The organism is Pseudomonas sp. NY15463, assembly GCF_048068415.1.
GTDB classification, from domain to species: Bacteria; Pseudomonadota; Gammaproteobacteria; order Pseudomonadales; family Pseudomonadaceae; genus Aquipseudomonas; species Aquipseudomonas mosselii_C.
In genome coordinates this window covers 679,054-790,221 of record NZ_JBLUQD010000002.1, presented here as the reverse complement: position 1 = coordinate 790,221, position 111,168 = coordinate 679,054, and the positions used below count along the sequence as shown (strand labels likewise).

The window sequence follows — 111,168 nt, the reverse complement described above, 5'->3', positions numbered from 1 at the left end:
CGCCGCTTCGGCGAGGGCAGTGGTATCGGGCAACTGGCGCGCTTGGTCAACCGCCAGCAGGCCCGTGAGGCCCGTGAACTGCTGGGCGACGCGCCGGCCGACGTGCACTGCCTGATCCTCGGCGGCGAGCACGACCGGCGTTTCGAGCGACTGCTGCTCGATGGTCTGGACCGTGGCCCGGAGGGGCCGCAAGGCTACCGCAGTTACTTGCGCGCCATTGGCCGTCTGCGCCCGCCACCTGGCACGCCTGCCGATGACCCAGGTTGGGAGCAGTGGGCCGGCGCTGTGCTGCGCAGCTTCGATGATTTTCAGCTGCTGTGCGCCGTGCGCAAGGGCCCCTGGGGCGTCGAGGGCCTGAATGAGCGCGTCGAGCGGGTGTTGCACAGCGCAGGTTTGATCGACAGCCAGCAAATTTGGTACGAAGGTCGCCCGGTACTGGTGACCCGCAACGATTACGGTCTGGGCCTGATGAACGGCGATATCGGCATCGCCCTGCGCGTGCCCGACGACCAAGGCCAGGCACTGCTGCGTGTCGCCTTTGCGCGCAATGATGGTTCTGGCGGGGTGCGGTTCGTCTTGCCCAGTCGCCTCAGTGAAGTGGAGACCGTGTTCGCCATGACCGTGCACAAGTCCCAGGGCTCGGAGTTCAGCCACACCGCGCTGGTGCTGCCGGACGCGCTCAATCCGGTGTTGACCAAGGAACTGGTGTACACCGGCATTACCCGTGCCAAGCAGTGCTTCAGCTTGATCGAGCCGCGTGCCGGGGTATTCGAAGAGGCTGTCGCGCGCAAGGTACGGCGCGTGTCGGGCTTGATGTTGGACCAGGTCGGATGATGGCACACAGCGGCAGTGTGCTATTGTTGCGGCATTATCTGGAATCCTGCTGAGAGATTTCCCCCCATGGCAGTGGCTGTCTCGGTCTTGAGACGCGTGACGCTGAGTGCGCGCTGGCTGCTGGCAACCACGCTGTTGCTGGGCAGCGGCATGGCCTGCGCCCACGATGCTGTCACCCAGGCCCAGGCGCAGCAACGGGCCAAGGCCGTGACCCAGGTGGTGTTGGGCATATTGGGCTACGCCCGCTGGCCCAGCGAACCCAACCCGTTGCGCCTTTGCCTGGTGGGCCCCACCGAATACGCCGACGACCTGATCAAGGGCAATGTGCAGAACTCCGGGCAGCCGCTGCAAGTCAGGCGCTTGCTGGCAGATGATGCCCGCGTGGCCAGTGCCTGTGATGCGCTGTACATCGGCAAGCTTGACGCCTATCAGCGTGAGCGCCTGTTCCAGAAGGTCAGCGGGCAGCCGGTGGTGAGCATCAGCGAGGCGGACGATCCATGCACCGTTGGTAGCCTGTTCTGCTTGCGGGTCGGTGACCCGCAGGTGACTTTCGAGGTCAACCTCGACTCGGTGGCGCGCAGTGGCGTGCGCATTCACCCCAGCGTGCTGCAATTGTCGCGGCGCCGGGCGGCACAGCCATGAGGCGTCAGTCTGTGCGTACCTCTCGGCCGACCTTACGTGGCGTGCTCGGGCGTGGCCATCTGAGCGTGGCGTTGCTGGCTGCCGGGCTTGCGGGGGTACTGGTGACCCTGCTAGGGGTCGCGGCGCTGCGCGTGCACGCCAACCACAACTTGCACCTGATCGCTCGGTCCATCAGCTACACCGTCGAAGCGGCCGTGGTATTCGCTGACAGCGCTGCGGCCAACGAGGCCTTGACCCTGATCGCCTCTACCGAAGAGCTGGCCGACGCCAAAGTCTACAGCCGCGACGGCACGCTGTTGGCGCATTGGTCGCGCGGCGGCGAGGGATTGATTGCGCGGTTGCAGAGCACGATGGCAGGCGTGTTGCTGGAAGAGCCGGTCAACTTGCCGGTCCAGCACATGGGGCAGGCCGTTGGCCACATCGAGCTGATTGGCCAAGGTGGCAGCCTGATGCGTTTCTTGCTCAGCGGGCTGGCGGGCGTCGTGCTGTGCATCTTGCTCAGCGCAGGCTTGGCCTCCTATCTCTCGCGCCGGGTGTTCGGCGATATCATCCGCCCGCTGCGCCATCTGGCCAGTGTCGCGCATGCCGCACGTCGCGAGCGTAGTTTCGACCGACGTGTACCGCCGACGCAGATCGCCGAGCTGAACGAGTTGGGCAACGACTTCAATGCCCTGCTTGATGAGTTGGAAGCTTGGCAAAGTCACCTGCAAAGCGAGAACGAGACCCTTGCTCACCAGGCCAGCCACGACAGTCTCACCGGGCTGCCCAATCGGCATTACTTCGAAGGCCGGCTGACCCGCAGCCTGCGCAGTGCCGCGCGTCAGCAGGAGGCGCTGGCGCTGTTGTTCCTCGACAGCGATCACTTCAAGCAGATCAATGACACCCTCGGCCATGCCGTGGGCGACGAGGTCTTGGTCAGTGTGGCCGGACGGGTGCGTGGGCAACTGCGTGACCAGGATCTGGTGGCGCGGTTGGGCGGCGACGAGTTCGCCGTGCTGCTCAGTCCGTTGCATGTGCGTGAGGATGCCGAGCGCATCGCCGAGAAAATCGTGCAGAGCATGCAGGTGCCGATTCAGTTGGCCGATGGCAGCAGCATCAGCACGTCGCTGAGCGTCGGCATCGCCTACTACCCGCAGGATGGCCAGGATCCAGCCAGCCTGCTCAATGCCGCAGATGCGGCGATGTACCAGGCCAAGCGCAAGCGCCGTGGCCAATGGCAAGCGGCGCAGCCGGAACCTTGCGCAGCAGAAGTGAAAAACAGGAGCTGAACGTTGATCGAGCGCGTTGTGCGTTTTCGTTTGCTGGCGATACTGTTGGCAATCGTGTGGGTATCTGGCTGCCAGAGCGTCCCCCCCAAGGGCCTGACCGCCGAGCAGGTTGCAGTGCTCAAGCGTGAAGGTTTCGCCCCCACCGAGGAGGGCTGGGCGTTCGACTTGTCGGGCAAGGTGCTGTTTGGCAGCGATGTGGATGGTTTGAACAGCCAGAGCCAAGCCATCGTCGAGCGGATTGGCAAGGCGCTGCTGTCCGTGGACATTCAGCGTGTGCGGGTCGACGGCCATGCCGACGCCTCAGGCAAGGCGGCTTACAACCAGCAACTCTCCGAGCGCCGGGCCTGGAGTGTGGCTAAGGCGCTGGCCGGCATCGGCATGTCGGCGCAGAACATCCAGACCCGCGGTCTAGGTAGCAGCCAGCCGGTGGCGGACAACCGTACCGCTGCGGGGCGGATGGAGAATCGGCGGGTGTCGATCGTGGTGGCTTCGGACTGATACCGTCGGCGCTCAAGCTCTGCCTGTAGGCGCCAAGCCGAGCCCGTGTCAATCGTTAGCCGCGCCAGGCCCAGCAGCGAGGGCGGCTGGTCAGCCTTTGGCAACGTGCATCTTGCGCGTCTGGCCCATCAGCAGCGGGGCATTGGCCTCGGTCACCTCGCGGATGTAGTCCCACAGCAAAGTGATGCGCTTGAGCTTGCGCAAGTCCTCGCGGCAATACATCCAGAATTGCCGTGTCACTTCGATCTCCTCGGGCAGTACCGTCACCAGGCGTTCGTCCTGCGCGGCCAGGAAGCAGGGCAGGATCGCCAGTCCACGGCCTTGCAGGGCAGCGGTGTACTGGGCGATCACGCTGGTGCTGCGCAGGTGGGCCTGGGCGTTGGGGATGAGGTTGGCCAGGTACAGCAGCTCCGAGCTGAACGCTAGGTCATCGACGTAGCTGATGAACGGATGGCCGGCCAGGTCCGCCACCGAACCGATCGGCGCATGGCGGTCCAGATAGTCCTGGGTGGCGTACAGGCGCAGGCGATAGTCGCACAGCTTGCAGCACACATAAGGACCGTGTTCGGGACGCTCCAGGGCGATGACGATGTCGGCCTCGCGCTTGGACAGGCTGATGAAGTGCGGCAGTGGCAGGATATCGACCGATATCGCCGGCCAGGCATCGACGAAATGGCTGAGCTGCGGGGTGATGAAGAAGCTGCCGAAGCCCTCGGTGCAGCCCATGCGCACATGCCCTGACAGCGCCACGCCAGAGCCGGAGACTTGTTCGCAGGCCATATGCAGGGTGCTTTCGATCGACTCGGCATAGCCCAGCAGGCGTTGGCCTTCGGCGGTGAGCACGAAGCCGTTGGTGCGTGATTTTTCGAACAGCAAGGTGCCCAATGCCCCTTCCAGCGAGCTGATGCGCCGCGACACCGTGGTGTAGTCCACGGCCAGGCGCTTGGCGGCGCTGCTGGCCTTGCGGGTGCGCGCCACCTCAAGAAAAAACTTGAGGTCGTCCCAGTTCAGAGCGCCCAGGGAGGTGAGGTCTTTTTGCATGATGATCCGGTTTTTTTGTGGATTCTTGTTGGATGTTTGCACATCTATACTCGAACTCAGCCCCTGCACGCCAGCCCGTGTACGCACCGGGCGCCAGCATCATCGCAGCGACAATAATTCCAAGGAGAGCGCAGATGAACGCACCGCACACACCCCAGACCCAGGTCGAGCAGGTCAAGCTGCTGATCGACGGCCAGTGGGTCGAGTCGAAAACCACCGAATGGCGCGACATCGTCAACCCGGCCACGCAGCAGGTGCTGGCGCGGGTGCCATTCGCCACGGGCGAAGAAGTGCACGCCGCCGTAACGGCTGCCGAGCGCGCCTTCAAGACCTGGCGTGACACCCCGATTGGTGCGCGCATGCGCATCATGCTCAAGCTGCAGGCGTTGATCCGCGAGCATACCAAGCGTATCGCCGCGACCCTGAGTGCCGAGCAGGGCAAGACCCTTGCCGACGCCGAAGGCGATATCTTCCGCGGCCTTGAAGTGGTCGAGCACGCGGCCTCCATCGGCACCCTGCAAATGGGCGAATTCGCCGAGAACGTCGCCGGCGGCGTCGACACCTACACCCTGCGTCAACCCATCGGCGTGTGCGCCGGCATCACTCCGTTCAACTTTCCCGCGATGATCCCGCTGTGGATGTTCCCGATGGCCATCGTCTGCGGCAACACCTTCGTGCTCAAGCCGTCCGAGCAGGACCCGCTGTCGACCATGATGTTGGTGGAGCTGGCGCTGGAGGCCGGGGTGCCGGCCGGCGTGCTCAACGTGGTGCATGGCGGCAAGCAGGTGGTGGATGCCCTCTGCACGCACCAGGCCATCAAGGCGATCTCGTTCGTCGGCTCGACCGAAGTGGGCACCCACGTCTACAACCTGGCCAGCCAGCATGGCAAGCGCGTGCAGTCGATGATGGGGGCCAAGAACCACGCCGTGGTGCTGCCTGATGCCAACCGTACGCAAACCGTCAACGCCCTGGTCGGCGCTGCGTTCGGTGCGGCCGGTCAGCGCTGCATGGCGACCTCGGTGGCGGTGCTGGTGGGCAAGGCCCGCGAGTGGTTGCCGGATATCAAGGCGGCGGCCAGCCAACTGAAGGTCAACGCCGGTTGCGAGCCAGGTACGGATGTCGGGCCGGTGGTGTCCAAGCGTGCCAAGGAGCGTGTGCTGGGCTTGATCGAGAGCGGCATCCGGGAAGGCGCCACGCTCGAGCTCGATGGGCGCGACGTGAACGTGCCGGGTTACGAGCAGGGCAACTTCGTTGGCCCGACCCTGTTCTCGGGCGTGCGTACCGACATGCAGGTGTACACCCAGGAGATCTTCGGCCCGGTGCTGGTGACACTGGAAGTCGACACCCTCGATGAGGCCATCGCCTTGGTCAATGCCAACCCGTTTGGCAATGGCACGGGCCTGTTCACCCAGAGCGGCGCGGCGGCGCGCAAGTTCCAGAGCGAGATCGATGTCGGCCAAGTGGGTATCAACATTCCGATCCCTGTACCGGTGCCGTTCTTCAGCTTCACCGGCTCGCGCGGCTCCAAGCTCGGCGACCTCGGCCCTTACGGCAAGCAGGTGGTGCAGTTCTACACTCAGACCAAGACCGTCACCGCCCGTTGGTTCGACGACGACAGCGCCGACGGCGGTGTGAACACCACCATCAGCCTGCGCTAAGGAGCTTGCCATGCGTATCGCATTCATCGGCCTGGGCAACATGGGCGCGCCCATGGCCCGCAACCTGATCAAGGCCGGGCATCAGCTGAACCTGTTCGACCTCAACCAGACGGTGCTGGCTGAGCTTGCCGAGCTGGGCGGGCAGGTCAGCGCCTCGCCCAGGGACGCTGCCGCCAGCAGCGAACTGGTGATCACCATGCTGCCAGCGGCAGCTCATGTGCGCAGCGTCTACCTGAACGAAGACGACGGTGTGCTGGCCGGCATCCGCCCAGGCACCCCGACCGTCGATTGCAGCACCATCGACCCGCAGACCGCTCGCGAGGTGTCCAAGGCCGCAGCGGCCAAGGGTGTCGACATGGGCGATGCGCCGGTCTCAGGCGGTACCGGTGGCGCGGCGGCGGGCACCTTGACCTTCATGGTCGGCGCCAGTGCCGAGCTGTTCGACACTCTCAAGCCGGTGCTGGAGCAGATGGGGCGTAACATCGTGCATTGCGGCGAGGTGGGCACCGGGCAGATCGCCAAGATCTGCAACAACCTGCTGCTGGGGATCTCGATGATCGGTGTGTCCGAGGCCATGGCCCTGGGCAATGCGCTAGGCATCGACACAAAAGTGCTGGCGGGGATCATCAACAGTTCGACCGGGCGTTGCTGGAGCTCGGACACCTACAACCCGTGGCCGGGCATCATCGAGACCGCCCCGGCTGCACGGGGGTATACCGGTGGCTTTGGTGCCGAGCTGATGCTCAAGGACCTGGGGCTGGCCACCGAGGCCGCGCGCCAGGCGCACCAGCCGGTGATTCTCGGCGCAGTGGCCCAACAGCTATACCAGGCCATGAGCCTGCGCGGTGATGGCGGCAAGGATTTCTCGGCGATCGTCGAGGGGTATCGCAAGAAAGATTGATTCATCAGGCAGGCTTGATCGCATGGCGAGTGCCGTTTCCCCTGTAACTGCGCACCTGGGGGAGCGGTATTCACCATGCGATTTTTTGCAACGCGTGAACGATGCAGGTCAGGCGAAGACGAAATACTTGCGCACGGTTTCGACTACTTCCCAGGTGCCTTTCATGCCCGGCTCGATCACGAACACATCGCCGCCCTTGAGGTGCTTGGGCTCCTCACCTTCCGGGGTGATGATGCAGTAGCCTTCGAGGAAGTGGCAGAACTCCCACTTCTCGTAGTTCACCTCGAACTTGCCAGGGGTGCAGATCCAGGTACCCATGATCTTGCTGCCGTCGGCCGACAGGTAGGCGTTGAGATTGACGGTGTGCGGCTCGCCCTCGATGCGTTTCCACTTGGTCGCGTCGACCACCGGAGTCGGACAGGTTTCGCGCAGCACAGTGATGAAATCGGACATGGCGTGGCTCCAGGCTAAAGGTTCAAAGACGCATCACCATAGGGCCAACGCCCATCGTGCAGTTGCCTGGGCTCGACGCCCAGCTGTCTGCCTGCGCTATGCCCGGATGTTGATTTCAACCGTCACGTGGGCCAGTTCCTCGTGCACGGCCAGGGCCTGGCGCACACGGTCGGCATCGAGTGCGTCGTCGGTGGCCAGGCTCAGGATGCAGGCGTACTGGTCCTTGCCGACGCGCCACACATGCAGGTCGGTGATGCTGGCCGGCACCGGCAGTTGCGCGACCACCTCGCGGATCTCCTCGACTACTGGGGCATCCATCTCGGCGTCGAGCAGCACCCGACCGGTATCGCGCAGCAGGCCTTTGGCCCACAGCGCCACCAGTACCGCGCCCACCAGGCCCATCACCGGGTCCAGCCAACTGGCGCCCCACAGCTTGCCGGCCACCAGGGCGACAATCGCCAACACGGAGGTGGCTGCGTCGGCGATCACGTGCAGGTAGGCCGAGCGCAGGTTGAGGTCGTGATGGTGGTGGTGGTCATGGTGATGGCCGTGGTCGTGGTGATGCACGTGATCGTCGCGCAGCAGCCAGGCGCAGAGCAGGTTCACCGCCAGGCCGATCACGGCGACGAAAATCGCCTCGTCATAGTGGATCGGGCCAGGGGAGAGCAAGCGTTCGACCGACTGGAACGCCATCAGCCCGGCCACGCCGAGCAGCAACAGGGCGCTGGAGTAGCCCCCCAGGATCTCGATCTTCCAGGTGCCGAAGGCAAAGCGCGGGTCTCGTGCATAGCGCCGGGCGGCGGCGTAGGCCAGCAGTGACAAGCCCAGGGCCAGGGCATGGGAACTCATGTGCCAGCCGTCGGCGAGCAGGGCCATGGAGTTGAACAGCCAGCCCCCGGCGATCTCTGCCACCATCATCAGCGCAGTGAGCCATACGGCCAGGCGTGTCTTGCGCTCTGCGCCGAGATTGCTGGTGTGGAACTGGTGGCTGTGCTGCCAGTGGTCGGAGGTTGGCGTGCTCATGGTTTATCATGCTCCTGGAATAGCGTGAAATATACTATACCCCAGTATACCTATGGTGGTGGAAGCACAATGGCACATACCCTCAAGAGCAAGAAGCAACTGCTGACCCGCGTGCGCAAGATCAAGGGCCAGGCTGCGGCCTTGGAAACTGCACTGGAGCAGGACAAGGACTGCCTGGCGATCCTGCAGCAGATCGCCGCCGTGCGCGGCGCGGTGAACGGTTTGATGACCGAGGTGATGGAAGGGCACATCCGCGAGCATTTGGTAGCGGACGGGCTGAGCGCGCAGGCGCGTCAGGAAGAGGCGGACAAGGTGGCGTCGCTGTTGCGCTCCTACCTTAAGTAACACTCCTCTCATCGAACTGCACATCACTTGCTGATTTAGCCGGGGCCTGTGGGAGCGGTTTCAGCCGCGAACACCGGCGAAGCCGGTGCCCTGCACCGAGTCGCCTGCTTCGCGGGCAAGCCCGCTCACACAGGGGGCGCGCTAGTTTTTAGATACTGAATAAGACAGTTGCCCCTACAGGGTATACCTATACCCCCCTCCAGTACTTACGCCCACCAGTACCGCACGAAGTGGAAAAACACCGGCGCTGCGAAACACACCGAATCCATGCGGTCGAGCATACCGCCGTGGCCTTCGATCATATGCCCCCAGTCCTTGACCCCACGGTCGCGCTTGATCGCTGACATCACCAGCCCGCCGAAGAAACCCATGGCGTTGACCGTCAATGCCATCAGCGCCGCCTGCCAGAAGCTGAACGGGGTGATCCAGCACAGCATCGCGCCGATCAAGGTGGCCAGCGCTACGCCGCCGGCCAGGCCTTCGACGGTCTTGGAGGGCGACAGGTTGGGGGCCACCTTGCGCTTGCCGAACAACTTGCCGCACACGTACTGCAACACGTCGCTCAGTTGCACCACCAGGATCAGCCAGGCGATCAGCAATAGGTTGCGGCCCTCGTAGCCCGGTATGTCCAGGGTCATCAGCGCGGGCACCGACGATACGCAATACACCGCGATCATCAACCCCCATTGCACCTTGGAGGCGCGCTCCAGAAAGCGCGTGGTATCGCCGCCGAAGCTGGCGAGGATCGGCAGCAGCAGGAACAGGTAAACCGGGATGAAGATGCTGAACATCCCGTACCAGTCCATGCCGATCAGCAAGTACTGCACCGGAAGTGCCACGTAGAACGCGGCCACCAGCGCCGGGTAGTCGCTGCGCCGGGTTGGGGTGAGGGTCATGAACTCGCGCAGGGCATAGAACGACACGCCGTAGAACAGCACGATCACTCCGTACTTGCCGAACACGAACGCCAGCCCGATCACCAGCACCATCACCCACCAGGCGTTGATGCGTGCATTGAGGTTGTCGATCACTGCATGCGGTGCAGGGCCGGCGCGCCACTTGAGCAGTCGGCCGATCACGCTGGCCAGCAACAGCAGGGCGCCGATGCCGGCGAACAGGGACAAGGTGTTGTGATCCATCTCAGGCTTCCTTCGGGGCCAGGTTGAGCAGGGCCTGGCGGGCCCGTTCGAGAAACGCTTGCTTGTTTTCGTCCGCATGCAGATGCATCGGCTCGCCGAAGCTCAACGTGCACAGCAACGGCAGGGGCAGGGCGCGACCCTTGGGCATCACCCGGTTGAGGTTGGCGATCCACACCGGCACCAGCTCGACCTGCGGGTTGGCCGTGGCCAGGTGAAACAGACCGCTTTTGAACGCCAGCAGCGGCTCGTCGCCCAGGTTGCGTGTGCCTTCGGGGAAGAAGATCAGCGAATCGCCCTGGGCGAATGCATCGAGCACCGGTTGCAGCGGATTGTCCTCGGCAGCCGGGCGTTGGCGGTCGATGAGCACGGCGTTGAAGACCCGGCGGATGATGAAGTCGCGGATGCCAGGTTTGCACCAGTAGTCGGCGCCGGCCACCGGGCGGGTGTGTCGGCGCAGCGCTTCGGGCAAGGCTGCCCACAGCAGCACGAAGTCGCCATGGCTGCTGTGGTTGGCAAAGTACAGGCGCTGTACGGGTTGCGGCGTGCAGCCAAGCCACAGGGCGCGGGCCCCAGTGATCAGGCGGGCGGCAGAGGTGATGATGATGGCAGTCAGACGGGCGAGCATGGCATCGGTCTTATCCGGTGAAGGGGAGGGTAAGTATCAGCAGGACCTGCATGGCCAGGCATGAGGCCTGGCGCCGCAGCAGGGCCAGCGCGCCCTGGCTTCGCGCCGGCCAGTCGCGGGCGTCGCTGGGGCTGGGCTTGAGGTGCAACTGGTGCAGGGCAAGGTCCAGAGCCTGGGTGTCGGCAGGCAGGTTGGCGCTCGTGGCCAGGTGGGCGAACAGCTCGGCGTCCAGTGCGACACGCACGGCCCAGTACTTGTGGGCCAGGCCGAGTGCCAACAGCAGTAGGCACAGTGTCCTGGGCAGCGCGGGCAGTGCTGCGCCGAACAACGGCGCCAGGCTGCACGCCAGGGCCAGCAGGGTGATGCCGTCCGACAGGCGCTCCAACTGGCGGCCACGGGCTAGCAGGCTGGCGATCACGTGCAAGGTCATGGGCGGCGCTCCAGTCGTTGCAGTGCCTGTCGGTGTGCCGGATGCAGCACGATGCCGGGCCGAGCCTTGCGGATCAGCGTCTGGGCCGCGATGGCATCGGCGCAGCGACCGCTGACCAGCAGCCAGGCGGCCACTGCGCAGGCGCTGCGCGAATAGCCCAGGGCGCAGCAGACCAGGACCGTGCCGTGTTGACGCAGGTGTTCAATCGCCTCGGCGGCCTGTTGCAGGGTTGGCTGATCGGGGGCGATCAGGTCCAGCGATGGTAGGCACAGGTAGTGCGTAAGGGGTGGCGCGGGCAGTTCCGCGCTCATATCGACCATTCCCGCGAACGCCGAAGCCTCAGCGCGTCCAGGAATTCGGCCCAGAAACACGCCATCGCACACCTCATCGGGTTGCGGCCGGCGCCACGTCCATAGCCGCGAGTTGATCCAGGCACCCAGCAAATATGGCCCTAGCAGCCCAAGCGCCGCAACTGACAGGCGCCCATCGGCGCCTTTCTGGAATCCGCCTGCCCCAAGCAGTGCGTAGTTCAACGCCACCAGCAGCAGCGAAAGCGCCGGCCACAGCAACCACAGTGCGGCATGCCCGAACGCCAAGCCCAGCAGGGCGAGTAGCAGTGCCCCCAGCGTATAGCACGCGGCCAACCGCCAACGCTTCGGATCGTGCGCGAGCCGGGCCTGTTGCCAAGGCAGTGGCCCCTCATGCGGCCACAGCCACACACAGGCCAGCCCTGCCAGGGCGCCGGTCGGCACATCGATGAAGTGATGCTGCCAGGTGGTCAGCACCGATACGCCGATCAACCCCATCCAGCCATGCACCAGCCAGCGCAACACGGGTTGGCGGGTGTGCCGTGCGAACATCGTCCAGATGATCACCAGCAGCGCGATATGCAGCGATGGCGCTTGGTTGAAGGGCTTGTCGAAGCCCATCAGCACATCGAACAGCCAACCGAACAGCCCGGTCAACTCCGGTCGCTCGAAGGTGAAGCGCAACGGCCACAGCACAAAGCAACTCACGCTGATGACCTGTGCGCTGAGCAGCGCCAGCGCATGCCGGTCCATTTCCCGATGTGTCAGCGGTAGCAGGAACGACAGCCCGTACAGCAGGTCGATGGACCAGTACGGGATGATTGTCCATGGCCACAGTGGCATCTGCCGTTCCCAGGCGAACACCAGGCTACCGACATCGTCGCGGCTTGCCGTATAGCTGTTACTCAAGCCGTAGCTGAGAAAGAACAACGGCCCGAGCAGCAACAGCCAGAGCACGCCCCGGCGTATCAACCCGGCTTCACGGACCATCAGCGTACCCGCTGGGCCAGGCTGACGCTGAAGATGCCCCATTCGTCGATGCGCTGGGCGATCTTGCGAAAGCCTGCCGCCTCGACCAACTGGTCCATCTCCGCCTGGCTGCGTCGACGCATCACCCAGGCCTGGCCGCCGCGATGGCTGGTGAGGGCGCGGGCGATCATCTCCAATTGCGGGTGCCAGGGCTGGCCGGTGTAGACCAGGTAGCCGCCGTCCTCTACGGCATCGGCCAGGCCAGCCAGGGAATTGCCGACCTGTTCGTTGCTCGGGAACAGTTCGTAGAGGCCGGATACCACGGCGAGGGTGGGGCGTGGGTCGAGGCTGGCCAGGCTGTGGCGGTCGAAGGCATCGCCCTGGACGAAGCGGGCCACGTCGGCCAGGCCTTTTTCTTCGATCAGCGCGTTGCCTTGCTGTACGTTCAGCTCGCTGTAGTCGCGCAGCAGGATCGAATCGGGCAGTTGCTCCAGGCCTTGCAGCGCTTCGAGGATGTAGCGCCCATGGCCTGCGGCGATGTCGACGATGCGCACTGGGCGCTGCTGCTCGTGCAGGCGTGCGATGGCCACGCGCAGCAGTTCCTCGACGTTCAGTTTGCGCTGGCGGATGCCGCGCCAGCCGATGGCGTCGAGGTAGTGGCGGTCGATCAATTCGCCCACGCGGCCTTTGCCGGTGGCTGTATTGCGGTAGACGTAGTCGAGGGTCGAGCCTGAATCGAAACCGGTGTCGAAGCCTAGCTTCACCCCTTCCGAAAGCCCTTTACCCAGTTGCAGGCTGGCGCGGTTCGCGCGCCAGTAGAGGTCACGCAGCGAGTTGCGTGGTAGCGCGGCGGCCAGGCTCTCGGCTTCGGCGCAGCTGGCGCCGCTCTTGTCGGCATCCAGCAGCGAGGGTGCCGGGAGTGGCGAGGCGAAGCAGTGCTCGACGAAACGCTCGATACGCCGTAAGGCATGGGCGCGGTCACGCTCGCCCAGGGTGTCGTGGAAGAACCCTGGCAGGGTGTGCAGCTCTTTACGTGCGCTGCCCAGGCGCTCGAAGAAACGCTCCTGCGGGCCGCGTTCGACCACGAAGTCCGAGCCCGAGACCAGCAGTTGCGTCGGCACCTGGATCGCCTGGGCGTCGGCCACCACGCGGTCGGCGGCTTCGTACAGGCCGAGCAGCATGGTCACTGAGATCGGCCGGCTGATCAGCGGATCGGCCAGGTATGACATGACCCGCTCCGGGTCGTGGGTCAGCAAGCGTGGCTTGACGTAGCTGTTGACGAAGAAGTTGCCGCGCAGGGCCTTGAGCAGCTTCAGCCCCGGACGGGCGAAGGGCACGTAAAGCTTGACCTTGAACGCAGGCGAGGCGAGCACCAGGCAGCGCACTTTCGGTGCGTAGTCGTGGGCCCAGGTGGCGATCAGCACTGCCCCAACGCTTTGCGCCAGCACCACCATGTCGGCTTCGGCGATGCCGTGTCGGTCTTGCAGGTGCTCAATGAAGGTCTGCACGTCGCGCACGCTGGTGGCAAAGCTTGGGCTGTCGCCGCGAGCACCAGGCGATTGGCCGTGCCCGCGGGCGTCCCAGGCGAAGAAGTCATAGCCGGGCATGTCCAGTTCGTCGGCCAGGTGCGCCATGCGCCCGCCGTGTTCGTGACCGCGATGGAACATCACCAGCGCCCGGCGCGGCTGGTGTTCGTTGCGCGTGGCAGGCCAGTGACGGTAGTGCAGCTCGACCCCGTCATGGGTGGAGAAATGCAGCGATTGCGCTTGGCGCATGGCGAATATCCTTGTCCGACGGCGGGAGGCTCAGCGGGTTTCGGCCAGACCCTGGCGAACCCGGTTGTACAGGGTATAGAGCGAGAGCAGCAGGATGACCAGCAACAGGCTGTTGAGCCAGGTGGCGCTCAGCAGGCCACAGGCGACCACGGTGCCGAGCACGCCGAACGCGAACGCCCGGTCGCTCTTGCCCATTGGCCCGTCATAGCGTCGCGAGGCCCCGGCCAACGGGCCCATGACTCCGGCGTATTCGGTTATCAGCGCGAGCAGCACCACCAGCACCACCAGCGCTGGCCAAACCCCCGGCAGCAGGGCGAAGGGCAGGTACAGGGCGGCGTCGGCGATCACGTCGCACAGCTCGTTGAGGTAGGCGCCCAGCTTCGATTGCTGGCCGAACTCGCGGGCGAGCATGCCATCGACGGCGTTCAGCGCCATGCGTAGCAGCATCCACACCGGGATCAGGATGAACATCCAGGCCACATGCGGCAGCCAGGCCAGCAACAGGCCAATGGCGATGGAGATCACCGCGGCGACGACGGTGACCTGGTTGGCGGTGACGCCGCGTTCATGCAGGCGCTTGACGCCGGGGCGCAACAGCGCCTGGAAACGCGGTTTGAGCTGGTAGATCGATGGCACGTGGAACTCCATTTCAGGGTGCGGCGAAGTGGATTGTGGGGAATCCGTTGGGTTGGCGGCAAGCCTGAGAGTTCCTACATGTGAAACGGACGATGCTTGCGCCAAAACGCACAATGTCCGGCTTGTCGCTGCGGGTGCGTGTAGTGTGTATTTGGCTTTCTTTTTGATCATGCCCCGACGATCAATGGAGACAGACCATGAAATTCCCTGTTGTGCTGCACAAGGACGCAGATTCGGACTACGGCGTGACCGTGCCCGATGTACCGGGTTGCTTCTCGGCTGGTGCTACCGTGTCGCAGGCGCTGGAGAACGTTCACGAAGCGCTGGCCTTGCATTTTGAAGGGCTGGTGGCTGACGACGAGCCATTGCCGCAGGCCGAGGAGGTCGACGTGCATGTGGCCAATCCCGACTACGCCGGGGGTGTTTGGGCGGTGGTGGATTTCGACGTCACGCCATACCTGGGTAAGGCGGTGCGCTTCAATGCCACGTTGCCGGAGAACCTGTTGCAGCGTATCGACGAGAAGGTCAAGCGCGACCACCGTTACGTTTCGCGCTCCGGGTTCCTCGCGTCAGCCGCGCTGCGTGAATTGGCGCTGGCACACTGAGCGAGCGCGGCGTTGCAGGCTGGCTCTAGCGCCTAGGTTGGCCTTCAGCCCGCATCCAGATGCGCCACCAATGCTGCCGCGTAACCTGGCAACAGCGAAAAGTCCCGCGCACAGACCAGCAGCTTACGGTTGGCCCAGTCGTCGCGCAGTGCTACCCAGCGCAGCGGCAATACCCCCTCCCAACGTCGCACCGAGGCCAGTGGTAGTACCCCGACTCCCGCGCCGCCGGCGACCATGCGGATTATCCCGTCAAACCCTTCGGCCCTCACCCGCACCTGCATTCGTCGCCCCAGGCGCAGTGCCTGTTCTTCAAGGTGCAGCGCCAAGGCGCTGTGCGGTCCGAGGCAAACGTGGCCGTGGGCGAGGCTGGCGCCGAAGTCCGGCTGGTGGATTGCGGCCAGTGGATGCACCAGTGGCATCACCAGCACCAACGGGTCGTCGCGAAAGGGGCGGGTCTGTAGGTGAGCGCTGGGCGCGGCGCTAGAGACGATGCCCAAGTCCGCCATGCCCTGGGTGATGGCCTGGACGATGCGCAGGCTGGGTTGTTCCTGAACATCGACGCTTACTCCAGGATGGTCGGCCAAGTAACCGGCCAGCAACTCCGGCAGGTATTCGGTGAGGGCCGCTGTATTGCACAGCAAGCGTACCTGGCCTTGCTGGCCCTGGGCGTATTGCGCGAGATCGTATTGCAGACGTTCCACCTGCTGGCCGATCAGTCGTGCATGTTGCAGCAAGGCCTGGCCGGCCGGGGTGGGGTGCACGCCACGGCGGTTGCGTTCGAGCAGCGCGATGCCCAGCGAGGCCTCCATGGCGCGAATGCGCGCGCTGGCTGCGGGCAGCGACAGGTGGCTGCGGGCAGCTCCTGCGGTGATGTTGCCGCATTCCAACGTGTGTTGGAACAGCGTGAGGTCGATCAGATCGAAATGCATCAGCCTCTGTCCTGGCAAGAGTCTGGCTGAGTATATGGCAGATTTTCAGGGCGCTGGCGCTGCCTCAACATGCCGCCATGAATACCGTTATCGCGTTCTATCAGCACATTGGCCCAGCACTGACAGTGCTGGTGATCTTCACATTCCTGGTGGCCGGTGCGGTCAAGGGGGTGATCGGCCTGGGTTTGCCCACCATCGCCATGGGGCTGTTGGGCCTGGCTATGCCTCCAGCGCAGGCTGCGGCTTTGCTGATCGTGCCATCGACGCTTACCAACCTTTGGCAATTGGCGAGTGGCGGTCACTTGCTGGCGTTGCTTCGAAGGCTAGGCGGCATGCTGCTGATGATCTTCGTCGGCACCTTGCTGGGCAGTGTCTGGCTGGGGATCGATAGCGGGCCGTGGGCGGCCCATGCGCTGGGCGGCGCGTTGCTGGTGTATGCGCTGTACGGTCTGGCGGGGCCGGGGTTGCGGGTGGCACCCGCGTGGGAGAAGTGGCTTGGGCCCTTGTGCGGGCTGCTGACTGGCGTTGTCACGGCAGCCACCGGCGTCTTTGTGATGCCGGCGGTGCCCTATCTGCAAGGGCTGGGGCTCGACCGCGACCAGATGGTCCAGGCCTTGGGCCTGTCGTTCACCGTCTCGACCCTGGCGCTGGCCGTTGGCCTGGCAGGCCAGGATGCCCTGGGCGGCCCAGCGCTCGGCGCCTCCTTGCTGATGCTGGCACCGGCGCTGCTGGGCCTGTTCGCCGGGCAATGGCTACGCGGGCGGATCAGCGCAGTGCTGTTCAAGCGCTGCTTCTTCATCGGCCTTGCGCTGCTCGGCGCTCATCTGCTGATCAACGGTTAGCCGAGGAGGGGCTGAGCATGTCGATCATCTGGATGTCGAAATCGCGTTCCAGATAGTCCATGCGCCGTTCGAAGAACGCCTGCATGTGCGGCAAGGCCGAGTGCACCTCCAGCGCAGCCTGGTCGGCCCAGACTTCGAAGAACACGAACAGGCTCGGGTCTTGGCGATCACGCAGCATGTGGTATTCGATGCAGCCCGGCTCCTGGCGGCTCGGCTCGACGAAGGGGCGGAACAATTGCTCGAAGGCTTCGGCCATTTCCGGGCGGGTTTTGGCTTTGAGGATGAAGGCGTGTTGCTGGCTCATGGGGTTTTCCTGAGTGGGCAAAGTCAGGCCACAGTCTAAGGCAACAATGCTGAGCTGATTCGTGAAATCCAAGCAAATGTATTTTGCCCCATTGCCGCTGTTTCCTTCGCTCGCGAGTGCCTAACCTGCCGGCAAATCCATTCCAGAGTTGTCCTCTCCATGAAAAAGATCCTGTTGCTCAACGGCGGAAAACGCTTCGCCCACTCCGAGGGCCGCCTCAACCAGACCTTGCACGAAGCCGCCCTGGCGCACCTGGACCGCGCCGGTTTCGATGTGCAGGAAACCTTCATCGATGGTGGGTACGACGTTCAGGCCGAGGTCGAGAAGTTCCTTTGGGCCGATGTGATCGTCTACCAGATGCCCGGCTGGTGGATGGGCGCGCCGTGGACCGTGAAGAAGTACCTCGACGAGGTCTTCACCGCAGGCCATGGCAGCCTGTACGCCAACGATGGCCGTACCCGTTCGGATGCTTCGCAGAAGTACGGCAGCGGTGGACTGGTACAGGGCAAGCAGTACATGCTGTCGCTGACCTGGAATGCTCCGCAGCAGGCCTTCGACGACCCGAGTGATTTCTTCGAGGGCAAGGGCGTGGACGCGGTGTACTTCCCGTTCCACAAGGCCAACCAGTTCCTTGGCATGCGCGGTCTGCCGACGTTCCTTGCGGTGGACGTGATGAAGCGCCCGGATGTGCCGGCGGCACTGGCGGCGTATGAGCAGCACCTGGATACGGTTTTCGGCAAGGCGCAGTGAGTGCCCCGGCGCGGCTGCCGATGCCTTGCATCGCGCTGGCCGAGCGGTTATCAATCAGTTCAACCCGCTGCCAAGGCCATTGCCTGTGAAAACCCGTTCCGAAGAGCTCCAGGTATTCGTCGCCGTCATCGACTGCGGTTCGATTTCGGCCGCTGCCGAGTTGATCGGCCAGACCCCGTCGGCGATCAGTCGCACCCTGGCGCGTCTGGAGGGCAAGCTCGGCACCACGCTGGTCAACCGCACCACCCGGCGTATGGACCTGACCGAAGAAGGGCGGTTCTTCCTCGAACGCGCGCGGTTGATCCTGGAACAGATGGACGAACTCGAAGAGCGCCTGTCGATGCACCGCCAGACCCCGTCCGGTCGTTTGCGCATCAATGCGGCGGGGCCGTTCATGCTGCACGCGATCCTGCCGTGGATCGGCGAGTTCCGCCAGCAGTACCCCGGCATCGAACTGGAACTGAACACCGACGACCTGATCATCGACCTGCTGGAACAGAGCACCGACGTGGCCATCCGTATTGGCGAACTGGCCGACTCCAGCCTGCACGCACGTTCGCTGGGGTGCAGCCCGGTGCAGGTACTCGCAAGCCCTGAGTACCTCGCCCGGCATGGCACGCCACAGACTGTCGAAGACCTGCACGCCCATTGCCTGCTCGGCTTCAGCGCCCCCGAATCGCTCAACCTGTGGCCACTGCGCCATGCCGAGGGCGACCGCTGGCGGATCCGCCCACAACTGCTTGCCTCCAGCGGCGAGACGCTGCGTCAGCTGGCCTTGGCGGGGGAGGGCATCGTCAGCCTGTCGCACTTCATGACCCACGAAGACATCCGCGCCGGGCGCTTGCAGGTGCTGTTGGCTGCGCACAACAACGGCTATCGCCAGCCGATCCACGCGGTCTATTACCGCAACACCCAACTGGCCCTGCGTATCCAGTGCTTCCTCGATTTCATCCAGCAGAAACTTGCCATGTACGCCTGCACAGTTGCCTGAACGCGACAGGTTGTGTCCGGTGGCGGCGTGGATCCTTGGGGGCGTTTGCTTGTTCGGGCCCCTTCGGCCTTAATGAGTGATCGACAAAAACAACACCAAGGATGTGCCCATGCGTCTTGTCATGTTCCAGCCATTGGCCCTCGGGGCCGCGATCCTGAGCTGTTCTTCCGCCTTTGCCGTCACCCTCGAAGGCGGCGCGGTGGCCGCGCCTGATCAATATGGCGCACAGGTGGCCGCCGATATTCTCAAAAAAGGCGGCAATGCGGTGGACGCAGCGGTGGCCACCGCCTTCACCCTGGCAGTCACCTATCCTGAGGCCGGCAACATCGGCGGTGGCGGTTTCATGACGTTGTACGTCGATGGCAAGCCGTATTTCCTCGATTACCGCGAAGTGGCGCCCAAGGCCGCGACGCGCAACATGTACCTGGACGACAAAGGCGAGGTGATCGAGAACCTCAGCCTGGTCGGTGCCCGCGCCGCCGGTGTGCCGGGTACAGTGATGGGGTTGTGGGAAGCCCACCAGAAGTTCGGCAAGCTCAAGTGGAGCGAGCTGCTGACCCCTGCCATCGGCTACGCGAAGAATGGCTTCAAGATCGCCCAGAAGCAGTACCAATACCGTGACGATGCCCAGGGCCTGTTCAAGACCGCCACCAACTTCAACGACTACTTTGGCCACATGAAAGTCGGTGAACTGTTCAAGCAGCCGGAGCTTGCGCAAACCCTGGAGCGCATTGCCGACAAAGGTGTGAGTGAGTTCTACCAGGGCAAGACCGCCGACCTGCTGGTGGCGCAGATGCAGGCTGACAAAGGCCTGATCACCAAGGACGACCTCAAGGGCTACAAAGCCGTGTGGCGTGACCCGATTGCCATCGATTGGCGCGGCAACGTGGTCTACACCGCGCCGCCGCCAAGCTCAGGCGGCGTGGCCTTGGCCCAGTTGCTCGGCATCAAGGAAGACCGTGCGGCCGACTTCAAGGGCCTGGCGCACAATTCGGCGCAGTATATTCACCTGCTGGCCGAGATCGAGAAGCGCGTGTTCGCCGACCGCGCCGACTACCTGGGCGACCCAGGATTCACCAAGGTTCCGGTTGACCAACTGGTGGCCAAGGACTACCTGGCCAAGCGTGCCGCCCAGGTGAACCCGAAAGCGATCTCCGAGACCGACAAGGTCAAGCCGGGCCTCGAACCGCACCAGACCACGCACTTCTCCATCGTCGACAAGCAGGGCAATGCGGTGAGCAACACCTACACCCTCAACCTCGACTACGGCAGCGGTGTCGTGGTCAAGGGCGCGGGCTTCCTGCTCAACGACGAAATGGACGACTTCAGCTCCAAGCCTGGCACGGCCAACGTATTCGGGGTGGTGGGCGGGGATGCCAACGCCATCGAGCCTGGCAAGCGCATGCTTTCGTCCATGAGCCCGAGCTTGGTCACCCGTGACGGACACGTGGTACTGGTGCTGGGCACTCCGGGCGGCTCGCGGATCTTCACTTCGATCTTCCAGGTGATGAACAACCTGTACGATTTCGGCATGCCGCTGCAAAAAGCCGTGGCTGCGCAGCGGGTGCACCACCAGCTGCTGCCCAAGGACACCATTTACTTCGACAGCTATGCGCCGCTCAAAGGGCCCGTGGCGGATGAACTGAAGAAGATGGGCTATGTGCTGGAGGATCAGGGCTGGGAGATGGGCGATATCCAGGCAATCCGTGTGACCGGACAGACGCTTGAGACAGCGTCTGACCCGCGGGGCAGGGGGGTTGGGATGGTCGTCAAGTAAGTCGTTGCCTGCTTGGGAGGGCTTTGCCCTCCCAATCGCGGCACAAGGCCGCCCGGCGTTGACTCAGCGGCCTTGCGCCGCGAACGGGGCGCGCAGCGGCCCCAGGATCTGAACCTCATGCACGATTGCCGGGAGGGCTGCGACCTCCTTTCGCGGCACGAGGCCGCTCCTACAGGAGCGGGCCCTGACGCTTGGGGTCAGACGCGGAACTGGCTGACCAGGTTCTGCAAATGCCCGCCCAGGCGCGCCAGCTCGACGCTGGAGGCGGCGGTTTCGTCGCTGGCGGCGGCGGTTTGCTCGGACACATCACGCACGTTCAGGATGCTGCGGCTGATTTCCTCGGCCACGGCGCTCTGCTGTTCGGCCGCGGCGGCAATCTGCTGGTTCATCGACTGGATGTTGGACACCGTGCGGGTGATGTTCTCGAGCGAGCTTCCAGCCTTGCGCGCCAGCTCCACGCTGCTGTCGGTCAGGCTACGACTACCGCTCATCACGTCGGCGACCTGCTGGGTGCCTTGTTGCAGGCTGGCGATCAGGCCTTCGATCTCTTCGGTGGACTGCTGGGTGCGCTGGGCCAGGCCACGCACTTCGTCGGCGACCACCGCAAAACCGCGCCCGGCCTCACCGGCACGCGCGGCCTCGATCGCAGCGTTCAGGGCCAGCAGGTTGGTCTGCTCGGCCACCGACTTGATCACGTCCATCACGCTGCCGATCTTCTGGCTTTCCTGCTGCAGCAGGTTCATCGCGTCGGTGGAGCGGTTGACCTCGTTGGCCAGGCGCTCGATCTGGCTGATCGCCTCGCCGACTACCTTGTCACCGCTGCGCGCCTCGCCATCGGCGTGGGTCGCGGCCGTCGCGGCCTGTTCGGCGTTACGCGCCACTTCCTGCACGGTGGCGGCCATTTCGTGCATGGCCGTGGCCACCTGGTCGGTCTCGACCTTCTGGCTGTTGGCGCCGGCACTGGTTTGCTCGGTCACCGCCGACAGCTCCTCGGCGGCACTGGCAATCTGGGTGACGCCGTCACGGATACCGGTGATCAGTTCGCGCAGGGTCGTGCCCATGCGGCTGATGCCTTGTTGCAGTACGCCCAGTTCGTCGCGACGGGTAACGCGCAAGGTGTGGGTCAGGTCGCCACCGGCGATGCGCTCCACGGCGTCCAGGGTTTCGCGCAAGGGGCGGGTGATCTGACGGGTGATCAGCACGGCGGCGAGTACACCGACCAACAGCGCCAGCAAAGTGGCGATGATCTGCATGTTGCGCGCCTGTGCGCTTTCGATGTCACGGCGCTCGATCTGGATGGCGTAAAGCGCGTCACTGGTCTTGACGATATTGGCGCCTTGCACGGTCATTTCGGCGCGGGCAGTGGCGATGGCGACCACGGCATCGCGGAACTGACGCACGGCGTCGCGGTAGGCCTGCACCGACTGCTCGAACTGCTGTACGCGGGCAGCGTCGTCGGGCAGCTCGCGCTTGAGCGTCTGCACCTCACCGAGCGCCGCATCCAGCTGGCGCAGCGCCGCCTGTTCGTTGGCCGCAGAGGTTTCGGCGATGTAGCCGCGTACGTCGATGCGCACTTGCAGCAGTTGCTGGCGCGCTTTGCTGATCAATTGGTACTGGGCCAAGCGCACGCTGTCGGTTTCGCTGCGGGCCATCACGTCCTGGCTCAGGGCGTCCATGGCCGCATCAGAGCGTGCCGCCGATGCGTTCATGGCGTCGCGGGCGGCATTGGAGGTCTTGTAGCCGGCACGCATCTTGTTCAGCGATACCTTGTAATCGCTGACAGTCTGCCCCAGGTCACGCAGCAGCTTGACGTTCTCGGGGCTCTTGAAGGTGTTGACCAGGTAGTCCTGTTGCTTGCTGAACGCGTCCAGCTTGGTCTGCGTATTGGCCGCCGCTGCGTCGTCGCCGTCGGCGATCATGTATTGCAGGCGGGCCACGCGCAGTTCGGTCAGGTACTTGTTGAGCTGGCCGATGTCGCCCATCCAGTTGCTGCGGTTGATAAGGCTGCCCAGGCTGTTCCAGCCGGTCAGGGCCAACAGGCCTGTGAGTACCAGCACCAGGCCGAAGCCCAGGCCGAGTTTGAGGTTGACGCTGATATTGGCGAACCAGCTGTTCATGCACGCTCTCCCGAATTTGATTTCGTTGACTTGATCTCAAATCGCGGGCGTTGTTCTTGTGCCTGGCCCTGCTGATTCGTGCAGCTGTTATCGGCACTGGCGCATGAAAGCTGAAACGCTTTTTCAGCAGATTTGTAAGCGCGCGATACGAGCCTGTCTAGGGCGCGCAAAGCGCCCTACAGGGCTACAGGCTGCGGCTTGAGAACGTATCGCATTGCTTCACATTGCCGCTGCCGAATCCGGCCTTGAACCAGTGCACTCGCTGCTGCGAGGTGCCGTGGGTGAACGAATCGGGAACCACCCGCCCCTGGCTCTGCTGTTGTAGGCGATCATCACCGATGGCGTTGGCCGCGTTCAGTGCTTCTTCTACGTCGCCCGGCTCCAGCCAGTTCAGGCGCTTCTGCGCGTGGTAGGCCCACACCCCGGCCAGGCAGTCGGCCTGCAACTCCTGGCGCACCAGCAGGCCATTGTCGCCCTCCATGCGCTGGCCGCTGCGCCGCGCCGCGTCGACCTTGGCCGACACGCCGAGCAAGGTTTGCACGTGATGGCCGATTTCGTGGGCGATCACATACGCCTGGGCGAAGTCGCCAGCGGCGGCGAAGCGGGTTTCCATTTCGCTGAAGAAAGTCATGTCCAGGTACACCCGCTGGTCGGCTGGGCAGTAGAACGGTCCGACCGCTGAAGAGGCCAAGCCGCACGCCGAGTTCACCTGACCGCTAAACAGCACCAGCTTGGGCTCCTGGTACTGCTTGCCGGCTTGCGCGAACAAGGCATTCCAGGTGTCCTCGGTGTCGCCGAGGATCGAGGCGACGAACTCGGCTTGCTCGTCGTTGGCCGGCGGTGCCTTGCTGCCGGCACCGCTTGGCACGCTTTGCTGCTGCTCCATCTGCCCGACCAGTTGGCCAAGAATCTGCAGCGGGTCCTGCCCGGTGAGCCAGCCGATGCCGACGATCAGCACAATGGCGCCCAGCCCCAGGCCCTTGCCACCGCCGAAACGCATGCCGCCGCCCCCTTCGCCACGGGCGTCGACCACGTTGTCGCTGCGTCGGCCTTTTCGCCATTCCATGAGATGCTCTCCGATTTTTTGAAACATCAAGACAAAAGATTAGATCAGCGTGGTGGTAGTACCACCGGTTTTGGCTTAACCAAACGGTTAAGCCTATGACCGTCAATTTCAATATTCATCCCGGGTGACCTATCGGAAACTGCAAGTCCGCCTGCCACGACCAGGCGATTCGATAATTCCAAGAGAGGAAACCGGCATGCCCGCTCAGGACAACAGCCGCTTCGTGATCCGTGATCGCAATTGGCACCCCAAGGCCTTCACGCCTGACTACAAGACATCCATCGCCCGTTCCCCGCGCCAGGCGCTGGTGAGCATCCCGCAGTCGATCAGCGAAACCACCGGTCCGGACTTTTCGCACCTGCGCTTCGGCGAGCACGATCATGACCTGCTGCTGAACTTCAACAACGGCGGCTTGCCCATCGGCGAGCGCATCATCGTTGCCGGGCGCGTCGTGGATCAATATGGAAAGCCCGTCCCCAATACGTTGGTGGAGATGTGGCAGGCCAATGCTGGTGGCCGCTACCGCCACAAGAACGACCGCTACCTTGCACCGCTCGATCCGAACTTCGGCGGGGTCGGTCGCTGCCTGACCGACCGTGACGGCTACTACAGCTTCCGCACCATCAAGCCGGGCCCCTACCCATGGCGCAACGGCCCCAACGACTGGCGCCCGGCGCATATCCACTTCTCGATCAGCGGTCCGTCGATCGCCACCAAGCTGATCACCCAGTTGTACTTCGAGGGTGATCCTCTGATTCCGATGTGCCCGATCGTCAAGTCGATTGCCAACCCCGACGCCGTCGAGCGGCTGATCGCCAAGCTCGACATGAGCCACGCCAACCCCATGGATTGCCTGGCCTATCGCTTCGATATCGTGCTGCGTGGTCAGCGCCAAACCCACTTCGAGAATCGCTGAGGAGCCCCGTCATGCCTATCGAACTGCTGCCGGAAACCCCTTCTCAGACTGCCGGTCCCTACGTCCACATCGGTTTGGCCCTGGAGGCTGCCGGCAATCCAACCCGAGACCAGGAAATCTGGAGCCGCCTGGCCAAGCCGGGCGCCCCGGGCGAGCACATCCTGCTGATCGGCCACGTGTACGACGGCAACGGCCATCTGGTCCGTGACTCGTTCCTGGAAGTCTGGCAGGCCGACGGCAATGGCCAGTATCAGGATGCCTACGCTGCGGAAAACCTGTTCAACAGCTTCGGTCGTACCGCCACCACTTTCGATGCTGGCGAGTGGACGCTGCATACCGTGAAACCGGGGGTGGTGAACAACGCCGCAGGTGTGCCGATGGCGCCGCACATCAACATCAGCTTGTTTGCCCGGGGGATCAACATTCACCTGCACACCCGGCTGTACTTCGATGACGAGGCGCAGGCCAACGCCAAGTGCCCGGTGCTCAACCTGATCGAGCAGCCGCAACGTCGCGAAACCCTGATCGCCAAGCGTTGCGAGGTCGATGGGCAGACGGCCTATCGCTTCGATATCCGTATTCAGGGGGAAGGGGAGACGGTGTTCTTCGACTTCTGATCGCGCTCGCATGCAATCGCGGGGCAAGTCGCAAGGTCGACTTGCCCCGCGGTCGTTTCAGCGCCGAACCAGCAGTACGCCGCTTTCCATGTGGTGGGTATAGGGGAACTGGTCGAACAGCGCGCAGCGCTCGATGCGGTGGGTGTCCTGCAACTGGGCGATGTTCTGCGCCAGGGTCTCGGGATTGCACGAGATGTACAGGATGCGCTCGAAGCGGCGGGTCAGCTCGCAGGTGTCCGGGTCCATGCCAGCGCGCGGTGGATCGACGAACACGGTACCGAAGTCGTAGCTTTTCAGGTCGATGCCTTCCAGGCGACGGAACGGGCGGACCTCGTTCAGGGCCTGGGTCAGCTCTTCGGCAGACAGGCGTACCAGGCGTACGTTGCCAACGCCGTTTTCGTCGAGGTTGTGCAGGGCGGCGTTGACCGAGGTCTTGCTGATCTCGGTGGCCAGTACCTGGCGCGCGCGAGTGGCTAGCGGCAGGGTGAAGTTGCCGTTGCCGCAGTACAGCTCCAGCAGGTCGTCTTCTCGCTGGCCCATGGCTTCGAAAGCCCAGCCGAGCATCTTCTGGTTGACCGCGCCGTTGGGCTGGGTAAAGGCGCCTTCAGGCTGGCGGTAACTGAAAGTGCGTCCAGCGATGTCGAGCTGCTCCACGGCATAGTCGCGGCCGATCACCACGCGCTTGCCTTTGGAACGACCAATCACGCTCACGCCGAGTTCGCTCGCCAACTGCTGCGCGGCGGCTTCCCAGATCTCGTCCAGCGGGCGGTGGTAGCACAGGGTTAGCATGGCATCGCCCGCGAGGGTGGTCAGGAATTCCACCTGGAACAAGCGGTTGCTCAATGCCTCGTCGGCCTGCCAGGCGGCCTTGAGGCGCGGCATCAGTGCGTTGATACGCTCGCTGGCAATCGGGAAGTCGTCAATCAGGATCGCCTTGTGCTTCTCGCCTGGGGCGAACATCGCGTAGTGGCGCTGGCCGTCCTCGCGCCACAGGCGAAACTCCGCGCGCAGGCGGTAGTGCGCGCGCGGTGAGTCGAATACCGCAGGCTCCGGGGCACCAAACGGCGCCAGCAGCTCGCGCAGGCGGGCGACCTTGGCCGCCAGTTGCGCATCGTATTGGGAGGGGTCGAATACGGCACTCATGCGTTGAACCAGCCCAGCTTGATGACGAATAGAATGGACAGGATCACCAGCGCCGGGTTCAGCTCGTGGCGACGGCCGCTCAGCAGCTTGATGGCGGTCCAGGCGATGAAGCCGAAGGCGATGCCATTGGCGATCGAGTAGGTCAGCGGCATGGCCAAGGCGGTCACCACCACCGGTGCGGCTTCGGTGACGTCATCCCAGTTGATTTCGGCCAGGCCCGAGGCCATCAGCACGGCGACGAACAACAGCGCCGGGGCGGTGGCGAAGGCTGGCACGCTGCCGGCCAGCGGAGCGAAGAACAGTGCCAGCAGGAACAGCACGGCCACCACGATGGCGGTCAGGCCTGTGCGGCCCCCGGCGCTCACGCCTGCGGCCGACTCGATGTAGCTGGTGGTGGTAGAGGTGCCCAGCAGCGAGCCGGCCATGGCGGCAGTGCTGTCGGCGATCAGGGCGCGGCCCATCTTCGGCATGTGACCGTCCTTGCCCATCAGGCCAGCGCGTTTGGCAACGCCGATCAGGGTGCCGGAGTTGTCGAACAGGTCGACGAACAGGAAGGCGAAGATCACGCTGATCAGGCCGACATCCAACGCGCCCTTGATGTCCAGCTGCAGGAAGGTCGGGGCCAGCGATGGCGGCATCGACACCACGCCGCCGAACGGTGTGACGCCCAAGGCGATCGAGGCGATGGTCACGGCGAGGATGCCGATCAGTACCGCGCCGCGTACTTTCAGCGACTCCAGCGCGACGATGATGAAGAAGCCCAGGGTGGCGAGGATCGGTGCGGGCTGCTTGAGGTCGCCCAAGCCCACCAGCGTCGCTGGGTTATCGACGACGATGCCCGCGTTGTGCAGGGCGATTAGCGCCAGGAACAGGCCGATACCAGCGGCGATGGCAGAGCGCAGCGGCAGTGGGATGCTGTTCACGATCCACTCGCGGATACGGAAGATCGACAGCAGGAAGAACAACACCGCCGAGAGGAACACTGCCCCCAGTGCTACCTGCCAGGTGTGGCCCATGTGCAGGACCACGGTATAGGTGAAGAAGGCGTTCAAGCCCATGCCCGGCGCCAGGGCGATCGGGTAGTTGGCGATCAGGCCCATGGTCACCGAGCCGATGGCCGCGGCAAGGCACGTGGCGACGAAGATCGCGCCCTTGTCCATGCCGGTCTCGCCGAGAATGCTCGGGTTGACGAACAGGATGTAGGCCATGGCCAGGAAGGTGGTGACGCCCGCCAGAATCTCGGTACGCACGTTGGTGTTGTGTGCTTTTAGTTGAAACAGCCTTTCCAGCATGCCTGCTCCCGGGGCGCCGTCGCGCCGTGAATGTATCGACCCCATCAGCAAAGCACAGGGTCGGAAAAAAGCCGCGCATCATACCAGCATGGGGTGCGGGGGCCTATGGCCGCTGGGAGAGGGTTTTTTGTAGCCTGTACCGGCCTCTTCGCAGGTATTGCTCCGGGCAAGAGGCGGCGTGTTCCCTGTGGTAGCGGGCTTGCCGGCGTGCAGGGCCACCGCGAAGAGGTCGATGCAGGCAACCGCTCAACCGTTGTGCAAGCGGTCGCGGTGGGTCAGCGTCGGGAACAGCTTCATCCAGACGCCGGTCACCACCAGTGTACCCACGCCGCCCAGCACCACTGCCGGAACCGTACCGAACCAGTGCGCGGTCACTCCCGACTCGAATTCGCCCAGTTGGTTCGACGCGCCGATGAACAGCCCGTTGACCGCACTGACCCGTCCACGCATGTCATCGGGCGTCTCCAACTGCACGAAGGCGCCGCGGATCACCATGCTGATCATGTCTGCCGCGCCCAGTACCACGAGTACCGCGAGGGAGAACCAGAACGAGGTGGACAGGCCGAAGGCGATGGTCGCCACGCCGAACACCCCTACCGCCGTGAACATCTTCAGCCCCACCTTGCGCTCCACCGGGAAACGCGCCAGCCACAGCGACATCAGCAAGGCCCCCACGGCAGGCGCCGAGCGCAGCAGGCCCAGGCCCCAGGCGCCGGTGAGCAGGATGTCCTTGGCGAACACCGGCAACAGCGCCGTGGCGCCGCCCAGCAGCACGGCGAACAGGTCCAGCGAGATGGCCCCAAGAATGTCCGGGCGGCTGCGGATGAAGCGAATGCCGGCCAGCAACGAGTCGAGGCTGGCGCGGCCGCGCTGGGCTTGCTGCTGGCGCGAATCGAGGCTGAGCATCAGCAGGCAGGCAGACGCATACAGCAGCACCGTGGGCGCGTAGACCCAGATGCTGCCGAATGCATACAAGAACCCCCCCACCGCAGGGGCGACGATGGTCGCCGACTGGGTGGCCGACGCCGACGCTGCTACGGCGCGCGGGAACAGTGTCGCCGGCACGACGTTGGGCAGCAGCGCCTGGGTGGCTGGCATCTCGAACGAGCGGGTGGCACCGAGCAGGAAGGCCAGTACGAAGATCAACTCGCGGCTGACCTGGTCGGTCAGGCTGCCCAGGGCCAGCGCCAGGGCGATCAATGCCTGTAGCGTCTGGCACAGCGCGGCGACCTTGCGCCGGTCGTAGCGGTCCGCGACATGCCCGGTGTGCAGCATGAACAGTACACGTGGAGCGAACTCCACCAGACCCACCAGGCCCAGGTCGAGCACGTTGCCGGTGAGTTGGTAAAGGTGCCAGCCGATGGCCACGGTGAGCATCTGGAAGCCGCTAGCGGTGAATACACGGGCCAGCCAGAAGGCCATGAAGGGACGATGATGGCGCAGCAGTTGCGGGGCGGTGTCAGACATCGGCGAGCCTACGGCCTCGGAAACAGAGGGGCTTGAAGGGTATCACCTGTTTGTAACAAATGGTTGCTGTTAGCTGCTTCAGGCATGTTTTTCATGTGCCCGTAAAGCGGGTGAGGCAACCGGTCACGCGACATTCAGCCACGCAGCTCAGGGCTGGATTCAGGACTATGCTTCCTAACGTTGGTTGATCTGGATCAATACTTCCAGATGCAACGAATTGGCCATCTGGCCGTAATCCCTGCGATCGAATAGAACAACTCCAACGTGCCGTAATCGACATCCGTGGGGGCAGTGGGCATCGGGCCACAAGCCCGGACGCCGGATTACCTGAAGAGGAAGCACCATGTTCGGATTAGAAGCCCTCGAGCTCGCCCGAATCCAGTTCGCCTTTACCGTGTCCTTTCACATCCTGTTCCCAGCCATCACCATTGGCCTGGCGAGCTACCTGGCGGTTCTCGAAGGCCTTTGGCTGAAGACTGGCAACAATACCTACCGTGACCTGTACCACTTCTGGTCGAAGATCTTTGCCGTCAACTTCGGCATGGGCGTGGTCTCAGGCTTGGTCATGTCCTATCAGTTCGGCACCAACTGGAGCCGTTTCTCCGATTTTGCCGGGGCTGTCACCGGCCCGTTGCTCACCTACGAGGTGCTCACCGCGTTCTTCCTCGAGGCGGGTTTCCTTGGGGTCATGCTGTTTGGTTGGAACCGAGTGGGTCGCGGCCTGCATTTCTTCGCCACGGTGATGGTGGCCCTCGGCACGTTGGTGTCGACGTTCTGGATCCTCTCGTCGAACAGCTGGATGCAGACCCCGCAGGGTTACCAGATCGTCGATGGCCGGGTGATCCCGGTGGACTGGCTGGCCGTGATCTTCAACCCCTCGTTCCCCTACCGGCTGATGCACATGGCCACCGCCGCGTTCGTTGCCACAGCATTCTTCGTCGGTGCCTCGGCGGCCTGGCACCTGCTGCGCGGGCGTGACAATCCAGCGGTGCGCAAGATGCTCTCGATGGCCATGTGGATGGCGCTGATCGTTGCGCCGATCCAGGCGGTCATCGGCGATTTCCATGGCCTTAATACGCTCAAGCACCAGCCGGTGAAGATTGCCGCCATTGAAGGCCACTGGGAGAACGTACCGGGTGAGCCGACCCCACTGATCTTGTTCGGTATCCCCGACATGGCCGCCGAAACCACACGTTTCAAGGTCGAGATCCCGGCCTTGGGGAGCCTGATCCTAACCCACAGCCTGGACAAACAGGTCCCGGCGATGAAGGAGTTTGCGCCCCAGGATCGGCCCAACTCGACGATTGTCTTCTGGTCGTTCCGGGTCATGGTCGGGCTGGGCTTGCTGATGATCTTCGTGGGGCTTTGGAGCCTGTGGCTGCGTAAGCGCGGTACGCTCTACACCTCGCGCCCGTTCCTGTACCTGACGCTGTGGATGGGACCGTCCGGCCTGGTGGCGATTCTCGCCGGCTGGTTCACCACCGAGGTTGGCCGCCAGCCGTGGGTGGTGTACGGGCTGATGCGCACCGCCGATGGCGTTTCCAACCACAGCTACGCCCAACTCGGCTTCACCCTGGTGATGTTCGTGGTGGTGTACTTCGCGCTGTTCGGCACCGGGCTTGGCTACATGATGCGTCTGGTACGCAAGGGCCCGAAAACTGGCGAGGGCGATGAGCCCAACCCCGGTGGCCCTGGGCAGAAACGCACGCCGGCCCGGCCATTGTCCGCCGCCGACGATGGCCAAGAGGCCGATACTGTCAGCCTGAGCAAGGAGAACTGAGATGGGCATCGACTTGCCGCTGATCTGGGCTGTGATCATCATCTTTGGCGTGATGATGTACGTGGTCATGGACGGCTTCGACCTTGGGATCGGCATGCTCTTCCCGTTCGTGAAGGCAGAGACCGACCGTGATGTGATGATGAACACCGTCGCCCCGGTCTGGGACGGCAACGAGACGTGGCTGGTGCTGGGCGGGGCAGGCCTGTTCGGTGCCTTCCCGCTCGCCTACTCTGTGGTGCTCGAGGCGTTGTACCTGCCGCTGATCCTGATGCTGATGGGGCTGATCTTCCGTGGCGTGGCCTTCGAGTTTCGCTTCAAGGCCCGCGCCCACAAGCGGCATATCTGGGACAAGGCGTTCATCGGCGGCTCATTGGTGGCGACGTTCTTCCAAGGCGTGGCGTTGGGAGCCTTCATGGAAGGCTTCAAGGTGATCGACCGCAAGTTCGCCGGGGGTACCCTGGACTGGCTGACCCCCTTCAGCCTGTTCTGCGGTCTTGGCCTGGTGGTGGCTTATACCTTGCTCGGATGCACCTGGCTGATCATGAAGACCGAGGGCGCCTTGCAGCGCAAGATGCACGATATGGCCCGGCCGCTGGCGCTGGTGCTGCTGGCGGTGATCGGTGTCGTCAGCCTGTGGACCCCGATTGCTTACCCGCAGATCGCCGAGCGCTGGTTCAGCATGCCTAACCTGCTGTGGTTCATGCCGGTGCCGTTGCTGGTGTTGGTAACGTTCTATGGCTTGCTGCGTGCGGTGCAACGTGATGCGCACTACACCCCGTTCCTGCTGACCCTGGTGCTTATCTTCCTGGGCTACAGCGGCCTTGGGATCAGCCTGTGGCCGAACATCATTCCACCTGTTATCAGCATCTGGGACGCTGCGGCGCCGCCGCAGAGCCAGGGCTTCATGCTGGTGGGCACGCTGTTCATCCTGCCGTTCATCCTCGGGTACACCTTCTGGAGCTACTACGTGTTTCGCGGCAAGGTCACCCCTGAAGACGGCTATCACTAGGAGGTGCGGTGATGGATGTCGAGCAGAAGAAGCCGTTGTGGCAGCGACTGGGCTGGCTGGTGCTGATCTGGGCGCTGAGCGTCGCGACGCTTGGGGTAGTAGCCTACGGGCTACGCCTGTTCATGCGGGCGGCGGGGTTGAGTAGCCCTTGAAGGTTAGCGTGAGTTCGCTGAGGCAATGAGGTGCGCGGCGGGCTCGCTGCGCCGTACACCGCGCAGGCTTTGCTGAGCAGTCAGCAAAGCCTGCGCTCCTGCATTCATTTACGCGCTTTGAGCACCACGAATTTCGGCGTTGCCGCCACCTGTTCCACGCCTCTGAACAGTCGCGCCAGCTTGCTGTGGTAACCCAGGTGGCGGTTGCCGACGATATACAGCGCACCGCCCACCACCAGCGCTTCGCGCGCTTGCTGGAACATGCGCCAGGCGAGGAAGTCGCCCACCACCTGCTGCTGGTGGAACGGCGGGTTGCACAGCACGACGTCCAGTGACTGCTTGTTCAGCCCGGCCAGTCCGTCCCCGGCAAGGATGTCCGCCTGGCGTGCGCCGAGCGCGGCTTGCCAGTTCTCGCGGGCCGACTGCACAGCCATGTACGACTCATCGATCAAGGTGTAATGGGCATCGGGGTTGGCCAAGGCGCTGGCGATGGCCAGCACGCCGTTGCCGCACCCCAGATCCGCGACCCGGGCGCGCCCCAGGTCGCGGGGCAGATGGGGTAGGAAGGCTCGCGTGCCGATGTCCAGGCCTTCGCGGCAGAACACGTTGGCATGGTTGACCAGTTCCAGTGCCGGAGCTTCCAGGCGGTAACGGCTAGGGTAGGGCGAGCGCGCAGGCGGGCGCTCGGCCACGCTGGCCGTGAGCAGGCGCGCCTTTTTTTGGGCAAGCGAGGCCTGTACCGGGCCGATGTACTTTTCCAGCAAATCGCCTGCCGCCCGAGGCAGGTGTTTGATCATGGCTGCGGCGATCACCTGAGCGTCGGGTGCCAACTGATCCTGTAGGCGGATCAGTTGCTCTTCGAGCAGCGCCAGGGTCTTGGGCACGCGCACCAGCACGCGGTCGAACGGGCCTTGCCAAGGTTCGTTGGCAGGCACGAACGGCACGGCATCGAAGGCCAGGCCGTTGCGCACCAGGTTTTTCTCGAGGGCCAATCGCGCCAGGTGCGAATCGCCGCTGCTGGTGACCTGCAGGCGGCCTGCCAGGCTCGCGGCCAGGGCGCCGAAACTGTCGTTGAGTACCAGCACCCTGCAACTGGGCTGCAGGGCTTGAGCGGCCAGATGCTCAAGCAGGTACTGGTCGGCGGCATCGAAGGCCAGCAGCGGATCGTTGGCTTGTTCCGGCTGGCGGATCAGGTCGAGGTCGGCGAAGGGGCTGTTGAACGAGGGCATGGCATGGGGCTCTGCTGCAGATCTGGTCCGCCGCGTGCTGCGACAGGTTTGAGGCGGGCGATTCTACAGGGGTTTGCGACTGGCGGGGGACGGGCTATCAGAGCAGCCCGCGCAGAGCGGCGATAGCGATGGCGCCGGCCTTGTTGGCTGCGTTGGTTTTGCTGATTACGTTGCGGATGTGGAAGTTCACGGTGCTGGTGGACAACGAGAGGATAGTGGCTACGTCCGAGGCCGTCTTGCCAGCGGCCGACCACTTGAGCACTTCCAGTTCGCGTTCGCTGAGCTGCGGTGTTGGGTTGAAGCGGGCCAGATGATGTTCGCTGAGTGCCGCATGCAGGGTATGGCACAGCCACATGACCTGTGCACTTTTGGTATACAGCTCGGCAGGCCGAATGGCGCCCAGCCGACGCGAGACGCTGAGTTGGCTCTCGTTGTGGCGCAGGTCGTGTACCGACTGCGTCCAGCCATGGGCCATGCCTTGGTTGCGAATCGCCTCACGCAGGTGCGGCACCTCCTGGAACAGTTCGTCGGTCCAGAGAACGGGGAGGGTGGTTTGATGGCATTTTGATACTGTTGGGTCTATGCCGATCAAGTGCTCCTGCTTGTAGTGCTCGTTCCATTCCCGGGGATAATTGTTGTACAGGATGATCTGAGGGGAATGAGCCGCGATGTGCAGGTGCAGGCTAAGGCCGACGAACTCCATGTCCAATAACTGGGCCAGTCCCACGGCACGATCGAACAGGCATTGAGGGTCGGTTTCCTGCAGCAATGCCAAGAGTTGTTCACTGTTCCACTGTGTCATTGATGAAGCTCCGAGTGGGGGTGGGTGGATCCAATTTTCCTGGCTGCTCGGCCCAGTGTAGGCAACCTGCTCACTAGGCGCCCAAGTTTTTCGCTATAGCGTGCAGGATTTTGGGCTGCGATTTGTCAGTGATCGGCGATGCCTTACAAACCAGCGGTTTTTATCCGCGGCGCTTTGCGCGACACTTGGCGCATCAGTTTTCAGGATGCCCCAGATGACCGCCAGCACCGACAAGTTCACCCGCCAGACCCTGCTCGATGTCCAGCCCCTGACGCCGAACCTGTTCAGTCTGCGTGTCACCCGCGACCCGAGCTTTCGGTTCCGCTCGGGCCAGTTCGCGCGGCTGGGCGTAACCAAGTCTGATGGCAGCGTCGCCTGGCGTGCCTACTCGATGGTCAGTGCGCCGCATGACGAGTATCTGGATTTCTTTTCCATCGTGGTGCCAGGCGGTGAGTTCACCAGCGAGCTTAGCCGCCTGGGTGAAGGTGACACGCTGCTGATCGACCGTCAGGCGTTCGGTTTCCTGACCCTGGACCGCTTCGTCGGTGGACGCGATCTGTGGTTACTGGCCACCGGCACGGGCATCGCCCCGTTCATGTCGATCCTGCAGGACTTCGAGGCCTGGGAGCGTTTCGACAATATCAAGCTGGTGTATTCGGTGCGTGAAGCCAAAGAGCTGGCCTACGTTGAGGACATCGCCGGGTTGGAACAACGCGAGTACCTGGCCGAATTCGCAGGCAAGTTGCAGTTCATCCCTGTGGTGACCCGGGAACAGCATCCGGGCGCGTTGAATGAGCGCATCACCACGCTGATCGAGAACGGTGGGCTGGAAAAGGCGGCAGGGCTTGAGTTCTCGCCCGAGCACTCGCGCATCATGCTCTGCGGCAACCCGCAGATGATTGACGAGACGCGCAAGGTGCTCAAGGCGCGCGACCTGCAACTGAGCCTGAGCAAGCGACCAGGGCAGGTGGCGGTCGAGAACTATTGGTAGCTGCAAGTTTTAAGCTGCAAGAAAAAGCCGGATCGCGTTTGGTCAACAGACGCGGTCCGGCTTTACTCTTGCAGCTTGCAGCTTGCAGCTTGCAGCTTGCAGCTTGCAGCTTACTTCTGCTGCTGCACCTTGAGCAGGTCACGGATCTCTGCCAGCAGGGTTTCCTGTGGGGTCGGTGCAGGTGGCGCGCTCGGCGCCACGGCCTCTTCACGCTTGAGGCGGTTGATCACCTTGACCCCCATGAAGATGGCAAAAGCGACGATCAGAAAGTCGATGACGGTCTGGATGAACTTGCCATAGGCCAGCACTACCGCTGGCACGTCCCCTTCGGCCGCCTTGAGCACGATGGCAAGGTCGCTGAAATCTACACCCCCGATCAGTAAGCCTAAAGGCGGCATGACCACATCGCCCACGAACGACGAGACGATTTTGCCGAAGGCCGCGCCGATGATGATGCCGACCGCCATGTCTACCACATTCCCTTTGACCGCGAAGGCCTTGAACTCACTGAGCATGCCCATGTTCGATTTCCTTGTAACAAAAGGTAAGGTTAACGCAGTGTAAGCCACTCAAACGCTTCATGCGCTGCCTACAAGGGCTACTGACTGCTTGTGCCGCGAATAGTTTTGTCGCATCCCGAAGCATCCGGGACACGTCGCTGTTCGGCTAGAATGGCGGTTTTTTCCAGGAGAACCCCGTCCATGGCCAAGGCCAAGCGCTTGTATGGCTGCACCGAGTGCGGCGCGACCTTCCCCAAATGGGCCGGCCAGTGTGGCGAGTGCGGGGCCTGGAATACCCTGGTCGAGACCATGGTTGAGAGCGGCGCTGCCGCGGCGCCCAGCGGGCGCACGGGCTGGGCCGGCCAGCAGGCGCAGATCAAGACCCTGGCTGAGGTCAGTGTCGAGGAAATTCCACGCTTCACCACCAGCAGCACCGAGTTGGATCGGGTGTTGGGCGGTGGCCTGGTGGATGGCTCGGTGGTGCTGATTGGCGGTGACCCCGGTATCGGTAAGTCGACGATCCTCTTGCAGACCCTCTGCAACATCGCCACGCATATGCCGGCGCTATACGTCACCGGGGAAGAGTCGCAGCAACAGGTGGCCATGCGGTCGCGGCGCCTGGGCCTGCCCCAGGAGCAGCTCAAGGTCATGACCGAGACCTGCATCGAGGCGATCATCGCCACTGCCCGGGTGGAAAAACCCCGGGTGATGGTGATCGATTCGATTCAGACCATCTTTACCGAGCAGTTGCAATCGGCCCCCGGCGGCGTGGCCCAGGTGCGCGAGAGTACGGCACTGCTGGTGCGTTATGCCAAGCAAAGCGGCACGGCGATCTTCCTGGTTGGCCACGTCACCAAGGAAGGCTCGTTGGCAGGGCCACGGGTACTCGAGCACATGGTCGATACCGTGCTGTATTTCGAGGGGGAGTCCGATGGCCGCCTGCGCCTGCTGCGGGCGGTGAAGAACCGGTTCGGGGCGGTCAACGAGCTGGGGGTGTTCGGCATGACCGACCGTGGCTTGAAAGAGGTCTCCAACCCTTCGGCGATTTTCCTCAACCGCACTCAGGAAGAGGTGCCCGGCAGTGTCGTCATGGCCACCTGGGAAGGCACGCGTCCGATGTTGGTGGAGGTCCAGGCGCTGGTAGACGACAGTCACCTTGCCAACCCTCGGCGAGTGACCTTGGGCCTGGACCAGAACCGACTGGCCATGCTGTTGGCGGTGCTGCACCGGCATGGCGGCATCCCTACCCATGATCAAGACGTGTTCCTCAACGTGGTCGGCGGTGTCAAGGTACTGGAAACCGCCTCTGACCTGGCGCTGTTGGCGGCCGTGATGTCGAGCCTGCGCAACCGCCCCTTGGCGCATGGTCTGTTGGTGTTCGGCGAAATCGGTCTGTCGGGTGAAGTGCGTCCTGTGCCAAGCGGCCAGGAACGCCTCAAAGAGGCGGCCAAGCACGGTTTCAAGCGGGCCATCGTGCCCAAAGGCAATGCTCCCAAGGAGGCGCCAGCGGGGCTACAGGTGATTGCCGTGACGCGCCTGGAGCAGGCGTTGGATGCCCTGTTCGAGTAACCGGCGCGTCAGGCATAAAAAAGGGGAGCCGACGATGCGCGTCCGGCTCCCCTGCGTGACCCCTTCAATCAGCGGTCAATGCTCGGCTAGCGCCTTGCGCCGTGGCGCTTGGTTGCCATGTTCGTCCAGTTCGAGCACCGGGACTTCGTTGCCGTCTGCGTCGAACAGCTTGCCATCCTTGAAGTAGTCGCCATCGCGCAGGGCGGAGATGTCGGAATACTGGATGGTGCGTTCGTAAGCCGCCGCAAACACCGATTGGTTGTCCGAGTTGCCTGCGGTGAAATGGTTGAAGATCAGGTTCAGCAGAATCGCCATGATCGCGGCCGAGCTGATGCCGGAGTGGAAGATGGTTTCGAACCAGTTCGGGAAGTTGTGGTAGAAGGTCGGCGCGGCGATCGGGATCATGCCAAAGCCCAGCGAGGCGGCGACGATGATCAGGTTGACGTTGTTCTTGTAGCTGACCTTGCTCAGGGTACGGATGCCGCTGGCGGCCACTGTGCCGAACAACACGATGCCCGCACCACCGAGTACCGGCGTAGGCACCGCTGCGATGACCCGGCCCATGATCGGCAGCAAGCCCAGCACGACCAGGATCACACCACCGGTGGCGACCACGTAGCGGCTCTTGACCCCGGTCACGGCCACCAGGCCGACGTTCTGGGCGAACGCACTTTGCGTGAACGAGCCGAAAATCGGCGCCAGGATGCTTGAGGCCATGTCGGCGCGCAGGCCGTTGCCCAGGCGTTTGGAGTCGACCTTGGTGTCGATGATTTCGCCGACGGCGAGGATGTCGGCCGAGGTTTCCACCAGAGTCACCATGATCACGATGCACATCGACAGGATCGCGGCGATGTGGAAGGTCGGCATGCCGAAGTGGAACGGGGTTGGGAAGGCGAACATCGGGCCTTCGTTGACCGTGCTGAAATCGGCCATGCCCAGCGCCCAGGCGATCAGCGTACCGACCACCATCGCCAGCAGGATCGACAGGCGCGAAATGCTCGCGCTACCCAGCTTGCTCAGCAGCAGCACGATGGCGAAGGTCAGGGCGGCCAAGCCGATGTTGGCTACGCTGCCGAATTCCGGCGAGGCGCTGTTGCCGCCCATTACCCAGCGTGCGGCCACCGGCATGAGGGTCAGGCCGATGGTGGTGATGACGATACCGGTTACCAGCGGCGGGAAGAACTTGGTGATACGCGAGAACACCGGAGTGATCAGCAAACCGATCAGCGAAGCCGCCATGACTGCCCCCAGCACGCCCGGCAAGCCACCGCCACCTTCACTGCTGATGATCGCGCCCATGGTCGCCACCCCAGCGAACGACACGCCTTGTACCAGCGGCAACTGGCAGCCGAAGAACGGCAGTCCAAGCGTTTGCAGCAGCGTCGCCAAGCCCCCGGCGAACAGCGAGGCGGCGATCAGTAGGCCGATTTGCGCAGGCGTGAGGCCTGCGGCTTGGCCCAGGATCAGCGGGACGGCGACGATCCCGCCATACATGGTCAGGACGTGCTGGAGCCCGTAGGCCAGGTTGGCCCCAAGCCCGAGGTTCTCGTCCTCGGGGCGTTGGGAGGGAGACGTGCTGGTGGACGTAGTCATGGAGCAGGCTCTCGGGGTTTTATTGTTGTGGGACTACTGTAGGCAAAGCGTGCATCCGATTGCCATATAAATTGTATACAAGTTTTTGATTGTAACGCGCACAGTAGTGCCGCCAGGTGACCCTTTCCCTGGATGCAGAATGCGTTCCAACTCAGTCTGTTCGGTACGAGGTGGGTGTGTACAACACGTCAGGCAGCCCTCAATAAGCTGCCTGAGTAGTCAGGAAACACTTCGGGGAGGATTTCTTAGCAAGCTAAGAGATTTCAATCTTCGATCAATTCCCGCAGTTCGCGCATCATTTCGGTGCTGTCGCCCACGTTCAGTTCCACCAAACGGTGCAAATGAGTCATCGAATCGACATCGATATAAAGACAGATGAAGCCAAGGCGCGTGGGCTCTTCGTGGCGAAGCTCCACCTGCATGTGCACCAGGGTCTTCTTGTCGTTGAGACGGATGGTGGCCTCGAAGTCCTGTGACAGGTCGGCGTCCCAGGGGGAGGGGCGTTCTATGAGCAAGCCTTTGAGTGACAGGTCGAGCAGCTTTACCGGCCAGCTGCGTTCGCCCTGGCGCAGTTCGGTGGGAGCATCGAAGGCGATGCGCTGGAAACGGCGGCGTTCGTCGTGGTCGCTCATGCAAAAGTCCTCGGGGGTTCAACCTGACTAGAGTGGGTGATGTCGCTGTAGCAGGTAACGCAATCTGGCCGCAGAGGCTCTAGACCAAAGCAAGTGTGGCAATGCGCGATGACACGCCCTAGACTCGATGGGCGGTCTTTCCAATCCACCAGCTGGAAGTAAACCATGAACAACAATAATAGCCTGCTACGCCACATTCCGTGGCTGGCGCTGGCAGTCATAGGGGCCTGCGCGCTGGGTGTGGTCGCCCTGCGTCGCGGCGAGGCGATCAACGCCTTGTGGATCGTGGTTGCGGCAGTGGCCATCTACTTGGTCGCCTATCGCTACTACAGCCTGTTCATCGCCACCAAGGTCATGCAGCTCGACCCCCGTCGGGCCACGCCTGCGGTACTCAACAACGATGGCCTGGACTACGTCCCGACCAACAAGCACATCCTCTTCGGTCACCACTTCGCCGCCATCGCCGGCGCCGGCCCGCTCGTAGGCCCGGTACTCGCTGCGCAGATGGGCTACCTGCCCGGTACGTTGTGGCTGATCGCAGGCGTGGTGCTGGCCGGTGCGGTGCAGGACTTCATGGTCCTGTTCCTCTCCACCCGACGCAACGGTCGCTCCCTGGGAGACATGGTGCGCGAGGAGATGGGCCGCATTCCCGGCACCATCGCCCTGTTCGGTTGCTTCCTGATCATGATCATCATCCTCGCGGTGCTGGCGCTGATCGTGGTCAAGGCCCTGGCCGAGAGCCCATGGGGCATGTTCACGGTGATGGCGACCATCCCGATCGCGATGTTCATGGGCATCTACATGCGCTTCATCCGCCCGGGCCGCATCGGCGAGATCTCGGTCATCGGCGTGGTCCTGCTGCTGCTGTCGATCTGGCTGGGTGGCCAAATCGCCGCAGATCCGGTCTGGGGCCCGGCGTTCACCTTCACCGGCGTACAGATCACCTGGATGCTCGTGGGCTATGGCTTCGTCGCCGCCGTGCTGCCGGTATGGCTGGTACTGGCGCCGCGTGACTACCTCTCGACCTTCCTCAAGATCGGCACCATCGTGGGCCTGGCGATCGGCATCCTGATCATCGCGCCTGAGCTTAAGATGCCGGCGCTGACCCAGTTCACCGATGGCTCCGGCCCGGTCTGGAAAGGCACCCTGTTCCCGTTCCTGTTCATCACCATCGCCTGCGGTGCGGTGTCTGGCTTCCACGCGCTGATCTCCTCGGGGACCACGCCGAAGCTGCTGGACAACGAAACCAACGCCCGTTACATCGGTTACGGCGGTATGTTGATGGAGTCGTTCGTCGCGATCATGGCCATGGTCGCCGCGTCGGTGATCGAACCGGGCGTGTACTTCGCCATGAACAGCCCCGCCGCTGTGGTCGGCGCAGATGTCGCTTCGGTGGCGCAAACCGTCAGCAGCTGGGGCTTCATGATTACCCCCGAGCAGCTTGAGGCCACCGCCCGTGATATCGGCGAGCACACCATCCTGGCGCGTGCCGGTGGTGCTCCGACGCTGGCGGTCGGTATCGCGCAGATCCTGCATCAGGTGCTGCCGGGTGAGAACACCATGGCCTTCTGGTACCACTTCGCGATTCTGTTCGAAGCCCTGTTCATCCTCACCGCCGTGGACGCCGGTACCCGTGCCGGACGCTTCATGCTGCAAGACCTGCTGGGCAGCTTCGTACCGGCGCTCAAACGCACCGAGTCGTGGACCGCCAACCTGATCGGCACCGCAGGTTGCGTGGCGCTGTGGGGCTACCTGCTGTACCAGGGCGTGATCGATCCGTTGGGCGGTATCAATACCCTGTGGCCGCTGTTTGGCATCTCCAACCAGATGCTGGCCGGTATCGCGCTGATGCTGGGTACCGTGGTACTGATCAAGATGAAGCGTCAGCGCTATGTCTGGGTCACCCTGCTGCCGGCTGTGTGGCTGTTGATCTGCACCACCACCGCAGGCCTGATCAAGCTGTTCGACCCGAACCCAGCCGTTGGCTTCCTGGCCCTGGCCAAGAAGTACAGCACCGCGCTAGATGCCGGCCAGGTTCTTGCGCCGGCCAAGGACATCGGGCAGATGCAGCATGTGATCTTCAACGCCTACACCAACGCCGGCCTGACCGTGCTGTTCCTGGTGGTGGTGTTCAGCGTGCTGTTCTTCGCCGTCAAGGTCGGCCTCGCCGCCCTCGGCCGCAAGGAACGCAGCGACAAAGAAACCCCGTTCCAGGCTTTGCCTGACGCTTGAGAGGACTGCCACGATGTTCAACGACCTGGGTCGACTGGGTAAATACCTGGGGCAGGCAGCCCGCCTGATGGTCGGGATGCCCGACTACGACAACTATGTCGAGCACATGCAGAACAAACACCCGGACAAGCCGGTGATGAGCTACGAAGCGTTCTTCCGCGAACGACAAGAAGCGCGTTACGGTGGCAAGTCCGGGCCCAAGTGCTGTTGAACTCGCGACAGATGTGATCCAGTGGGAGCCCGGGCAACCGGGCTCCCACTTTCGTTTTCAGGAGACCTACGCGTGCAAACGCCGATTCCCGTAACCGTGCTGACCGGCTTTCTTGGCGCCGGCAAGACCACCCTGCTCAAACACATGCTCAAGGCCGAGCACGGCCTGAAGCTCGCTGTGATCGAGAACGAGTTCAGCGAGGCCGGCATCGACAGCCAAATGCTGGGCGATGCACCGGTGCAGGTCATGACCCTGGCCAACGGCTGCGTCTGCTGCAGTATTCATGGCGACCTGACCCGCGCTTTGTACCTGCTGCTCGAACGCCTGGACGCAGGCGAAATCGCCTTCGACCGCCTTGTGATCGAGTGCACCGGTCTTGCCGACCCTGCGCCAGTGGCGCAGACCTTCTTCATCGACGAAGAACTGCGCGAGCGCTATATCCTGGATGGCATCATCACCCTGGTCGATGCCGTGCACGCCGAGCTGCACCTGACCCAGGCCATTGCCCAGGCCCAGGTGGGCTTTGCTGACCGCCTGCTGCTGAGCAAGACCGACCTTGCCGAGCCCGAGGCGGTCGAGGCCCTGCGCGAGCGCCTGGCGCGGATCAACGGTCGCGCGGCGATCCGCGTGGTCGAGCATGGCCGTATCGATCTGGCCGAGCTGCTTGATGTACGTGGCTTCAACCTCAACCCGGACCTGGGCATCAGCCTCAAGCCGGTGCTGCGCCCGCTGCTCAAGCCAGCTACCCCGGACCGGATTTCGACCTTGGTGCTGCGCACCCAGACCGCGCTGGATATCGACCGCCTCAGCGACTTCATGAACGCGCTGCTGGAGGAGCATGGTCAGCAGCTGCTGCGCTACAAGGGCGTGCTGAACATCGCCGGCGAAGACCGCCGTCTGGTGTTTCAGGGAGTGCTCAAGTTGTACGGCTTCGACTGGGACACCGAATGGAAGGAGGGCGAGGTGCGCGAGAGCGTGATGGTGTTCATTGCCGATGAGCTGCCGGAGGAGAAGATTCGGGCAGGGTTCGAGGCATTGACCCACGCCTGATTGGGACGTAGCTGACTGGTTGATGCCGCCGAAAGGCGTAATACCGTTCACTTAGGGCTGCTTCGCAGCCCATCGCGGCCGGACGGCGCCCCGGCAAGGCCGCTCCGACACCGACTGCGCAAGCTAACATTCATGGGCTCACGCGGACTCTGTAGGAGCGGCCTTGCCGGGGCGCCGGACCGGCCGGAAAGGGCCGCAAAGCGGCCCCGACGATCTTAAGTGAACAGCATTACGCCGAAAGGCTGCATTTTTCATGGCCTTGTTCAAGCTATGAGCCGGCAGTAACGGCCCTCTTGATAGGAGTACCTTTTTTGGTGCACTTGGCCTCGTCAGATCAGCAACTCCGTGTTCTGTTTTTCCGCAGTGAGCTTGGCAACGAGCCTGTGCGAGCTTGGTTGAAAGCCTTGTCTGCCGCCCTCGGCCGAGCTCGTACTGGCCAGGCAACGCAAGGCAAGTCTCAGGAGTTAAGTGACATGAGCCCACACATCGGTTCGGACTTCGATGATTTTCTCGCCGAAGAAGGCTTTCTGGAGGAGGTCACCGCCGCGGCGCTCAAGCGGGTGATCGCCTGGCAGCTCACACAAGTCATGGCGCAGCAGAAGGTCAGCAAGAAGGTGCTGGCCGAGCGCATGCACACCAGCCGCACAGCCGTGGACCGTGCGCTGGACCAGAACGATACCGGCATGACGCTGGCTACCTTGGCCAGTGCCGCGCGTGCCCTGGGGCAACGTGTGGAAATACGCTTGGTGCCGGAGCCCACACCGGTACGCTGAACAACGCTGCCATGTATTGGCCAGTGCAACTGCTCGAACGCACAACAACGCCTAGCTGTCTGCGCAGTTGCCCGGCAGCGGCATGTTTTTGCCGGTAGAGAGGCAATAAATTTATGTTGATTGCTTATCAGGCTCTCTAGAACAGGCATTAAAGAGAGGTGGCGCGAATTTTGCTTTTCGTACTTATAGTCGGACTGGTTCGGCATGAGAAGTTAAATATCACTCATGGATGAGAGGTGCTTGAAAAGGAGAGCGCTGTGAGGATTAATGATGATGTAGGAAGTTTTCGGCTCGTCTCGGCTCAAGTAAAACCTGAGAGCCAGGAGTCTTCATTTTCTTCAATATTGCAAGGTGCTGTGAATGATGTAGAAGCGCGGGGGGGGAATAGGTCGGACGAGATTGGGAAGATTCTTAGAATGTCCAAGCATCGTGATGGTTATGCCGATGATGTGATGAAGTCATACATGAATGATTTGGGCGGTCCCTTGATCGATATCACAGACCCCGATGCGATCCGGTTCACTGTCTCGGGTGAGTTAGTGACTAAGGAATCGATGATTTATTATGCTGAGATGAATGCGTACGCCAAACGAGGCTACCAGGATATCTACGCATCAGGGAAAGCCCAAGGAGAAAGTCCAGATCAGACGTTTGAACGTTTTCTCGAGTTTAATTCCTCGCTGCCACTTCGATACAAGCAGATGAAGAATATCTGGTATTAATTACGGTTGCGTCAGATTTTACTGAATGGCGGGCTGCATCGCAGTCCGCCATTTTTTACCACTGCACCGTAATTTTTCCTTCTTGACCACCCACTGGCACAAGAGTATTCGTACCTGCTCTTAGGATGTAAAAGAACTGTTTGTTTGGATTGTGTGCGAAGAACGAGTTGGTAGAGCTGGAGCGCTGCCTGGATACATCGATGCAATTGCTGGCAGTTCCTGCGCAAAGTCGGACGGAGAATTGATCTGGCCATCCCACCACTGACCAGTTCCACGTCACGTTGGATATGTTGACGTTCGAAGGTGGACTCCCTTTGACAGGTAGATAGGCGGTGTAGTCATAGTTTTTTGCAAATACAGCAGGCAGCATGACAGACGATTGATATTCGCCCGCCGAAGCAGTCGTTGAAAATACGGCCAAGCCGGTAGCCGTCATTGCAAAAGCAAAGGTCTTCAGCATGTTAATTACCATCCTGTAATTAATGTGTGTCGCGAGTAATTCCATCTCGCGGCTGTTATTGCCGAGCGGCAATAACTACATGCTGGTGATTGTCGGATTTTCAGGCCACGTTAAATTTTATCCGCTTTGGCGATGTGTTCTTCCATTCGCCTCATTAATTCTGCTGTTTCGCACTCCAATGCCACTGCAATTTTGATGAGCAGTATTAGTGATGGTAAATGTTCGCCGCGTTCGATCTTACCCATGTGCGAGCGTTCGATACCCGCTGTAATCGCCAGTTCCTCTTGAGAGGTCTTTTTGATAGCGCGTAGTTGCTTTACCACCGTCCCTAATGCGCGGGCATAGGGTGCGTGGTTGGCTAAGGTGCCTTTAGGTCGGCCACGGCAAGGTTTGTTTTCCATGCGTGTGATTGTGGGGGTTGTGAATTTGCAGGCTACGTTATATTTAACGCAAAACTATTTCTTGTATTAGGTTGTAGGAAGTTTCTGTTGTAAGTGTAGGTCGTCTCTTTATGTACATAAATCATGTGTTGGCACAACCATAGGCGGCGGACTTTACGCAGCCACTTGCAGCATTCCCCCTGTAAGCGCCCACAAAAAAGCCCGGCACATGGCCGGGCTCTTTACTTCAGCAGTCTGTCAATCAGTTGCCGTACACCGGCAGCTTCTTGCAGATGGCCTTGACCTTCTCACGTACGGCGTCGATCACCGCTTCGTTGTTCAGGTCGGCCAGGATGTCGCAGATCCAGCCAGCCAGTTCGCGGCACTCGGTTTCCTTGAAGCCGCGGGTGGTGACGGCAGGGGTGCCGAAACGCAGGCCCGAGGTAACGAACGGGGAGCGTGGGTCGTTCGGGACCGAGTTCTTGTTGACGGTGATGAAGGCCTTGCCCAGAGCGGCGTCGGCATCCTTACCGGAGATTTCCTGCTTGATCAGCGACAGCAGGAACAGGTGGTTCTGGGTGCCGCCGGAAACGACGTCGAAACCACGCTCGATGAACACTTCGGCCATGGCCTGGGCGTTCTTCACCACTTGTTGCTGGTAGGCCTTGAACTCAGGCTGCAGGGCTTCCTTGAAGCAGATGGCCTTGGCGGCGATCACGTGCTCCAGCGGGCCACCTTGGGCGCCAGGGAAGACGGCGGAGTTGAGCTTCTTCTCGATCTCTTCGTTCTTGCGCGCCAGGATCAGGCCGCCACGTGGACCGCGCAGGGTTTTGTGGGTGGTGGTGGTGACCACGTCGGCGAACGGTACTGGGTTCGGGTAGACGCCAGCGGCAACCAGGCCGGCCACGTGGGCCATGTCGACGAACAGGTAGGCACCGACCTTGTCGGCGATGGCGCGGAAGCGCGCGAAGTCCAGGACCTGCGAGTAGGCCGAGAAACCGGCGACGATCATCTTCGGCTTGTGCTCGAGCGCCAGGCGCTCGACTTCGTCGTAGTCGATCAGGCCGTTACCGTCGATGCCGTACTGGATAGCGTTGTACAGCTTGCCCGAGGAGGAAACGCTGGCACCGTGGGTCAGGTGACCGCCGTGGGCCAGGCTCATGCCCAGGATGGTGTCACCGGCCGACAGCAGCGCCAGGTAAACGGCGGCGTTGGCTTGCGAGCCCGCGTGCGGCTGGACGTTGGCGTAGTCGGCGCCGAACAGCTCCTTGGCGCGGTCGATGGCCAGTTGCTCGACCACGTCGACGTATTCGCAGCCACCGTAGTAGCGCTTGCCTGGGTAGCCTTCGGCGTACTTGTTGGTCAGTACCGAACCCTGGGCTTCCATGACGGCGGGGCTAGTGTAGTTTTCCGAAGCGATCAGCTCGATATGCTCTTCCTGGCGCAGGGCTTCTTGCTGCATGGCTTCGAAGAGCTCGGCGTCGTACTTGGCAATGGTCAAATCACGGCTGAACATGGCGGTCCTCAAGGATCGGGCTGAATTGGGGGGGCATTCTAACCGATTGATTCACGCCTGGCATATGAAGTGGCATCAAGTCGCGGACCAATGGGCTTCATGTTGCAGGCCGCGTGGTGACTGGGCTGGAGTTGACTTCCTGGTCCGCTTTTCAGAAGGCTGCGCGAACCCCTGTAGGAGCGGTCTTGCCGATCCGGCGCTCCGGTAAGGCCGTTCCTACAGGAGGTCAGGCGTGGGCGGCAGTCACTGGAACATGAACAGCGTTTCGTTGCTGAACTGCGCCTCGAACTGGTTGGCCGGCATTGGTCGGCCGAACAGGTAGCCCTGTACTTCGTCACACCCATGCTCACGCAGGAATTCGAGCTGCTCGTGGGTTTCCACGCCCTCGGCGATTACCGCCAGGTTCAGGCTGTGGGCCATGGCGATGATCGCCCGGGCGATCTGCGCGTCCTGTTCGCCTTCAGGCAGGCCGTCGACGAAGGTGCGGTCGATCTTGAGCACGTCGATAGGGAACTGCTTGAGGTAGTTGAGCGACGAGTAGCCGGTGCCGAAGTCGTCGACTGCGATGCTCAAACCGAGGTTCTTCAGGCTGTCGAGGATCTGCATGGCTTCGTTGACCTCGCGCATCAGGATGCTCTCGGTCAGTTCCAGTTCCAGGCACGCCGGCGGTAGGCCGGTTTCCTCCAGGATGGTGGCGATGCGTGTGCCCAGTTGGCCGTCGGAGAACTGCCGCGCCGAGATGTTAACCGACACCTTCGGTACGCGTACCTTCTGCTGGTGCCAGGCCTTGAGCTGCCGGCTGGCCTCGCGCAGGACCCAGTCGCCGACATCCACCACCAGGCCCAGTTCTTCGATGACCGGGATGAAGTCGCCTGGCGGCACCAGGCCACGGGTTGGGTGACGCCAGCGCAGCAAGGCCTCGGCGCCGGTCAGGCGCTTGCCATCGCCGCTGAACTGCGGTTGGTAGTAGAGAATGAACTCGTTCTGCTCCAGTGCGTGACGCAGGTCGCTTTCCAGCTCCAGGCGCTCCAGGGCGCTGGCGTTCATGTCCGCCTGATAGAACTGGAAGTTGTTCTTGCCACGCTCCTTGGCGTGGTACATGGCGGTGTCGGCGTTCTTCATGAGCTGGCTGAGCTCACTGCCATCCTGTGGGCTTAGTGCGATGCCGATACTGGCGGTGACGAAGAACTCACGGTTTTCCAGCACGAACGGTGTCACCAGGCCGGCGAGGATGTTCTCGGCCACATGGATCGCACGGTTGAGCGCTTGCTCGCGGGTTGCCCGCGGCTGCAACAGCAAGGTGAACTCGTCGCCGCCCATGCGTGCCACGGTGTCGTCGCTGTCGACGCAGGCCAGCAAGCGCTCGGCCATATCCTTGAGCATGCGGTCGCCTGCGGCATGCCCGAGGGAGTCGTTGATCGGCTTGAAGCGGTCCAGGTCGAGGAACATCAGCACCACCCAGGTCTTTTGTCGCTCGGCCTGCTGCAGGGTGTTGTACAGGCGGTCCTGGAATAGCGTGCGGTTGGGCAGGTGGGTGAGGGCGTCGTAGTAGGCCAGGCGATGGATGCGCTGTTCGCTGGCCTTGCGTTCGCTGATGTCGGTGAAGAAACATACGTAGCTGGCCAGGTCGCCCTCATCGTCCAGAACTGCGGTAATGCCTACCCAGGCCGGGTAGTGCTCGCCGTTGCGGCGCTTGAGGTACACCTCGCCCTCCCAACTGCCGCGCTGGTTGAGTTGCTTGAGCACGTAGCCCAGGTGCGCATCCTGTTGCTGTTCGACGGTGAGCATGCTTGGCAGTTGATCGAGCACTTCGGCCACTTCGTAGCCACTGACCCGGCTGAAGGCCTCGTTGGCCTGGACGATATAGCCTGCCGGGTCGGTGATCAGGATCGCCGAAGTGGAATGCTCGAAGACCGTCGCGGCCATGCGTAGGTCTTTTTCGGCGCGGCGCTGCTGGCTGATGTCGCGGCCGACCCCGAGTACACCTTCGAAGCGTTCGTGCTCGTCCCACACCAGGACCAGGCGCAGCTCGATAGGGATCTTGCGCCCATCGGCGCGCAGGCAGTCGAACAGGAACAGCTGAGTAGGCAGTGTGGTGCGCAGCCGGGCCAACTGTGCGTTGTCGCCCAGTGCCTTGCTGACGCGCTCCATCAGGCTGTAGACACCGGTGAGTTGCGCCGGGTTGGCGACGATCGACTGCCAGCCGTTGGCGAAGATCCAGTCGGCCTGGTAACCCAGCACGGCTTGCACCGACGGGCTGACGTAGTTCAGCTGAAGCTGGCCATCGGTCGAGAAGATCACGTCGCTGATGCTTTCGGCGAGCATGCGATAGCGCTGCTCGCTGTCGCGCAGCGACTCGCTGGCCTCGATCTGTACGGTGACGTCCTTGCCCACACCGATGATGCGGGTGACCTGGCCATCGCCATCGCGGGTCAGCACCTGCTCGCGAATGTCATAGCAGCGCCAGCCGCCGTCATGATGACGGAAACGTAACTGGCAGTGCAGCGACTGGCCATAGCTTGCGTCCAGTTGCTGCTGGCGTAGGGCGTTGTAGTGCGCGGCGTCTTCGGGGTGCAGCAGCAGTTCCCAGAACCGTTCGCCCATCTGCGCCAGCTCTGCACGGTCGTAGCCCAAGGTCTGGCCGAGGTGGCGGTTGCTGAAGATCATGCGCTGGGTGAGCACGTCCTGGACGTAAAGCTGATCGGGCACGGTGCGCACCACATCCGACCAGAAGCTTTCGCGTTCGAGCAACGACAATTCGACCTGCTTGCGGCTGGTGATATCGCTGATGCTCAGGATCACCGCCTGGTAGTCGCGTCGTTGCTGGGGCAGACGCGCCATCAGCCACAGGTGCAGCTCGCCACCTCGCGGCGCGGGCAGGCGTACTTCAAGCTCCAACTGCGGGCGCTCTTCGATCAGCGCATCGATCAACTGCATGCCGATGCTCTCGCGGCCGGCGCCACTGCCATCGATCAGGCGATGCCAGGCGCCTTCGTGGCAGTCGACATTGAGCAACTGACGGGCCACCTGGTTGATCTCGGTGATCTTCAGTTCCTGTAGTAGCGAGCGGCGCAGGTTGCTGTCCAGTGCCAGGCTCTGCTTGAGCCCGGCGAGGTTGCGCAGGTGGTAGCGGTCGAGCTGGCCGGGCAGGCTGGAGAGGTCGAGCACGCAGAGCGCGACGCCGGTGCCTTCGAAGATTTCCTGATAGCGCCGGCGGTCTTCCTGCAAGGCACGCTGGCGGCGGCGCATGTTGATCAGGGCCAGTACCGGCAGCAGGGCACAGAACAGCACGAGTATGCACTTGCCCACCAGCGCCGGCAGCAGCTTGCTGCGCGCCAGGCCTTCGTCGAACAGCCCGCGCAACTGCCAGGTGCTGTTGTCGATGAAGGCCAGCATCACGCTCTGCAACGGCACCTCGCTGGTCTGGGTCGGCGCGTGGCGCTCGATGACCTCGCCGTTGCGGCTGTTTTCGAGCAGCCACAGCGGATGGTTCGAGCCGTTAAGGTGCTCGGTGAGTTCCTGGTAGTAGTCAGTGCTCAGGCGTAGCAGCCAGTAGCCACGGTCGTGTTCGGTGGACTGGCGCAGCAGCAGGTAGATCAACTGGTTGTCGGGGGCGTTGCTGAAGAAGTAGGTATGGCCCTGATTCAGGTTTACCAGCTCGTCAATCAACTGACGGTCGGGGCTACCGGCTAGGGTGTCGCCGCGCAGCTTGCCGTCGGCATCCAGCCAGGCCAGATGACGCAGGCTCGGCAGGCGTCGCTGCAAGGTGTCGAGCAGGTTGGGCAGGGCGCTGGGTGCCGGTGTTTTGACGTACGCTTGGACCACATTGAGCGCCTGCTGGGCCTTGAGCGCCATGTTCAGGTTAAGGTGATCGGCCAGTTCTGCGCTGCCGGTCAGGCTCTGGTTACGCAGGTCTGCCTGGGTGTGCCGGAACTGGGTGAGCATTTGCCACAGCAGCAACCCCAGCAATACCAAGGCCAGCAGCGCCAGCGCGCCCTTGAGCGAACCACGCAGGTGTGATCCGGCCGCAGAGGCGGCAGTGCGCGGAGGAGGCTTTTGCGTCAAATTGGTCAAGCGTTGGTCCTGCGATTGAGCTGGCGATGGCAGGGGTTCCATGCACGGTGCATGCCGTGGGCTGGCGTACAGCCCGGCACTATATAGCTGCAACGGTTAAGGCGCCTAGCATGCCTTCAATTATGGCAAAGTGCCAGTCGTGGTGATCATGTGTGGCCGTCCGGTCTACGCATTCTGCAAGTCCCTGCAAGCTGTGCGAGAATGCCGCCCGCTTCATAGTCAACGCATCGGAGAAGTAAGGTTTGGTCACTCACTATTCCACCAATGGCCTCGATTCTGCCTGCGGGCGCAGCAGCCAGACCCTGGTCGGCAGCGCCAAGGCCGAAGAGGTGTCCTGCAAGAGCTGCCAGCGTTCGCTGGCCAAGCCAGAGGCGGCCGCTAACGGCGCGAACAAGAGCCCATCGCTGGCCGAGCTGCGCAAGTCAGCCAAGCACGCCGTGCAGCCTGCCGCCGAGTTGGCCGCAAAGCCTGCGGCGTCGCCCGCCAGGTCGGTGAGCAAACCGGCCGCCAAGGCCGTTACCGCGCCGGCCCGGCCTGGTGCTTTCAGCGTCAAGTCGGCCTGGGCTGCGCGCTTGGCCGAGCAATCGGAGCGCTGCCGCCTGCCGCGCGGTAAGGCCAAGCAGTCGCACGTCTGAGCCCCCGCGCTGCGGCGTCTGCCCGCGCCCCTGGCGGCTGATCTACAGCCGTGGGGCGGGCAGGCTTTGCGCCCGCCGCGCTGCGGCGCCTTCCTGCCATCCGCCCCATCTGTGCAACGCCACGACTTGGCGTAGAATGGCTCACTTTGTTCAATGGCACCCCGTAGATATCTTCCCAGGCCATCGTCTGGGCGTACGGCGATGTCTTTACCTATCTAATAGAGGGCTTGGTTTTGGCTCAATACGTCTACACCATGCATCGGCTGAGCAAGGTCGTGCCGCCGAAGCGGGAAATTCTCAAGAACATTTCCCTGTCGTTCTTCCCTGGCGCCAAGATCGGCGTACTCGGTCTGAACGGTGCGGGTAAATCGACCCTGCTGCGCATCATGGCGGGCGTCGACAAGGAGTTCGACGGCGAAGCCCGTCCGATGCCCGACATCAATGTCGGCTACCTGCCCCAGGAGCCACAGCTCGACCCGAGCAAGACCGTGCGTGAAGTGGTCGAGGAAGCCGTCAGCGTGATCAAGGACGCCCAGGCTCGCTTGGACGAGGTCTACGCTGCCTACGCCGATCCGGATGCCGACTTCGACAAACTGGCCGCCGAACAGGCCAAGCTCGAAGCCATCCTGCAAGCCTCTGACGGTCACAACCTGGAGCGCCAACTGGACGTCGCCGCCGACGCCCTGCGCCTGCCAGCCTGGGACGCGAAGATCGAGCACCTCTCCGGTGGTGAAAAGCGCCGTGTGGCCTTGTGCCGTCTGCTGCTGTCGGCACCCGACATGCTGCTGCTCGACGAGCCAACCAACCACCTGGACGCCGACTCGGTCGCCTGGCTCGAGCGCTTCCTGCACGATTTCCCCGGCACCGTGGTGGCGATCACCCACGACCGTTACTTCCTGGACAACGTCGCCGGTTGGATCCTCGAACTGGACCGCGGTGCTGGCATCCCGTACGAAGGCAACTACTCGGGTTGGCTGGAAGCCAAGTCCGAGCGTCTGGCGCAGGAATCCAAGCAGCAGAGCGCTCACGAAAAGGCCATGAAAGAAGAGCTGGAGTGGGTGCGCAAAGGCGCCAAGGCTCGCCAGTCCAAATCCAAGGCGCGTCTGCAGCGCTTCGAAGAGATGCAGTCGCAAGAGTTCCAGAAGCGCAGCGAGACCAACGAGATCTACATCCCGGCAGGTCCGCGCCTGGGCGACAAGGTCATCGAGTTCAAGAACGTCACCAAGGGCTATGGTGATCGTGTGCTGATCGACAACCTGTCGTTCTCCATGCCCAAGGGCGCGATCGTTGGCGTGATCGGTGGTAACGGTGCCGGTAAGTCGACCCTGTTCCGCATGCTGATGGGCAAGGAACAACCGGACTCGGGCAGCATCGAGATCGGCGAAACCGTGCAACTGGCCTGCGTCGACCAGAGCCGTGAGGACCTGGACGGCAGCAAGACCGTGTTCCAGCAAATTTCCGATGGCTCCGACCAAATCCGTATCGGCAGCTACGAGATCCCGTCGCGTACCTATGTTGGCCGCTTCAACTTCAAGGGCGGCGACCAGCAGAAGTTCGTCAAGGACCTCTCCGGTGGTGAGCGTGGCCGTCTGCACCTGGCCTTGACCCTGAAAGAGGGCGGCAACGTGCTGCTGCTGGACGAACCGTCCAACGACCTCGACGTGGAAACCCTGCGTTCCCTGGAGGAAGCCCTGCTGGACTTCCCAGGCGCCGCGATCGTGATCTCCCACGACCGTTGGTTCCTGGACCGCGTGGCGACCCACATCCTGGCGTACGAGGACGACTCGAGCGTGGTGTTCTTCGAAGGTAACTACACCGAGTACGAAGCCGATCGCAAGAAACGCCTGGGCGACGCCGCTGCTCAACCGCACCGTGTCCGTCACAAGAAACTGGCCCAGTAAGCCCGTTTCGGTTGCACAAAAATGGGGCCATAAGTGGCCCCATTTTTGTGCCTGACTGGAAGGTGGCGTGGGCTTTATTCGCGGGCAAGCCCGCTCCCACAGGAGAGCAGAAAGTCCTTGGCCTGGGCGGTATCTGGGGGAGCGAGCTTGCCCGCGAATAAAGCTACTCCGATACATGGCTTTGTATACATTTATAGAAAACGCACCAAAAAATTCAGAAAAACGACATTTTGCCCTGTTGTAGTGCGATTGCTTCTTGGTACATTCGCGAAAAAACCAATAAACAATCCCTCTTGGTGAGACGTCTACCATGATCGAATCTGTCGACAATTTCCTTGCACGCCTGCAACAACGTGATCCCGGACAACCGGAATTCCACCAGGCGGTGGAGGAGGTGCTGCGTACCCTGTGGCCGTTCCTCGAGGCCAACCCGCACTACCTGCAAGCCGGTATCCTCGAGCGTATCGTCGAGCCCGAGCGCGCCGTGCTGTTCCGGGTGTCGTGGGTCGATGACCAGGGCAAGGTCCAGGTCAACCGTGGCTACCGCATCCAGATGAACAGCGCCATCGGCCCGTACAAGGGCGGCTTGCGCTTCCACCCGTCGGTGAACCTGAGCGTGCTCAAGTTCCTGGCCTTCGAGCAGACCTTCAAGAACTCCCTGACCTCGTTGCCCATGGGCGGCGGCAAAGGCGGCTCGGACTTCGATCCAAAGGGCAAGAGCGACGCCGAAGTGATGCGTTTCTGCCAGGCGTTCATGAGCGAGCTGTACCGCCACATCGGTGCCGACTGCGACGTGCCGGCCGGTGACATCGGTGTGGGCGCCCGTGAGATCGGCTTCATGTTCGGCCAGTACAAGCGCCTGGCCAACCAGTTCACTTCGGTGCTGACCGGTAAAGGCATGACCTATGGCGGCAGCCTGATCCGCCCGGAAGCCACCGGCTACGGTTGTGTGTACTTCGCCGAAGAAATGCTCAAGCGCCAGGACAAGCGCATCGACGGTCATCGCGTGGCGATCTCCGGTTCGGGCAACGTCGCCCAGTATGCGGCGCGCAAGGTGATGGATCTGGGCGGCAAGGTGATCTCGCTGTCCGACTCCGAAGGCACGCTGTTCTGCGAAGCTGGCCTGAACGATGCCCAGTGGGAGGCGCTGATGACGCTCAAGAACGTCAAGCGTGGTCGCCTCAGCGAACTGGCCGGCGATTTCGGCCTGGAGTTCCGCAAGGGCCAGACTCCGTGGAGCCTGCCGTGCGATATCGCCCTACCGTGCGCGACCCAGAACGAGCTGAACCTCGACGATGCCCGCACGCTGCTGGGTAACGGCTGCATCTGCGTGGCCGAAGGCGCCAACATGCCGACCACGCTGGATGCCGTGGACCTGTTCATCGAAGCAGGCATTCTGTACGCACCGGGCAAGGCATCCAACGCCGGCGGCGTCGCCGTGTCGGGCCTGGAAATGTCTCAGAACGCCATGCGCCTGCTGTGGACGGCTGGTGAAGTGGACAGCAAGCTGCACCACATCATGCAGTCGATCCACCACGCGTGCGTGCACTACGGGCAAGAGGCCGATGGCACGGTCAACTACGTCAAGGGCGCGAACATCGCAGGCTTCGTCAAGGTCGCCGATGCCATGCTGGCGCAAGGCGTGGTCTGATCCGAGATCGCAGGGGGCCGCTTTGCGGCCCTTTCCGGCCGGTCCGGCGCCCCGGCAAGGCCGCTCCTACAGTGGAACGCGATAGCTGAATGATCGCAGGCCCCTGTAGGAGATCACCCAGCCCTTTGGGCTGCGCTGTCGCGCAGAGAACTGATTTCGCAAGCGCTCCGCGTACCCTGTGGGAGCGGCGGTTCGGCGCCCCGACTTGCCCGCGAAGCAGGCGACTCGGTGTATGGCACCGGCTTTGCCGGTGTTCGCGGGCAAGCCCGCTCCCACAGATTCCTTCTAAATCAACAAGTTATGTGTAGTTCTATGAGAGCGGCCTTGTGCCGCGAAAGGCTGCAAAGCAGCCCCATGGCCCTCAGCCCTCAACCAAGATCTCCACAACCTCGATCATCTGATCGCCTGCCGGCCTGCGCCACAATACTTCATCCCCAGGCGCGGCCCCCAGCAACGCCCGTCCCAGCGGCGAGCCCCAGTTGATCAGGCCCTGCGCGGCATCGGCCTGATCCTCACCCACCAGTTGCACCTCATGCTGCTGCCCCTGCTCATCGACAAACCGCACCCAACTGCCAATCTGCACCTTCTCGGTAGAACTGGCGGCGGGCACCACCTGGGCACTCTGCACCCTGGCCGTGTAGTAACGCAGGTCGCGTTCGGTGTCGGCCATGCGCTGTTTGTCGGCGCGCTCGCCTTGGGCGTGCAGCTCGCTGCGCAGGGCGTTGAGCGATGCCACGCGCTGCTGCAACTGCGCCAGGCCCTGGGCGGTGAGGTAATTAGGCTGGTCGCTGACACGCCGCTCCACCGGCTGGCTGGCCTGTGCAGCGGCCTGGTCTTCGTTGACGAATGCTCGGCTCATCTCAGCTCCAAGTGGCAAGCTTCAAGCTTCAAGCTGATCGGTGTTGCCCCAGAGCAGGCGTCGATCAGGCAGCGCTTGTGCTTTTGCTTAGAGCTTACTGCTTGCGGCTTGAAGCGGGCATGTCCGTTTGCGACTCAGTTACGCCGAAAGGCGCGTGCCGCACCTTGGTCTTTTTCGCGTTGCCAGTCGCGATCTCGTTCATCCCAGTAACGCTCGCGATACTGGCGCGTGTCTTCGTTGCTCTGCATCGCATTGCACTGACGGAACCCATCGTCCCAGCCGGTTTCGTACTGGCGCTCGTGCAGGTAGCGCGGAACGTTCTTGCGAAAGTCGCCGACCATCAGCCCGGCCGCTTGCCGGCCACTGCTGCAGCCATCCTGGAAACCGTCGGCGTATGCAGGCGGATAGCCCTGATTGACCATCTGCTCGTGGGTGGTTTCGCACCCTGTCAGCCACAACGCCACGCACATGCCCAACCCGTACCGCCACATGACTACCCGACCTTTGAAATGATGCTCGAAAGTCTAGGTGCTGATTTGTCGGGGGGGTGTCAAAACAGTGTCAAAGAGTCGCTGGGTTCACACGCGACAAGCTGCATCGCGGGTCGCCCCGCGACGCGTTCCACGGTTCAGTACTGGTACCACTTCAACTCCAGCATCACCTCGTTCTGCGCCGTGGCGAGGTGGCTGAACTGCCGTGACGCGCTCAGGCGCAGGCCAAGGTTCTGGCTGACTTCCCATTGCTGGTTGAGGCTGACGCTGCGGCGTACTTCGCCATTGGTGAAGTAGTCGCCCTTGGCTTCCAGGGTCAGGTTGCCCAGCGGGTTGCGCCACAACACCCCGCCGTTGAACCCTGCGGCGGGCGAGACGAACTCGGCGAAGTCATTGTGGTGCTCGATACGTACGGTGCCCAAGGCAAAACCAAGCAGATCGTCAGCCAGTTGCCAGGTACCACCCGCACCGCCATTCACATGGCTGACCAGCACTTCGTCGTCGTGCTTGCCCGGCACCCGTTCAAGGCCCCCGGCCACTTGCCACGACCAGGGCTTTAGCAGCTCGTTGCGCGGTGTCAGCGAGCGGATGGTGGCCAGGTCCAGGCGCTGTACCTGCCAGTCATTGCCTTCGTACTGGCGCAACTTGAGTTGCAGGATCTCGATTTGCGCACCCAGCGGGAAGCCGTACAGGTTGTCGTTGAGGTCGTGGTAGGCCATGCGCAGTCCGTATTCGGCGAAGGCGCGGTCTTCCCGGGTCCCGACACCCAATTGCCAGGTGCGTGACTGGTGCCCGTCCTCGGGCAGGCCTGGGCGCTCGACCTGCAAGGGCGGTGGTGGATTGCGGTTGATCGCACGCAGCAATTCGAAGCTGCGCGCGGCCTGGGCCGGGTCGCGTTGCTGGCCGTTGGCGCGGTAGCGTTCCAGGCGATACGCAGCGTCCTGCACCAGCGCTTGGCGCTCGCGGGGCAGGGCAGTGAAGTCGGGGTCTTGCAGGTGAGCGGTGTCGGCACTGATGGCTAGCACATGCTGTTTTTCGGTGTGCGCCAAGGGCTCTGCGCGGGCCAGCAGCTCGCGTTCGCGGGAGGGGCGGTAACGTACGTCGGTGACCAGTCCAGACTGTTTCACCGCCTTGACCGTATCGGTCGGGATCGCGGTCAGCCCGAATTGCGAGGTCAGGTCCAGGCCGGGACGCGCTACCTGGAGCAGTTCCAGCAGGCGGTAGGAGCAGTTCTCGTCGAAGAAGAAATAATCGAACTGGATCTGTTTGAGTTCCCAGACGTGCTCGACCATGCGCCCGGTCTCTTCGGGGGTGAGGTCCAGCTGGTATTCCCACAGGTCGCGGTTTTCCAGGCTGCGGTATTCAGACAGTTTTTCCTGGTAGGGCATCAGCGCGAACAAGCCTGGGTAGCCGCCCATCAGGCCTTTCCAGGCATACAGGATGCTGTTGTCGCTGCCCTCGATGTAGGCGCCGAAGTTGATCGCGTAGCTGAGCAGGGTGGTGTCGTCGCGCTGGGTATTGGACTGGTCGATACGCAGTAGGGTGTGGCCGAACATCGACGACGGGCTGTTGAGGTAGGCCGCCGGGAAGATGAGTGCCGCGCTGTGCGGGTCGATGGCCTTGTACCAGGTTGCGAACTCCTGGCAGTCCGGTTGCGGCAGGTCGGTCAGGTTCAGTTGTTCGCGCAACCAACGGGTACGTGCCGGGAATACGCATTGGGCATGCTTGTCGCCCAGGTTTGCCGGCGCATACAGCGCCTTGAGCGTGGCTTGCAGTTCCTGGTCGGGGTGGTGCGCGCCATCCTCGGCAAGGAAAAAGCGTCGGTCGTCCACATAGCTGCGCCAGCCGCCGAGCTTGGCCGTCTCGTAGTGGCCGAGGGCGATCCAATAAGGCGTGGCGGCGAGCTGTTGCAGGCGAGCCGGGTCCAGTTGTGGTGCGGCGTGCAGCGGTGCGCTGGCGATCAGCGCCAAGGGAGCGAGGCGTTTGAGCATGTCGGGCAACTACATCCTGATGATGCCGGAGGGTGAAGCGCCAGAACCCGCCCCGTGATCGGGGCGGGAGGCGCGGGGCTCAAGCCTCGGTGGCGTACTTGGCCAGTTGTGGATCGCTCTTGAGTACGGCCAGGGTGTTGCTGTGGACCGTCTCGGCAGTGACATCGGCGCTGCTGAAGATCTGTTGGAAGTGCTCGTGGGTGACGGCAGCGAAGTGCGCGCGGTCTTCAGGCGCGACGCCGAGCACTACGGCGTAGGTGGTCAAGGCTTCGCCCTGGCCCTTGGCCATGTCTTCGGAGAGTTCGTTCATCATGCCGTTCATGGCGAACCAGGACTTGCCGCCATAGCTCAGGGCTGCCTTGGTCGAGCAGCCGTTGGTGCCGGAGGTCATGCCAAAGGTAGCGTTGCCGGAAGTGCCGTTGGTGGTGGAAGCCAGGAAGTGGGCCGGCGTGCCTCGCTGGCCTTCGAACAGCATGTTGCCCCAGCCGCAGTTCGGGCCGCCTGGCGCTTCGGCCATGGCGTTGATCGAGACAGCGGCGAACAGAGTACCCAGAAGAATCCGTTTCATAGCATTGTTCTCATTCTAAAGTGACGTACCAAGGGTCAGGGACTGGCAACCAGGTTGCCAGTACAGGGAAGCTTTCCACCCCCCCGCGCAGCTTGGAGTTTAGGCGCGATCCAAAGGTTGCGTTGCTTATTGCGAAAAATTGCATTGCCATGCTTGCGACATAAAGTCCGGCGCAGCCTTGCCAGCTGCGCGCAGGCAGCGCCAGAATGCTGTCCATCTGCCCCGCCGAAGTAAGGAAACCCAATGCCCGATCCTGTCGCCTCGCGCCTGCGTCTCGCGCCCGAAGCCCTGACCCGGCGTTTCTCCGCTGAACAGTTTGCCTTCTCCAATACCGACGATCTGGAGCCATTCCGTGGTGTGCTGGGCCAGGAGCGTGCCGTCGAGGCCCTGCAATTCGGCGTGGCCATGCCGCGCCCCGGTTACAACGTGTATGTCATGGGCGAACCGGGCACCGGCCGCTTTTCTTTCGTCAAACGCTACCTGAAAGCCGAGGGCAAGCGCCAGGCTACCCCGGCCGACTGGCTGTACGTCAACAACTTCGAAGACTCCCGCGAGCCGCGTGCACTGGAGCTGCCGGCGGGTACGGCGCATGCGTTCATCAGTGACATGAACGGCCTGATCGACAACCTGCTGGCCACCTTCCCGGCGGTGTTCGAGCACCCCTCTTACCAGCAGAAGAAAAGCGCCATCGACCGCGCCTTCAACCAGCGTTACGACCGCGCCCTGGATGTGATCGAGCGCGCCTCGTTGGAAAAGGACGTGGCGCTGTACCGCGATAGCAGCAACGTCGCCTTCACGCCCATGGCCGATGGCAAGGCGCTGGACGAGGCTGAGTTCGCCCAGTTGCCCGAAGACGTGCGCGAGCGCTTCCACGAGGACATCGCCGAGCTGGAAGAGCGGCTGAACGAAGAGCTGTCGAGCCTGCCGCAGTGGAAGCGCGAGTCCAACAACCAGTTGCGTCAGCTCAACGAAGAGACCATCACCCTGGCCTTGCAGCCACTGCTGGCACCGCTGTCGGAGAAGTACGCCGAGAACGCCGCCGTGTGCGCCTACTTGCAGTCGATGCAGCTCAACTTGCTGCGCACGGTGGTCGAGCAACTGGTGGAAGACAGCAAGACCGATGCGCTGGCGCGCAAGATGCTCGAAGAGCAATACGCGCCAAGCCTTGTGGTCGGCCATCCTGCCAATGGTGGGGCGCCGGTGGTGTTCGAGCCGCATCCCACCTACGACAACCTGTTCGGGCGTATCGAATACAGCACCGACCAGGGGGCGTTGTATACCTCCTATCGCCAGTTGCGCCCTGGGGCGCTGCACCGCGCCAATGGCGGCTTCCTCATCCTTGAGGCCGAGAAAATGCTCGGTGAGCCGTTCGTCTGGGATGCCCTCAAGCGTGCCTTGCAATCGCGCAAGCTGAAGATGGAGTCGCCGCTGGGCGAACTGGGCCGTGTTGCCAGCGTCAGCCTGACACCGCAGATGATCCCGCTCAGCGTCAAACTGGTGATCATCGGCTCGCGCCAGTTGTACTACGCGTTGCAGGATCACGATTCGGACTTCCAGGAGATGTTCCGGGTGCTGGTCGACTTCGACGAAGACATGCCCATGGTCGACGAGAACCTGGAGCAATTCGCCCAACTGCTGCGCACCCGCACCAACGAGGAGGGTATGGCACCGCTGACCAGCGACGCGGTGGCGCGTCTGGCCACCTACAGTGCACGCCTGGCCGAAAACCAGTCGCGCTTGTCGGCGCGTATCGGTGATCTGTTCCAGTTGGTCAGCGAGGCTGATTTCATCCGCCAGCTGGCCAATGACGAAATGACCGATGCCGGGCACATCGAACGGGCGCTCAAGGCCAAGGCCACCCGCACTGGGCGAGTGTCGCAGCGGGTGCTGGACGACATGCTTGCCGGGATCATCCTGATCGACACCGAGGGCGCGGCGATTGGCAAGTGCAACGGCCTGACCGTGCTTGAAGTGGGGGATTCGGCCTTCGGCATGCCTGCACGCATCTCGGCCACCGTCTACCCCGGTGGCAGCGGCATCGTCGATATCGAGCGTGAGGTCAACCTGGGCCAGCCGATCCACTCCAAGGGGGTGATGATCCTCACCGGTTACCTGGGCAGCCGTTATGCTCAGGAATTCCCCCTGGCGATTTCGGCGAGCATTGCCCTGGAGCAGTCCTACGGCTATGTCGACGGCGACAGCGCCTCGCTGGGCGAGGCCTGCACGCTGATCTCGGCGCTCTCGCGTACGCCGCTCAAGCAGTGCTTCGCCATCACCGGCTCGATCAACCAGTTCGGTGAGGTACAGGCAGTCGGTGGGGTGAACGAGAAGATCGAAGGCTTCTTCCGCCTCTGCGAGGCCCGTGGCCTGACCGGCGAGCAAGGGGTGATCATCCCGCGCGCCAACGTCGCCACGCTGATGCTTGATGAGCGCGTGCTGCAGGCGGTAGAAGCCGGACGCTTCCACGTGTACGCCGTCAGCCAGGCCGACGAGGCCCTGAGTTTGCTGGTAGGCGAGGAGGCTGGCGCGTTGGACGACAAAGGCGAGTTCGCCGAGGGCAGTGTCAACGCGCGAGTGGTCGAACGGCTGCGGGTGATTGCCGAGATGATCAGCGAGGAAGACATCAAGGAGGCCGAGAAGGAGCGCCTGGAGGAGGTAATCGCCCAGGGCAAGGCTGAGTAAGTCAATAAACTGGCGTCGAGGCACATTGCTACCGTTCGGCGCCGGTTTTCTAACTTTTTCGTCCGTCGGCTAAGGTGGAACTAAGGGACGGTATCAAGGTTCAGGATGGAAACAGCCCGAACGGTTCGGGCTGAACAGGGCATCTCAGAGGGGACGCCGCCATGCGCAACCTCAGCCTCACCCGCCAGTGCCTGGGCCTGGTGACGCGTATCGAATGCAGCATCCGTCCACTGGCTGGCGACAACGGTATGTGGACCTTGCTGTTCGCCGCCGGCATGGCCGGCGAACAACCTTCGGCGATCAAAGCCCAGGGGCCGTTCCATGGCCCGATGGTGGCCGAGTCGGTGATGAATGCCATTGTCGACAGCCTCACCCTGCACGGTTATCAGGTCGCACAAGACCCACAGATCTGGTGCCTGCACTTGCAGGCGCAACTGCGCAAGATCAACGGCGAGCGCTGTCGCAACCTCGGTGACTATCAGTTCCATCCCGAGACCTGAGCCTGCTGGTGGACCTGTAGGAGCGGCCTCGTGTCGCGAAAGGGGCGCGTAGCGGCCACAGGTTATCAGCGCAAAATCTGAAATAGCCGGGGCTGTTGCGCAGTCCTTTCCGGCCGGTCCGGCGCCCCGGCAAGGCCGCTCCAGTGACATGTAGTTGTCAGCCCTCATTCTGCGCGCCTCAGAAACACGGCCCAGGTTTGAGCACGACACATGCGGCAACCCGCCGCAGACTTTTGCTGTCACAGGTGGCTGGCTATACTCGCGCTCGCTTATCCGCCACCTATTGAGTCCCCCACTGTCCATGGAACGTATTCTTGAAAATGCGATGTATGCCTCGCGCTGGCTGCTCGCCCCGATCTACTTCGGCCTCTCGTTGGGCCTGCTGGCGTTGGCCCTGAAGTTCTTCCAGGAAATCATCCATGTACTGCCGAATGTCTTCGTCCTCAGCGAAGCCGACCTGGTACTGGTGATCCTGTCGTTGATCGATATGTCGCTGGTCGGCGGCCTGCTGGTGATGGTGATGTTCTCGGGGTATGAGAACTTCGTTTCGCAATTGGATATCGACGATAAGAAGGAGAAACTCAGCTGGCTGGGCAAGATGGACTCTTCTTCGCTGAAGATGAAGGTTGCCGCGTCGATCGTCGCGATCTCTTCGATCCACTTGCTGCGTGTTTTCATGGATGCGCAGAACATCTCCACCGACTACCTGATGTGGTACGTGATCATCCACATGACCTTCGTGATCTCGGCGTTCGTCATGGGTTACTTGGACAAGGTCACCAAGCACTGATCCCCCCATTCGCGGGTGAACCGGTTCCCATGGCCTATGGGAGCGGGTTCACCCACGAAAACGGCAACGCCGCGCAACTGACGAGCGGTGCCTTGCCTATTCACAGGTTCTGTACAAAAAATGATCGCTCATGCGTATTGCCGCAGCGAGGTGCATTCATGAACCTGCATCAGCTCAATGCCGAGGCCAGGGCTGGCCATGTCGACGAACTCAATCTGATCGCCATCGAGGGCGGTGACTACCTGATCGAGGCGCGGGTCAACGGCCGGGCCCACCCCTTGTCCGATCCCCGTGGCGAGCGCTTGCGTGTGCATTCGGTGGAGGATGCGCGCAAGCTTCTACAAACCCTGCCGTTGTTGTCGATGAACCTGGTGCACGGGTCTGTGCAGGACGAGATGTGCGGCATGGGGGCTCATCCAGCGGAAGACCTCAAGGTGCCGATTTCCCAGCGTTCGGCCTGGTAGCTGCTTCGCGCCGTGCCGGTGTGCTAGGCTGCTCGCCCTTTTCATCAGGGCGTAGATGTCGTGCGCCCTCAAGCGGAGCAAGCTCATGTCCGAACTCAACCTGTCCACCGACGAAACCCGCGTCAGCTACGGCATCGGCCGCCAGCTGGGTGGTCAGCTGCGTGACAACCCGCCACCGGGCGTCAGCCTGGACGCTATCCTCGCCGGCCTGACCGACGCCTTCAACGGCGCCGACAGCCGCGTCAGCGAAGCCGACCTGTCGGCCAGCTTCAAGGTCATCCGCGAAATCATGCAGGCCGAAGCCGCTGCCAAGGCCGAAGCCGCTGCTGCTGCCGGCAAGGAATTCCTGGCCGAGAACGCCAAGCGTGAAGGCATCGTTACCCTGGCCTCGGGCCTGCAGTACGAAGTGCTGAACGCAGGTGAAGGCGCCAAGCCGACCCGCGAAGACAACGTGCGTACCCACTACCACGGCACCCTGATCGACGGCACCGTGTTCGACAGCTCCTACGATCGTGGCCAGCCTGCCGAATTCCCGGTCGGCGGCGTGATCGCTGGCTGGACCGAAGCCCTGCAACTGATGAACGCGGGCAGCAAATGGCGCCTGTACGTGCCGAGCGAGCTGGCCTACGGCGCCCAAGGCGTCGGCAGCATCCCGCCGCACAGCACCCTGGTGTTCGACGTCGAGCTGCTCGACGTTCTGTAATCGCCGCTCAAGGCGCGTTGCGGTGGTCCGGCACTCCGGCAGGCCCGCTGCTACAGACCTGCGCAATCCCCAGTGGTTGCGCAGATCCTGTGGGAGCGGGCTTGCCGAACCACCGCGAAGAGGCCGGCCCTGCTGGCCTCAGTTCCAATCTGTTCCCCCAGGGCGCAATGCCCGTGCATAGCAGAACAGAAACAGATTCCTCACCAGCTCCTTGAGCACGCCCGGCTCGCTGGAATTCAAACCCATCAGGTCCAGGTCGCCCTGGTCGCGCAGTTCGTCGAGTGCATCTTGTTCGAGCACGGCGCAGACTTCGCCAGTTTCGCGGTGCAGGATGCGCAGGTAAGGGTGAGGGCGGTCGAGCCAGGCGTCGATCAGGTAGGTCATGGCTGTTCTCCTTGGAAAGCATTTCCAATGAGAATAATTCTTATTATCAAAATAGCAAGAGACTATTGGAAGATTTCTTCCCAATGGTGCCAGTGATCCTGTTGCAGGATCTGTCAGGGCCGCCCTGAAGACGGCCCCGAAGAGGGTCAGACCTTGCGCACGAACTCGGACTTGAGCTTCATCGCGCCAATGCCGTCGATCTTGCAGTCGATGTCGTGGTCGCCATCGCACAGGCGGATGTTCTTGACCTTGGTGCCGACCTTGACCACCAGCGACGAGCCCTTGACCTTGAGGTCCTTGATGACGGTAACGGTGTCGCCGTCCTGCAGCACGTTACCCACCGAGTCTTTCTTCACCACGTCATCGTTGGCGGCTTCGGCTTCACCGCTGGCCGACCACTCGTGGGCGCACTCGGGGCAGATCAGCTGGGTGCCGTCCTCGTAGGTGTATTCGGAGTTGCATTGGGGGCAGGGCGGCAAAGTGCTCACGTTCGATCCTTAACAGATGGGGCGGGTAAAGGCGCACATTGTATAAGGTTTTGCTTGGGAAATGAATTTTCCCTGCGCCAAAGCATTCGCGGTGGTCCGACACTCCGGCAAGCCCGCTCCCCCAGGAACAGTGCATGGCCTGTGGGGGCGGGCTTGCCGGAGTGTCGGACCACCGCGAAGAGGGTGGCGCAATGCTTTAGTGGGTACGCGCTACGGCAAACTCGCTCAACTCGACCAGTGCATCGCGGTACTCGCTGGCGGGCAGCACTTCCAGGCAGGCAATGGCACGGGCAACGTAGTCGCGGGCCATTTGCGCGGTGTAGGCCAGGGCGCCGGAAGCTTCCACGGCGATGCGGATTTGTTCGAGGTCCTCAAGGCCACCTTTCTGGATCGCCTGGCGTACCAGTGCTGCTTGCTCCGGCGTACCTTCGCGCATGGTGTAGATCAGCGGCAGGGTGGGTTTGCCCTCGGCCAGGTCGTCGCCGACGTTCTTGCCCAGCGTCTCTGAGTCGCCCTTGTAGTCCAGCAGGTCATCGACCAGTTGGAAGGCCACGCCCAGGTGGTCACCGAAAGTGCGCAGCGCTTCGCGCTGTTCATCGGTGGCCTCGGCCAGCGCTGCGGCGCTGTGGGTGGAGGCTTCGAAAAGCATGGCGGTCTTGCCGCGAATGACCTCCATGTACACCTCTTCGGTGGTGCTGGCGTCGCGGACACGCGACAGCTGTAGCACTTCGCCTTCGGCGATCACCCGGGTGGCCTTGGAAAGGATCTGCATGACCGGCATCGAGCCCAGCTCGACCATCATTTCGAACGAGCGCGAATATAGGAAGTCGCCTACCAGCACGCTGGGTGCGTTGCCCCACAGGGCGTTGGCGGTGGAGCGGCCGCGGCGCATGCCGGACATGTCCACGACATCATCGTGCAGCAGCGTGGCGGTGTGCAGGAACTCGATGGTGGCAGCCAGCAGGCGCAGGTCGTCGCCTTCACGGCCTAGAGCCTTGCCGCACAGCAGCACCAGCAGCGGACGCAGGCGCTTGCCGCCAGCGGAAGTGATATAGTCGCCGATCTTCGATACCAGCGGCACGCGCGAGGTCAGCTGTTTCTTGATGATCTCGTCGACGGCGCTGAAATCGTCAGCTACCGCGCGGTAGAAGGATTGGGGTTGCATCGGCTGCTCCAGTGAGGTTGCGCGGCATGCTAGGTCGCGGGTATCGGTGTGTCAAGGCGCGCTGCCCGTGGGCCCAGGCCGGTACTTGCAAGGCTTTCTGCGGTTGCGTACAATCGCGCACCCTACATTCCTGGGCAGCACCTGCCTTACGCAATTGCACCAGGCCGTTCCAGCCTTGTGCAGCCATGCCAGCCAATACTCATCATATAAAGCGCTGGGTGAGCAGGATTATCGGAGATTCAAAATGTCCTACGCAGTAATCGTTACCGGCGGCAAGCAGTACAAAGTCGCTGAAGGTGAATTCCTCAAGATCGAAAAGCTGGAAGTCGCCACTGGCGAATCCGTGACCTTCGATCGCGTTCTGCTGGTCGCCAACGGTGAAGAAGTCACCATCGGTGCTCCAGTTGTTGCTGGCGCTAAAGTTGTGGCCGAAGTCGTTTCGCAAGGCCGCCACGACAAGGTTCGCATCATCAAGTTCCGTCGTCGTAAGCACCACATGAAGCGCATGGGCCACCGCCAGTGGTTCACCGAAATCAAAATCACCGGTATCCAGGCTTAATCGCCCCGATCCCCTGAATTTATTGGAGAATTGAACCATGGCTCACAAGAAGGCTGGTGGTAGTACTCGTAACGGTCGCGACTCAGAATCGAAACGCCTTGGCGTGAAGATGTATGGTGGCCAGGTTATCAAGCCGGGCAACATCATCGTCCGTCAGCGCGGCACCGAATTCCACGCTGGCTACGGCGTTGGCATGGGCAAGGATCACACCTTGTTCGCCAAGATCGAAGGCGTGATCAAGTTCGAGAAGAAAGGCGAGTTCATGCGCCGCTACGTGAGCATCGTCGCCGCTTAATCGCGACGTCGCTCCAGAAGCCCCGTCATGCGACGGGGCTTTTTCGTTTGTGGTGAGCCTCTTGCAAAGCTGTATTGTTTGGGCTGCCGGCGTTGGTTTCTGGTTCGTACGGGGCCGCCGCGCTCATCTTCGCAAGAGCCTCAGGTTTTCTGTTTTTCGACTCGTCATCCGACGAGAGGCGGTTTTGAATGAAGTTTGTAGACGAAGTATCGATCCGGGTTAAGGCCGGTGACGGCGGCAACGGTTGCATGAGCTTCCGCCGCGAGAAATTCATCGAGAACGGCGGCCCCAATGGTGGTGACGGTGGCGACGGTGGTTCGGTGTACATGGTGGCCGACGAGAACCTCAACACCCTCGTCGACTATCGCTACACCCGTCACCACGAAGCCCAGCGCGGCCAGAACGGCGGCAGCACCGATTGCACCGGCAAGAAGGGCGACGACCTGTTCCTGCGCGTGCCGGTCGGCACCACCGTGATCGACGCTTCGACCCAGGAAGTCATTGGCGACCTGGTCACCCCCGGTCAGAAGCTGATGGTCGCCCAGGGTGGCTGGCACGGCTTGGGTAATACCCGTTTCAAGTCCAGCACCAACCGGGCGCCGCGCCAGACCACCCCCGGCAAGCCAGGCGATCAGCGTGACCTGAAGATGGAAATGAAGGTCTTGGCTGACGTGGGCTTGCTCGGTCTGCCGAACGCGGGCAAGAGCACGTTCATTCGTGCAGTCTCGGCGGCCAAGCCGAAGGTCGCCGACTACCCGTTCACGACCCTGGTGCCCAACCTGGGCGTGGTCAGCGTCGACCGCTGGAAGAGCTTCGTGATCGCCGACATTCCCGGTCTGATCGAAGGCGCCTCCGAAGGCGCCGGCCTGGGTATCCGCTTCCTCAAGCACCTTGCCCGCACCCGCGTGCTGCTGCATCTGGTCGATCTGGCGCCGCTGGACGGCAGCAGCCCGGCCGATGCCGCCGAAGTGATCATCAACGAGCTGGCGCAGTTCAGCCCGGCACTGGTCGACCGTGAGCGCTGGTTGGTGCTGAACAAGGCCGACATGATCATGGACGACGAGCGCGATGAGCGCGTCAAGGAAGTGGTCGAGCGTCTGAACTGGGGTGGTCCGGTGTACGTCATCTCGGCTATCGCCAAGCAGGGTACCGAGAAGCTCAGCCACGACCTGATGCGCTACCTCGAAGACCGCGCCGACCGCCTGGCCAACGACCCGGCCTATGCCGAGGAGCTGGCTGAACTCGACCAGCGCATCGAAGACGAAGCCCGCGCCCAGTTGCAGGCCCTGGACGATGCCCGCACCTTGCGCCGTACCGGCGTCAAGAGCGTGCACGACATCGGCGATGACGATGACTGGGACGATTTCGAGGACGACGAAGACGGCCCGGAAATCATTTACGTGCGCGACTGACCGGTTGCAGTACACTGAACGCCGCTCGAATGAGCGGCGTTTTGGTATCTACAGATTCGACACAGGTTGGAAGAGAAGATGCGAAGCAAGGTGACTGGCGCCAAGCGCTGGGTCGTGAAGATCGGCAGCGCGCTGCTGACCGCCGACGGCAAGGGTCTTGACCGTGGTGCCATGGCGGTGTGGGTCGAGCAGATGGTGGCCCTGCGTGAAGCGGGCGTGGAACTGGTTCTGGTGTCCTCCGGGGCCGTGGCGGCCGGCATGAGCCAGCTGGGCTGGACCTCGCGACCGAGTGCGATGAACGAGTTGCAGGCGGCGGCCTCGATCGGCCAGATGCGCCTTGTGCAAGCCTGGGAGTCGAGCTTCGGCGAGCACGGCAAGCACACCGCGCAGATCCTGCTGACCCACGACGACCTCTCCGACCGCAAGCGTTACCTCAATGCCCGCAGCACCCTGCGCACCCTGGTCGACCTGGGCGTGGTGCCGGTGATCAACGAGAACGACACCGTGGTCACCGACGAGATTCGCTTTGGTGACAACGACACCCTTGCTGCACTGGTGGCCAACCTGGTGGAAGCCGACCTACTGGTCATCCTCACTGACCGCGACGGCATGTTCGACGCCGATCCGCGCAACAACCCCGAAGCCCAGCTGATCTACGAAGCCCGTGCCGATGACCCGGCGCTGGATGCCGTGGCGGGCGGCACCGGTGGAGCCCTGGGACGTGGCGGCATGCAGACCAAGCTGCGCGCTGCACGCCTGGCTGCCCGCTCCGGCGCCCACACCATCATCATCGGTGGCCGTATCGAGCGCGTGCTGGACCGCCTGAAGGGCGGTGAGCGCCTGGGCACCCTGCTGTCGCCCGAGCGCGGCATGCTCGCCGCGCGCAAGCAATGGCTGGCGGGCCACCTGCAAACCCGTGGCACCCTGGTACTGGACGCCGGTGCCGTGCAGGCGCTGCGTCAGGCCAACAAGAGCCTGTTGCCGGTGGGTGTGAAGACCGTGCAGGGCAGTTTCCGCCGTGGCGAAATGGTCGTGTGCGTTGGTCCTGACGGTGTCGAAGTGGCACGCGGCCTGGCCAACTACAGCGCGCTGGAAGCGCAGAAAATCATCGGTCAGCCGTCCGATGCCATTGAAAGCCTGCTGGGCTACAGCGCGGAGCCGGAACTGGTGCACCGCGACAACCTGGTGTTGGTCTGAAGGAGGTTCGCGTGCTGAAAAGGATGATTGCCGTGGCAGCTCTGGCGCTGCCAATGCTGGCCGGTGCCGAGGAGATTGGCCAGGTGTCGACCGTGTTCAAGTTCGTCGGCCCCAACGACCGCATCGTGGTCGAGGCCTTCGATGATCCCAAGGTCGACGGTGTGACCTGTTACCTGTCGCGGGCCAAGACTGGCGGCATCAAGGGTGGGCTGGGGTTGGCCGAGGACCGCGCCGAGGCTTCGATCGCCTGCCGTCAGGTCGGGCCGATTCAGTTCAAGGGGGAACTCAAGGACGGCGAGGAAGTGTTCAAGGAGCGCACCTCGCTGGTGTTCAAGACCATGCAGGTAGTGCGCTTCCTAGACAAGAAGCGCAATACGCTGGTGTACCTGGTGTACAGCGACCGCCTGATCGAAGGCAGCCCGCAGAACGCGGTGACGGCGATTCCAATCGTGCCTTGGGCGCAGTAATTTTTAGTTAGTAGTTGCGAGGGCTTGGCCCTCGTTCGCGGGCAAGCCCGCTCCTACAGGTAGCGCGCAGTCCATGAATGTGACGCGGGCCCTGTGGGTGCGGGCTTGCCCGCGAATGGGGCCGCAAGGCGGCCCCGGCTTCCTCAGGCCAGTTCCTCGGCCTCATCCTCGCGCACGATGGCCTTCACCTCGTCGCGACGGCTGATGTATTTCCAGTCCGCCTCGTCGATGTAGATGCCATTCGGTCCGCTGCCACCTTCCAGGTCGATCGCCACACGTGCTGACACCTGCGGCTTGACGCTCGCCAGGATCGGCACGAAGCCCAGTTGCTGGCTGGTCTCCAGCAGCGCGGCCTGGTTGCGCTCGTCGATGTCTGCGGCCTCGTCGAGGTAGTAGGGCAGGCGGATGCGTCCGGCCAGGTCGCGGTCCATCAAGTGCAGCAACAAGTACATGTTGGTCAGCGCCTTGATGGTCATGGTGGTGCCGTTGGAGGCGGCGCCGTCGATGTCGGCGTGGATCACCGGCTGGCTGTTGATCTTGGTGATCTCGAAGGCTAGTTCGAACAGGTCCTTCAGGCCCAACTGGTTGTGGTTGGCTGCCACCAGTCGCGCCAGGTATTCCTTGGCCTCTTCGTTCTTGTTGTCCTGCTCGGCGCTTTGCGTGAGGTCGAACACCGACAGGGTTTCGCCTTCCTCGTACTGGCCGGCGCTGTGGATGATCTGGTCGATGTGCTTGAGCGCTTCCTTGTTCGGCGCCAGCACTACGCGGAAGCTCTCCAGGTTGGAAACCTGGCGTTTGTTGATCTCGCGGTTGAACAGCGCCAATTGGTGTTCGAGGCTGTCGTAGTCGCTGCGGATGTTGCGCAGGGTCCTGGCGATGTCGGTGACCGCCGCGCGCCGCGCCTTGGCCAGCGTCAGCGCCTCTTCGGTGCGGTGCGAATAGGCGTTGATCAGCAGTTGCAGGCGGCGTTCCATATCGTCTTCGCTGTCGAACTTGGCCACGCCTTTGAGGCGTACCTGGGCGTACAGCGCCTCGATCTGGTTATCCACGCGTTGCAACGCTTGCCAGCTGTCCTGGTAGTCGTTGAGCAGCGGCAGCAGGTTGTCCATCGAGTCGTCGATGGCCTCCATGAACGGCGTGCCGAACGGCAGGTCGGCTGGCAGCAACTGGCGACGGCGCAGGGCGTCGTCGAGGGTGCGCTGCTTGGCTTCCAGGTCGGCGATCTGGCGGCCCACCAGTTGCAGCTTGGCCGACAGTTGCTGGACGCGCTCGGTGAAGGCGTCGCTGGAGCGCTTGAGCTCGTCCTGGGCGGCTTCGAACTGGGCCAGTTGCTCGAGTTTCTCGGGTTCCTCGGCGCTCAGGGTTTCGCTGCGGCGGAAGTCTTCCAGGGCTTTTTGGGCATCGAGCACCTGCTGGTACAAGGCCTCGGCCTGGGCCTTGCTGGCGGCGCGGTCCAGGGCCACCGACTGCTGGGTCTTGAGCTGCTTGAGTTCTTTTTCCAGGCGCTCTTTCTGGTCGCGCAGGGCGGCGCGATCAGCCAGCGCCTGTAGGGCAGGCGGGTCGATGTGGGAGATATCGATGGACAGCCCCGGTACTTCGAAGCGTTCGCCCTTGAAGCGGTCGAGCACGCCTTCGAGGGTTTTCACCCAGACATCGCTGTCGTCCAGCTCGATGCCGCGTTCGCCCAGCGGCAGGCTGAACAGCGCACCGTTGAACAGGCGCATGAGGCGATCGACGTCCTGCTGCGAGAACTCCTCGCGCAGACGTGCGTAGCTGTTGTTGTCGGCGTGGTCGAGCTGCTGCTTGACCGCCTTGACGCGTTTTTCGAGGTCGCGCACGCGCTCGTCGAGGTCTTCGGCGGAGAACTGGCGCGATTGCGCCAGGGCGCCGGCCAGCTCGTCATGCGCGTCCTTGGCCGCCAGCAGTTGCTGCTCCAGGACCTTGACGTCCTCGACCAGGGCGAAACGGTGCTTGAGCACCGCCAGCTCGCCCAGCCAGCGCTGCACGCCGGTGATCTCGCGCTCCAGGCGCATCAATTCCTGGGTGCCGCCGCGCTGATCGTTCTGCAGGCGATCCTGCTCGCTGCGGTAGTGTTCGGCCTGGATGGTCAGCTCTTCCTTGCGTGCCATGCCGTATTCCTGCCAGGTGCCCAGCAGGTTGTCGAGCACCGGCGAGATGCGGTGCAGTTTGCCGCGCAGGATGTCACGTTGGGCCACGCCGCCAGCCAGGGCCTCGACCAACGGGCCTGCGGCAACCAGAGCGTTGTAGTCGCCCTCCATGCGGCGCACGTCGCGGAACGCTTCCTCGCAGGCGGCGATGTAGTCGACGCTGCCCGAACGCAGGCTGTGCTCGAAGGCATCGAGGAACAACTGCTTGAGCTTGGCGGCGGTGATCTCGCGCATGTGCAGCAGGTTGATGAACAGCGCGCGGAAGGTCTTCAGGCTCTGTTCGCTGGTCGAGCGCAGCGGAATCAGGGTGAGGTCCAGTGGCACCGAGGTGTGCCCGCCGACCAGCAGCCGGCGCAGTTCGTCCGGCTTGAGTTCATAGGCTTTGAGCCCATGCTGCTCAAGGTTGGTGAACAGCTCTTTCTGGCGCAGGCAGGTGTCGTTTTTCTGGTAGTGGGCCAGGTCCAGTTCGCCCTGGTAGGCAAAGAACTGGTGGCCGAAGCCGCCGCCCGGGCCACGCCCGACCACGCCAATCACGTGCGGGCCGTGGGGCAGGTTCAGTTCGCAGAGGATGTAGCTGGTGTCGCTGGCGAAGTAGAAGCGGCGCGACTGTTCCAGGCTGTACTTGCCGAAGCTCATGTCCGACATGCGCGCCAGGATCGGGAATTGCAGCGCGTTGATCGACGCCGATTTACCCAGGTTGTTGGCACCATAGACCGACAGCGGGTGTTCCAGGGGGAACAGGCCCAGGCTGTAGCCGGCGGTGTTGAGCAGTGCGAAGCGGCGAATGCCGTAGCGTTCCTGGCTCATGCGTCAATCTCCTGTTGCTCTTCGCGGATCGCCCGGGCCAGGGCGTCTTCTTCGCTCTCTTCGCCGTCGAACGGCGACAGGTCCAGCGGATCGTCGGTGCGGTTGAGTTCTTCGGGGGTCTCTTCGACCACCAGCACCGGGACTGGCAGCGGCAGGTCGCTGTGCAGCGTGGCAGCCAGGTCGCGGTCCTGCTGCACCGATAGGCATACGTCGAGGAAGCGGTGCATCGGCGGCAGGAAGCGGTAGATACCGCCTTCTTCATGGGCGAAGCCCAACTGGGTCATGCGGCGCAGGATCTTCTCTTCGAGTTCCTCGACGCTCTGCACTTCGGCTTGCAGGAACAGGTCGCGGTACTTCTCTAGCAGCGAAGGCAGCTCGTCGCGGCCGATACTGCCGCCGTCGAGCACGGCCATTGGGTCGCGGCCCTGGTCGGCGAGGTGCTCGACCAGGATGAAGGTGAACAGCGACAGGCGCTGGGCGGTCTTGTTGACCTGCGCGGCAGCCTGCTCGGGGACGAAGTAGTAGAAACCACGGGTATCGCAGACCAGCTCGAAACCGAGCGCCTTGAACAGGGTGCGGTACTGGTCCTGGAAGTTCGACAGCTGGGCGTACAGCTCCGGGTCGCGGCGGCTGACGTGGAAACCCTTGAACAGCTCGCGGAAGATCGGCGCGAGCTGGGACAGTTCGGAAAGATCAAGATGCATTGGCTGGGCTCGCGGTGGATTCGGTGGCAGCAGGTTTTGGCTCGCGGCTGGACGTCAGGGCGAAGGAACGCAGGCTGACCATATGTTCGCGGGTGAGGTATTGCTGGCGATCGAGGCGTTCGCGGCTGAAGCGCTTCTCGCGCGACAGGCGCGAGAACCAGTACAGCAATTCGTCGGTGGCGCCTTCGGGCTCTTGCTCAAGCAGCCAGACCATCAGGTCCGGCAGCGGCAAGGCATCTTCGCAGCGTTCGAGCATTTCCTTGACCGTGCGCGGCGCACGCGGCAAAGGGCCTTTCTGCGTCTTGTGCGCCTTGGGGAAGCGCGCAGGCTTGGGCTCGAAGCGGGCCAGGGCGTAGACGTAGGCCTCGACCTGGCTGGCGCTGCCGAGGAAGGTGCTCTGCGGGCGGGTGAACATCGGCATGGCCGCCTGCGGCACGGCATCGATGCCCTTCTTGCGGATCACCGACAGGGCCAGCGCCGCGCCACGGGTCACGGCATTGTGCCGACGCGCCTCTTCGCGCAACGGCAGCAGTAACTCGCGGGCATGGCGCAGAGTGAGCTGGGCGCTGGTCTGCATCTCGAGGATACGCGCGTGGGTACGCAGCAGCATGTCGTCGTCGACCAGGTGCCCCAGTCGTGCCTGTTCGCCCAGCAGGCGCAGCAGCACGGTCTCGACCTTGCGCACGCCCTGCTCGAAGGCGCCGTCAGCGTTGACCAGCTGGATCATCGGCTCGACGTATTCGTCCCAGGTCGCCAGGACTTCGGCGTAACGCTGGCGCAGCGGGATCTGCCGGTTACTGGTCTTGGCCCGTTCGGCCACGGCAATCAGCGCTTGCTCGTCGTTGTCGAGCTTCTTCAGTACATCGCGTACGCGCATGTCGAGCAGGCGCAGTTGGCGCGCCAAATCGTCGCTGTCGCGGTTGTCGAAGGCATCCTGAATATGCCCGGCCAGGCGCTCCAGGTGGCGCAGGTAGGCTTCGATCTCCAGGCACAAGCCCAGGCGGTGCTCGCGGCGCAGATAGGCGAGGAAATCGTGGATTTGCGCGTTGAGTTCGAAGCGGTTCGGGCTCTTGGCCACCGGGACCAGGATGTCCAGGCGAATCCAGATGTCGAGCAGCTGGGTAATGTCCTGCGGGGTGCTTTCTACCTGCTGTCGGGCCAGTTGCTGGCGTAGCTCGATCAGGCTCAGGGTGCCCTGGTCGAAGCGCTCGCACAGCGGCTCGATCAAGGCCCAGTGTTCGGCTAGGGCGCGCAGCACGCGCTTGGGTTCGATCATTGGCGGGTCGACTCGTTGCCAAATAAAAGGCGCGATTGTACTGCATCCGAGGGGGAGGATTTCACCCCTTGGTCTGTAATGGGGGATTACCCTGGTTTGTGTGGGGGATTCACTGGCCTCTTCGCGGGCGTGGCGCCGTCCGTCCGGCTGGTACGGTACCTGTGGCAGCCGGCTTGCCGCGAAGAGGCCGAAGTTGCCGATAAATTTCCGTCGCCCCATTGCGGCGCTATGCCGCCAACGGCGTTAGAATGCCCGCCTGATTTCGCCCACCCGGATATCCACCCCTTGCTGATCGAATCCCGTCGCCGCGCCTACCTGTCTGCCATGCAAGTGGTGCACTGGCTGCCGCGTGCCGAACTGCCATTCGCTGCACCTTCGCGCCCGGAGCTGCTGCTGCCGGTGGCGCCGGTCGAGGATGTGGATTTCGAGGTGCGCCCGCAGGCTCCAGCTGCGACGCCTGCTGAAGCGCCCCAGGCGCGTACGCTGGAGCGGCCGAAAATCGAGGTGCCTCGCCCTGGCGTGGCGAAACCTGCGGTCAAGCCGGTGCAAACCGAGCAGCAAGCTCCTGCGCCGCGTCCGGTGCGTGTGCCGCCGCCGCGTTTCGCCCTGCAACTGCTGCGTGCCGGCAGTTGCCTGATACTGGTGGAGCTTGCCACCGGCCAGCCGTTCCAGAGCCGCGACCCTTCGTACCTGCTGCTCAAGGACCTGCTGCGCGCCGCCGGCCTGCCGGATGCGCCGCAGTTGGTCGGCGAGCCGGTGCGTTGGCCGTTGCTGGTGCGCGGCAACCTGGACCAGGGACCGGAGGCAGCGCGGGACTTCGTGCAAGGCTTCATTGCCGCGCGCCTGGAAGACGCCCCCTGCACCTGTCTGTGGCTGGTTGGCCTGCCGGCCGTGCGTTTTGCCGGCCAGGCCGATGCGGATGCCTATTACCAAGAACTCAAGGTCGACCTGCTGGGTGACGCCTGGGCGCTGCCGGGTCTTGAACTGTTGATGGACGAGCCGCAGCGCAAGGCCCACGTCTGGAAAGCCATGCGCCAGCTGATGGCGCGCTGGAAGCGTGTAGATGAGTGACTCGATCAGTTTCCGCCCGGCCACCGAAGCGGATCTGGATGCCCTGCTTAAAATCGAATATGCAGCCTTCAGCCATCCTTGGACCCGGGGCATCTTCACCGATGCCCTGAAGTCCTACGAAGTGTGGCTGATGTTCGAAGGCCAGCAGCAGGTCGGCCACGGTGTAATCAACGTGATCATCGATGAAGCGCACCTGCTCAACATCACCGTCAAGCCGCAGAGTCAGGGCCGCGGCCTGGGCTTGCGCCTGCTCGAGCACCTGATGGCGCGGGCCTACCAGCTCAATGGGCGTGAGTGCTTCCTGGAGGTGCGGGCCAGCAACCAGTCGGCGTATCGCCTCTACGAACGCTACGGTTTCAACGAGATCGGCCGACGTCGCGACTATTACCCGCTGGCGGGTGGTCGTGAAGACGCGCTGGTGATGGCCTGTACATTGCTCGAAGACTGATTGCGGTCGCGTGAACCGCTTGCAGTCGGTTCAATCTGCCCGGCTACGCTTGAGCGCATGTTCGGCCAGTGCCCGGCTCATCTGGGCGTTGTGCGCGGCGTTGACCAGCATCCCCAGGCCGGGCTCGCCGGCCATGGCGCAACAGTATTCGTCGATGGTGTCCTCGACCCCACGCATCAACTGAATGGCGTGGGCCAGCGCATCTGCGCCGGGCATATCGTCGTTGATGGTGAAAAAATCACGGTTGGGTTTGCCAGGGTGCGGATCGGGGGCGGGCTTGCTCATGATGCTTCTCCTGTTCAGGGGAAAGGCCGCTGGCGTGGTCCCTCTCACGGGACAAGGGGTGGCAACCGCAACGCGGGGTGAGAGACCGGCGAACAGACAACTCCGGCAGGCATGAGCCTCCCGCGCACGGTAGCCATTGAGAGCGGTGCTTCTGTTTCGTAGGGCATTTGGTGACGACCCGAGGAAGTTAGCCCTGAGAACCTTTAGCGACAACGGAGAAGCTTCTTTGGCGCGCGTAGGGTAATTCCTAAGGCCGGCAGTCATGAAGCATTTGGTTTCAGGTTCGGCAATGCCCATGGGCACGCCTGCGTTTCTGTGGGCGCAGCGTTGTGTCGCGATGGGCCACAAGGCCGCCCCCACAGAGGTTGGAGTCAGGCATCAAGGAAGCGGGATGCTCAGATGCTCGGCTCGATCTCCACCGGTTTGCGCAAGTCCCTCAAGCTGCGCGTCACCACGCCGGTATTGCACTTGGCCGCTGCCTGATCGGGCGTCATCTTGCGTATGCTGCGGTAGAACAGCTCGCAGGTCTGTTTCTTCTGGGTCACCTGCCATTTGCCGGTGCAGGCCTGCAGGGTCAGCTTGGCGTCGGCCTGCGGGTTGCGGCCCATGCCGGCTTGCCAGCAGGCGGCCGACAAGTCCTGGCCCATCATCTTCAGGCCGGCAGCATCGGCCTTGTCCTGATCGCCGCCGTTGTTTGCCGGGTCGGCGGCGTACCAGATGGCGCTCGGGTGGTTGGCGCCGAGTACCGGCACCTGGGCTGCGCCTGTTTCAGGGCTGATCGACACCAGGCCGAGCACGTCCAGCTTCGGCCCATATTGTTGTGCGATCCAGGCACGCACCGGCGCGCCGAAGGCGACCATCGGCAGCGCGGTCCTATCGTTGTGGGTGAGGGTCATCTCCTTGACCATGCGCAGTTGATAGTCGCGGAAGTAGTCGTAGGTGCCTTCCAGGGTGCTGCCTGCACTGGCAGGGGCGGCGATGGGGGCGATGTCGATAATGGTCTGGTAGGCCGGGGTGCTGGCCGCCTCGACGCCGTTGAAGGTCAGTAGATCGGCCCAGCGGTCGGTGGTATTGGACTTGAGGTAGTCCTGATAGCGGGTCAGCGAATAGTCCGGTGGGAAGTGCAGCAGCTCGATGCTGCGGCGTTGTTCCAAGGCCATCCCCAGGGGCAGGAACAGGTACCAGTCGTAGGACCACTTGCCGTCCTGGTTCAGCTTGCTGGCGCCTTGGTAGGCCAGCTCGCCAGTGTCGAGCAGCTTGCGCAGCGGCTCGGTGTACCCGTCGGGCACGCCGCTGATGCGCGCCCGCAGGGTGTCGTGTTCACGCTCGACCTTGACCTGGGCGGTGCTGTAGCCGTCGCGCTGCACGCTCTGGGTCAGGTAGTGTTCGACGGTCTGCTCCAGCGTCCAGGCCCGGTAGCAGATCACGTGGCAGTTGTTGGGGAAGGCGAACAGGCGAGTGACGCGCTGCGCGTCACCGAGGTCGATCTGCGCATCGGCGCAGGCCAGGCTGCTGAAGGCGAGGGCGGCCAGGCCGGTTGCTGCAATCTTGTGCATGCTTAACTCCTTGTGTGTGGCCGCCAGAACGGCGGGCGACCTATGGTGGATGAAGAGGTGGTCGAATGAAAAGTGCCAAGGCATGGCTACTGGCCATCGGCTTGGCCGGGGCGCTCTCGGCCCAGGCTGACGAGCGTGATGTACGGCGCTTCGCTGCGTGGGCCGGGGATCATGAAACCGGTGCGTTTCGCCAGATGCTGGTGCAGGCGCGGCTGTACGGCGTGGTGCCGATCCATCAACTGCTGCGCTCTGCGTCGGATTGGCGCAAGTGCCGCGCCGAGCCCTTCGCAGTGCCGCCGGCCGGCCAATGGTCGGCAGTCCGCTCGACCGTAGCGTTGTTAAAAGTGCTCGGTGAGCAAGGCGTCATACGCGAGTACGAGGTGGTCTCGGCTTACCGTGACGGGCCGCTCAATCGCTGTGCGGGCGGAGTGCCGGGAAGCGCACATCTGCGCGCGTTCGCCGTCGACCTGTTGCTGGCGCCTGGGACAGACACCACGCGGCTATGCCAGTTCTGGCAGCGGCACGGGCAGGCGTGGAACATGGGGCTGGGGCGATATCCGTCAGGGCGGATTCATATCGATACGGCAGGCTATCGCACATGGGGCGGCTCGACGTTTTGCCCCAGGCCCAGCTGAGTCAGGCATACCTGGCATTCGTTGGTGACCCAGTCGGCGAAGCGTTGACGCTTGCCGTTGTCGTGCAGTGGCTGAGGGCTGAGCAGGTGGTAGCTGGAGCCGTCGCGCAGAAACCCGAACGGTGCTTCTAGCTGAGTGCTGTGCAACTCGTCGCTGACCATCAGCGCCGAGGCCATGGCCAGGCCAAGCCCGGCGCTGGCCGCCTGGATCGACAGGTAGAAGTGCTCGAAGTCGCTACGTGATGGATAGCTTGGGGTTTGCCCGCCCAGGCGTTGCCAGGTGGCCCAGGCACTGGGGCGGGTGGTGCTGTGCAGCAGGCGCTCGCCGGTGGCGCCTGGCGTACGCACCGGGCCGATCCATTCATCGCAGATCTTCAGGCTGTGCAACTGGCGGTCCCACTCGAAGTCATCGCGGCGCAGCGCCAGGTCGATGCCTCCACGGGCGAAGTCCACCGGGCCACCTGCGGCGACCAAGTGCAATTGCACGTCCGGGTGGGCGGCGTGAAAGCGTGGCAGGCGCGGTATCAGCCAGCGCATCGCGATGGTTGGCTCGCAGGAGAGTACCAGCACGTTGTCGTGAGGTGGCTGGCGCAGGCGCTGCACGCTGTCTTCGAGTTGCTCGAAGATCGCCCGGGTGGTGTCGTGCAAGTCGCGACCGGCGCGGGTCAGGTGCACGGCGCGGTTGCGCCGCTCGAACAGCGCCACGCCGAGGTCCTCTTCAAGCAGACGAACCTGACGGCTGACCGCGCCGTGGGTGACGTGCAGTTGTTCGGCGGCGCGTACGAAGCTTTCGAGGCGGGCGGCCAGGTCGAAGTAGCGCAGTGTGGCAAGTGGCGGCAGTTTGATCATGATCGGGCGTAGTAGCGGGGTGATGTGTGAGCAAAACTAGCAGGTTTACGCGACTATAAATCGATTTTTCCCAGCAGCGTTGGCCTCGATACTTTCACTTCAGTCAGTTTTCATCGAGGAATATTCGCTGTGCACGAACTCATCGCAGTTGCCCTGTTCACCCTGCTGGCGGTCATCAGCCCCGGCGCCGATTTCGCCATGGTCACTCGAAGCAGCTACGCCCAGGGACGCAAGGCCGGGCTGGCTGCCGCCGTGGGCATCGCCCTGGGCGTGCAGGTGCATGTGCTGTACACGGTACTGGGCATCGCCTTGATCATCCGCCAGAGCCCGGCCTTGTTTCTGGGTATGAAAGTGCTGGGGGCGGGTTATCTGATCTACCTGGGCTACAAGTCGCTGACCAACACCACCCGGATCAGCCTGCAGGGGCAGTCCCAGGGGGAGTACGCAAGCCTCGTCCAAGCCTTGCGCAGCGGATTTCTGACCAATGCCTTGAACCCCAAGACCATGCTCTTCGTGGTCAGTGCCTATACCCAGGTGGTGCAGCCGGGCAGTGCGCTGGCGCTGAACTTTGCCTACGGCGCATTCATGTCGCTGGCCCACTGGTTGTGGTTCAGTCTGGTAGCGGTGTTCTTTTCGAGCGGTGCGCTGCGCCGCGCGATGATCGAGCGCCAGGTGCTGGTGGATCGGGTGATCGGTGCGGCCTTGATCGGGCTGGGGGTGGCCGTCGCAGTGGCGGGGGTGCGCTAGTGCCCTGTCTCGGAAATAAGCGGCTCACTTTTGGCAGCGCCTTGGCCGAACACCCAAGCCACTCGCCAAAAACGAACGTATTTCCGAGACAGGACGCTAGGACTTTCACGCGCACAAATAAAAAGGGCTTATCTTTCGATAAGCCCTTTTGAAATTGGTGGCTACACAGGGACTTGAACCCCGGACCCCAGCATTATGAATGCTATGCTCTAACCAACTGAGCTATGTAGCCAACTTGGCGCGCATTATTAGCTCGAAACGCTAAGCTGTCAACACTCATTCCAAAAAAAATTTCCAACCTTTCAAAAACTTAGCCGGGCAGCCCACGTCAGTAAGCGACCAGCCAGTGGCCAAGTACGCCTTGCAGGCGCAGATGTTGTTCGCTGGCCAGCCGCGCCAGGCTCTGGGCCGGGTTATCCAACGTGAAATTGCCGTTGATGCGCCGGGCCGCGCTGTGCTCATCGAGCAGCCACACCCGCTGACCGTGGTAGCCCGCCAGGCGCTCCAGCACTTGACCTAGCGGCATGTCGCGGGCGACCAGCTGGCCGCGCCGCCACGCATCGGCGGCTCCGGCATCGATCTTTTGCGTGGCGTTGATACGCATGTCGGTGAAGGTCACCCGCTCGCCGGCATTGACCATACGCTGGTCGCCGCCCAGGGATACCGACGCCTTGCCGGCGAGCACCACCAGTTCATCGTGGTCGCGGTAGCGGGCAATTTGCAGCCGCGTACCGAATACCTGGATGCGCGCGTCGTCCACTTGCACGTCCATGGCCCGGCCGTCGAGCATCACTTCCACGTACACCTGACCTTGTATCAGGTGCAGCAGACGGGTACGTCCACGCAGGTCGACGTTCATGGCGCTGGCACTGTCCAGGTGCAGGGTGGAGCCATCGGCCAGGCGCACGCTACGGCGTTCGCCGCTGTCGGTGTGCAGCTCGCAGCTCAGGCGCTGCAGCATGGGCCAGTAAAGTGAGGCCAGCCCCGCCAACAGTGCCAGGAAGGCGGCACCCAACCACAGTCCGACACGGCTGCGGCGCAGTGCGGTGATCCGCGGGCGCGGCCGGGCAGCAGGGGCCTGTACCTGTTGCCAGTAAGCTTCGAGCTGGGCATAAGCGTGTGCGTTCAGCGGGTCCTGACACCAATGGCCGAAGGCTTGGCGCACGGCCTCGCTGCAACCGGGTTGGCGTAGGCGCGAGAACCAGTCCAGGGCTTCCTGCTCGGGGTCGGGCTGCTGCAAGGCGGGCATCGGGCTCATGGATCGGGCTGCTCGCAAGGTCGGGGCGGGTAGGCCCAGCGTTCACAGGGGGAATAGACAGAGGATGCTAAATATATTGAGAACCATTTACAAGTGCGTGTCGGATGGAAGGTCGGCGGGGGAATAAAAAGGTAGCTTCGTATCTATTCGTTTCAGGATAATCGGATCCCAACCTGCGCACGGACTCCTAGCCCATGGCTAACAGCAGTACCTCGACCCTCCCCGGCAGTTCCTCGGCCAGCCCGCTGGTGATGCGCATCATCACCTTCTGCGCCCTGGCGCACCTGATCAACGACCTGATCCAGTCGGTGCTCCCGGCGATCTATCCGATGCTCAAGGCCAACTACGACCTGAGCTTCACCCAGATCGGCCTGATCACCCTGACGTTTCAGGTCACCGCCTCGCTGCTGCAGCCGTGGGTGGGGCTTTTCACTGACAAGCGTCCAACGCCCAACTTGCTGCCACTGGGTACCCTGTGCACCCTGGTGGGGATCGTGATGCTGGCATTCGTCGGCAGCTTCCCGATGATTCTGCTGGCCTCGGCGCTGGTGGGCATCGGTTCGTCGACCTTCCACCCGGAAACCTCGCGCATCGCGCGGCTTGCGTCGGGTGGGCGCTTCGGTCTGGCCCAGTCGACCTTCCAGGTGGGTGGGAACGCAGGTTCCGCGTTTGGCCCGTTGCTGGCCGCAGCCATCGTCATTCCGTTCGGCCAGACCCACGTGGCGTGGTTCGGCCTAGCGGCGCTGTTCTTCTTCGGCGTGACCTTGATGCTGCGTCGCTGGTACATCGAGCATCTCAACCAGGCCAAGGCGCGCAAGGCAGTGCAGGCGAGCCACGGCATCTCGCCACGGCGCGTCAAGTTGGCGCTGGTGGTGTTGGGCCTGCTGGTGTTCTCCAAGTACTTTTATATGGCCAGTTTCACCAGCTACTTCACCTTTTACCTGATCGAGAAGTTCCAGCTTTCGGTGGCCAGTTCGCAACTGCACCTGTTCCTGTTCCTCGGCGCAGTGGCCGCCGGCACCTTCTTCGGCGGGCCGATTGGTGATCGCATCGGGCGCAAGGCGGTGATCTGGTTCTCGATTCTTGGTGTGGCGCCGTTCACCCTGGCGCTGCCGTATGCCGACCTGTTCTGGACCACCGTGCTGAGCCTGGTGATCGGTTTCATCCTGGCCTCGGCGTTCTCGGCCATCGTGGTGTATGCCCAGGAACTGGTGCCGGGCAACGTGGGGATGATCGCCGGGATCTTCTTCGGCCTGATGTTCGGCTTCGGCGGGATCGGCGCGGCGCTGCTGGGGTATGTGGCTGATCTGCGCGGCATCGAATACGTGTATGGCGTGTGTTCGTACCTGCCGTTGTTCGGGCTGCTGGCGGTGTTCCTGCCGTCTACTGGCAAGCGCTGAGTGCTGCACCGCTGCCTCTGTAGGGGGCGATCTTGCATGAGGCTGAAATCCTGGGGCTGCTACGCAGCCCTTTCGCGGCACAAGGCCGCTCCTACAGGGGGCCCAGGTCGGGCACTGTAGCGGACGATGATTGACGCGGTGCAAGCGCCTGCCCTAGAGTGCCTGCACCATTTCCCCACCTGCGTAGTTCAAGCGATGCGCCGTATCGATGTGTTCAGCTCCCCCCGCCAGCCTGTCGCCCCGACAGCGCGCCGCGCGTGGCCGAGCGACACGGTGCTCAAGCGTCGGCGCAGCGTGCTGTTTGCCTTCACCTTCTCGCCACACCTTGCCCTGAACTGATCCGCGCCCCTGCGTGCCGCGTTTGTCCCGCGCCATGGCGGGCGCCTGTGTTCGAACATCTTTCAGCGGTTTTTCAGCCGGCCAGGGCCCTGTGCCCCTGCGCGCCGGCTTGCAAGGAGTGGTACATGAACATGCGTTTGCTGGTCGGCCTTCTGTTCGCCGTGTCGGTGGTGGGTTTCAGCCTGGGGGCGAGCCTGCCACTGGTATCGTTGCGCCTGCACGAGGCCGGTGCCGGCACACTTGAAATCGGCATCATCTCGGCGATCCCCGCAGCGGGGATGATGCTTTCGGCGTTCATGGTCGATGCCTGCTGCAAGCACCTGACCCGGCGCGTCATCTACCTGCTGAGCTTCAGCCTGTGCGCTATCAGCATTGCCGGGCTCGAATGGGCTTTCGACTCGCTGTTGTGGCTGGCCGCGCTGCGTCTGGGGTTGGGCATTGGCATGGGCATCGCGATCATTCTCGGCGAGTCGTGGGTCAACGAGCTGTGCCCGGAGCACAATCGCGGCAAGATCATGGCCCTGTACGCCACCAGTTTCACCGGCTTCCAGGTGCTCGGCCCGGCGCTGCTGGCGCTGCTGGGCGCCGACAGCCCGTGGTTGGTGGGTGTGGTCAGCGCCTGCTATGGCCTGGCGTTGTTGTGCATTCTGTTCACCGTGCCCAACGACCATGTCGCCCACGCAGAAGGCGAAAAGAGCTTCGGCCTGGGCGGCTTCTTCCGTGTGGCCCCGACGCTGTGCGTGGCGGTGTTGTTCTTCTCGTTCTTCGATGCCGTAGTGCTCTCGCTGCTGCCGGTGTACGCCAGCAGCCACGGTTTTGCCGTGGGCGTGGCGGCGCTGATGGTGACAGTGGTGTTCGCCGGCGACATGGTTTTCCAGTTGCCGCTGGGATGGCTGGCCGACCGGGTCGAGCGCACTGGGCTGCACCTGGTTTGCGGGCTGGTGGCGATGAGCATCGGTATCGCCTTGCCGTGGCTGCTGCAAGTGACGTGGCTGCTGTGGCCGCTGCTGGTGGTGCTGGGCGCGGTTGCAGGGGGCATCTACACCCTGGCGCTGGTGCTGATTGGGCAGCGTTTCAAAGGCCAGGACCTGGTGACCGCCAACGCCAGCGTCGGTTTGCTGTGGGGCGTGGGCAGCCTGGTCGGGCCACTGCTCAGCGGCGCGGCGATGGACGTGGCCCCACATGGCCTGCCCATGGCGCTGGCGTTGATGGCCGGTGTGTTCGTGTGCTTTGCCCGTCAGGCCTATTGCCGCTCGCGCCGTCAGGCGGCGTCGATGCTCACCCAGTAACGCGTGCGGTAGTCGATGCGCACCGGCAGGCTGCGCGCAATCAGCAGCAGGATCTGGTCGGTGTCGGCCAACTGGTAGGTGCCGGACACCCTCAGCCCGGCAACCGCCGCAGCGCAGCGTACAAGGCCTGGGCGGTAGCGCGACAGCTCGTCGACGAACTCGCCCAGGGGCATCTGCTGCACGCTCAGCACGCCTTCCGTCCACCCCCAGGGATCCGCGCGCAGGTGGGCGGGTTGGACCTTGCCCTGGCGGGAAATCTGCAGTATTTCGCCCGCTATGACCGGCTGCTCGGCTACCGAGGCGGGGAACAGCGTGACCTCGCCCCGGCGCACCGCCAGCAGCATACCCGAGGCGTTTTCCCGCAACAGCAACTGGCCGCCCTGGGTGGCCAGCGCGCCTATTGGCGTGTCGATGCGAAACGGGCGGTTGTCATTGGCGTTGCTGTCCAGGCTGATTTCACCCTGCACCAGGGTGAGCTGGCGCAGGTTGGCGCTGTAGCGCAGATCGATGGCGCTGTCGGTGTTCAGGTGAATGTGGCTGCCGTCGTTGCCTTGCAGTTCGCGGCACTCGCCCGTGGCGGTGGTGCTGTCGGCGAGCATGGCCGACAGGCCCAGCGGCTCACGCGCGGTCCAGCCAAGCGTACCGGCCGCGGCCAGCAACGACAGGAACTTGAGATGCTCACGTCGGCCCATGCGTCGGCGTTCGCTGCCGGCGAGGGTGCGTCGGCTGAGTTCGCCGGGCAGGCTGGCCAGTTCGTCGCCCAGGTCGCTGACCCGTTGCCAGGCCAGCGCGTTGTGCGGGTCGGCGGCCAGCCACTGCTGGAACTGCCGCTCAAGGCACGGCCCTGGTTTGTCGTAGCGCAACTTGACCATCCAGTCGATGGCTTGGTCGACGCGCGCCTGGGAGGGGGCTTGATCAGGCATCGGCATAGCGCAACCGATAGCAGACGCCCAATGCCTTGGTCAGGTCGCGTTCGACGGTAGCCCGCGAAACGCCCAGGCGCAGGGCAATCTGCGGCAGGCTTAGGCCATCGAGCTGCGCCATGAGGAAGGCTTGTCGGGTACGCGGCTTGAGCCCCTGCAACGCGTGGTCGAGGCGCTCAAGGGCATCGAGCAGCAGCAGCCGATGCTCTGCGCTTGGCGCTTCGAGTTCAGGCAGGCTGGCCAGGCTTTCGAGGTACGCTTTCTCCAAGGCGCGGCGGCGGTACTGATCGATCATCAGGCCGCGCGCGATACTGCTCAGGTAGGCCCTGGGTTCTTTGAGCGGCGATATCTGGCGAGCTTTGAGCAGGCGCACGAAGGTGTCCTGGGCCAGATCGGCGGCCTGCTCCCGGCAGCCGACCCGTGCGCCCAGCCAACTGCGCAGCCAGCGGTGATGGGCGTGGTAGAGCAAATCGACCTCGGCCGGTTTCAGCGTGTCATCGATCTGCATCGTCGGAAGCGCCTTGCCTGGAGAATGTGATTGTTAATTGTTCTCAATTCTATGCGGGCGGTATGGCCAGATCAACGGTATGCCAAGGAATCACTGCGCAAGATCCAGGGTTTCACCGATAAACGGTTGGACTAGGCTTGTCCCTTTACCTGTGTGCGACACCTTCGATGATCCTTGCAGACCTTGCACCGCAGGCCCTGGAAGACGGCGCCTGTTTTCTTGCCAGGCAAGATCCCGACTGGGCGCGGCATATCGCCGCGATCGGACCATGCCTGCACGCCGCCACCCCAGGCCGTGAGCCTTATGAAGCGCTGGTGCGGGCAATTGCCTACCAGCAGTTGCACGCCCGGGCAGCGGAGGCGATTCTTGGACGGCTGCTGGCGATGTTCCCCGCGCAGGCATTTCCCAGCCCCGAACAACTGCTCCAGGTGACCCCGCAAGTGATGCGCAGCTGTGGCTTTTCGGCGAGCAAGGCTGCGACCCTGCATGGCATTGCCCAGGCGAGCCTCGACGGCATCGTGCCCAGTCGGGCACAGGCGTTGACTCTGTGCAACGAGGTATTGATCGAGCGCTTGGTGAGCCTGCGTGGGGTCGGGCGCTGGACGGTAGAGATGCTGCTGATCTACAGCCTGGAGCGTTCGGATATCCTGCCGGTGGATGACTTTGGCGTGCGCGAGGGGTATCGGCGCATGAAGGGGCTGAGCAAGGCCCCGACACCTGCGCAGATGCGGGTGCTGGGGCAGGGCTGGAGCCCGTATCGGACCTTGGCGGCGTGGTATCTATGGCGGGCCTGATAGGGCAGTCGATAAGGATCTGCGATGCCGACGTAGAGTTACTTGCAAGAATCGGAGTGATCGCGCCAACCTGGCCTGTCAGGCTGAGCCTATCGTTACCCACAGAGGCCATCATGAACCGAGCCTATACCACCGACGCCGAGCGCTGGCATGCCGTGCAGGCCCGTGATGCCGCAGCCTGTGAGCATTTCGTGTATGCCGTGCGCACCACTGGCGTGTACTGCCAGCCGGCCTGCAAGGCACGCTTGGCCAAGCGCGAGAACGTCGAATTCTTCGACGCAGCCGAGCAGGCCGAGGCTGCCGGCTACCGGGCTTGCAAGCGCTGCATGGCCAGCCCTAGGCGCACCGACCTTGTGGCCCAGGCCTGTCGTTTGATCGAGGCGCAGGACATCGCCCCCAGCCTCGATCAGTTGGGCGAAGCGCTGAACATCAGCCCGTTTCATCTGCATCGCCAGTTCAAGGCCGAGACCGGCCTCACCCCCAAGGCCTACGCTTCGGCGTTCCGTGCCCAGCGCCTGCGTGAACGCCTGGGCGCTGCTGACAGCGTCACCGAGGCCATCTACGACGCCGGCTACAACTCCAACAGCCGCTTCTACGAAAGTGCCGGCGAACGCCTGGGCATGCGCCCGCGAGAGTACCGCGCAGGCGGCACCGGGGCGGTGATCCGCTTCGCCCTGGCTCAATGCGCGCTGGGGGCGATCCTGGTGGCGCAGAGCGAGCGGGGTATCTGCGCGATCTTGCTGGGCGATGAGCCTGAAACGTTGCTCAACGAGCTGCAAGATACCTTCCCCAAGGCGTGCTTGATCGGCGGCGATGCAGCGTTCGAGCGTCTGGTGGCCGAGGTGATCGGATTTGTCGAAGCCCCGGCGTTGGGCCTGGCGCTGCCGCTGGACGTGCGAGGCACGGCGTTTCAGGAACGGGTCTGGCAGGCGCTGCGTGAAATCCCACCTGGCACGCGGGTCAGCTACACCGACATCGCTGAGCGCATCGGCGCACCCAAGGCGGTACGCGCCGTTGCCCAGGCCTGCGCGGCCAACACCCTGGCGGTGGCGATCCCCTGTCACCGCGTGGTGCGTCGCGACGGCGACCTCAGCGGCTATCGCTGGGGCATCGAGCGCAAGCAGCAGTTGCTGGACCGAGAAACGGCATCCTCCTGAGCGCACGGACCGCGTAGAATTCACGCCCTGTCGAGTTGTATAGAGGAAGTTTCGATGAGGCGTGTCAGCCTTAAGCGATTTTATGTGGGGATTCTGGCCGTGTTGTTGTGGGTGGTCTCCCCAGCCTGGGCCGCGCCGGCTACACCGGTATCGCGCCTGGCGGTGGCCGAACAGCAGGTGTTGGACGAGAACGCTAGTCTGGAAGACCTGAGTGAACGGCTCGACCAGATCCGCCAGGGCGTCACCAGCAACGCCAACGATGATCTGCTGGCGCAGTTGCGCCAGTCGGCCTTGCAGGTGCAGCGCCAGGCCGATGCGCTGGCCACCCAGCGCACCGCCGATGTGCAGCGTTTGGACGACCAGCTCAACGTGCTCGGCGCGCCGTTGCCGGAGGAGGCCGAGAGCCTCACCCGCCAGCGCAAGCAACTGACGGATGCGAAAAACGCGGTGCTTGCTGAGCAGAAGGACGCCACCACGCTGACCCAGTCGGCCCGCGACCTGTCCACACAGATCGTCAACCTGCGCCGCAGCCTGTTCAACTCGCAGATCACCAGCCGCGCCGCCAGCCCATTGAGCCCGGCATTCTGGTCGAGCCTGATTCGCCCTACCGACGATGACGTGGCGCGCCTGCGCGATTTGCGTGGGGAAGTCGCCGACGCCGTGGCCAGCGCTTTCAGCCCCGAGCATCGCTGGCTGTTCCTCGCCGCACTGGTCGCGGCGGTGCTGGTCTGGACCCTGGTGCGACGGCTCTTCGAGCGCCTGCTGGCCGATGCCATGATTCGCTGGCTGCCCGAGGGGCGCCTACGCCGCAGTGCCCTGGCACTGAGCGTTGCCCTCGCCACCCTCGGCACCATTGCCGGTTCTGTGTCGCTGCTGCGCTGGGGGCTTGAGAGCAGTGCCGAGCTGGGCACGGACCTGGCGAGCCTGACCAATCACATTCTGACCCTGGTGGTGTTCAGCGCATTCATTTCGGGCCTTGGCCGCGCCATGCTGATGCTACAGCGCCCGTCCTGGCGCCTGCCGCCGATCCCTGACCAGGTGGCAAGCGCATTAGCTTGGTTCCCGCAGGTGCTGGCGCTGGCGCTGATGGTGCTGCTGACCCAGGAACGTATCAACAGTGTGATCGGCACCAGCCTGGCGCTGACCCTGGCCACCAATGGCCTGACCGCGTTGGTGGTGTCGCTGTTGTTCGTCACCGCCCTGGTGGGCTACCGCCGTACCCGCCGTGCGCATGGCCTGGAGCGGCCCAAAGGCTTGGCTGGGTTGATCCCGTTCGTGATCGTGGTGTGGGTGCTGGCGATACTGCTGACCCTGCTGACGGGCTACCTGACCTTGGCGTACTTCCTCACGGCCAAGCTGCTGTGGGTCAGCGTGGTGACCACCTGCGCCTACCTGCTGACCAGCGTGTTCGGCGACGTGTGCGAAACCCTGCTGTCGCCGCGTCAGCCAGGTGGCCTGGCGCTGGCCTCTGCGCTGGGGTTGCAGCAACGTCACCAGGCCCAGGCCAGCACGGTACTGGCCGGGATCGGGCGTACGCTGCTGCTGTTCGTCGCCGCACTGCTGGTGTTCATGCCTTCCGGCACCAGCCCTGGTGAGCTGCTGATGAGCCTGTCGGACTGGGATGGCACCGGTGGCAAGGTGCTTGGCAACCTGAACATCGTGCCCCAGGACATCTTCCTGGCGGTGGCGATCTTCCTCGGCGGCTGGTTCGCGATCCGCGTGGTCAAGCGCTGGCTGAGCGAGCGTCTGTTGCCAGAAACCGACATGGACGCGGGCATGCGTGCCTCCTTGGTGACCCTGGTCGGTTACCTCGGCTTCCTGTTCCTGGCCATGCTGGTGATGTCCACCTTGCACATCAACCTCACCAGCCTGACCTGGGTGGTCAGTGCGCTGTCGGTGGGTATCGGTTTTGGCTTGCAGCAGATCGTGCAGAACTTCATCTCGGGCCTGATCCTGCTCACCGAGCGTCCGGTCAAGGTGGGCGACTGGGTGAGCCTGGCCGGTGTGGAAGGTGATATCCGTCGCATCAACGTGCGCGCCACCGAGATCCAGATGTCCGACCGCTCGACGGTGATCGTGCCCAACTCGCAGTTCATTTCGCAGAACGTGCGCAACGTGACCATGGCCAATGCCCTGGGCGTGGTCGGCATCACCCTGACCCTGCCGTTGGAGACTGACCCTGCGAAAGTGCGCGAGGTATTGCTGGCGGCGTACAAGGAGCACGACAACATCCTCGATGCACCGGCCAGTTCCGTGACCTTCAAGGACTTGACCAGCAGTGGCATGGTGATAGCCGTCAGCGGCTACGTGGCATCGCCACGCCAGGTGTCTAGCACGCGCAGCGACCTGTTGTTCACCATCCTTGGGCATTTGCGCGACGAAGGCATCGCCCTGTCATCGCCAGCGAGCATGGTGTTGTTGCAGGACAGTACGAAGCCTGCCGAGCCTACGTAAATCCTGTGTGCCGGGCCGCTCCTACAGCGACTGTGTTGCATCAGCGTGATCAGTGCTGCTTGGCTTTGTGGATCCTCAGCAGGATCACCAGCAGCACCAGCACCGAGTTGATCACCTGCGCCGCATCGCGGCGGGCGCTTCGGGGCAGCAGCGCCTGGCAGGCAGCATGGCCGCCGAGTAGGGCGAGGTGAAACACATGGGCCGGGCCGTCGAAGTACAGCGACGGGCGGGCGTGCAGTTCTGTGTGCCGGGCGATACGTTGAGGGTGCATGGAGGTTCGGCCTGGTCTTGTGATTATTGGGCTGCCAGGAAGTGGGACTCTGCGGCAAGGGGGAAAAATCACCGGATCGATCGAGAGAGCGGCCTGCTCCCTCGGGTGGCGTGCGTGTGGATCAGCCGCCGTTGCGTTTCAACGCATGTTCGGCCAGTGCCCGCCCCATCTGCACATTGCGCGCGGCGTTGACCAGCATGCCCAGGCCGGGTTCGCCGGCCATGGCGCAGCAGTATTCGTCGAGGGTGTCTTCGATGCCGCGCATCAGTTGGATAGCGTGGACCAGTGCCTCGGGGGCGGGCATGTCGTCGTTGATGGTGTAGAAGGGGCGGTTTGGGGATGTTGGTGGTGATGAATCGGGTACAAACTTTTCCATTGTGAATCTCCCAGATTGGTCAGGAGCTGCACGCTGATCCCTCTCACAGGATTGGGTGGCAGCTGGACGCGGGGTGAGAGACCGGAGACCTGGGAACCCGGCCAGGACGAATCCTGCCCGCGTACAGCTGCCGCAAAGGCTGCAAACCAGATATCAGGCTCTCACACCCGGTCGCCGAAACGGCGACTCGGGGAAGTTAGTCCTGCTGGTGGTTTTCGACAATTCAGACACGTCGGCAGCGCGCGTAGGGTAATTCCCAAGCGATCTAGCTTTGAAGCACTTTGTTGCGGGTTCGGAAATGTCTGACAGCTAGGTCTGATTTGCCACCGACCGACCCTGTGTTCGTCGATAGCCTTGCATCGCCTGTGAGATCGAGCGCCGCCCGCGCGGCGCTCGATCTCACAGGCGCCTAAACCCTTTCGGCGAACACCTGCCGGTCTCCCCGAGCCCGTGAAAGGAATACCTACAAACTCACCCCAAACACCGCGTCACATGCTTCACCGACTGATACCCCGAAAGCCCCCAAGGCCCAAGCTCGCGGCCGATACCACTGCCCTTGGTGCCGCCCCACGAGGTCTCGACGAATACCGCCTGGATCGAGTTGATCCACACATGCCCCACCTCCAGCGCATCGGCCACGCGCTCGGCACGTTCCAGGTCGGCAGAGCAAACCGTGGCCACCAACCCGAAGCGGCTGTCGTTGGTCTGGGCAATCGCTTCGGCTTCAGTGGCAAAACGCCGGGCGCACAGCACGGGGCCGAAGATCTCTTCGTTCCACAGGCGGCTGCTCGTTGGTACATCCACGTACAGCGTCGGGCTGACGAACCAGCCATTGCGGTCCAGCGATGTGCCGCCTGCCAGGCACTGCAAGCCTTCTTCGCGAGCGGTGGCGAAATAGCTGGCCACCTTGAGCCATTGCGCCTGGCTGGTCAGCGGGCCCATGTCCACTTCTTCGACCAGCGGGTTGCCTACCCGCAGTTGCTCCAGCGCAGCTTGCAGGCGTGCTAGCAGGGTCTCGGCGATACCTTCTTGGACCAGCAGCCGAGAGGTGGCCGAGCACATTTGCCCGGCGTTCCACGTGATGCCGGCGACGATCCACTCCACCGCCTGATCCACGTCGCAGTCGTCGAACACCACGATTGCCGACTTACCGCCCAGCTCCAGGGTCACCGGGCGGCACTGCGCGGCGGCGGCGCGCATCACCTGGCTGCCGACGCCGTTGCTGCCGGTGAACGAGAGCTTGTCCAGGCCGCTGTGGCCGCTTAGGGCGGCGCCGGTCTCGGCTTTGCCATTGACGATGTTCAGCACGCCACCGGGCAGGCCCAGCTGCTCGGCGATCTGGCCGTAGACCTGCTCGATCAGCGGGGTTACCTCGGAAGGCTTGAGCACCACGGTGCAGCCAGCGGCCAGGGCCGGGGCGAGCTTCCAGGCGCTGGTCACCAGCGGGAAGTTCCACGGCACGATCAGGCCGACCACGCCCACCGGCTCCAAGCGGGTGCGCGCGCTGAAACCTGCGGCGGCCAGGGGCACGTCGCGGTTCTTGGCCGGCAGTTGCTCGGCCAGCTCGGCGTAGTAGGCGAAGGTGGCGATGGCGTCGTCCAGGTCGATCTCGGCCTCGTGGCGCGGTTTGCCGTTGTTGCGCATTTGCAGGGCGATCAGGGCCTCGCGGCGCTGGCCGAGCTGTTCAGCGAAACCCCGCAGGTAGGCGGCGCGCTCGGCGGCGCTGACCTGCTTCCAACTGGCCAGGGCGCGGCGCGCGGCGGCTACGGCCTGATCGACCTGGGCGCTACTGGCGGCCATCAGTTCGGCGAACGGCTGACCGTCAGCGGGGTTGTGGACAACGATGCAGTCGTTGCCCTGGCCTTCGACCCAACGGCCGTCGATGTAGTGAGGAGTGGTCATGAACAGATTCCAATCAGGCCATTTCGGCCGTGGTCACAGGCTTGACGGGCACGCGTTTGCAGCGCACCCAGCGCGGGCCGTTGGGGCCATACACGCCAGCGGGTTCAGGGAACAGGTTGAGCAGGATCAGGTACAGCACGCCGGCGATACCCAAGGTGACTGGCAGGCTCAGGTCGATACCCCCGGCCAGCTCGCCCAACGGGCCGACGAACTGCCCCGGCAGGTTGACGAAGCACAGGCCGATCGCTGCGCTGGGGATCCATGCGCCCATGCCGCGCCAGTTCCAGCCGTGACTGAACCAGTAATGCCCGCCTTGCTGGCCGCGAGTGAACACTTGCAAGTCGTCGGCATGGTAGAAGCCGCGGCGGGTAATCAGGCCGAGGATCATGATCACCATCCACGGGCTGGTGCAGGTGATGATCAGCACGGCGAAGGTCGACACGCTCTGCACCAGGTTGAAGGTGAATCGACCGATGAAAATGAAACCGATGGCCAGCACGCCGATCAGCAGGGTGGCGGCGGCGCGGCTGAGCAGGCGCGGGAACACGCTGGACATGTCCAGGCCCGTGCCGTACAGCGCGGTGGTGCCGGTGGACATGCCGCCGATCACCGCGATCAGGCACACCGGCAGGAAGAACCAGCCTGGCGAAACCGCCAGAAGCCCGCCCACGTAGTTGTTGGCGGCAATGTAGTCCGGCGCCTGGCTGGCCACCAAGGTGGCGGTGCACAGGCCGAACAGGAACGGGATCAGCGTGGCGGCCTGGGCGGCGATCACCGCCAGCATGATGCGCCGCTTGGGCGTGGCGCGCGGGATGTAACGCGACCAGTCGCCGAGAAAGGCGCCGAACGATACGGGGTTGCTCATGGCCAGCAGCGCTGCACCCACGAACGCCGCCCAGAAGCCCGCCTGGCCGAGGTTGACGCTGCCGGCGAAGCCTGCATCGAACGGCCCGGCAAAGGCCACGATGCCCAGCAGGAACAGCAGGCTCGACGCCCACACAGCGATCTTGTTCACCCACAGCATGAAGCGGAAACCAAAGATGCACACCACCAGCACCAGGACGGCGAACAGGCCGTAGGCCAGGCCCAGGGTGAGGTCGGTTTCCGGTAGGCCGACCAGGCGCTTGGCTCCGCCGACCAGGGCGTCGCCCGAACTCCATACCGACAGCGAGAAGAACGCCACGGCGGTCAGCAGTGACAGGAACGAGCCGACGATACGCCCATGTACGCCGAAGTGCGCGCCTGAGGACACGGCGTTGTTGGTGCCGTTGAGGGCGCCGAACAGGCCCATCGGCGCGAGGATCAGCGCGCCGATGCCGACCCCCAGCAGAATTGCCCAGACCCCGGCCTGGAACGACAGCCCGAACAATACCGGGAAGCTGCCGAGCACGGCGGTGGCGAAGGTGTTGGCGCCGCCGAAGATCAGGCGGAACAGGTCCAGGGGGGAGGCATCGCGTTGATCGTCAGGGATCTGTTCGACGCCATTGGTCTCGATACCGGTCGAGTGGCTCATGGGGTGCTCCAGCGCGTGTGTTGTCGGCCTGTGGCAGGCCTTGTTGTGGGTGCGATGGCAGTGCGGCAGGGCCGCGTTTCAAAGGGTCAGGCTGGCGATACGACCGACAGGTGCTCGTGGCACGCCAGCCAGCGCTCGCCGCACAGGCGGAACACGATGGTTTCGCGCTCGTTCAGCGCCAGCTCTTCGCCGCCGACACGCAGGCGTGTGGCTACGTCGTGCATGAAGATCGCCACCTCGCCCTGCACGCTCACCTTCACGTTGCTGGACGTACAGCCGAGCACGGCAAAACCTTCGGCCTGCCAGCCGGCCCAGACCTCTTCGTAGGCGCGGCGAGACAGCAGAGGGTGCGGCAAGGTGTGGAAGAGGAAGGTGGCGTCTTCGCTGAAGCAGGCGAAGTAGCGTGCGGTGTCGTTGCTGGCGAAAGCAGCAACCAGGTCGGCGGCGGCCTGGCGTACCTGAAGTGTCTGGTCCACGGGAGTGGCCTCACGGTTCTTGTGATTGTGGTGAAGCGATTCTGGTGGGGGGCGCAGATGGGAAAAATCGCTAGGGGCAAATAATCAGTTCAGGAAATTGTGAACTGATGCGGTGACCGTGAGCTGGGCATCACCGTGCGGCTTGAGCGGCCAGCGTGGGACGGTCCCAAAAACACAAAACCCCTCGGGCGCGAGCCCGAGGGGTTTTGTTCGACAACGGCTTCGGCGTTGATCAGACGTTGAAGCGGAAGTGCATGACGTCACCGTCCTTGACGATGTAGTCCTTGCCTTCCAGGCGCCATTTGCCGGCTTCCTTGGCACCGCTTTCACCCTTGAACTGGATGAAGTCGTCGTAGGCCACCACTTCGGCGCGGATGAAGCCTTTTTCGAAGTCGGTGTGGATCACGCCTGCGGCTTGTGGCGCAGTGGCGCCGACGCGCACGGTCCAGGCGCGGACTTCCTGTACGCCTGCGGTGAAGTAGGTTTGCAGGTTCAGCAGCTCGTAGCCGGCGCGGATCACGCGGTTCAGGCCAGGCTCTTCCAGGCCCAGGGCTTCGAGGAACATGTCTTTCTCTTCACCGTCGTCCAGCTCGGCGATTTCGGCTTCGATCTTGTTGCACACCGGCACCACGACCGCGCCTTCTTCCTCGGCAATGGCCTTGACCACGTCCAGGTGCGGGTTGTTCTCGAAGCCGTCTTCGGCAACGTTGGCGATGTACATGACCGGCTTGCTGGTCAGCAGGTGGAAGCCACGGATCACGGCCTTCTCGTCGGCGCTCATGTGCTTCATCAGGCTGCGCGCAGGCTTGCCTTCAGTGAAGTGCGGGATGAGCTGCTCGAGGATGGCTTTCTGTGCCAGGGCGTCCTTGTCACCGCCCTTGGCGTTGCGCGCGACTTTCTGCAGTTGTTTTTCGCAGCTGTCGAGGTCGGCGAAGATCAGTTCGAGGTCGATGATCTCGATGTCGCGCTTGGGGTCGACGCTGTTGGAGACGTGGATTACGTTCTCGTCTTCGAAGCAGCGCACCACATGGGCGATGGCATCGGTCTCGCGGATGTTGGCGAGGAACTTGTTGCCCAGGCCTTCACCCTTGGAGGCACCGGCTACTAGGCCGGCGATGTCGACGAACTCCATGGTGGTCGGCAGGATGCGGTTAGGCTTGACGATCTCGGCCAGTGCAGCCAGACGCGCGTCGGGCATCGGCACGATGCCGCTGTTCGGTTCGATGGTGCAGAAGGGGAAGTTCTCCGCCGCGATACCGGACTTGGTCAGGGCGTTGAACAGGGTGGACTTGCCGACGTTGGGCAGGCCGACGATGCCGCAATTGAAACCCATGGGAATTCCCCTTTGTAGAGATGTCAGGCCTTCTGGCTGTGCAGCTCGCGCATCGCCTTGGCGAAGTCGCCTGCGAGCACGTCCGGCAGCACGCCGAGGGCAAAATCGATGCTGGCGTCGAGCTTCTCCTGTTCGGCGTGCGGCGCACGACCCAGGACGAAGTTGGAGACCAGTTTGGCGTCGCCCGGGTGGCCGATGCCAAGCCGCAGGCGGTGGAAGTCGTTCTGGTTGCCGAGCTGCGCGATGATGTCGCGCAGGCCGTTATGCCCGCCATGCCCGCCGCCCTTTTTGAGCTTGGCGACGCCTGGAGGCAGGTCGAGTTCGTCGTGGGCCACCAGGATGGCGTCCGGTTTGATCCGGAAAAAATTCGCCAAGGCCGCCACGGACTGGCCGCTGCGGTTCATGTAGGTGGTGGGTATCAACAAACGAACGTCGTTGCCCTGATGGCTGAACTTAGCCGTCAGGCCGAAATACTTTTTATCAGCGGACAGCGAGACACGCTGCGCGCTGGCAATGCGTTCAACGAAAAGAGCCCCTGCGTTATGCCGGGTCTGTTCGTATTCGGGGCCGGGGTTACCCAGGCCGACGATCAACTGGATGGCGGTCACGTCAGGGGCTCTTCCTTGGAGTTGGTGGGTTACCGTGCGCGCGGCACTGTAACCCGATCAACACCGGCGTGCGAGTGGATTACTCGGCAGCGCCTTCTTCAGCGTCAGCGGCTACGCGCGGGGCGTGGACGTTGGCAACCGCTTTGTCATCACCGTGGGCCAGAGCGACGAACTCTACGCCTTTCGGCGCTTTCAGGTCCGACAGGTGGATGATGGTGCCAATTTCGGCCTTGGACAGGTCGACTTCGATGAACTCAGGCAGGTCCTTGGCTTCGCAGGACACTTCGATCTCGGAAACGACGTGCGAAACTTCGCCGCCTTTCTTGACCGGAGCTTCTTCACCGACGAAGTGAACTGGAACCTTGGCGGTCAGCTTCTGGCCAGCAACGACGCGAACGAAGTCGGCGTGCATGATGAAGCCTTTGGCCGGGTGACGCTGCATGGCCTTGACCACGACGTTTTGCTTGGCGCCGTCGACGTTCAGTTCGATCACGTGGCTGAAGGCCGCTTCGTTTTCGAACAGCTTGGCGATTTCCTTGGCCACGATGGTCAGGGATTGGGCTTCTTTATCGCCACCGTATACAACGGCAGGGATGCTCGCGGAGTGACGCAGGCGGCGGCTCGCACCTTTCCCCAGGTCAGTACGCGCTTGGGCGTTCAGGATGAAGTCAGTCATTTTGTTTCTCCAAATTAGCCTCCCGCAAGGCGTTTGCGACCAGCGCCAGGCGGGGATGGCAAAAAAGCCCCGCCCCAACAACCAGTGTTGGGGCGGGGCGCTTTTCGTCAGCCGGTGTTCCGCTTAGCGGAACATCGCACTGATCGATTCTTCGTTGCTGATGCGGCGTACCGCCTCAGCGACAACCGGTGCGATATCCAGCTGGCGGATACGGTCACAGGCTTGAGCAGCGGCGGACAGCGGAACGGTGTTGGTCACCACCAGCTCGTCCAGTACCGACTTCTCGATGTTCTCGATCGCGCGGCCCGACAGGACAGGGTGCGTGCAATAGGCGTAAACCTTGGCAGCGCCGTGTTCTTTCAGGGCTTTGGCCGCGTGGCACAGAGTCCCCGCGGTGTCGACCATGTCGTCTACCAGGATGCAGGTGCGCCCTTCGACGTCGCCGATGATGTGCATCACCTCGGAGTGGTTGGCCTTTTCGCGACGTTTGTCGATGATCCCGAGATCAACACCCAGGGACTTGGCGACGGCACGCGCACGTACCACGCCACCGATGTCCGGGGAGACGATCATCAGGTTCTCGAAACGCTGGTCCTCGATATCGTCGACCAGTACGGGCGAGCCGTAGATGTTGTCGACCGGGATATCGAAGAAACCCTGGATCTGGTCAGCGTGCAGGTCGACGGTGAGTACACGGTCGATACCCACGACAGTGAGCATGTCAGCGACGACTTTGGCGCTGATGGCTACACGTGCCGAACGCGGACGGCGGTCCTGGCGGGCGTATCCGAAGTAAGGAATCACGGCGGTGATTCGCGACGCTGAGGAGCGGCGGAAGGCGTCGGCCATCACTACCAGTTCCATCAGATTGTCGTTGGTAGGGGCACAGGTTGGCTGAATGATGAAGACGTCCTTACCACGAACGTTTTCGTTGATTTCAGCACTGATTTCGCCGTCGGAGAACTTACCGACAGAAACATCACCCAGTGGAATATGCAGCTGACGTACTACACGCCGAGCCAGATCGGGGTTTGCATTCCCCGTGAAGACCATCATCTTGGACACGCGCAGTACCTGAAGGCTGAGGGTAACCTGGATGAGTATAAGAAATGGCAGGGGCGGCTGGATTCGAACCAACGCATGGCAGGATCAAAACCTGCTGCCTTACCGCTTGGCGACGCCCCTGTATCTGTTGCTGCGAACGCTAGGCGCTCGACTTCTTGATCAGACTTTGCAGCTTGCGATGCAACATCGAAATATTGCTTCCTTTTGCCACAAACCCTGTTTGGGTCTCTGAAAGAAGGGCCAGAACTCTATCAGCTTCGGCTTTGCTTGGGAAGGCCCCAAACACACAACTTCCAGTGCCGGTCATTCGAGCTTCCGTATATTTGCCCAGTGAATTCAGCGCATTGCGAACTTCTGGATAACGTTGCTCTACCACCGGTTGGCAGTCATTTCGACTGTTTCCCTCGGGAACGGGGCGCATCTTAAGGGGGAGGGAATCACGTGTCAACTCTGGATGCGAAAAAATTTCCGCTGTGCTGACAGACACTTGCGGCACCAGCACGACGTACCAAGGCTCGGCGGGCTCGACCGGGGTAAGTTGCTCGCCGACGCCTTGGGCGAACGCTGCAAAACCACGTACGAACACCGGCACGTCGGCACCCAGGGCAAGCCCGAGGGCGGCCAGACGATCTTCGTCCCAGTCCAGTTGCCACAGGTGGGCCAGTGCCACCAGGGTGGTTGCGGCGTCGGAGCTGCCGCCACCGATGCCGCCGCCCATGGGCAGGATCTTGTGCAACCAGATGTCGGCCCCCAATGCCGTGCCTGACTGCGCCTGCAAGGTGCGCGCGGCGCGCACGATCAGGTTGCTGTCGTGGGGCACGCCGTCGATCTCGGTATTCAGGCGGATCTGGCCGTCTTCACGCAGGGCGAAGCTCAGCTCGTCGGCGTGGTCGAGGAACTGGAACACCGTCTCCAGCTCATGGTAGCCGTCCGGGCGCCTACCGGTGATGTGCAGCCACAGGTTGAGCTTGGCCGGGGCGGGGAGTACCAGTTTCTGCATCGTATCAATGCCCCAACTGACGCGGCTGCCAGTCCTTGACTACCACGGTCACATCGAGGTTTTCGCCGTGCAGCTTCAGGCGTTCGGGCAGCCAGTAACCATTCTGCTCTTTATAGCTGAGGTACTCGACCTGCCAGCCATCCTGGGTCAGTGCGGCCAGGCGACTGTCGTTGTCCAGCGTCAGTTGGCTCTTGCTGTCCGGGGCCGGCAGGCCGCGGACCCACCATACCAGGTGCGACACCGGCAGGCGCCAGCCGAGTTGTTCTTCGAGCAGCGCTTCGGGGCTCGCCGCTTCGTAGCGGCCCTGGTTGGCGACTTCCAGCGTGACACCCGCGCCGGGGCGGCCAGTCAGGCGCGCGGCGCCACGGCCGAGCGGTCCGGCCAGGCGGATATCGTAGTAGTCCTGGCGTTGCAGCCAGAACAGCGTTCCGCTACCGGAGTCGCGGGGGGCACGGATGCCGACCTTGCCGCTGATCTGCCAGCCATCGAGCGTGCTCAATTGCTGCTTGTGTGCACGCCACAGTTGCGGGTCGCCGTGGCCGCGCACGGCCTCCTGGGTGCCGAAACCGGCGCAACCGGCCAGCAAGGCGATGAGGGTGAAGGTGATGCAATGACGCAGGAACATGGTTTACAGGCTCTCGGATCCGGTCAGGCGCAACAAGGTCTTGCGCAGGATGGGGCTGTCGGGTTGCGCTTCAAAGCCTTTGGCCCAGAACTGGCGGGCTTCGCGGCGCTTGCCATTGGCCCACAGCACCTCGCCCAGGTGGGCTGCGACTTCGTGGTCGGGGAAGCGCTCGTAGGCTTGGCGCAACAGGCGCTCGGCCTCGTCGAGCTTGCCCATGCGGTAGTTGACCCAGCCCAGGCTGTCGAGCACAGCCGGATCGTCCGGGGTGAGTTGGTGGGCCTTGTCGATCAGGGCCTTGGCCTCGGCGTAGCGGGTGGTGCGGTCGGCCAGGGTGTAGCCCAGGGCGTTGAGGGCCATGGCGTTCTCTGGCTCGCGAGCGATGATTGCGCGCAGGTCCTTCTCCATTTCCGGCAAGTCGTCGCGTTTTTCGGCAAGCATGGCGCGGGTATAGAGCAGGTTCAGGTCGTCGGGATAGCGTTTGATCGCCTGTTGCAGCACATGGTCGGCCTCGGCCTCCTTGCCGTTGTTACCCAGGCTTTCGGCCTCGATCAGGTACAGCTGGATGGCGTAGTCGGGCTGGGCTTCGCGGGCTTCGGCGAGCAGTCGCGAGGCCTCGGCGCTGCGGCCGTTGGCAATCAGGATATCGGCCTGGCGCAGTTGTGCTGGCAGGTAGTCTGGCCCGGCGCCGACCAGTGCGTATTCGCGCAGGGCGGCAGCTGGCAGGCTGCGTTCTTCGCGGATGCGGCCAAGGTTGAAGTGGGCAGCATCGGTGTTGGCGTCGCGCTCGACCATTTCCTGCAGGTAGCCCTCGGCTTCGTCCCAGTGCTTGGTTTCCATGCACACCAGGGCCAGCGAGTAACGAATTTCGTCGTCTTCAGGGTATTGCTGCAGCAGGCTTTCGAACTCGGCCTTGGCGTCGTCGATACGGTCCTGCTCGACCAGTGTGCGCGCATAGGTGATGCGCAGGCGCTTGTCGTCGGGGTTGTCGCGAATCGCACCGCGCAGCAGGGGCAGGGCCTCGGGGCCGCGGTCGAGGGTTTGCAGCAGGCGTGCGCGCAGCAGAATCGGGGCGATCTCACCGTTTTGCGGCGGATGGGCTTCAAGCAGCTCCAGGGCCTGCTCGGGCTTATTGTCCTGGTTCAGTAGCAGCGCCTTGCCAAACACCAGCTGGCCGTTGTCAGGGTACTTCTTGAGCAGGCGCTCGAAGCTCTGCATCAGACCGTCGCGGGTGCTCTGGTCGGTTTCGGCGGCAGACAGGGCGAGGAAGTCGAAATGCGTGTCGCCCTGACCTTGCAAGACCTTTTCCATGTAGGTCATGGAATCGTCATAGCGACCGGCGCGGGCCAGTTGGATGGCGGCGGCGCGCTGTGCGTCGAGGTTGTCCGGGTCGTTGCGGGCCCAGATCAGCGCGGTGTCCAGTGCAGGTTCGTCGGCACCCAGGTATTCGGCGATGCGATAGGCACGCTCGGAAACCCCTGGGTCCTGGGTTTTTTCCGCCTGGTCGGCGTAATTGGCCAAGGCGATGTCGAAGCGGTTGCGCTGGCCGGCCAGCTCCGCTACCAGCAGGCTGTACAGGGTGTCCTGTTTGAACGAGCCATACACCACGGGCTTTTCCGCGCTTTTGCCGGCGGCATCGGCGGGCGGCTGGGCGTCCGTCTTCGGGGCCAGGCTCTGGCAACCCTGGAGCAGGGCGAGGGCAAGCAACAATGCGTAGGATTTGTTCATAAAAGAGGCTTAATAGAAGGGCTCAGCCGGCGGTCGGAGCATGATGACACAAGCGCCGTGGCAAACCCACCCGCGCAGCATCTGGTTAATTGCGACCATCGTGAGCAGGGGGAGGTTCCGGGGCACTGCCCCTGCGAAGCCGCTTGCTACGTGTGGGTGAATCGTTTGACGCCATGACGACAATAGCGAACGGTGGTTGTTCTGGAACCTGCGAAGTAGGACAATTATCGGCTTCACGTCCCAACCAGCGACCTTGCATGGCCTTTCTTGCACTTGGTATCAACCATAAGACTGCCTCGGTAGACGTACGCGAGCGCGTGGCGTTTACGCCAGAGCAGCTGGTCGACGCCCTGCAGCAGCTCTGCCGACTGACCGCCAGCCGCGAGGCGGCGATCCTGTCGACCTGCAACCGCAGCGAGCTTTATATCGAGCAGGACCACCTTGCCGCCGACGCCGTGCTGCAATGGCTGGCCGACTATCACCAACTGAGCCTGGATGAACTGCGTGCCAGCGCCTACGTCCATGAAGAGCATGATGCAGTCAAGCACATGATGCGCGTGGCCTCGGGCCTGGACTCGCTGGTGCTGGGCGAGCCGCAGATCCTCGGCCAGATGAAGTCCGCCTACGCCGTGGCGCGCGAGGCCGGCACCGTCGGGCCGCTGCTCGGTCGGTTGTTCCAGGCCACCTTCAGCGCCGCCAAGCAAGTGCGCACCGATACCGCAATCGGCGAGAACCCGGTGTCGGTGGCGTTCGCTGCAGTGAGCCTGGCCAAGCAGATCTTCTCCGACCTGGGCCGCAGCCAGGCGCTGCTGATCGGCGCGGGCGAAACCATTACCCTGGTGGCCCGCCACCTGCACGAGCAGGGCGTGCGTCGCATCGTGGTGGCTAACCGTACGCTGGAGCGTGCGAGCATCCTTGCCGAGCAGTTCGGTGCCCATGCGGTGCTGCTGGCGGATATCCCGCAAGAGTTGGCCAACAGCGATATCGTCATCAGCTCCACCGCCAGCCAGTTGCCGATTCTGGGCAAGGGCGCGGTGGAGAGCGCGCTGAAGCAGCGTCGGCACAAGCCGATTTTCATGGTCGACATCGCCGTGCCGCGCGACATCGAGCCGCAGGTGGGTGAGCTGGACGACGTGTACCTGTATACCGTCGACGACCTCCATGAAGTGGTTGCGGAAAACCTCAAGAGTCGTCAGGGCGCGGCCCAGGCTGCCGAAGAGCTGGTTTCGGCCGGTGCCGACGATTTCATGGTGCGCCTGCGTGAGCTGGCGGCGGTGGATGTGCTCAAGGCCTACCGCCAGCAGAGCGAACGCCTGCGCGATGAAGAATTGCAAAAAGCCCTGCGCTTGCTGGGCAATGGCGGTAACCCCGAGGAGGTGCTGATGCAGCTGGCCCGGGGCCTGACCAACAAACTGCTGCACGCCCCCAGCGTACAGCTGAAAAAGCTCTCTGCCGAGGGCCGCCTTGATGCGCTGGCCATGGCCCAGGAACTCTTTGCCCTCCACGAGGGCTCGACGGACAAATTCCCGCAATGAAAGCGTCGCTGCTGAACAAACTGGACACGCTCCAGGATCGCTTCGAGGAACTCACCGCCTTGCTCGGTGACGCCGAAGTCATTTCCGACCAGACCCGCTTTCGCGCCTATTCCCGCGAGTACGCCGAAGTGGAGCCGGTCATCACTGCTTATAAAGAGTGGCGCAAGGTCCAGGATGACCTCGAAGGTGCCCAGGCGCTGCTCAAGGACGCCGACCCGGACTTGCGCGAGATGGCGGTAGAGGAGGTGCGCGAGGCCAAGGAGTTGCTGGTCGGCCTGGAGTCGCAGCTACAGCGCATGCTGCTGCCCAAGGACCCCAACGATGGGCGCAACGTGTTCCTCGAAATACGCGCCGGGACCGGTGGCGACGAGGCGGCGATCTTCTCCGGCGATTTGTTCCGCATGTATTCGCGCTACGCCGAAAAGCGTGGCTGGCGCCTGGAAATCCTCTCGGAGAACGAGGGCGAGCATGGCGGCTACAAGGAAATCATCGCCCGCGTCGAGGGTGAGAGCGTGTACGGCAAGCTCAAGTTCGAGTCCGGGGCGCATCGCGTGCAGCGTGTGCCTGAGACCGAGTCTCAAGGGCGTATCCACACCTCGGCCTGTACCGTGGCGGTGCTGCCTGAGCCTGACGAGCACGTGGCGATCGAGATCAACCCAGCGGACCTGCGCGTGGACACCTACCGCGCCTCCGGCGCTGGCGGCCAGCACGTCAACAAGACCGACTCGGCGATTCGTATCACCCACTTGCCTACCGGCATCGTGGTCGAGTGCCAGGAAGAGCGGTCGCAGCACAAGAACCGCGCACGTGCCATGTCCTGGCTGTCGGCCAAACTCAACGACATGCAGACCAGCGCCGCGCAAAGCGCCATTGCCAGCGAGCGTAAGTTGCTGGTGGGCTCGGGTGATCGCTCCGAGCGCATCCGCACCTACAACTACCCACAGGGTCGGGTCACGGACCATCGCATCAACCTCACCCTGTATTCCCTGGACGATATCCTGGCCGGTGGCGTAGAGGCGGTGATCGAGCCTTTGTTGGCCGAATACCAGGCCGATCAGCTGGCCGCGCTGGGGGATTGAAATGACCATCATCGCCAGCCTGCTGCGCAACGCGCAGCTGCCCCAGTCGCCGACCGAGCGCCTGGACGCCGAACTGCTGTTGGCTGCGGCACTGGGTAAGTCGCGCAGTTACCTGCACACCTGGCCCGAGCGCATCGTCAGCCGAGAGGCGGCCGAAACCTTCGAAGGTTTTCTGGATCGTCGGCGTGGCGGTGAACCGGTGGCCTACATCCTCGGTCAGCAGGGCTTCTGGAAGCTCGATCTGGAAGTGGCGCCACACACGTTGATTCCGCGCCCAGACACTGAGCTGCTGGTGGAAACGGCCTTGCAGTTGGTGCCTGCCACGCCTGCGCGAGTGCTCGACCTGGGCACCGGCACGGGCGCTATTGCCCTGGCCTTGGCCAGTGAGCGTCCGGCATGGCAGGTGAGCGCCGTGGACCGTATAGAAGAGGCCGTAGCCTTGGCCGAGCGTAATCGCCAACGCCTGGGGCTGGGCAATGTGCAGGTGCGCATGAGCCACTGGTATGACGCCTTGGCCTGTGAGCGCTTCGATGTGATCCTCAGCAATCCTCCGTATATCCGGGCTGACGACCCGCATCTGGTGGCTGGCGATGTACGCTTCGAGCCCAGCAGCGCCCTGGTTGCCGGCGAAGACGGCCTCGATGACCTGCGGGTGATCGTCGCCCAAGCTGCGCAGCACCTGTTGCCTGGTGGCTGGCTGCTGCTCGAGCATGGCTACGACCAGGCCCCGACGGTGCGCGAGTTGCTGGTTGCCGGTGGCTTCGTCGAGGTTAGCAGCCGGGTCGACCTCGGTGGTCATGAGCGTGTCAGCCTGGGACGCCGGCCATGCTGAGCGATGCGGAGCTGCTGCGCTATAGCCGACAAATCCTGTTGTCGCAGGTGGATATTGATGGTCAGTTGCGCCTGAAACACGGCAAGGCCTTGGTCATCGGGCTCGGAGGCCTGGGCTCGCCTGTGGCGTTGTACCTGGCGGCGGCGGGCGTCGGCGAGCTGCACTTGGCGGACTTCGACACCGTTGACCTGACTAACCTGCAACGCCAGATCATCCATGACAGCGACAGCGTTGGGATGAGCAAAGTGGATTCGGCGATTCAGCGGCTAAAGGCGATCAACCCAGAGATCGGCTTGATCGCCTACCGCGAGGCGCTGGATGAAGATTCCCTGGCCGGCGCAGTCGCCGCAGTGGACGTGGTTCTGGACTGCTCCGACAACTTCGGCACGCGCGAGGCGGTCAACGCCGCGTGCGTGGTCGCCGCCAAACCCTTGGTCAGCGGCGCGGCGATCCGCCTCGAAGGCCAGTTGTCGGTGTTCGATACCCGCCGCGACACAAGCCCCTGTTACCACTGTCTGTACGGGCATGGCACCGAGGCCGAGCTGACCTGCAGCGAGGCCGGTGTGATCGGCCCGCTGGTTGGTCTGGTGGGCAGCTTGCAGGCGTTGGAAGCACTCAAGCTGCTGGCCGGATTCGGCGAGCCGCTGGTCGGCCGCCTGCTGCTGATCGACGCCTTGAGTACGCGCTTGCGTGAGTTGCGCGTCAAGCGTGACCCGGCCTGCGCAGTGTGCGCGAACCGCCATGGCTGAGCGCGCGGCGCCGATTGGCGTGATGGACTCGGGGGTCGGCGGCTTGTCCGTGCTTGCCGAGATCCAGCGCCTGCTGCCCAGTGAATCGCTGTTGTACGTGGCCGATAGCGGCCATGTTCCCTATGGCGAAAAATCCCCCGACTACATTCGCCAGCGCCTGCGCCACATTGCTGGGTTTTTTCGTGAGCAGGGCGCCAAAGCCATGGTGCTGGCGTGCAACACCGCCACCGTGGCGGCGGTCGCTGACCTTCGCGAACGCTACCCGCACTGGCCGTTGGTGGGTATGGAGCCTGCGGTCAAGCCGGCGGCGGCGGCTACCCGTTCTGGCGTGGTCGGCGTGCTGGCCACCACGGGCACGCTGCAGAGCGCCAAGTTCGCAGCTCTGCTCGACCGCTTCGCCAACGATGTGCAGGTCGTGACCCAGCCATGCCCGGGGCTGGTGGAGTGCATCGAGGGCGGCGACCTGGACAGCCCAGCCGTGCGCCAATTGCTGGCGGGCTATGTCCAGCCGTTGCTGGCAGCGGGGTGCGACACCTTGATCCTGGGGTGCACGCACTATCCCTTCCTGCGCCCACTGCTGGCCGGTATGGTTCCAGTGCAGGTGGCGATCATCGACACTGGCGCGGCGGTAGCGCGCCAGTTGCAACGCCTGCTGGATGCGCGCGACCTGTTGGCTGCCGGACCCGCCCAGGACACGCGCTTCTGGAGCAGCGGCGAGCCTGAGCGCCTGCACGCCATATTGCCGCTCCTGTGGAATCGAGCCGACAGCGTTCAACGTCTCCCGATGTAAAAAGCGCGTGGAGCAACGCCGAAATCATTGTAGGCATGGTGCACCGCATGCCGTTGTAAACGGGCCGATTAGCGTAAGGCGGCCGCCTGGTTTCAGTTCGGCAACGGCCAGAGGCTGTCCGTATTGAGTACTTCAAGCACCAACTCACGCTCGCGCACGTCCAGGCGTGCGACCAGCTCCTGGGCCGTGCGCTGTGGGTCCCAGTCTTCTGGCATGGCCAGCGGCAACGGGCTCTTGAGTGGTTGCGGCGCCACCACGGTCAGGTCGATCTTTAGGACGCTGAGCGCCGGACGCTGTTCGCGTAACCAATGGTGCAGGCTGTTGCAGGCTGTGGTCGGTTGGTTGGGGTTGTACAGCTGTTGCGCGGCATGACGGCTGAGCACCGCCATCACCTGCGGCCTGTTTCCTGCCTTGAGCAAGCCCAACGCCGCGCCGAGGCAGTGTTCGCTGGCCTGCAGGTTACTGGTGACGATCGTGTCGAACAGCCGGTCAACGCCAAGGCTTGCGTCAAGATAGTCGCAAGTGCCGGCGTTGATGATCAATGTGTCGAGTGTCCCCCAGGCCTCTTGCAAGCGCTGGCCAGCGGCCTGTGCCTGTTCGGCCTTGTGCAACGCGCCCGGCAGGCGCAACAGCTGCTTACCAAAGCGTTGGTTCAATTGATCAAGCTGCTGGCTCTCCCGGCCACTGGCGGCGACTCGGTGGCCCTGTTCGAGCAGCCGTTCGACCAGTGCCACGCCAAGCCCGGAACTTGCCCCTGTCACCCAGATACTACGTCGCGTATTCACGTTTATGCCTCTGACCTGTCAGCCCGACAGACCACTTGTGCCCAGGCGTGCCGACGACTACGTTCGGGATCAATTATCGAGTAGCAACATTATAGAGTTGTATCAAATAGTCACGAGGAGTTCGGCGGGCTGTACACAGTTCTGTGTTACATGGCGCAAGTCGAGTATGTAATGGCCAAAAAGCGGTCAGCACGGGCAGGGCTGCGCCCGCCCAGCATGCAAATGCGGGGATAGAGTGGGGCGCATCGCGCTTGTGCGGTCTTGGCCTGCTAGCCGAGAGGGTGACCTGCATTTTGCGCGATGCGCTTTGAGTCGTCAGCGCTAGAGGTTCTTGAAAGCGTCCAGTGCGCGTTGGCGCGTGCTGTCGAGGTCCACCAAGGGCGCAGCGTAGGGGGCGGCATCGAACAGACCCGAGGGCCTCTTGGGGGCGTGGATGGTTTTCGCATCCAGGTGCCGCAGCTCAGGTATCCAATGCCGGATGAACTGCCCATGTGGGTCGAAACGTTGCGATTGGGTGATCGGGTTGAAGATCCTGAAGTACGGCACCGAGTCGGTCCCTGTGGAGGCGCTCCACTGCCAGCCACCGTTGTTGGCGGCCAGGTCCCCATCGATCAGATGGCGCATGAAGTGCCGCTCACCCTCGCGCCAGTCGATCAGCAGGTTCTTGCTCAGAAACATTGCGACGATCATGCGCAGGCGGTTGTGCATCCAGCCAGTGTGCAGCAGTTGGCGCATCGCGGCATCGATGATCGGAAAGCCCGTGCGCCCGTCTTTCCAGGCTTGCAGCTCGTCGGGGGCCTGGCGCCAAGGCAGCGCTTCGGTGTGCGCGCGGAAGGCGCGGTGGCGCGACACCTGTGGATAACCCACCAGGATATGTTTGTAGAACTCGCGCCACAGCAACTCGTTGATCCAGGTTTGTACGCCGGCATTGCCACTGTCGAATTCGCCGTGATTGCGCGCCAATGCTGCGTGCAGGCACTGGCGTGGCGAGATCACGCCGGCTGCCAGGTATGCCGAGAGCTGGCTGGTGCCATCGCGGCCGGGTAGATCGCGCTGTTGCTGGTAGTCTTCGATGCTCGCATCGACGAAATGGGTCAGACGGCGATGCGCTTCGTCTTCGCCGGCTAGCCAATACTCGCGCAGGGCCTGGGGCGGAGCGTCGAAGCCGTCGATGTGTGTGGGAATCGGGTCGCTGGCGATAGCCAGCGGCGCTTGAAGCTGGGCGCGCGGTACCCGCGCCGGTAGGCCCAGGTGCAACTGCTCCAGGCACACCCGCTTGAATTGGCTGAAGACCTGGAAATATTGGCCGCTGCGGGTAAGGATGCTGCCGGGCTTGAACAGTAACTGGTCAAGATAGCCACAGGCGTCGATCCCGTGTTGTTGCAGCAAGCCGGCGGTCGCTTGGTCGCGCTGGGTCTCGTTGACACCGTACTCGTCGTTCCAGTGCACGGCTTCGACGCCATGCTGACGGCACAGTGCGAGTACCGTCTCGGGCACCTGTTGCCAGGTTTCAGTGTGGCGGATCAGCAGCGGGATGTTCAGCTCTCGCAGCGACTGACTCAATTGATGCAGGTTGCGCAGCCAGAAATCTACCTTGCAAGGTGCGTCGTCGTGGGCCTGCCATTGACCGGGGCTGGCGATCCACAGGGCGAGGGTCGGGCCGCGCTGGCAGGCAGCGGCCAAGGCGGTATTGTCATCGATGCGCAGGTCGCTGCGCAGCCAGATCAGTTGCATGGGGCATCCCGCGAGTGGTTGGCTGTCAGGGGTGTAGCAGGCAGCGCAGGGCTGCCGGGGGGGTATCGAAGAATTGCGTCTGGGGCAGCGCCAATTGCTCCAACTCGTTCGCGTGCAGGCTCAACGAGGCCCCGCCGAGCACCTTGGGTACGGTGAGTTCGCGCAGGCTACGCGCCCAGGCGGCGAGGTCCGGGCGGCGCCCCAAATGCAGCAGCACAGCCCGCGGTTGCAGCAGCTCGACCGCTTGGCGCAGTTGGCGCGGTTCTACCGGCGATTCGAGGATCTCCAAAGGCTGGCCGTTACTGCTGAGTAACCACGCGCAGAGCCAGAACTCGGCATCGAACGGAGCCTCGTCGGTGCGCGCAAGTAACACGCAGGGCCCGGCAGAGGAGTGCGTGTCGTGGTACACCCGTGCGCCCAGCTTGCTGCGCAGCCACGTGTTGAAGAACGCTTGCTCCAGCCGCGCATCGAAGTGCGACTGCCAGCGCTGGGACAATGTGTCGAGCAGCGGCAGCATCAGGTACTCGCACACGGTCACTGCCGGGTAAAGCGCCATGGCTTGGTTCAGCAAGTGGTCGAGTGGGCGCTGGGCTAGACGGCTGACTGCATCGATCATGTGGGCGATGCGCTCGGCCCATTCGCCTTCCACCGGGGTACTGGCATGCGCAGCATTGTCCAGCAGCTCGCGCACCTGGCTCACCGCCGCACCGCGTTCGAGCCAACGCAGTACATCATGTACGCGCTGTACCTGGTCGTGGGGGTAGAGCCGATGGCCCTTGGCCGTGCGCTCAGGTTTGATCAGGCCATAGCGGCGTTCCCAGGCGCGCAGGGTGACCGGGTTGACACCGGTCAGCCGGGCCACCTCGCCGATGGGTAGAAGATCGTCAGATGGCATTGCGAAGTCCAAGGTTCTCTGGGTGGGGCTGCAGGTAGGCCTGCTGCATCAGGTAAGGGGTGGGGTGGTTGCGCAGGTGATGCTTGAGCAGGGTCAAGGGCACCACCAGCGGCACCACGCCGCTCTGGTACTGGTCAATGACCTGGCGCAGCTCGGCCTTGTCGCCCTCGTCCAGTGCGTTGCGCAGGTAGCCGCTCAGGTGCTGCAGCACGTTGCCGTGGGTGCCGCGGCTGGCACAGCGGCGCAATGCCTGCATCAGCTGACTGAAGTACTGCGGGCCGAACTGCTGTGGGT

108 protein-coding genes, 2 tRNA genes and 1 pseudogene (2 of these 111 cut by a window edge) are annotated in these 111,168 nt (G+C 63.1%); 52 read left to right on the top strand and 59 right to left on the bottom strand.

The features are described 5' to 3' along the window. The 4 genes from recD to ACNFIC_RS07800 all read left to right on the top strand — a co-directional run. Positions 1 to 834 carry the 3' end of an exodeoxyribonuclease V subunit alpha gene (recD, locus tag ACNFIC_RS07815; protein WP_416780616.1) on the top strand. The gene continues 1,245 nt to the left of window position 1, outside the view, so only the last 834 of its 2,079 coding nucleotides appear in the window; the start codon falls outside the window, past its left edge; the stop codon is at positions 832 to 834. A gap of 66 nt (positions 835 to 900) precedes the next feature. Next, positions 901 to 1,476, top strand: coding sequence for a YfiR family protein (locus ACNFIC_RS07810; RefSeq protein WP_138219096.1), 576 nt, complete (start codon positions 901 to 903; stop codon positions 1,474 to 1,476). Continuing rightward, a complete protein-coding gene (locus tag ACNFIC_RS07805) occupies positions 1,473 to 2,744 on the top strand; it encodes a diguanylate cyclase domain-containing protein (protein ID WP_138219095.1) in 1,272 nt (423 codons plus the stop codon). The genes ACNFIC_RS07810 and ACNFIC_RS07805 overlap by 4 nt, the downstream gene beginning before the upstream one ends. A 6-nt stretch (positions 2,745 to 2,750) precedes the next feature. Then, positions 2,751 to 3,242: an OmpA family protein gene (locus ACNFIC_RS07800; RefSeq protein ID WP_138219121.1), complete on the top strand. Its 492-nt coding sequence runs from the start codon at positions 2,751 to 2,753 to the stop codon at positions 3,240 to 3,242. Positions 3,243 to 3,332: 90 nt separating this feature from the next. On the opposite strand, the gene ACNFIC_RS07795 is transcribed toward ACNFIC_RS07800, so the two are convergent. Beyond that, positions 3,333 to 4,283, bottom strand: coding sequence for a LysR family transcriptional regulator (locus tag ACNFIC_RS07795; RefSeq protein ID WP_416780613.1), 951 nt, complete (start codon positions 4,281 to 4,283; stop codon positions 3,333 to 3,335). Between the two features lie 134 nt (positions 4,284 to 4,417). On the opposite strand from ACNFIC_RS07795, the gene ACNFIC_RS07790 reads away from it, so the two are divergent. Together ACNFIC_RS07790 and mmsB are read left to right on the top strand one after the other, a co-directional pair. After that, on the top strand, positions 4,418 to 5,941 hold the full coding sequence (locus ACNFIC_RS07790; RefSeq protein ID WP_416780611.1) for a CoA-acylating methylmalonate-semialdehyde dehydrogenase: 1,524 nt from the start codon (positions 4,418 to 4,420) through the stop codon (positions 5,939 to 5,941). Between the two features lie 10 nt (positions 5,942 to 5,951). Then, positions 5,952 to 6,842 carry a 3-hydroxyisobutyrate dehydrogenase gene (gene mmsB, locus ACNFIC_RS07785; RefSeq protein ID WP_138219092.1) on the top strand — a complete coding sequence of 297 codons (891 nt, stop codon included), beginning with the start codon at positions 5,952 to 5,954 and terminating at the stop codon, positions 6,840 to 6,842. Positions 6,843 to 6,950: 108 nt separating this feature from the next. Here the strand turns inward: mmsB and ACNFIC_RS07780 are convergent, their stop codons facing one another. Then, entirely contained in the window at positions 6,951 to 7,295 is a 345-nt protein-coding gene (locus tag ACNFIC_RS07780) for a cupin domain-containing protein (RefSeq protein WP_138219091.1), read from the bottom strand. 96 nt (positions 7,296 to 7,391) lie between these two features. After that, positions 7,392 to 8,318: a CDF family Co(II)/Ni(II) efflux transporter DmeF gene (dmeF, locus tag ACNFIC_RS07775; RefSeq protein ID WP_138219090.1), complete on the bottom strand. Its 927-nt coding sequence runs from the start codon at positions 8,316 to 8,318 to the stop codon at positions 7,392 to 7,394. A gap of 69 nt (positions 8,319 to 8,387) precedes the next feature. Between dmeF and ACNFIC_RS07770 the strand changes: the two genes are divergently transcribed. Then, the gene (locus ACNFIC_RS07770) at positions 8,388 to 8,663 is read left to right on the top strand and encodes a metal/formaldehyde-sensitive transcriptional repressor (protein ID WP_138219089.1); all 276 of its coding nucleotides are present in this window, start codon (positions 8,388 to 8,390) and stop codon (positions 8,661 to 8,663) included. Between the two features lie 206 nt (positions 8,664 to 8,869). Here the strand turns inward: ACNFIC_RS07770 and ACNFIC_RS07765 are convergent, their stop codons facing one another. Genes ACNFIC_RS07765 through ACNFIC_RS07740 form a run of 6 tightly spaced genes read right to left on the bottom strand, consistent with a single transcriptional unit; the run spans position 8,870 to position 14,545 of the window. After that, on the bottom strand, positions 8,870 to 9,802 hold the full coding sequence (locus ACNFIC_RS07765; RefSeq protein WP_138219087.1) for a phosphatidate cytidylyltransferase: 933 nt from the start codon (positions 9,800 to 9,802) through the stop codon (positions 8,870 to 8,872). A 1-nt stretch (position 9,803) separates the two neighbouring features. Beyond that, the gene (locus ACNFIC_RS07760) at positions 9,804 to 10,427 is read right to left on the bottom strand and encodes a lysophospholipid acyltransferase family protein (protein WP_138219086.1); all 624 of its coding nucleotides are present in this window, start codon (positions 10,425 to 10,427) and stop codon (positions 9,804 to 9,806) included. A 10-nt stretch (positions 10,428 to 10,437) separates the two neighbouring features. Continuing rightward, positions 10,438 to 10,857: a hypothetical protein gene (locus ACNFIC_RS07755; RefSeq protein WP_416780608.1), complete on the bottom strand. Its 420-nt coding sequence runs from the start codon at positions 10,855 to 10,857 to the stop codon at positions 10,438 to 10,440. Further along, complete coding sequence (locus ACNFIC_RS07750; protein WP_416780606.1) at positions 10,854 to 12,155, bottom strand: phosphatase PAP2/dual specificity phosphatase family protein; 1,302 nt, start codon at positions 12,153 to 12,155, stop codon at positions 10,854 to 10,856. Before ACNFIC_RS07750 ends, ACNFIC_RS07755 begins: the two co-directional genes overlap by 4 nt. Continuing rightward, positions 12,155 to 13,909: a bifunctional alpha/beta hydrolase/class I SAM-dependent methyltransferase gene (locus tag ACNFIC_RS07745; RefSeq protein ID WP_138219083.1), complete on the bottom strand. Its 1,755-nt coding sequence runs from the start codon at positions 13,907 to 13,909 to the stop codon at positions 12,155 to 12,157. Before ACNFIC_RS07745 ends, ACNFIC_RS07750 begins: the two co-directional genes overlap by 1 nt. A 30-nt stretch (positions 13,910 to 13,939) precedes the next feature. Next, positions 13,940 to 14,545, bottom strand: a complete 606-nt coding sequence (locus ACNFIC_RS07740; protein ID WP_416780604.1) for a CDP-alcohol phosphatidyltransferase family protein — start codon at positions 14,543 to 14,545, stop codon at positions 13,940 to 13,942. Positions 14,546 to 14,742: 197 nt separating this feature from the next. Between ACNFIC_RS07740 and ACNFIC_RS07735 the strand changes: the two genes are divergently transcribed. Beyond that, complete coding sequence (locus ACNFIC_RS07735; RefSeq protein ID WP_416780601.1) at positions 14,743 to 15,150, top strand: type II toxin-antitoxin system HicB family antitoxin; 408 nt, start codon at positions 14,743 to 14,745, stop codon at positions 15,148 to 15,150. A 44-nt stretch (positions 15,151 to 15,194) separates the two neighbouring features. On the opposite strand, the gene ACNFIC_RS07730 is transcribed toward ACNFIC_RS07735, so the two are convergent. Next, positions 15,195 to 16,079 carry a LysR family transcriptional regulator gene (locus tag ACNFIC_RS07730; protein ID WP_416780599.1) on the bottom strand — a complete coding sequence of 295 codons (885 nt, stop codon included), beginning with the start codon at positions 16,077 to 16,079 and terminating at the stop codon, positions 15,195 to 15,197. Positions 16,080 to 16,156: 77 nt separating this feature from the next. Between ACNFIC_RS07730 and ACNFIC_RS07725 the strand changes: the two genes are divergently transcribed. Further along, positions 16,157 to 16,921, top strand: a complete 765-nt coding sequence (locus ACNFIC_RS07725; RefSeq protein ID WP_416780597.1) for a sulfite exporter TauE/SafE family protein — start codon at positions 16,157 to 16,159, stop codon at positions 16,919 to 16,921. Here ACNFIC_RS07725 and ACNFIC_RS07720 read toward each other — a convergent pair. Next, positions 16,911 to 17,225 carry a putative quinol monooxygenase gene (locus ACNFIC_RS07720; protein ID WP_138219078.1) on the bottom strand — a complete coding sequence of 105 codons (315 nt, stop codon included), beginning with the start codon at positions 17,223 to 17,225 and terminating at the stop codon, positions 16,911 to 16,913. The genes ACNFIC_RS07725 and ACNFIC_RS07720 overlap by 11 nt on opposite strands. A gap of 159 nt (positions 17,226 to 17,384) precedes the next feature. On the opposite strand from ACNFIC_RS07720, the gene ACNFIC_RS07715 reads away from it, so the two are divergent. From ACNFIC_RS07715 to ggt, 3 genes are all read left to right on the top strand, one after another. Continuing rightward, the gene (locus ACNFIC_RS07715) at positions 17,385 to 17,975 is read left to right on the top strand and encodes an NAD(P)H-dependent oxidoreductase (RefSeq protein ID WP_416780594.1); all 591 of its coding nucleotides are present in this window, start codon (positions 17,385 to 17,387) and stop codon (positions 17,973 to 17,975) included. Between the two features lie 85 nt (positions 17,976 to 18,060). After that, the gene (locus ACNFIC_RS07710) at positions 18,061 to 18,966 is read left to right on the top strand and encodes a LysR family transcriptional regulator (protein ID WP_138219076.1); all 906 of its coding nucleotides are present in this window, start codon (positions 18,061 to 18,063) and stop codon (positions 18,964 to 18,966) included. 109 nt (positions 18,967 to 19,075) lie between these two features. Beyond that, a complete protein-coding gene (gene ggt / locus ACNFIC_RS07705) occupies positions 19,076 to 20,743 on the top strand; it encodes a gamma-glutamyltransferase (RefSeq protein ID WP_138219075.1) in 1,668 nt (555 codons plus the stop codon). A gap of 197 nt (positions 20,744 to 20,940) precedes the next feature. On the opposite strand, the gene ACNFIC_RS07700 is transcribed toward ggt, so the two are convergent. Together ACNFIC_RS07700 and ACNFIC_RS07695 are read right to left on the bottom strand one after the other, a co-directional pair. Continuing rightward, complete coding sequence (locus tag ACNFIC_RS07700; RefSeq protein WP_416780643.1) at positions 20,941 to 22,725, bottom strand: methyl-accepting chemotaxis protein; 1,785 nt, start codon at positions 22,723 to 22,725, stop codon at positions 20,941 to 20,943. A 319-nt stretch (positions 22,726 to 23,044) separates the two neighbouring features. Beyond that, positions 23,045 to 23,926 carry a neutral zinc metallopeptidase gene (locus ACNFIC_RS07695; protein WP_138219073.1) on the bottom strand — a complete coding sequence of 294 codons (882 nt, stop codon included), beginning with the start codon at positions 23,924 to 23,926 and terminating at the stop codon, positions 23,045 to 23,047. Between the two features lie 196 nt (positions 23,927 to 24,122). On the opposite strand from ACNFIC_RS07695, the gene pcaH reads away from it, so the two are divergent. Further along, positions 24,123 to 24,842, top strand: a complete 720-nt coding sequence (gene pcaH / locus ACNFIC_RS07690; protein ID WP_138219072.1) for a protocatechuate 3,4-dioxygenase subunit beta — start codon at positions 24,123 to 24,125, stop codon at positions 24,840 to 24,842. Between the two features lie 11 nt (positions 24,843 to 24,853). Next, positions 24,854 to 25,459, top strand: coding sequence for a protocatechuate 3,4-dioxygenase subunit alpha (pcaG, locus tag ACNFIC_RS07685; RefSeq protein WP_138219071.1), 606 nt, complete (start codon positions 24,854 to 24,856; stop codon positions 25,457 to 25,459). 57 nt (positions 25,460 to 25,516) lie between these two features. On the opposite strand, the gene trmA is transcribed toward pcaG, so the two are convergent. From trmA to ACNFIC_RS07670, 3 genes are all read right to left on the bottom strand, one after another. Beyond that, positions 25,517 to 26,602: a tRNA (uridine(54)-C5)-methyltransferase TrmA gene (gene trmA, locus ACNFIC_RS07680; protein ID WP_416780590.1), complete on the bottom strand. Its 1,086-nt coding sequence runs from the start codon at positions 26,600 to 26,602 to the stop codon at positions 25,517 to 25,519. Then, a complete protein-coding gene (locus ACNFIC_RS07675) occupies positions 26,599 to 27,894 on the bottom strand; it encodes an NCS2 family permease (RefSeq protein ID WP_138219069.1) in 1,296 nt (431 codons plus the stop codon). Before ACNFIC_RS07675 ends, trmA begins: the two co-directional genes overlap by 4 nt. A 246-nt stretch (positions 27,895 to 28,140) precedes the next feature. Further along, a complete protein-coding gene (locus tag ACNFIC_RS07670; protein WP_138219068.1) occupies positions 28,141 to 29,361 on the bottom strand; it encodes an MFS transporter in 1,221 nt (406 codons plus the stop codon). Between the two features lie 343 nt (positions 29,362 to 29,704). On the opposite strand from ACNFIC_RS07670, the gene ACNFIC_RS07665 reads away from it, so the two are divergent. The 3 genes from ACNFIC_RS07665 to ACNFIC_RS07655 are packed head-to-tail and all read left to right on the top strand — an operon-like array spanning position 29,705 to position 32,302. Continuing rightward, entirely contained in the window at positions 29,705 to 31,141 is a 1,437-nt protein-coding gene (locus ACNFIC_RS07665; RefSeq protein WP_138219067.1) for a cytochrome ubiquinol oxidase subunit I, read from the top strand. A 1-nt stretch (position 31,142) separates the two neighbouring features. Beyond that, positions 31,143 to 32,150: a cytochrome d ubiquinol oxidase subunit II gene (cydB, locus tag ACNFIC_RS07660; protein WP_138219066.1), complete on the top strand. Its 1,008-nt coding sequence runs from the start codon at positions 31,143 to 31,145 to the stop codon at positions 32,148 to 32,150. An 11-nt stretch (positions 32,151 to 32,161) separates the two neighbouring features. Then, positions 32,162 to 32,302 carry a DUF2474 domain-containing protein gene (locus ACNFIC_RS07655; protein ID WP_138219065.1) on the top strand — a complete coding sequence of 47 codons (141 nt, stop codon included), beginning with the start codon at positions 32,162 to 32,164 and terminating at the stop codon, positions 32,300 to 32,302. A 104-nt stretch (positions 32,303 to 32,406) separates the two neighbouring features. Here ACNFIC_RS07655 and ACNFIC_RS07650 read toward each other — a convergent pair whose 3' ends face one another. Together ACNFIC_RS07650 and ACNFIC_RS07645 are read right to left on the bottom strand one after the other, a co-directional pair. Further along, entirely contained in the window at positions 32,407 to 33,531 is a 1,125-nt protein-coding gene (locus ACNFIC_RS07650) for a methyltransferase (RefSeq protein WP_138219064.1), read from the bottom strand. Positions 33,532 to 33,628: 97 nt separating this feature from the next. After that, positions 33,629 to 34,333: an autoinducer binding domain-containing protein gene (locus tag ACNFIC_RS07645; protein WP_138219063.1), complete on the bottom strand. Its 705-nt coding sequence runs from the start codon at positions 34,331 to 34,333 to the stop codon at positions 33,629 to 33,631. Between the two features lie 214 nt (positions 34,334 to 34,547). On the opposite strand from ACNFIC_RS07645, the gene ACNFIC_RS07640 reads away from it, so the two are divergent. Further along, positions 34,548 to 35,324 (top strand): ferredoxin--NADP reductase, encoded by a 777-nt coding sequence (locus tag ACNFIC_RS07640; RefSeq protein ID WP_138219062.1) that lies wholly within the window; start codon positions 34,548 to 34,550, stop codon positions 35,322 to 35,324. Between the two features lie 110 nt (positions 35,325 to 35,434). Here ACNFIC_RS07640 and mscL read toward each other — a convergent pair whose 3' ends face one another. Further along, the gene (gene mscL, locus ACNFIC_RS07635; protein ID WP_138219061.1) at positions 35,435 to 35,845 is read right to left on the bottom strand and encodes a large-conductance mechanosensitive channel protein MscL; all 411 of its coding nucleotides are present in this window, start codon (positions 35,843 to 35,845) and stop codon (positions 35,435 to 35,437) included. Between the two features lie 180 nt (positions 35,846 to 36,025). Here mscL and radA point away from each other — a divergent pair, with 180 nt between their 5' ends. Further along, on the top strand, positions 36,026 to 37,393 hold the full coding sequence (gene radA / locus ACNFIC_RS07630) for a DNA repair protein RadA (RefSeq protein ID WP_138219060.1): 1,368 nt from the start codon (positions 36,026 to 36,028) through the stop codon (positions 37,391 to 37,393). A 75-nt stretch (positions 37,394 to 37,468) separates the two neighbouring features. Here radA and ACNFIC_RS07625 read toward each other — a convergent pair whose 3' ends face one another. Continuing rightward, on the bottom strand, positions 37,469 to 38,986 hold the full coding sequence (locus ACNFIC_RS07625) for a nucleobase:cation symporter-2 family protein (protein ID WP_138219059.1): 1,518 nt from the start codon (positions 38,984 to 38,986) through the stop codon (positions 37,469 to 37,471). Positions 38,987 to 39,249: 263 nt separating this feature from the next. After that, positions 39,250 to 39,618: a PilZ domain-containing protein gene (locus ACNFIC_RS07620; RefSeq protein WP_138219058.1), complete on the bottom strand. Its 369-nt coding sequence runs from the start codon at positions 39,616 to 39,618 to the stop codon at positions 39,250 to 39,252. A 165-nt stretch (positions 39,619 to 39,783) separates the two neighbouring features. Between ACNFIC_RS07620 and ACNFIC_RS07615 the strand changes: the two genes are divergently transcribed. The 5 genes from ACNFIC_RS07615 to ACNFIC_RS07595 all read left to right on the top strand — a co-directional run bounded on the left by ACNFIC_RS07615 (position 39,784) and on the right by ACNFIC_RS07595 (position 44,606). Then, a complete protein-coding gene (locus ACNFIC_RS07615) occupies positions 39,784 to 41,850 on the top strand; it encodes a carbon starvation CstA family protein (RefSeq protein ID WP_138219057.1) in 2,067 nt (688 codons plus the stop codon). A 13-nt stretch (positions 41,851 to 41,863) separates the two neighbouring features. Further along, positions 41,864 to 42,061, top strand: a complete 198-nt coding sequence (locus ACNFIC_RS07610; protein ID WP_027595234.1) for a YbdD/YjiX family protein — start codon at positions 41,864 to 41,866, stop codon at positions 42,059 to 42,061. Between the two features lie 72 nt (positions 42,062 to 42,133). Then, complete coding sequence (gene yjiA, locus ACNFIC_RS07605; protein WP_138219056.1) at positions 42,134 to 43,111, top strand: GTPase; 978 nt, start codon at positions 42,134 to 42,136, stop codon at positions 43,109 to 43,111. 473 nt (positions 43,112 to 43,584) lie between these two features. After that, positions 43,585 to 43,884, top strand: a complete 300-nt coding sequence (locus ACNFIC_RS07600) for an XRE family transcriptional regulator (protein ID WP_138219055.1) — start codon at positions 43,585 to 43,587, stop codon at positions 43,882 to 43,884. Positions 43,885 to 44,120: 236 nt separating this feature from the next. Further along, positions 44,121 to 44,606 carry a hypothetical protein gene (locus ACNFIC_RS07595; RefSeq protein ID WP_138219054.1) on the top strand — a complete coding sequence of 162 codons (486 nt, stop codon included), beginning with the start codon at positions 44,121 to 44,123 and terminating at the stop codon, positions 44,604 to 44,606. 55 nt (positions 44,607 to 44,661) lie between these two features. Here the strand turns inward: ACNFIC_RS07595 and ACNFIC_RS07590 are convergent, their stop codons facing one another. From ACNFIC_RS07590 to ACNFIC_RS07575, 4 genes are all read right to left on the bottom strand, one after another. After that, positions 44,662 to 45,066: a flagellar protein FlhE gene (locus ACNFIC_RS07590; protein WP_171030922.1), complete on the bottom strand. Its 405-nt coding sequence runs from the start codon at positions 45,064 to 45,066 to the stop codon at positions 44,662 to 44,664. A 110-nt stretch (positions 45,067 to 45,176) separates the two neighbouring features. Next, complete coding sequence (locus tag ACNFIC_RS07585; protein WP_138219053.1) at positions 45,177 to 45,467, bottom strand: helix-turn-helix domain-containing protein; 291 nt, start codon at positions 45,465 to 45,467, stop codon at positions 45,177 to 45,179. 241 nt (positions 45,468 to 45,708) lie between these two features. Continuing rightward, positions 45,709 to 46,962: a serine hydroxymethyltransferase gene (glyA, locus tag ACNFIC_RS07580; protein WP_138219052.1), complete on the bottom strand. Its 1,254-nt coding sequence runs from the start codon at positions 46,960 to 46,962 to the stop codon at positions 45,709 to 45,711. A 243-nt stretch (positions 46,963 to 47,205) separates the two neighbouring features. Beyond that, positions 47,206 to 51,036: an EAL and GGDEF domain-containing protein gene (locus ACNFIC_RS07575; protein WP_138219051.1), complete on the bottom strand. Its 3,831-nt coding sequence runs from the start codon at positions 51,034 to 51,036 to the stop codon at positions 47,206 to 47,208. Between the two features lie 242 nt (positions 51,037 to 51,278). On the opposite strand from ACNFIC_RS07575, the gene ACNFIC_RS07570 reads away from it, so the two are divergent. From ACNFIC_RS07570 to gdhA, 3 genes are all read left to right on the top strand, one after another. After that, positions 51,279 to 51,671 carry a hypothetical protein gene (locus ACNFIC_RS07570; protein WP_416780582.1) on the top strand — a complete coding sequence of 131 codons (393 nt, stop codon included), beginning with the start codon at positions 51,279 to 51,281 and terminating at the stop codon, positions 51,669 to 51,671. Positions 51,672 to 51,904: 233 nt separating this feature from the next. After that, positions 51,905 to 53,572: an energy-dependent translational throttle protein EttA gene (ettA, locus tag ACNFIC_RS07565; RefSeq protein WP_138219049.1), complete on the top strand. Its 1,668-nt coding sequence runs from the start codon at positions 51,905 to 51,907 to the stop codon at positions 53,570 to 53,572. Between the two features lie 310 nt (positions 53,573 to 53,882). After that, on the top strand, positions 53,883 to 55,223 hold the full coding sequence (gene gdhA / locus ACNFIC_RS07560) for an NADP-specific glutamate dehydrogenase (protein ID WP_416780580.1): 1,341 nt from the start codon (positions 53,883 to 53,885) through the stop codon (positions 55,221 to 55,223). A gap of 361 nt (positions 55,224 to 55,584) precedes the next feature. On the opposite strand, the gene ACNFIC_RS07555 is transcribed toward gdhA, so the two are convergent. The 4 genes from ACNFIC_RS07555 to ACNFIC_RS07540 form a co-directional block, all read right to left on the bottom strand. After that, on the bottom strand, positions 55,585 to 56,082 hold the full coding sequence (locus tag ACNFIC_RS07555; RefSeq protein ID WP_138219047.1) for a GreA/GreB family elongation factor: 498 nt from the start codon (positions 56,080 to 56,082) through the stop codon (positions 55,585 to 55,587). Between the two features lie 134 nt (positions 56,083 to 56,216). Next, entirely contained in the window at positions 56,217 to 56,573 is a 357-nt protein-coding gene (locus ACNFIC_RS07550) for a hypothetical protein (protein ID WP_138219046.1), read from the bottom strand. Between the two features lie 137 nt (positions 56,574 to 56,710). After that, positions 56,711 to 58,564: a DUF4105 domain-containing protein gene (locus ACNFIC_RS07545; RefSeq protein ID WP_138219045.1), complete on the bottom strand. Its 1,854-nt coding sequence runs from the start codon at positions 58,562 to 58,564 to the stop codon at positions 56,711 to 56,713. Between the two features lie 79 nt (positions 58,565 to 58,643). Next, positions 58,644 to 59,132, bottom strand: a complete 489-nt coding sequence (locus ACNFIC_RS07540; protein WP_138219044.1) for a DUF3015 domain-containing protein — start codon at positions 59,130 to 59,132, stop codon at positions 58,644 to 58,646. Between the two features lie 243 nt (positions 59,133 to 59,375). Here ACNFIC_RS07540 and ACNFIC_RS07535 point away from each other — a divergent pair, with 243 nt between their 5' ends. From ACNFIC_RS07535 to ACNFIC_RS07515, 5 genes are all read left to right on the top strand, one after another. Then, positions 59,376 to 61,814, top strand: a complete 2,439-nt coding sequence (locus tag ACNFIC_RS07535; protein WP_138219042.1) for a Lon protease family protein — start codon at positions 59,376 to 59,378, stop codon at positions 61,812 to 61,814. A gap of 161 nt (positions 61,815 to 61,975) precedes the next feature. After that, the gene (locus tag ACNFIC_RS07530; RefSeq protein ID WP_138219041.1) at positions 61,976 to 62,314 is read left to right on the top strand and encodes a hypothetical protein; all 339 of its coding nucleotides are present in this window, start codon (positions 61,976 to 61,978) and stop codon (positions 62,312 to 62,314) included. 301 nt (positions 62,315 to 62,615) lie between these two features. After that, positions 62,616 to 63,104: a TIGR00645 family protein gene (locus ACNFIC_RS07525; protein ID WP_138219040.1), complete on the top strand. Its 489-nt coding sequence runs from the start codon at positions 62,616 to 62,618 to the stop codon at positions 63,102 to 63,104. Positions 63,105 to 63,262: 158 nt separating this feature from the next. Then, the gene (locus tag ACNFIC_RS07520) at positions 63,263 to 63,568 is read left to right on the top strand and encodes a DUF6482 family protein (RefSeq protein WP_138219039.1); all 306 of its coding nucleotides are present in this window, start codon (positions 63,263 to 63,265) and stop codon (positions 63,566 to 63,568) included. An 85-nt stretch (positions 63,569 to 63,653) separates the two neighbouring features. Next, complete coding sequence (locus ACNFIC_RS07515; protein ID WP_138219038.1) at positions 63,654 to 64,271, top strand: FKBP-type peptidyl-prolyl cis-trans isomerase; 618 nt, start codon at positions 63,654 to 63,656, stop codon at positions 64,269 to 64,271. A gap of 138 nt (positions 64,272 to 64,409) precedes the next feature. On the opposite strand, the gene ACNFIC_RS07510 is transcribed toward ACNFIC_RS07515, so the two are convergent. The 3 genes from ACNFIC_RS07510 to ACNFIC_RS07500 form a co-directional block, all read right to left on the bottom strand. Then, on the bottom strand, positions 64,410 to 64,655 hold the full coding sequence (locus ACNFIC_RS07510; RefSeq protein WP_138219037.1) for a hypothetical protein: 246 nt from the start codon (positions 64,653 to 64,655) through the stop codon (positions 64,410 to 64,412). 146 nt (positions 64,656 to 64,801) lie between these two features. After that, positions 64,802 to 65,143: a zinc ribbon domain-containing protein YjdM gene (locus ACNFIC_RS07505; protein ID WP_138219036.1), complete on the bottom strand. Its 342-nt coding sequence runs from the start codon at positions 65,141 to 65,143 to the stop codon at positions 64,802 to 64,804. Between the two features lie 196 nt (positions 65,144 to 65,339). Next, on the bottom strand, positions 65,340 to 66,308 hold the full coding sequence (locus tag ACNFIC_RS07500; protein ID WP_138219035.1) for a polyprenyl synthetase family protein: 969 nt from the start codon (positions 66,306 to 66,308) through the stop codon (positions 65,340 to 65,342). 244 nt (positions 66,309 to 66,552) lie between these two features. Here ACNFIC_RS07500 and rplU point away from each other — a divergent pair, with 244 nt between their 5' ends. The 5 genes from rplU to ACNFIC_RS07475 all read left to right on the top strand — a co-directional run bounded on the left by rplU (position 66,553) and on the right by ACNFIC_RS07475 (position 70,238). Beyond that, on the top strand, positions 66,553 to 66,867 hold the full coding sequence (gene rplU / locus ACNFIC_RS07495) for a 50S ribosomal protein L21 (RefSeq protein ID WP_003247466.1): 315 nt from the start codon (positions 66,553 to 66,555) through the stop codon (positions 66,865 to 66,867). Positions 66,868 to 66,904: 37 nt separating this feature from the next. Further along, complete coding sequence (rpmA, locus tag ACNFIC_RS07490) at positions 66,905 to 67,162, top strand: 50S ribosomal protein L27 (RefSeq protein ID WP_003247464.1); 258 nt, start codon at positions 66,905 to 66,907, stop codon at positions 67,160 to 67,162. Between the two features lie 188 nt (positions 67,163 to 67,350). Further along, entirely contained in the window at positions 67,351 to 68,574 is a 1,224-nt protein-coding gene (gene cgtA, locus ACNFIC_RS07485; RefSeq protein ID WP_416780574.1) for an Obg family GTPase CgtA, read from the top strand. 78 nt (positions 68,575 to 68,652) lie between these two features. Beyond that, positions 68,653 to 69,771 (top strand): glutamate 5-kinase, encoded by a 1,119-nt coding sequence (proB, locus tag ACNFIC_RS07480; RefSeq protein WP_138219033.1) that lies wholly within the window; start codon positions 68,653 to 68,655, stop codon positions 69,769 to 69,771. A 23-nt stretch (positions 69,772 to 69,794) separates the two neighbouring features. Then, complete coding sequence (locus ACNFIC_RS07475; RefSeq protein WP_138219119.1) at positions 69,795 to 70,238, top strand: CreA family protein; 444 nt, start codon at positions 69,795 to 69,797, stop codon at positions 70,236 to 70,238. 143 nt (positions 70,239 to 70,381) lie between these two features. Here the strand turns inward: ACNFIC_RS07475 and mksF are convergent, their stop codons facing one another. Genes mksF through mksB form a run of 3 tightly spaced genes read right to left on the bottom strand, consistent with a single transcriptional unit; the run spans position 70,382 to position 75,193 of the window. After that, on the bottom strand, positions 70,382 to 73,213 hold the full coding sequence (mksF, locus tag ACNFIC_RS07470; RefSeq protein ID WP_138219032.1) for an Mks condensin complex protein MksF: 2,832 nt from the start codon (positions 73,211 to 73,213) through the stop codon (positions 70,382 to 70,384). Continuing rightward, on the bottom strand, positions 73,210 to 73,917 hold the full coding sequence (gene mksE / locus ACNFIC_RS07465) for an Mks condensin complex protein MksE (protein ID WP_138219031.1): 708 nt from the start codon (positions 73,915 to 73,917) through the stop codon (positions 73,210 to 73,212). Before mksE ends, mksF begins: the two co-directional genes overlap by 4 nt. Continuing rightward, positions 73,907 to 75,193, bottom strand: a complete 1,287-nt coding sequence (gene mksB / locus ACNFIC_RS07460) for an Mks condensin complex protein MksB (protein WP_138219030.1) — start codon at positions 75,191 to 75,193, stop codon at positions 73,907 to 73,909. Before mksB ends, mksE begins: the two co-directional genes overlap by 11 nt. 285 nt (positions 75,194 to 75,478) lie before the next feature. Here mksB and ACNFIC_RS07455 point away from each other — a divergent pair, with 285 nt between their 5' ends. Continuing rightward, positions 75,479 to 76,264: an energy transducer TonB gene (locus ACNFIC_RS07455; protein WP_138219029.1), complete on the top strand. Its 786-nt coding sequence runs from the start codon at positions 75,479 to 75,481 to the stop codon at positions 76,262 to 76,264. Beyond that, complete coding sequence (rimI, locus tag ACNFIC_RS07450; RefSeq protein ID WP_138219028.1) at positions 76,257 to 76,712, top strand: ribosomal protein S18-alanine N-acetyltransferase; 456 nt, start codon at positions 76,257 to 76,259, stop codon at positions 76,710 to 76,712. Before ACNFIC_RS07455 ends, rimI begins: the two co-directional genes overlap by 8 nt. Positions 76,713 to 76,742: 30 nt before the next feature. Here the strand turns inward: rimI and ACNFIC_RS07445 are convergent, their stop codons facing one another. After that, on the bottom strand, positions 76,743 to 76,997 hold the full coding sequence (locus tag ACNFIC_RS07445; protein WP_138219027.1) for a hypothetical protein: 255 nt from the start codon (positions 76,995 to 76,997) through the stop codon (positions 76,743 to 76,745). A gap of 395 nt (positions 76,998 to 77,392) precedes the next feature. Next, positions 77,393 to 78,553: a hypothetical protein gene (locus ACNFIC_RS07440; RefSeq protein WP_416780571.1), complete on the bottom strand. Its 1,161-nt coding sequence runs from the start codon at positions 78,551 to 78,553 to the stop codon at positions 77,393 to 77,395. Positions 78,554 to 78,618: 65 nt separating this feature from the next. Here ACNFIC_RS07440 and ACNFIC_RS07435 point away from each other — a divergent pair, with 65 nt between their 5' ends. Then, on the top strand, positions 78,619 to 79,188 hold the full coding sequence (locus ACNFIC_RS07435) for a D-Ala-D-Ala carboxypeptidase family metallohydrolase (protein WP_416780569.1): 570 nt from the start codon (positions 78,619 to 78,621) through the stop codon (positions 79,186 to 79,188). Here ACNFIC_RS07435 and ACNFIC_RS07430 read toward each other — a convergent pair. Then, a complete protein-coding gene (locus tag ACNFIC_RS07430; protein ID WP_416780641.1) occupies positions 79,143 to 80,033 on the bottom strand; it encodes a LysR substrate-binding domain-containing protein in 891 nt (296 codons plus the stop codon). The genes ACNFIC_RS07435 and ACNFIC_RS07430 overlap by 46 nt on opposite strands. A 132-nt stretch (positions 80,034 to 80,165) precedes the next feature. Here ACNFIC_RS07430 and ACNFIC_RS07425 point away from each other — a divergent pair, with 132 nt between their 5' ends. Further along, positions 80,166 to 80,783, top strand: coding sequence for a LysE family translocator (locus tag ACNFIC_RS07425; RefSeq protein ID WP_138219024.1), 618 nt, complete (start codon positions 80,166 to 80,168; stop codon positions 80,781 to 80,783). Between the two features lie 155 nt (positions 80,784 to 80,938). Here ACNFIC_RS07425 and ACNFIC_RS07420 read toward each other — a convergent pair. Both ACNFIC_RS07420 and ACNFIC_RS07415 read right to left on the bottom strand, forming a co-directional pair. Then, positions 80,939 to 81,015, bottom strand: a tRNA-Met gene (locus ACNFIC_RS07420). A 96-nt stretch (positions 81,016 to 81,111) separates the two neighbouring features. Next, the gene (locus ACNFIC_RS07415; protein WP_240791738.1) at positions 81,112 to 82,041 is read right to left on the bottom strand and encodes a FecR family protein; all 930 of its coding nucleotides are present in this window, start codon (positions 82,039 to 82,041) and stop codon (positions 81,112 to 81,114) included. 194 nt (positions 82,042 to 82,235) lie between these two features. Between ACNFIC_RS07415 and ACNFIC_RS07410 the strand changes: the two genes are divergently transcribed. The 3 genes from ACNFIC_RS07410 to ACNFIC_RS07400 all read left to right on the top strand — a co-directional run bounded on the left by ACNFIC_RS07410 (position 82,236) and on the right by ACNFIC_RS07400 (position 85,069). After that, positions 82,236 to 83,441 (top strand): MFS transporter, encoded by a 1,206-nt coding sequence (locus ACNFIC_RS07410; RefSeq protein ID WP_138219023.1) that lies wholly within the window; start codon positions 82,236 to 82,238, stop codon positions 83,439 to 83,441. Between the two features lie 195 nt (positions 83,442 to 83,636). Continuing rightward, positions 83,637 to 83,780 (top strand): hypothetical protein, encoded by a 144-nt coding sequence (locus ACNFIC_RS07405; protein ID WP_171030921.1) that lies wholly within the window; start codon positions 83,637 to 83,639, stop codon positions 83,778 to 83,780. A 125-nt stretch (positions 83,781 to 83,905) separates the two neighbouring features. Next, entirely contained in the window at positions 83,906 to 85,069 is a 1,164-nt protein-coding gene (locus ACNFIC_RS07400) for an MFS transporter (RefSeq protein ID WP_138219022.1), read from the top strand. On the opposite strand, the gene ACNFIC_RS07395 is transcribed toward ACNFIC_RS07400, so the two are convergent. Next, entirely contained in the window at positions 85,042 to 85,998 is a 957-nt protein-coding gene (locus tag ACNFIC_RS07395) for a FecR domain-containing protein (RefSeq protein WP_138219021.1), read from the bottom strand. The two genes, ACNFIC_RS07400 and ACNFIC_RS07395, sit on opposite strands and share 28 nt — an antisense overlap. Continuing rightward, positions 85,985 to 86,500 (bottom strand): sigma-70 family RNA polymerase sigma factor, encoded by a 516-nt coding sequence (locus ACNFIC_RS07390; RefSeq protein WP_138219020.1) that lies wholly within the window; start codon positions 86,498 to 86,500, stop codon positions 85,985 to 85,987. Before ACNFIC_RS07390 ends, ACNFIC_RS07395 begins: the two co-directional genes overlap by 14 nt. Before the next feature lie 167 nt (positions 86,501 to 86,667). Between ACNFIC_RS07390 and ACNFIC_RS07385 the strand changes: the two genes are divergently transcribed. The 3 genes from ACNFIC_RS07385 (at position 86,668) to ACNFIC_RS07375 (ending at position 90,905) form a co-directional block, all read left to right on the top strand. Then, on the top strand, positions 86,668 to 87,294 hold the full coding sequence (locus tag ACNFIC_RS07385) for a DNA-3-methyladenine glycosylase family protein (protein ID WP_138219116.1): 627 nt from the start codon (positions 86,668 to 86,670) through the stop codon (positions 87,292 to 87,294). A 113-nt stretch (positions 87,295 to 87,407) separates the two neighbouring features. Continuing rightward, complete coding sequence (ada, locus tag ACNFIC_RS07380; RefSeq protein ID WP_138219019.1) at positions 87,408 to 88,451, top strand: bifunctional DNA-binding transcriptional regulator/O6-methylguanine-DNA methyltransferase Ada; 1,044 nt, start codon at positions 87,408 to 87,410, stop codon at positions 88,449 to 88,451. A 54-nt stretch (positions 88,452 to 88,505) separates the two neighbouring features. After that, entirely contained in the window at positions 88,506 to 90,905 is a 2,400-nt protein-coding gene (locus tag ACNFIC_RS07375; RefSeq protein ID WP_138219018.1) for a DUF3772 domain-containing protein, read from the top strand. Between the two features lie 139 nt (positions 90,906 to 91,044). Here the strand turns inward: ACNFIC_RS07375 and ACNFIC_RS07370 are convergent. The 13 genes and pseudogenes from ACNFIC_RS07370 to ACNFIC_RS07310 form a co-directional block, all read right to left on the bottom strand. Beyond that, a pseudogene (locus tag ACNFIC_RS07370) lies at positions 91,045 to 91,176 on the bottom strand (DUF3422 family protein); the annotation flags it as partial. 121 nt (positions 91,177 to 91,297) lie between these two features. Further along, entirely contained in the window at positions 91,298 to 91,552 is a 255-nt protein-coding gene (locus ACNFIC_RS07365) for a hypothetical protein (protein WP_416780564.1), read from the bottom strand. A 471-nt stretch (positions 91,553 to 92,023) separates the two neighbouring features. Further along, positions 92,024 to 93,454: an aldehyde dehydrogenase family protein gene (locus ACNFIC_RS07360; RefSeq protein WP_416780562.1), complete on the bottom strand. Its 1,431-nt coding sequence runs from the start codon at positions 93,452 to 93,454 to the stop codon at positions 92,024 to 92,026. A gap of 13 nt (positions 93,455 to 93,467) precedes the next feature. Then, positions 93,468 to 94,967, bottom strand: coding sequence for a purine-cytosine permease family protein (locus tag ACNFIC_RS07355; protein WP_138219015.1), 1,500 nt, complete (start codon positions 94,965 to 94,967; stop codon positions 93,468 to 93,470). Between the two features lie 86 nt (positions 94,968 to 95,053). After that, on the bottom strand, positions 95,054 to 95,443 hold the full coding sequence (locus tag ACNFIC_RS07350) for a YybH family protein (protein ID WP_138219014.1): 390 nt from the start codon (positions 95,441 to 95,443) through the stop codon (positions 95,054 to 95,056). Positions 95,444 to 95,675: 232 nt separating this feature from the next. Then, positions 95,676 to 96,776 carry a redox-regulated ATPase YchF gene (gene ychF, locus ACNFIC_RS07345; RefSeq protein ID WP_138219013.1) on the bottom strand — a complete coding sequence of 367 codons (1,101 nt, stop codon included), beginning with the start codon at positions 96,774 to 96,776 and terminating at the stop codon, positions 95,676 to 95,678. Between the two features lie 23 nt (positions 96,777 to 96,799). Further along, positions 96,800 to 97,384 (bottom strand): aminoacyl-tRNA hydrolase, encoded by a 585-nt coding sequence (gene pth, locus ACNFIC_RS07340; RefSeq protein ID WP_416780559.1) that lies wholly within the window; start codon positions 97,382 to 97,384, stop codon positions 96,800 to 96,802. Between the two features lie 79 nt (positions 97,385 to 97,463). Further along, positions 97,464 to 98,060, bottom strand: coding sequence for a 50S ribosomal protein L25/general stress protein Ctc (locus ACNFIC_RS07335; protein ID WP_138219011.1), 597 nt, complete (start codon positions 98,058 to 98,060; stop codon positions 97,464 to 97,466). 123 nt (positions 98,061 to 98,183) lie between these two features. Further along, a complete protein-coding gene (locus ACNFIC_RS07330; RefSeq protein WP_016391678.1) occupies positions 98,184 to 99,125 on the bottom strand; it encodes a ribose-phosphate pyrophosphokinase in 942 nt (313 codons plus the stop codon). Between the two features lie 45 nt (positions 99,126 to 99,170). After that, a tRNA-Gln gene (locus ACNFIC_RS07325) sits at positions 99,171 to 99,245 on the bottom strand. 19 nt (positions 99,246 to 99,264) lie between these two features. Continuing rightward, positions 99,265 to 100,125, bottom strand: coding sequence for a 4-(cytidine 5'-diphospho)-2-C-methyl-D-erythritol kinase (ispE, locus tag ACNFIC_RS07320; RefSeq protein ID WP_138219010.1), 861 nt, complete (start codon positions 100,123 to 100,125; stop codon positions 99,265 to 99,267). Positions 100,126 to 100,129: 4 nt separating this feature from the next. Continuing rightward, positions 100,130 to 100,750 carry a lipoprotein insertase outer membrane protein LolB gene (gene lolB, locus ACNFIC_RS07315; RefSeq protein ID WP_138219009.1) on the bottom strand — a complete coding sequence of 207 codons (621 nt, stop codon included), beginning with the start codon at positions 100,748 to 100,750 and terminating at the stop codon, positions 100,130 to 100,132. Between the two features lie 3 nt (positions 100,751 to 100,753). Further along, positions 100,754 to 102,475: a tetratricopeptide repeat protein gene (locus ACNFIC_RS07310; RefSeq protein WP_138219008.1), complete on the bottom strand. Its 1,722-nt coding sequence runs from the start codon at positions 102,473 to 102,475 to the stop codon at positions 100,754 to 100,756. A gap of 257 nt (positions 102,476 to 102,732) precedes the next feature. Here ACNFIC_RS07310 and hemA point away from each other — a divergent pair, with 257 nt between their 5' ends. The 5 genes from hemA to murI are packed head-to-tail and all read left to right on the top strand — an operon-like array spanning position 102,733 to position 107,460. Continuing rightward, positions 102,733 to 104,010, top strand: coding sequence for a glutamyl-tRNA reductase (gene hemA, locus ACNFIC_RS07305; protein ID WP_138219007.1), 1,278 nt, complete (start codon positions 102,733 to 102,735; stop codon positions 104,008 to 104,010). Beyond that, on the top strand, positions 104,007 to 105,089 hold the full coding sequence (gene prfA, locus ACNFIC_RS07300; RefSeq protein ID WP_138219006.1) for a peptide chain release factor 1: 1,083 nt from the start codon (positions 104,007 to 104,009) through the stop codon (positions 105,087 to 105,089). Before hemA ends, prfA begins: the two co-directional genes overlap by 4 nt. Before the next feature lies 1 nt (position 105,090). Then, positions 105,091 to 105,921: a peptide chain release factor N(5)-glutamine methyltransferase gene (prmC, locus tag ACNFIC_RS07295; protein ID WP_416780555.1), complete on the top strand. Its 831-nt coding sequence runs from the start codon at positions 105,091 to 105,093 to the stop codon at positions 105,919 to 105,921. Then, positions 105,915 to 106,670, top strand: a complete 756-nt coding sequence (locus tag ACNFIC_RS07290; RefSeq protein ID WP_416780553.1) for a molybdopterin-synthase adenylyltransferase MoeB — start codon at positions 105,915 to 105,917, stop codon at positions 106,668 to 106,670. The genes prmC and ACNFIC_RS07290 overlap by 7 nt, the downstream gene beginning before the upstream one ends. Next, a complete protein-coding gene (murI, locus tag ACNFIC_RS07285; protein WP_416780551.1) occupies positions 106,663 to 107,460 on the top strand; it encodes a glutamate racemase in 798 nt (265 codons plus the stop codon). The genes ACNFIC_RS07290 and murI overlap by 8 nt, the downstream gene beginning before the upstream one ends. 92 nt (positions 107,461 to 107,552) lie before the next feature. On the opposite strand, the gene ACNFIC_RS07280 is transcribed toward murI, so the two are convergent. The 4 genes from ACNFIC_RS07280 to ACNFIC_RS07265 all read right to left on the bottom strand — a co-directional run. Next, positions 107,553 to 108,245: an SDR family oxidoreductase gene (locus ACNFIC_RS07280; protein ID WP_416780549.1), complete on the bottom strand. Its 693-nt coding sequence runs from the start codon at positions 108,243 to 108,245 to the stop codon at positions 107,553 to 107,555. A 321-nt stretch (positions 108,246 to 108,566) separates the two neighbouring features. After that, positions 108,567 to 109,979, bottom strand: coding sequence for a deoxyribodipyrimidine photo-lyase (gene phrB / locus ACNFIC_RS07275; RefSeq protein ID WP_416780547.1), 1,413 nt, complete (start codon positions 109,977 to 109,979; stop codon positions 108,567 to 108,569). Between the two features lie 25 nt (positions 109,980 to 110,004). Next, entirely contained in the window at positions 110,005 to 110,874 is an 870-nt protein-coding gene (locus ACNFIC_RS07270; protein WP_138219000.1) for a MerR family transcriptional regulator, read from the bottom strand. After that, positions 110,864 to 111,168, bottom strand: the 3' end of a protein-coding gene (locus ACNFIC_RS07265) for a DUF523 and DUF1722 domain-containing protein (RefSeq protein WP_416780545.1). Its footprint extends 664 nt past the window's final position; 305 of the gene's 969 nt are visible here — the last part of the coding sequence; the start codon falls outside the window, past its right edge — the gene reads right to left on this strand; the stop codon is at positions 110,864 to 110,866. The genes ACNFIC_RS07270 and ACNFIC_RS07265 overlap by 11 nt, the downstream gene beginning before the upstream one ends.

Coding starts and splice junctions, on each gene's coding strand:
- ACNFIC_RS07645 (WP_138219063.1), bottom strand. CDS start 34,333: ATGACACAGTGGAACAGTGAACAACTCTTGGCATTGCTGCAGGAAACC.
- ACNFIC_RS07720 (WP_138219078.1), bottom strand. CDS start 17,225: ATGAGCCAGCAACACGCCTTCATCCTCAAAGCCAAAACCCGCCCGGAA.
- ispE (WP_138219010.1), bottom strand. CDS start 100,125: ATGCAGAAACTGGTACTCCCCGCCCCGGCCAAGCTCAACCTGTGGCTG.
- ACNFIC_RS07440 (WP_416780571.1), bottom strand. CDS start 78,553: ATGCACAAGATTGCAGCAACCGGCCTGGCCGCCCTCGCCTTCAGCAGC.
- ACNFIC_RS07745 (WP_138219083.1), bottom strand. CDS start 13,909: ATGCGCCAAGCGCAATCGCTGCATTTCTCCACCCATGACGGGGTCGAG.
- trmA (WP_416780590.1), bottom strand. CDS start 26,602: ATGAGTGCCGTATTCGACCCCTCCCAATACGATGCGCAACTGGCGGCC.
- ACNFIC_RS07270 (WP_138219000.1), bottom strand. CDS start 110,874: ATGCCATCTGACGATCTTCTACCCATCGGCGAGGTGGCCCGGCTGACC.
- ACNFIC_RS07545 (WP_138219045.1), bottom strand. CDS start 58,564: ATGCTCAAACGCCTCGCTCCCTTGGCGCTGATCGCCAGCGCACCGCTG.
- ACNFIC_RS07530 (WP_138219041.1), top strand. CDS start 61,976: ATGCGCAACCTCAGCCTCACCCGCCAGTGCCTGGGCCTGGTGACGCGT.
- ACNFIC_RS07360 (WP_416780562.1), bottom strand. CDS start 93,454: ATGACCACTCCTCACTACATCGACGGCCGTTGGGTCGAAGGCCAGGGC.
- ACNFIC_RS07655 (WP_138219065.1), top strand. CDS start 32,162: ATGGATGTCGAGCAGAAGAAGCCGTTGTGGCAGCGACTGGGCTGGCTG.
- ACNFIC_RS07540 (WP_138219044.1), bottom strand. CDS start 59,132: ATGAAACGGATTCTTCTGGGTACTCTGTTCGCCGCTGTCTCGATCAAC.
- ACNFIC_RS07310 (WP_138219008.1), bottom strand. CDS start 102,475: ATGAACAAATCCTACGCATTGTTGCTTGCCCTCGCCCTGCTCCAGGGT.
- ACNFIC_RS07695 (WP_138219073.1), bottom strand. CDS start 23,926: ATGGAATGGCGAAAAGGCCGACGCAGCGACAACGTGGTCGACGCCCGT.
- ACNFIC_RS07415 (WP_240791738.1), bottom strand. CDS start 82,041: ATGAGCCCGATGCCCGCCTTGCAGCAGCCCGACCCCGAGCAGGAAGCC.
- ychF (WP_138219013.1), bottom strand. CDS start 96,776: ATGGGTTTCAATTGCGGCATCGTCGGCCTGCCCAACGTCGGCAAGTCC.
- ACNFIC_RS07445 (WP_138219027.1), bottom strand. CDS start 76,997: ATGAGCAAGCCCGCCCCCGATCCGCACCCTGGCAAACCCAACCGTGAT.
- rplU (WP_003247466.1), top strand. CDS start 66,553: ATGTCCTACGCAGTAATCGTTACCGGCGGCAAGCAGTACAAAGTCGCT.
- ACNFIC_RS07500 (WP_138219035.1), bottom strand. CDS start 66,308: ATGCAACCCCAATCCTTCTACCGCGCGGTAGCTGACGATTTCAGCGCC.
- mscL (WP_138219061.1), bottom strand. CDS start 35,845: ATGGGCATGCTCAGTGAGTTCAAGGCCTTCGCGGTCAAAGGGAATGTG.
- mksB (WP_138219030.1), bottom strand. CDS start 75,193: ATGATCGAACCCAAGCGCGTGCTGCGCGCCCTAGCCGAACACTGGGCC.
- mmsB (WP_138219092.1), top strand. CDS start 5,952: ATGCGTATCGCATTCATCGGCCTGGGCAACATGGGCGCGCCCATGGCC.
- mksF (WP_138219032.1), bottom strand. CDS start 73,213: ATGAGCCAGGAACGCTACGGCATTCGCCGCTTCGCACTGCTCAACACC.
- ACNFIC_RS07620 (WP_138219058.1), bottom strand. CDS start 39,618: ATGAGCGACCACGACGAACGCCGCCGTTTCCAGCGCATCGCCTTCGAT.
- ACNFIC_RS07610 (WP_027595234.1), top strand. CDS start 41,864: ATGTTCAACGACCTGGGTCGACTGGGTAAATACCTGGGGCAGGCAGCC.
- ACNFIC_RS07410 (WP_138219023.1), top strand. CDS start 82,236: ATGGCTAACAGCAGTACCTCGACCCTCCCCGGCAGTTCCTCGGCCAGC.
- ACNFIC_RS07375 (WP_138219018.1), top strand. CDS start 88,506: ATGAGGCGTGTCAGCCTTAAGCGATTTTATGTGGGGATTCTGGCCGTG.
- cydB (WP_138219066.1), top strand. CDS start 31,143: ATGGGCATCGACTTGCCGCTGATCTGGGCTGTGATCATCATCTTTGGC.
- ggt (WP_138219075.1), top strand. CDS start 19,076: ATGCGTCTTGTCATGTTCCAGCCATTGGCCCTCGGGGCCGCGATCCTG.
- mksE (WP_138219031.1), bottom strand. CDS start 73,917: ATGCATCTTGATCTTTCCGAACTGTCCCAGCTCGCGCCGATCTTCCGC.
- ACNFIC_RS07795 (WP_416780613.1), bottom strand. CDS start 4,283: ATGCAAAAAGACCTCACCTCCCTGGGCGCTCTGAACTGGGACGACCTC.
- pcaH (WP_138219072.1), top strand. CDS start 24,123: ATGCCCGCTCAGGACAACAGCCGCTTCGTGATCCGTGATCGCAATTGG.
- ACNFIC_RS07555 (WP_138219047.1), bottom strand. CDS start 56,082: ATGAGCCGAGCATTCGTCAACGAAGACCAGGCCGCTGCACAGGCCAGC.
- gdhA (WP_416780580.1), top strand. CDS start 53,883: ATGATCGAATCTGTCGACAATTTCCTTGCACGCCTGCAACAACGTGAT.
- ACNFIC_RS07805 (WP_138219095.1), top strand. CDS start 1,473: ATGAGGCGTCAGTCTGTGCGTACCTCTCGGCCGACCTTACGTGGCGTG.
- ACNFIC_RS07365 (WP_416780564.1), bottom strand. CDS start 91,552: ATGGAAAAGTTTGTACCCGATTCATCACCACCAACATCCCCAAACCGC.
- rpmA (WP_003247464.1), top strand. CDS start 66,905: ATGGCTCACAAGAAGGCTGGTGGTAGTACTCGTAACGGTCGCGACTCA.
- ACNFIC_RS07515 (WP_138219038.1), top strand. CDS start 63,654: ATGTCCGAACTCAACCTGTCCACCGACGAAACCCGCGTCAGCTACGGC.
- ACNFIC_RS07435 (WP_416780569.1), top strand. CDS start 78,619: ATGAAAAGTGCCAAGGCATGGCTACTGGCCATCGGCTTGGCCGGGGCG.
- prfA (WP_138219006.1), top strand. CDS start 104,007: ATGAAAGCGTCGCTGCTGAACAAACTGGACACGCTCCAGGATCGCTTC.
- ACNFIC_RS07770 (WP_138219089.1), top strand. CDS start 8,388: ATGGCACATACCCTCAAGAGCAAGAAGCAACTGCTGACCCGCGTGCGC.
- dmeF (WP_138219090.1), bottom strand. CDS start 8,318: ATGAGCACGCCAACCTCCGACCACTGGCAGCACAGCCACCAGTTCCAC.
- ACNFIC_RS07625 (WP_138219059.1), bottom strand. CDS start 38,986: ATGACTACGTCCACCAGCACGTCTCCCTCCCAACGCCCCGAGGACGAG.
- lolB (WP_138219009.1), bottom strand. CDS start 100,750: ATGTTCCTGCGTCATTGCATCACCTTCACCCTCATCGCCTTGCTGGCC.
- ACNFIC_RS07550 (WP_138219046.1), bottom strand. CDS start 56,573: ATGTGGCGGTACGGGTTGGGCATGTGCGTGGCGTTGTGGCTGACAGGG.
- ACNFIC_RS07395 (WP_138219021.1), bottom strand. CDS start 85,998: ATGCCGATGCCTGATCAAGCCCCCTCCCAGGCGCGCGTCGACCAAGCC.
- ACNFIC_RS07525 (WP_138219040.1), top strand. CDS start 62,616: ATGGAACGTATTCTTGAAAATGCGATGTATGCCTCGCGCTGGCTGCTC.
- ACNFIC_RS07755 (WP_416780608.1), bottom strand. CDS start 10,857: ATGACCTTGCACGTGATCGCCAGCCTGCTAGCCCGTGGCCGCCAGTTG.
- cgtA (WP_416780574.1), top strand. CDS start 67,351: ATGAAGTTTGTAGACGAAGTATCGATCCGGGTTAAGGCCGGTGACGGC.
- ACNFIC_RS07520 (WP_138219039.1), top strand. CDS start 63,263: ATGAACCTGCATCAGCTCAATGCCGAGGCCAGGGCTGGCCATGTCGAC.
- ACNFIC_RS07390 (WP_138219020.1), bottom strand. CDS start 86,500: ATGCAGATCGATGACACGCTGAAACCGGCCGAGGTCGATTTGCTCTAC.
- ACNFIC_RS07750 (WP_416780606.1), bottom strand. CDS start 12,155: ATGGTCCGTGAAGCCGGGTTGATACGCCGGGGCGTGCTCTGGCTGTTG.
- proB (WP_138219033.1), top strand. CDS start 68,653: ATGCGAAGCAAGGTGACTGGCGCCAAGCGCTGGGTCGTGAAGATCGGC.
- hemA (WP_138219007.1), top strand. CDS start 102,733: ATGGCCTTTCTTGCACTTGGTATCAACCATAAGACTGCCTCGGTAGAC.
- ACNFIC_RS07585 (WP_138219053.1), bottom strand. CDS start 45,467: ATGGAAAACAAACCTTGCCGTGGCCGACCTAAAGGCACCTTAGCCAAC.
- ACNFIC_RS07600 (WP_138219055.1), top strand. CDS start 43,585: ATGAGCCCACACATCGGTTCGGACTTCGATGATTTTCTCGCCGAAGAA.
- ACNFIC_RS07735 (WP_416780601.1), top strand. CDS start 14,743: ATGAAATTCCCTGTTGTGCTGCACAAGGACGCAGATTCGGACTACGGC.
- radA (WP_138219060.1), top strand. CDS start 36,026: ATGGCCAAGGCCAAGCGCTTGTATGGCTGCACCGAGTGCGGCGCGACC.
- ACNFIC_RS07385 (WP_138219116.1), top strand. CDS start 86,668: ATGATCCTTGCAGACCTTGCACCGCAGGCCCTGGAAGACGGCGCCTGT.
- ACNFIC_RS07810 (WP_138219096.1), top strand. CDS start 901: ATGGCAGTGGCTGTCTCGGTCTTGAGACGCGTGACGCTGAGTGCGCGC.
- rimI (WP_138219028.1), top strand. CDS start 76,257: ATGAGTGACTCGATCAGTTTCCGCCCGGCCACCGAAGCGGATCTGGAT.
- ACNFIC_RS07760 (WP_138219086.1), bottom strand. CDS start 10,427: ATGCTCGCCCGTCTGACTGCCATCATCATCACCTCTGCCGCCCGCCTG.
- ACNFIC_RS07290 (WP_416780553.1), top strand. CDS start 105,915: ATGCTGAGCGATGCGGAGCTGCTGCGCTATAGCCGACAAATCCTGTTG.
- ACNFIC_RS07400 (WP_138219022.1), top strand. CDS start 83,906: ATGAACATGCGTTTGCTGGTCGGCCTTCTGTTCGCCGTGTCGGTGGTG.
- ACNFIC_RS07355 (WP_138219015.1), bottom strand. CDS start 94,967: ATGAGCCACTCGACCGGTATCGAGACCAATGGCGTCGAACAGATCCCT.
- ACNFIC_RS07650 (WP_138219064.1), bottom strand. CDS start 33,531: ATGCCCTCGTTCAACAGCCCCTTCGCCGACCTCGACCTGATCCGCCAG.
- ACNFIC_RS07790 (WP_416780611.1), top strand. CDS start 4,418: ATGAACGCACCGCACACACCCCAGACCCAGGTCGAGCAGGTCAAGCTG.
- phrB (WP_416780547.1), bottom strand. CDS start 109,979: ATGCAACTGATCTGGCTGCGCAGCGACCTGCGCATCGATGACAATACC.
- ACNFIC_RS07675 (WP_138219069.1), bottom strand. CDS start 27,894: ATGCTGGAAAGGCTGTTTCAACTAAAAGCACACAACACCAACGTGCGT.
- ACNFIC_RS07510 (WP_138219037.1), bottom strand. CDS start 64,655: ATGACCTACCTGATCGACGCCTGGCTCGACCGCCCTCACCCTTACCTG.
- ACNFIC_RS07665 (WP_138219067.1), top strand. CDS start 29,705: ATGTTCGGATTAGAAGCCCTCGAGCTCGCCCGAATCCAGTTCGCCTTT.
- ACNFIC_RS07335 (WP_138219011.1), bottom strand. CDS start 98,060: ATGACTGACTTCATCCTGAACGCCCAAGCGCGTACTGACCTGGGGAAA.
- murI (WP_416780551.1), top strand. CDS start 106,663: ATGGCTGAGCGCGCGGCGCCGATTGGCGTGATGGACTCGGGGGTCGGC.
- ACNFIC_RS07670 (WP_138219068.1), bottom strand. CDS start 29,361: ATGTCTGACACCGCCCCGCAACTGCTGCGCCATCATCGTCCCTTCATG.
- glyA (WP_138219052.1), bottom strand. CDS start 46,962: ATGTTCAGCCGTGATTTGACCATTGCCAAGTACGACGCCGAGCTCTTC.
- ACNFIC_RS07405 (WP_171030921.1), top strand. CDS start 83,637: ATGCGCCGTATCGATGTGTTCAGCTCCCCCCGCCAGCCTGTCGCCCCG.
- ada (WP_138219019.1), top strand. CDS start 87,408: ATGAACCGAGCCTATACCACCGACGCCGAGCGCTGGCATGCCGTGCAG.
- ACNFIC_RS07615 (WP_138219057.1), top strand. CDS start 39,784: ATGAACAACAATAATAGCCTGCTACGCCACATTCCGTGGCTGGCGCTG.
- ACNFIC_RS07590 (WP_171030922.1), bottom strand. CDS start 45,066: ATGCTGAAGACCTTTGCTTTTGCAATGACGGCTACCGGCTTGGCCGTA.
- ACNFIC_RS07535 (WP_138219042.1), top strand. CDS start 59,376: ATGCCCGATCCTGTCGCCTCGCGCCTGCGTCTCGCGCCCGAAGCCCTG.
- ACNFIC_RS07475 (WP_138219119.1), top strand. CDS start 69,795: ATGATTGCCGTGGCAGCTCTGGCGCTGCCAATGCTGGCCGGTGCCGAG.
- prmC (WP_416780555.1), top strand. CDS start 105,091: ATGACCATCATCGCCAGCCTGCTGCGCAACGCGCAGCTGCCCCAGTCG.
- ACNFIC_RS07640 (WP_138219062.1), top strand. CDS start 34,548: ATGACCGCCAGCACCGACAAGTTCACCCGCCAGACCCTGCTCGATGTC.
- ACNFIC_RS07780 (WP_138219091.1), bottom strand. CDS start 7,295: ATGTCCGATTTCATCACTGTGCTGCGCGAAACCTGTCCGACTCCGGTG.
- ACNFIC_RS07725 (WP_416780597.1), top strand. CDS start 16,157: ATGAATACCGTTATCGCGTTCTATCAGCACATTGGCCCAGCACTGACA.
- ACNFIC_RS07765 (WP_138219087.1), bottom strand. CDS start 9,802: ATGGATCACAACACCTTGTCCCTGTTCGCCGGCATCGGCGCCCTGCTG.
- ACNFIC_RS07730 (WP_416780599.1), bottom strand. CDS start 16,079: ATGCATTTCGATCTGATCGACCTCACGCTGTTCCAACACACGTTGGAA.
- ACNFIC_RS07715 (WP_416780594.1), top strand. CDS start 17,385: ATGAAAAAGATCCTGTTGCTCAACGGCGGAAAACGCTTCGCCCACTCC.
- pcaG (WP_138219071.1), top strand. CDS start 24,854: ATGCCTATCGAACTGCTGCCGGAAACCCCTTCTCAGACTGCCGGTCCC.
- ACNFIC_RS07700 (WP_416780643.1), bottom strand. CDS start 22,725: ATGGGCGACATCGGCCAGCTCAACAAGTACCTGACCGAACTGCGCGTG.